Here is a 107,859-nt window from a genome sequence, read left to right as displayed (position 1 = left end):
TGCCGTTCGACTTGCATGTGTAAGGCATGCCGCCAGCGTTCAATCTGAGCCAGGATCAAACTCTTCAGTTTAAACCTGTTACTGTTTTCGGTTCTCTCGAACCGGTCGCTCACTCAAAGCTGACAGGAATTTGAATTACTTCAAAAACCTGACTTACTTTTGTGTGAGACTCTTGATACTTTTGCCACTCCCGGTGAATTCCGAGGAACTCATCGGGCCGCATTATCATCAAGCGCCCACACTTATCGGCTGTAAATTTTTAAAGATCGATTCGCGAACACCAGCCAGACACAAAGCTTTCCGGCGGGTTCTGCGTCGCTGCGTCAGCAGCAGAGAAACGAGATTATGAAGGCTCTTCTTCGTTTCGTCAACATCTTTTTTTACGCTACTGCTTAAAAGACGCTGCCGGATCGAACCGCCGTGTTTCGTCGGCGGCTTCGCTACGGTACGGCGTGCAGCGAAGGAGCGGAATTCTAGTCACGCACGTGACACATTGCAAGGCTTTTTTTCGCGGCGCCCCACTCCCTTCGAACTGCGCCGTCGCACTGCGCCTTACCACCGCCACTATCTCAATAGCGCGACCCCGCGACGCAGCAATCTCCCCGCCCCCGGCCGGCCTGTAGGCCAAACCGATGTCCCGCGCGGAACAGACTAGAATATGGGGTTCTCCGCATCCCAACTTACAAGATTTATGCGCTCGCGAATCGCCAAACGCCTCCCTCCTGACGCCGACAAGCTTGTAGGCCTGTCGCTCGCCCTGTTTGCTTCGGGCAGCCGCACCGAAGACCGCTTCTGGGAGGCCAAGCTCGACACGCTGCTCGCGAAAGTCGTGCGCAACGGCAATCAGACTACGCTCGACGCCGCGCTCGATCATTTGCAGCAAAACCACCCAGATGCCTACGGTGCGCTCGCAGACATGGCCGAGACCCATAGCGAGTCGTTCGTCGTCGAGCACGAAGGCGTGCAATACGAGACGCTGCTGGTCGCCGCGCCCGTGCTCGCCTGGACGCGCTATGTGATTCCGTCGGGTCCGCTGAAGGCCGAATCGGCGGATGCGCTGCGCACGCATCTGCAGGCGCATGTGCTCGCGAGCGGCGCGCGCGTCGCGATGGCGCCCTATCTCTATAGCATCGATCAACTGCCGCGCCATCACGTCGAAACCTGGCGTCTCGCGCAACAGCTCACGCAAGCGGCACTCAACGGCACCGCCGCGAAGATCAGTGCGAGCGAGCTGCCCGAAACTTCGCCGATCCTCGCCGATCCGCGCTTCCTGCTGGCCGTGGTTGCCGCGCCGGTCGGCACCGCGCTGTTCCGCTGGCAGGAAGAAGAGAACGGCGCGCGTATCGAGCGCAGCCAGTGCCTCGAACAATGGGCGACGCAAGGCGGCGCGAATCTTGCCGTGGCGATGCCGGGCTGCGAATTCGAATGCCTGCTGCCGGATGCCTACTACTCGGCCTGTCGCGACGCCGACGAGCGCGTGCGCCCGCACACGATCCGCACTGCCGTGCGCTATCTACTCGACACAATCGGCGCTACTGCCCAGGACCTGCGCGCGGTTGTCGCGGGCTTCGGCGAGCGACGCATCGACGAGTACCGCGTCGGCTTCACGAAGCGCGGCAGCAACGACGTTCTTTACGGTGTCGTCTGGCCGCTTTATGGCCGCGAGAATGGCGACGCTGACATCGACGAAGAACCGGCCGAGGAAAATGTAGGAGGCGGCCCGCTCGAAGAGATCGTTGCGCTGCTGAAGGAATCCGGCATCAACGATATTCGCCGTCACGCCGGCCGCTTCGAGCCCGAGTACTGCGACGACTGCGGCGTGCCGCTCTATGCCGATCCCCTCGGTGAGATTGTTCACGCAGAGATGCCGGAAGATGCTGAGCCGGTTCAGCCACATTTCCACTAAGTATCACGACGTTTTCCTAGCTGGTCCCGCCTCTGTGCGGGACTTTTTTTTGCCCTACGTCCTACGCCATCTGGACAGGCCGTCGGAAGCCATTCTTTTTGTCATGATGATGCTGTTGCCCCGGTTTCAAAACGGGACACGCAACGCATCCAGCACCCGATATTTCGAGAGGCATGACCAGAGAGGAGGGCATCACCATGCGGTTTGCGGTATTCAATCCGGACGCCGAACGGCGCGAAGGACTCAAGGCGCTGTTGCGACAGATCGATCGACGCGCACGCTTTAACGATGCGCCCGACTGGCGCAGCGCCGAACGCGCGATGCAGCGCTTTACGCCTAACCTGCTGGTGATCGACTGGCACGAGGACATCCTTCCGGGCGAGTTGCGTCATTTCGCGAACCGGCATCGAAACCTGCCCATCGCCGTACTGGTCGATCGCACCGAACCGCCTCATAGCGTGCGCGCCGTGCTCCACGAGGGCGCGCGCGGCATCATCCGACGCACCACCGATTCGATCCTGATCGTCAAGCTGCTCGAACTGATCCTGCTAGGCGGCGACCACGTTCCGGCCGATATCTTCGGTCCTTCGTTCGGGCCGCCCACGCCCTGGCCCGCACCGCCGCGCCGTAACGTGCGAGGCAGCGCAACATTGCGCAAAGGCGCGCCCAGGATCGAACTCTCGCCACGCCAGGAGCAGATACTGCGTTGCGTGCACATGGGCAGCACTAACAAGATGATTGCCCGTGCGCTCGGCATCAGCGAGGGCACCGTCAAGGTTCATCTGGCGAGCATCTTCCAGCAACTCGGTGCACCTAATCGCGCCGCCGCCGTGGCGATCTACAACGGCCTGCTGGCCAGCCAGCTGCAGGTGTTGCGCACACGTCGCGAGAGCGCACAGAAACCCTCATACGGAGAACACGGCCAGAAACCATTGCGCAAGCGCAGCAAAACGCCGTTCCTCTATCCGTTGCGGACAGACGACACCCTCGAGGCGCTACCGCTCGCCGCCGAACACGGCACGCCCTACGTCGCCACCGCGCCGCAAGCGCTTGAGCCAGCCAGGGAATCTACTCAGGAGAGCATCGAAGAACAGGAGGCAGCGCCCGGATGCGCACACCTTTTGCCCTCCAACGAGTAATATGAAGCACATGGGATTCCTCTATACGCCGCTTCCGTTCTGGGTGATCGTCGTTGCATGGATTGCATCGGCGGGTTTGCTCGCGCTCGCGTTATGGAACAACCCATTCAAGCGTCTGCAGGATGCCACGCTCCAGCACGTCTGGCTCGCCATCATCGTGGCCATCGCCGTGCTGTGGGCGAGCAACGCCTGGCTCGAGGACGGCACCGTGCTGCATCTGCTCGGCGCCACCCTCGTAGTCACGCTGTTCGACTGGGGGCTGGCGCTCGTCGCCATGGCGGTCGTGGTTGCATTGGCCGCTTTGGTGTTCGATGCGCCCTGGGACGGCGTCGCCCTCACCTTCCTTGTGTTCGGCGCTTTCCCGGTTGGCGTGTCGACATTGCTGCAGCGCGCCTGTGTCGCCTGGTTGCCGCGCAACCTCTTCATGTTTATCGTCGGTCAGGGTTTCGTCTCGCCTGCCATTGCGGTTTCGGCAGCGGCCTATCTCGCGCTCGGTACCCATATCGCGCTCAATGACGGCTCCATGCTGACCCTGCCCGTGGGCTATGCGTTCAGCGTATTCCTGCTCGCGTCCGGCGAAGCGTGGTTCACCGGCATGGCTACGGCGCTGATTGCCGTCTATCGGCCTGCGTGGGTGACGACCTACGACGTGCGTCGTTATCGCCTCGGCGGCCCGCGCGCCTGAAACGGTGCGCCGCGTCTGCCTCTCTTCCTTCATCTCCAGCAGCTTTCTGCAGCGACCCACCGTAAGCGTGCGCTAGAATGACCCGGCGTTTAGATGCGCATAGCCATTCGGTGATGACTGTCCGCCAGCCGTGCGCAAAAATCGATCGCAAAAGCCGTTTGTACGATTTATTTGTTCCAGGCCTGGAACTCCTTCCAGCGCCGCGGCATCTTACGGTGCCTGACGTCCCACCCTCATCAAGAACAATCAGATGGACCGCAACAACGCATCCCGCCAGTTGCTGACCGTACTCGGCCGACTGGCCGCCTGCACCGCGAGCCTCGCGCTTCTCTGCTCGCTTCCTGCGCAGGCCGATCAGCTTGAACAGCAGAACGATCTCGTCAACACCTACGTCACGCAGATGCACGCCGATCCGCTCGTCGCGAGTTGTGCGGCGCACGGCAAATTCATCGCCAGCACGTCGAGTGTGCTCGACCACGTCGAGTTTCCCGCGACGTCCTTCGACAGCACGCATTCGAGCGTGACGCCGTGGAACGATTCGTTCGACGAAGGCAAGCAACGTGTGAAGGTCGACACGATCGTGACCGTCGACGGTGTCGGCATTCCCCAGGACAGCAGCCAGCAACCCTACGACCTCAAGTTCCGCTGCGGCTATGTCGGCCAGCAGATTCTTGCGTTCAGCTGGAACGATCCGGTACCGCCGTCGCGCGCGCATAGCGAAAGCAGCAGCGCAGGCGGCACGGCTTCGCATGTGAGCGGCAGGCATCACGGCAAGTCGACAAAGGCGACCGGCAAGGGCAAGAGTTCGAAGAAAGCCACGTCCAGCAAATCGAGCCACAAATCGTCGGCGACCACGAAGAGCAGCAGCAAATCCGCGAGCAAATCGTCGAAGTCCAGCACGGCGAAAAAGAGCTCGACGAAAAAGAAGTCGACCACGCACTGATCTCGCGCGCATCGATCCGATGCGCCTGGTGCTCAGCGTGGTGCTCAAATAGCGCTCGAAAATACGAAGGGGGAAGCGGCTCACACCGCTTCCCCCTTTTTTCATGCCCTGGCCGCGCTCAACACGCGGCGGCATCATTCGCTCAGGCGAACGTCTCGACGTGATGCAGGATCGCCTGCAGCATCGCGGCGCCGAGCGCCGCGCTACGCTCGCCGTTCCAGCCCACGCGTTCGTCCGGCAGATTCGCGTTGTCCTTGAACGGCATTTCCAGCGTCAGCGACAGGCAGCCGTACTTGTGGCCGATGTACTTCGACGCGAGCTTGAGCGCATCTTCGCGATAGCGGCTCGCTTCGTAGCCGTGCTTGTCCTGGAAGTCCGGGCTCGCGATCTTGAACGCTTCGATGAAAGCCGTCTGTTCCTTGCGTTGCTGATCGGTGAAGCCGGGCAGCATTTCCGAACCCGCCACGAACACATACGGCAGCGTTTCGTCGCCGTGAATGTCGAAGAAGAGATCGCAGCCGGTGTCCTCGATCGCCTCGCGCACCGCCAGCACTTCGGGGCTGCGCTGCGCATCCGGCTCCATCCATTCGCGGTTCAGGTTCGCGCCCGCCGCGTTGGTGCGCAGATTGCCGTGTCGGCTGCCGTCCGGGTTCATGTTCGGCACGATATGGAACACCGCATGGTCGAACACCTTGCGCGCGACCGGATCACCGGCCCAGTCGCCCATGCCCGCGAGACGCTTCACGAGACCTTCGACGAACCACTCGGCCATCGTCTCGCCCGGATGCTGGCGCGCGATGATCCACACGGTTTTCTTCGGCTTGCCCGCGGGCGTGTCGTCGCCGGGCGTGGCGAGTGTGAGCAGCGACATCGGCCGGCCTTCGACCGTCTGGCCGATTTCCGTGAGCATCGCATGCGGCAGCTGCTGCATCATGCCGAGGAATTCGGAATGGCGCTCTTCGCCGTAGGGCTCGAAATACGCGTAGTAGATGCTGTCGAAATCGGGCGTGTGGTCGATCGTCAGCATCTTGCCGTCGTACGAGGTCGGCACGCGGAACCAGTTCACGCGGTCGTAGCTCGCCACGGCTTCATAGTTGCGCCAGCCTTCCGGGAACGCGCACTGTGCGGCGTTCTCGAAGGTCATGACGCAGCGCTCGCCGCGCACGCCCGAGATGCGGAAGTAAAACCATTGTGCGAATTCCGATTGATTATCGGGGCGCACGCGCAGGCGGATTTTTTCCGCCTCTTCGCACGACAGCACTTCGATCGCACCCGCGTCGAACTGGCTAGTAATGGAAATCGTCATGACTTTTCCTTCGCTGGGTCAGCAATCCAATCGTTGAGTCAACCGCTTATTCGGCAATACGCCGGCGGAATACATAAGTGGCATCGTTCGATGCGTCAGCATCGAACGCGTAGCCTTCGGCATCGAAGGCCTTGAGCGCTTCGGGCTCGGCGATGCGGTTCTCGACCGCATAGCGCGCCATCAAGCCGCGCGCGCGCTTCGCATGGAAGCTGATGATCTTGTAACGGCCGCCCTTCCAGTCTTCGAAAACCGGCGTGACGATGGGCGCCGCGAGCTTCTTCGGCTTGACCGCCTTGAAGTACTCGGTGGACGCGCAGTTCACCAGCACGCGTGCGCCCTTGTTGTTGCTTTCGAGCTGCGCGTTGAGCGCGTGCGTGATGCGCTCGCCCCAGAACGCGTACAGATCCTTGCCGCGCGGGTTTTCGAAGCGCGTGCCCATTTCCAGACGATACGGCTGCAGCAGGTCGAGCGGACGCAGCACGCCGTACAGGCCCGAGAGCACGCGCACGTGGTTCTGCGCGTAGTCGAGGTCGGCGTGCGACAGCGAGCGGGCGTCGAAGCCTTCGTAGACGTCGCCGTTGAAGGCCAGCACGGCCTGCTTGGCGTTGTCGCGGCTGAACTTCGTCGACCAGTCGGCGTAACGCTGGAAATTCAGACGGGCGAGCGGGTCCGAGATGCTCATGAGTGTGCCGATCTGCTGCGGCGACAGGCGGCGCAGGCCGTCGATGAGCTCGGCCGCATCGTCGACGAAATCGGGGATCGTGTGGGTGTCGATGTGCGCCGGCGTGTCATAGTCGAGCGATTTGGCCGGCGACAGAACGATTATCATAGAGGCTTGCAGGCACACAGGTGCCGATGTTCAAAGGCGAAAGCCCGATTGTAGCGAATTCACGAATGACCGGTTTCACGCCTCCCGACCACGCCCCTATTCCGACCGCAGCCGATGCCGTCGATGCCGCCCCGCTGACCGTGGTGCTCGACTCCAATGTCTGGCTCGATATCCTGATCTTCGACGATCCGCACACGCGCGCGATTCGCACCGCGCTCGAGCGCGGGGCGCTGTGCGCGTTGATCGACGCGCGCTGTCAGGGCGAGCTGGCCCACGTGCTCGACTATCCGCAGTTTCAGGGGCGCGGCACCGACAAGGCCGGCGCGCTCGCCGTGCTGGCCACGCTGGTGCGCCAGATCGAGCCGCCCGAATTGCCCGCCGATGCCCGCCCGCTGCCGCAATGCCGCGACCGCGACGACCAGAAGTTTCTGGAACTGGCACGCGCGAGCGGCGCGGCGTGGCTGGTATCGAAGGATCGTGCCGTGCTGAAGATGGCGAAGCGCATCGCGCGCGACTTCGGCTTTCGCATCGGCACGCCGGATACCTTCCTGGCCGAATGCGGGCTGGGCTGAGCGGCGCACGCTCGGCGCCCCTCGCCTACAATCAGACTTTCGAGGCTTTCCCGGCCGTCCGTCCCACCGCCTTCTATCGTCCGCGCCATGAACGCACCGCATCCGTCACACGAATCGACGCACATTCCGCCGCAAAACCTGCTCACGCCCTCTTTTCCGTCGCGTCTGCCCAATGTCGGCACGACGATCTTCACGGTGATGAGCGCGCTCGCCGCCGAAAAAGGCGCGGTGAATCTGGGCCAGGGCTTCCCCGATTTCGGCTGCGACGAGCGTATCGTCGACGCGGTTGCGCAGGCCATGCGTGACGGCCACAACCAGTATCCGCCGATGGCCGGCGTGGCCGCGCTGCGCGAAGCGATCTCGGACAAGATCGCGAGCGTCTATGGCCGCCGCTACGACGCCGCCAGCGAGATCACGGTAACGGCGGGCGCGACGCAGGCGCTGCTCACCGCGATCCTCGCCACTGTCCATGCCGGCGACGAAGTGATCGTGGTCGAGCCGACTTACGACAGCTATCTGCCGTCGATCGAACTGGCGGGCGGCAAGCCCGTGTTCGTGACGCTCGAAGCGCCCGACTACGCGATTCCCTTCGACCGCCTCGCGGCCGCCATCACGCCGAAGACGCGCCTGATCCTCATCAACACGCCGCACAATCCGACCGGCACGGTCTGGCGCGCCGATGACATGCGCAAGCTCGAAGAGATCGTGCGCGGCACCAACGTGCTGATCCTCTCCGACGAAGTCTACGAGCACATGGTCTACGACGGCCAGCCGCACGAAAGCGTCGCGCGCTATCCGGAACTGGCGGCGCGCAGTTTCATCGTGTCGAGTTTCGGCAAGACCTATCACGTGACCGGCTGGAAAGTGGGCTATGTGGCCGCGCCGGCCGCGCTCACGGCGGAATTCCGCAAGGTGCATCAGTTCAACGTGTTCACGGTGAACACGCCGATGCAGGTCGGCCTCGCGCAATACATGCAGGACCCGAAGCCCTACCTCGAACTGGGCGCGTTCTATCAGAAGAAGCGCGACTTCTTCCGCGCCGGTCTCGCCAACTCGCGCTTCAAGCTGCTGCCCTGCGAAGGCACCTACTTTCAGTGCGTCGATTATTCGGCGATCAGCGATCTGCCCGAAGCCGAGTTTTCGAAGTGGCTCACCGCTGAAATTGGCGTAGCGGCGATTCCGGTTTCGGCCTTCTATCACGAGCCGCACGAATCGGGCGTCGTGCGCTTTTGCTTCGCCAAGCAGGAAAGCACGCTCGCGAGCGCACTCGAGCGCCTCGCGCGTCTCTGATCCCGGACGCAACGCGAGGCCCGCGCGATGCGTCCGCGAACGTCAACCCGTTCCGGTGCATCGCGCTCGGCTTCAATCAATCGCTCAGCAATTCGCTCACGACGTCGCTCAGGACGTCGCCTCGATATAGGCCTTGCGGTCCGCGCCTACGCGCTGTGCGGCAGGCCGCTCGCCCAGCAGCTTCAAATACGCCTTCCAGTCCACGCCGGCGTCCGCCAGCATGTCGCGGCCGTAGATCTTTTGCGTGGCCATGCCGATCAGCGGCAGATTCACGAACGCCGACATATCGACGATGCCGAACTGCTCGCCGCGCACATACGGCGCAAACGTGGCGAGACGCTTGAGGCTCGCGATATAGCGCGCCAGGCGCTTCTCCACGCTCTTCTTGACCTCGTCGCTGACCGTGCCGCCGAAGAACGCTTCGGCGTACAGCTCGCGCACGGCCAGTTCCAGATGCGTCTCGATCACGACGATCAGCTCGCGCTCCTTGGCCGCCTGCCAGGGATCGGCGGAAAAGATGCGCTTCTCTGGAAAGCGCGCCGCCAGATATTCGACGATCACTTCCGACTCGCACACGAAGCCGTTCTCAGTCTCGAGAAACGGCACCTTGCCGGTGGCCGACTGCGCGAGTTGCGCTTCGCCGAGCGGCAGCTTCGTCAACACTTCCTCGAACTCGATGCCGTGCTCGAGCAGCACGAATTTGACCTTGTTGTAGTAGTTCGAGAGAGCAAAACCATGCAGCTTCATCATCCTCGTTTCCTCCTGGGAGCGACGGTCTGCGTGACGGCCCGGGGTGAACCCTTAATACGGCCGGAAAGCGCAGAACCTTTTTCATAAAAATGTACGACCGTGCTATTCTAGGCCAATCATGGAGCCACGCTTCCAATGACGACACATCATTTCAACATTGAGACAAACGGCATCGCGCAGACGAGCTTCGCCGACACCTTCGCCAATCTCCCGGCAAAAGGCAAGCCCGGCCGCACCCGCAGCACTGTGCCCTATCTCTCGAACGAGGCATCGCAATGAGCGCCGAACTTCTCACCAGCCGCCCGCAGAATCACGAATCGACGCTCGTGCTGACGCTGTCGAATCCCGGCGCGCGCAACGCCCTGCACCCCGACATGTACGCCGCCGCGATCGAAGCCTTCGACGCGGCCGAGCGCGACGAATCGCTGCGCGCGATCGTGCTGACCGGCGCCGATAACTTCTTCTGCGCGGGCGGCAATCTGAACCGGCTGCTCGAAAACCGCGCGAAAGATCCGTCGGTGCAGGCTGCCAGCATCGACATGCTGTCGCATTGGGCGACGGCCATGCGGCAGTCGAGCAAGATCGTGATTGCGGCCGTCGAGGGCGCGGCAGCCGGCGCGGGTTTCTCGCTGGCGCTGGCCGCCGATCTGCTCGTGGCCGCCGAGGACGCCAAATTCGTGATGGCCTATTCGCGCGTGGGACTCACGCCCGACGGCGGCGGTTCGTGGTTTCTCTCGCACGCGCTGCCGCGCGCGCTGGCGTTCGAACTGATGGTCGAAGGCAAGCCGATCGGCGCGCCGCGTCTGGGCGATCTCGGCGTGGTGAATCGCGTGGTCAAGCCGCAGACGGCGCTCGATTCGGCGCTCGCGTGGGCCGACGATCTCGCGAAGATCTCGCCGAACTCCGCCGCGCGCATCAAGGCGCTGACGAACGCCGCGCCGCTGCAGTCGCTCGACGCGCAGCTCGTCGATGAACGCGAGAGCTTTGTCAGTTCGCTGCATCATCGCGACGGTCTCGAAGGGATCACCGCGTTCCTCGAAAAACGCGCGCCGGTTTACAAGCGATGAACACGCGATGAGCGAATTCCAGCTACCCCAGCGCCGCCGCATCTATCTGATGCGCCACGGCGACGTCACCTACTTCGACGATAGCGGCCGCGCGATCGATCCCGACACCGTGCCGCTCAACGAGAACGGCCGCCTGCAGGCCACCGCTGCGGGCGAGGCGTTCGCGCAGCAAGGCGTGCGCTTCGACCGCGTGATCGTGAGCGGTCTGCGCCGCACGGTCGAGACCGCGCAGCGCGTGCTCGCCGCCACCGGTCAGGCCATCGCGCTGGAAGAACAAGCCGCGTGGCAGGAGATTCGCGGCGGCCGTCTGGCCGATCTCCCGCCCGCCGATGTCGAGAACGCATTTCTGCGCGCCTTCGACGGCGTGGTGCCTGAAGACACGCGCTTTCTCGGCGGCGAGAGTATCGGCGAACTGCTCGACCGCGTGCTGCCAGCCATCACCACGCTGCGCGCCGATACTTCGTGGGACACGGCCCTGCTCGTGCTGCACGGCGGCGTGAACCGCGCGATCCTCTCGCACGCGATTACGGCGGGCGGGCGCCAATTCTTCGGCCATCTCGCGCAGACGACCGGCTGTATCAACGCGCTCGATGTCGGCAGCGCGCCGCAGGACTGGGTTGTGCGCACGCTCAACTACGCGCCGCCCACACCGCTGCATCGCGACACCCGCAACACGACGATGGAGATGCTGTACGCGCAATATCTGCGCTATCGCCCGCAGCGCTAGCACGGACCACCCATACTGGAGAGGGAGACAAAAATGGCGCAAGCCACCCCGGATGGAGACAAGCACGGCGAGAACAACGGCAATCAGCGCGACGCCGATCGATCGACGGATTTTTCCGCCTTCGAAGGCACGCGTCCGGTTGCCGAGCGTCAACGCTTCGACACCCAGGCGCTCGCAACGTGGCTTGCCGCGCAGGTTGCGGGATTCGAAGGCCCGCTCACGGTCGAGCAGTTCGCAGGCGGTCAGTCGAATCCCACCTTCAAGCTGGTCACGCCCACGCGCAGTTATGTGATGCGCGCCAAGCCCGGCCCGAAGGCGAAGCTGCTGCCCTCGGCGCACGCGATCGAGCGCGAATACCGCGTGATGGACGCGCTCGGCGCCACCGACGTGCCGGTCGCGAAGATGCTCGCGCTCTGCGAAGACGAAGCCGTGATCGGCCGCGCGTTCTACGTGATGGAGTTCGTCGAGGGCCGCGTGCTCTGGGATCAGTCGCTGCCGGGCATGACGCGCGAAGCGCGCGGCGCGATCTACGACGAAATGAACCGCGTGATTGCCGCGCTCCATAACGTCGATCCGAGCGCCATCGGCCTCGCCGATTACGGCAAGCCGGGCAATTACTTCGCACGCCAGATCGATCGCTGGAGCCGCCAGTATCAGGCATCGGAGACGGAATCGATCGAGGCGATGAACCGCCTGATCGAATGGCTGCCGCAGCATGTGCCGGACGAAAGCGGCGAAGGCAACGCACGCGTCTCGATCGTGCACGGCGACTTCCGTCTCGACAATCTGATCTTCCACCCCACCGAGCCGCGCGTGCTTGCCGTGCTCGACTGGGAACTGTCAACGCTCGGCAATCCGCTCGCGGATTTTTCGTATCACTGCATGGCGTGGCATGTGGAGCCGGGGCAGTTTCGCGGCATCGGCGGCCTGGACTGGGCGGCGCTCGGCATTCCCGGCGAGCAGGACTATGTGCGCCGCTATTGCGAACGCACGGGCCTGACGATACGCGGCGACTGGAACTTCTATCTCGCCTACAACATGTTCCGCATCGCGGCCATTCTGCAGGGAATCATGAAGCGCGTCGTCGATGGCACGGCCGCCAGCGCCCAGGCAGCCGACGCCGGCCGCCGCGCCAAACCGATGGCCGAACTCGCCTGGCAATACGCGCAGCGAGTCCGCTAAGCCTACGTCACCCGATACGTCTTCAATCCGCACTCGATAACGGCTCAGTGCTTTTTCAGTGCTCTATTTGCGAGGTCCTGGATGAATTTCGATTACACCCCGAAAGTGCAGGCGCTGCGCGAGAAGCTGCTCGCGTTCTTCGACGAACACATCTACCCGAACGAAGCCGTTTATCACGCGGAAATCGAACGCAATCGCGCCAACGGCAATCCTTGGGTGGCCACTGAAATCGTCGAGCAATTGAAGGTGAAGGCGCGCGAAGCGGGCTTGTGGAATCTGTTCCTGCCGGAATCACATCGCGGCGCGGGCCTCACCAATCTCGAATACGCGCCGCTGTGCGAAATCATGGGCCGCGTGATCTGGGCGCCGGAAGTGTTCAACTGCAGCGCGCCCGACACCGGCAACATGGAAACCATCGAGCGCTACGGCAACGAGGAACACAAGCGCCAGTGGCTCGAACCGCTGCTGCAAGGCCAGATCCGCTCCGCTTTCCTGATGACGGAACCGGAAGTGGCATCGTCGGATGCGACCAATATCCAGACGCGCATCGTGCGTGACGGCGACGATTACGTGATCAACGGCACGAAATGGTGGTCGTCGGGTGCGGGCGATCCGCGTTGTGCGATCTATATCGTGATGGGCAAGACCGACCCCGACGCGCCGCGCCACGCGCAACAGTCGATGATTCTCGTGCCCGCCGATGCCGCCGGCATCACGGTCAAGCGCCCGCTCACGGTGTTCGGCTACGACGACGCGCCGCACGGCCATATGGAGATCAAGCTCGAAAATGTGCGCGTGCCGGCGTCGAATATTCTGCTCGGCGAAGGGCGCGGCTTCGAAATCGCGCAAGGTCGTCTCGGGCCGGGCCGCATTCACCACTGCATGCGCCTGATCGGCCTGGCTGAGCGTGCGCTCGAATTCATGTCGAAGCGCGCCCTTTCGCGCGTCGCCTTCGGCAAGACGATTGCGCAGCAGACCGTCACGCAGGAGCGTATCGCCGAAGCGCGCTGCATGATCGAGCAGGCGCGCCTGCTCACGCTCAAGACCGCCTACATGATGGATACCGTCGGCAACAAGGGCGCGCGCGGCGAGATCGCCATGATCAAGGTGGTTGCACCGGGCATGGCCTGCCAGGTGCTGGACTGGGCGATCCAGGTCCACGGCGGCGGCGGCGTGAGCGGCGATTTCCCGCTCGCATACGCTTACGCGCAGGCGCGCACGCTGCGTTTCGCCGACGGCCCGGACGAAGTGCACCGCAACGCCATCGCCAAGCTCGAACTGTCGCGCTATATGGATGCCGGCGCCGCGTCGCGCGTGGAAATGCCGGTCACGCGCTCCTAAGCGTCATCATCGTTGCGCGGCCAGCGTGCGCGCGACGGCCGCGAGCGTGCGTCGGCGAATCCATCCGCTCGACGCACGAATGGCGAACCAGTACGGCGTCATCAGCGCGCGGGTGCCGAACGACGGGCAATCGACGAACGTTTCGGTGACGAGGCGCGCGTCTTCCTGCCCTTCGTCCGGCACGCGAAAGCGCAGCACCAGTTTCGCGATATCGGTGCGTGCCAGCGCGATGAAGGCAGCCGCATCGGCGACTTGCTCCAGCCCGAAATCGGGACGCCAGAACCGGCCCGCGAGTCCGAACGTCAGCTCGCGCTCGTCGCGATGCAAAGGCGTGAACGCCGACAAACCGAACGGCTCGCAGTGCTTGCCGCCCAGCCGCTGAACCAGTCGTTCCGGCCACTCGCGCACGCGCAGCAGCGCGTCGATCACGGGATCGTCGCGCATATCGAACGATGCGACCGCATCGATAATGCGCGGCGGCGGCGCGGCTCCCACCGCCGCTTCGTGGCGCTCGTAGAACGTATAAGCGGCAAGAAACGGTAACGGCGGCACGGGTGACGCGGTTGGATCGGACATCGCATCGGGCATCGCATCGGGCGGCGAAATCGCCTTTCGTGAATATTGCCCGACATGATGCCATCGCTCGCCGTGCAGCGATTTCCACGCTGGCATTGAGGTCACTCGCGCGGCTTCGGCGGTCCGCATCGAACTATGCTAACGTCCGCGAGATCCGGCGCGCGGCAACGAAGCGCCTCCCTGGTGCTGAGCAAAACACGATGAGGAGTCACGATGATCGACGTCTATAGCTGGGCCACGCCCAACGGCCACAAAGTCCACATCATGCTGGAAGAAACCGGTCTCGAGTACCGCGTGCATCCGGTCGATATCGGTGCGGGCGATCAGTTCACGCCCGAATTTCTCGCCATCAGCCCGAACAACAAGATCCCGGCGATCACCGATTCCGAAGGTCCGGTGCGCGCCGACGGCCAGCCTTTCTCGCTGTTCGAGTCGGGTGCGATCCTGATTTATCTGGCGGCGAAAACCGGCAAGTTCATGCCCGACGATCTGGCCGCGCGCTACGACGTGCTGCAATGGGTGATGTTCCAGATGGGCGGTCTGGGCCCGATGCTCGGTCAGGCACACCACTTCCGCATCTACGCGCCGGAGAAGATCGAATACGCGGTGAACCGCTACACGAACGAAGCGAAGCGCCTCTACAACGTGATGGAAACGCAGCTCGGCAAGACCGAATATCTGGCGGGCAACGAGTACACCATCGCCGATATCGCTGCGTTTCCGTGGACCCGTTCGTGGCAGAACCAGGGTATCGATCTCGACTCGCTGCCCAACGTGAAGCGCTGGCACGAAACGATCGCGGCGCGTCCGGCTGTGAAACGCGGCGTCGAAGTGCTCGCCGATGCCCGCAAGCCGCTGATGGACGACAAGGCCAAGGAAATGCTGTTCGGCGCGACGCAATACGCGAAGCACGCTTCGAAAGCGGCGTAAGTTTTTAGCATCGATAAGAAAAGGGCGTCGGGTGAAAAACCCGACGCCCTTTTTGCTTTCAGCGCGTGTGCTCGATCAGAAGTAATGCCGCGAAATGAACTCGGCGATACACGCGGGCCGCTCGCTGCCCTCGCATTCGAGGCTCACGTTCCAGACCACCTGGGCGCCGCCGCCTTCGACATCGCTCACTTCCTTCACGCCAAAACGCCCGCGCAGCTTCGCGCCCACCGGCACCGGCGACGTGAAACGCACGCGATTGAGCCCGTAGTTCACGCCCATGCGCTGACGGATCGTGACGGTCGACGCCAGCAACACCGGCACGAGCGCAAGCGTGAGAAAGCCGTGCGCGATCGGCCCGCCGAACGGCGACTCGCGGCGCGCACGTTCCGCGTCGAGATGAATCCACTGATGATCGCCGGTGGCGTCGGCGAAACCTTGCACGGCCGGCTCGCTGACTTCGCGCCACGGACTCACGAACGACTCGCCGCCAGCCAGCGCACGCAGCGCGGCCAGATCGGCGATTTCCACAGTTGCAGCGACTGCGCTCATGCAGTGTCTCCCGTTATGTAGACGCCCGGATTCAGGCAGCCGGATGGCGCAGCCCGAACAGCCCCTTCGAGCTGACCGTCACGACCAGTTCGCCGTGCTGGTTGCGCCCTTCCCAGCGCGTTTCGACGATGCCGCGATCGGGCTTGCTCTGCGACACGCGCTTGCTGACCACGATGTTGGTCATCGACAGCGTGTCGCCCACGCGCACCGGCTTGATCCAGCGAATCTCGTCGATACCCGGCGAGCCCATCGAGGTCGAGTCCTTGAAGAAGTTGCGCACCAGCATGCCCATCATCGTCGAGCAGGTATGCCAGCCGCTCGCCACGAGCGCGCCGAACATCGACGCCTCGCCGCCCGCCTCGCTCAGGTGGAACGGCTGCGGATCGTACTTCTGCGCGAACTCCACGATCTCCTCGCGCTCGAACGTGTGCGAGCCGACTTCATAGGCCCTGCCCACTTCGAGATCTTCGTAACTCAAACCCATCGATGGTTCTCCGAATCGACCCGAATCAACTAGGACGCCGCGCTTACGCCGCGGCCTGCGCGAAACCCGGCAGCGAGGCGAAACGTTCGAGGTGGTGATCGACGTCGCCCAGCGTGGTTTCGATGATCGCGAGGCGCTTGAACAGATGCGCCGCCGCGACTTCGTCGGTCACGCCCATGCCGCCGTGCAGTTGCACCGCCTGCTGGCCGACATAGCGCGCCGCCTGCCCCACGCGCACCTTCGCCGCCGAAATGGCGCGGCGACGCTCGTCGGGCGATGCGCTACTGTAGCGCGCCGCCGCGAGATACGTGAGCGAGCGGGCCTGTTCGCCGTGAATCAGCATTTCGGCCATGCGGTGCTGCAGCGCCTGGAAACGCGCGATCGGCACGCCGAACTGCTGGCGCGTTTTGGTGTATTCGACGGTCGCGTGATTGAGCGCATCGATTGCGCCGACGGCTTCCGCGCACAGGAGGAAGGTGGCGTAGTCGGCGATCTGTTCCCACGTCTGCGCGCCCGCTTTGGCAAGACGGCGAGCCTGCGCGCCGTCGAACGTGATCGTGGCAGCGCGCTGGCCGTCGATGGTGCGATAGTCGCTGAGCGTCGCGCCCTTTGCATCGCGCGCGACGACGAACAGCGCGACTTCGCCCGCGAGACGCGCCGGCACGATCCAGTAATCGGCCTGAGCACCGTGCTGAACCACCGATTTCGCGCCGCTGAGCGCGAAGCCATCGCCGGTTTCCTTCGCGGTCGTTTCGAGCGAGAACAGGTCGTAGCGCGCACCGGCTTCGTGGAAGGCGGGCGCGAGCTTGATTTCGCCGCTAGCGACGCGTTCGAGCAGCGCGGCGTTTTCCGCGTTATCGGCGCCGGCAAGCTTGAGCGCTTCCACGCCCACGGCGCTCGCCCAGTACGGCTCGACCACCAGTGCGCGGCCCAGTTCCTGCATGACCACCAGCATGTCGAAGGTCGAACCGTCGAAACCGCCCTGCTCCGCCGGCACCGGCAGCGCCGTCAGGCCCAGTTCGACGAACGCGTTCCAGTGCGCCGCCGACACGCCCTCGGGCGTCTTGACGATCGCCCGGCGCGCTTCGAAGCCGTAGTTCTTGTCGAGATAGCGACGCAGCGCGTCGGCGAGTTGTTGCTGCTCTTCGGTGAAATTGAAGTCCATTGCGCCGCTCCTCAAATCCCCAGAATCATCTGCGCGATGATGTTCTTCTGGATTTCGTTCGATCCGCCGTAAATCGACGTCTTGCGGTAGTTGAAGTAGTAGGCCGCGAGCGGGGCCGCGTCGTCGTCGCCGGCCGCAGAATGCGCGTGCTCGCCTTCGAGGAACTCAGGATCGAACGGCGCGGCAAGCGGGCCGACCGCATCGACCATCAGTTCGGTCAGCGCCTGCTGGATCTCGGTGCCCTTGATCTTGAGCATCGACGCTTCAGGACCGGGGCCGCGACCGTTGCTGCTGCTCGCGATCACACGCTCGGCGGTCACTTCGAGCGCCATCAGTTCGATTTCGACGGCAGCCACGCGCGACGCGAATACCGGGTCGTGCAGCAGCGGCTTGCCGTTCTTCTTCTGGTTGAGCGCGACGTGCTTGAGAAAGGCCAGTTCGCGATTCGATGCGCCCACGCGCGCGATGCCAGTACGCTCGTGGCCGAGCAGATACTTCGCGTAAGTCCAGCCGCGATTCTCTTCGCCGACGAGATTCTCGAGCGGCACCTTCACGTCCTCGAAGAACACTTCGTTGACCTCATGGTCTTCGTCGAGCGTGATGATCGGGCGCACGGTGATACCCGGCGTCTTCATGTCGATCAGCAGGAAGGAGATGCCCTCCTGCTTCTTCGCAGCGGGGTCGGTACGCACGAGGCAGAACATCATGTCGGCGTGCTGGCCGAGCGTGGTCCAGGTTTTCTGGCCGTTGACGACGTAGTGGTCACCTTCGCGAACCGCCTTCGTGCGCAGCGAAGCGAGATCGGAGCCCGAACCCGGCTCCGAATACCCCTGGCACCACCAGTCTTCGCCCGAGAGAATACGCGGCAGATATTGGCGCTTTTGCGCCTCGTTACCGTATTTCATGATCACGGGCGCGACCATCGACACGCCGAACGGCAGGACCGGCGGCGCGCCGATGCGGCCGCACTCGGCGTCCCAGATGTGGCGCTGGGCTTCGGTCCAGCCCGGGCCGCCCCATTCGGCAGGCCATGCGGGCGCCGACCAGCCTTTGGTGCCGAGCAGCTTGTGCCAGTTCGCGATGTCTTCGCGGCTCAGGCGTTGGTGATTGAGAACTTTGGCGCGCGCGTCCTGGGGCACATTGGCTTCGAGCCAGCTGCGGACTTCGGCGCGGAACGCGTCGTCGGTAGGGGTGTAGTCGAGATCCATGCGGTTTGTCTCCTGGCCGCGGCTGGTTGGGAGCGAACCCGAACCGCGGCGAAGACCCGCATGGCTATTGCAGCGGACCCTTCAGCGCGGCCGGCACCGGCAGCGGCATCACATCGATGCCTTCTTCGACGAGCGCTCGCGCATCCTCCGCGGAAGCGACGCCGCGTATATTGCGCGCGGGCGCTTCGTTGTAGTGCATGCGCCGGGCTTCCTCGGCGAAGCGGTCACCTACGTTCTCCGTTTTCTCCAGCACCTCGCGAATCGCGCGCAGCGCCTGAGCCTGCCACTGCGCAGCCTGCCCGGCATTACCAGGCTGACCCGCCGCAGCGGAAGGCGCGGGCGCGGCGGAACGATCCGCGCTCGCACCCGACAGATTCAGCCGGGGCGCGGACGGCACGCGGGCCACGTTGGTGGCGCCGCACATCGGGCATCCGACCAGCTTGCGCGAAAGCTGCGATTCGAAATCGTCAGCGGAAGCGAACCAGCCTTCAAACCGATGGCCTTCAGGGCACTGTAAATCGAGGACCTTCATGGGGAATCGAGGCTTGCGTTGGAGTGTATCGCAAAATGAAAATTTGTGAACGATCGTTCGTAAAATTTCCGGGCGGGGAAAACACCGATGCCGTGCGGCGTTCAGGTCGGGCTCAGAAGCGGCTCGTCGATCGGTGGTCGATTGTAGCGCCGCGCGGAACGCCCCGCTTGGCCTTTGCTTAACGCCGATTTATGACGCTCATGTGAAGACGGCGGCCTTGCGGGCCGCCGTCTGTAAAACATTTGCACCGCTTCGAACGGCGCCTGCTGACGCAGCTTAAGCAGGCTGCCCGAGCGGCCAGCTACCCGAGAGCGCCTTTTCAAGCCAGAACGTGCCGATAATGGTTTTCACGTCCGTGATCTTGCCTTCGCGCACCCATTCGAGCAGTTCCGGCAGCGTCGCCGTAAAGGTCTCCAGGAATTCGCCTTCATCGAGCTTCGATTCGCCCGACGTGAGACCGCGCGCGAGATAGATATCGATGAACTCGGTCGAGTACGAAATCACCGGATGGATCTTGGTGAGATAGATGTACTCGCGCGCCGTATAGCCGGTCTCTTCCTTGAGTTCGCGCTTCGCGCAGGCGAGCGCGCCTTCCTGCGGATCGAGCTTGCCCGCCGGGAATTCGGTCATCACGCGCGCGAGCGGGTAACGGTACTGACGCTCCATCAGCACGCGGCCGTCGTCGAACAGCGGGATCACCATCACCGCGCCCGGATGCTGGACGTATTCGCGCGTGGCGTGCTTGCCGTCGGGCAAGGCCACGGTGTCGCACTTGAGCGTCAGGAATTTGCCCGCGTGGAGCGTCGTGCTTTCCACACACGTCTCGGCGAGCGCCGGGTCGTGTTTCTGATCTTCAGCAGCCATGGTTCAACCTCGGGAGGATCGGAAATAGGAACAGGTATCGAACGGCAAGGCGCGGAAAACCGCGCTGCAATCGACAATGCGCGCGCCCCGCTCGTCGAGCGAGGCGCCTGCATCACGCCGGACGGCGTTTGACGAGATATTGCCAGGCGAAGCCGGGGAACGCGAACACGACAAAAAGACTGAACGTGATGGCGTAGAACTGCCAGCCCTGGTCGAAGCGGTTACCGGCGCGCGCTTCCAGCAGGAAGCCGAACGCACCGACCACGAAATACAGCACGATCAGCTCGGCGATGCGGACCCATGCGCTCTTCCTGGGCGCGCGCATCGGCACAAGGCCGAACAGACGCTGATTGAGAAACGGCAGGTTGGCGCCCGCGAGCGCCAACAATACGATAAACCACCCTGCTGCCGACATATTACAGAGGCAACGAGTGCGTAACGGCTTGCAGGCACAGCGACATCAGCGGGCCCGGAATGATGCCGAGCACGAGCACGGCGACGCCGTTGATCGTGAGCATGGCGCGGTTGCTGGCATGGCTCTGGATCGGCGAGCTGTCCTGCGGTGCATCGAAGTACATCAGCTTGACGATACGCAGGTAGTAGAACGCGCCGAACAGCGACGTCACCACGGCCAGGATCGCGAGCCACGTGAGGCCGGCGTTCATCGTCGCTTCGAGCACGGCGAGCTTCGCGTAGAAGCCGACCGTCGGCGGAATGCCGGCGAGCGAGAACATCACGAGCATCATGACGAAGGCGAGCATCGGGCTGCGATGGTTCAGGCCCTTGAAGTCGTCGAGCGTTTCTGCTTCGAAGTCGCGGCGCGCGAGCATCATCACCACACCGAATGCGCCGAGCGTCGTGATCAGGTAGACGATGCTGTAGAACATCGCCGAGCTGTACGCGCTGGCTGCGCCCGTCGCCTTGTTGTCGACGATGCCGGCGAGCAGACCGAGCAGCACGAAGCCCATGTTCGAGATCGCCGAGTACGCCAGCATGCGCTTGACGTTACGCTGGACGATACCCGTGATGTTGCCGACGATCATCGACAGCGCCGCGAGAATGATCAGCATTTCCTGCCAGTCCACCGCCAGCGGCAGCAGACCCATGACGAGGAAGCGCACGGCCCACGCGAACGCGGCCACCTTCGGGCCACCGCCCGTGAGCAGCGTCATGGCCGTGGGAGCGCCTTGATAGACGTCCGGCACCCACATGTGGAACGGCACCGCGCCCATCTTGAAGGCCACGCCGGCAACCACGAAGACCACGCCGAACAGCAGCACGATGTCGTTGATATGGCCCGAGGCGACCGCCTTGAACACGTCGCCCAGATCGAGCGAGCCGGTCGCGCCGTACAGCATCGAAATACCGTAGAGCAGGAAGCCCGATGCGAGCGCGCCCAGCACGTAGTACTTCATGGCCGCTTCGTTCGACTGCGAGGCGTCGCGGCGCAGCGCGATCAGCGCGTACAGCGACAGCGACATCAGTTCGAGACCGAGGTACAGCGTGAGGAAGTTGTTGCCCGAGATCATGACGATCTGGCCGAGCAGCGAGAACATGCCAAGCAGGAAGAACTCGCCCCGGAACAGGTCACGGTCTTCGAGATATTTGCGCGAGTACACGATCGACACGGCGTAGCCGAGCGTCACGACGGCCTTCATCGCACTGGCGAACGCATCCACCACGTACATGCGCGAGAAGAAATAGCTCGGCTGTTGCGTGTCGAGGGCGTTCACCGCGAACCAGGCACCGGCGACGATCGTCGTCAGCAAGGCGATGAGATAAGTCGTGCGCCGGCCCGAAGGACCGGAGAACGTGTCGTTGAGCCACGCGACGATGATGCCGGCGAGTACCAGCGCATCGGGTAGCAGAGCGTACATAGGGGCGTTTGGCATGATCTTTTGTTCCTCCGCTCGGTATTACTGTGACAGCGGCAGTTTCGACACTGCGACGTGGGAGAGGAGGTTTTCCACGGAAACGTGCATCACATCGGTAAAGGGCTTCGGGTAGATGCCCATGAAAAGCGTGAACAGCGCGAGCACGACAAGAATCCCGTATTCGCGGCAGTTGATGTCCTTCAGCTCGCGAACATGGTCGTTCGAGATGGCGCCGAAGTACACCCGCTTGTACATCCACAACGTGTAGGCCGCGCCCAGGATCAGCGTGAACGCCGCCCCGAATGCGATCCAGAAGTTGAACTTCACTGCGGCCAGAATCACCATGAATTCGCCGACGAATCCCGAGGTGCCCGGCAGGCCGCAGTTAGCCATTGCAAACAGCATGGCCAGCGCCGCGAACTTCGGCATCGTGTTGACGACGCCGCCGTAATCGGCGATCTGGCGCGTATGCATGCGGTCGTACAGCACCCCGATGCACAGGAACATGGCGCCCGAGACGAAACCGTGCGAGATCATCTGGATGATCCCGCCTTCGACAGCGAGCTGGCTCGACGGGCCGAACATAAAGAAGCCGAGCGTGACGAAGCCCATGTGGGCGATCGACGAATACGCGACCAGCTTCTTCATGTCCGCCTGCACCATCGCCACGAGGCCGATATAGATCACAGCGATCAGCGACAACGTGATGATGACCGGCGCCAGGTAATGACTCGCGTCCGGGGTCACCGGCAGCGAGAAACGCAGGAAACCGTACGCACCGAGCTTCAGCATGATGGCGGCCAGCACGACCGAACCGCCCGTAGGCGCTTCGACGTGTGCGTCCGGCAACCACGTATGAACCGGGAACATCGGCACCTTGACGGCGAACGCGAAGAAGAACGCGACGAACAGCAGGATCTGCGGTGTCATCGCCAGCTTTGCGTCTTGCCAGGCGGCCAGTTCGAACGTGTGCGTCACACGGTACAGATACAGCAACGCGACCAGCATCAGCAACGAACCGGCCAGCGTGTACAGAAAAAACTTGAAGGCTGCGTACACGCGATTCGGGCCGCCCCAGACACCGATGATGATGTACATCGGGATCAGCGTGGCTTCGAAGAACACGTAGAACAGCAGACCGTCAGCGGCGCAAAACACGCCGATCATGAGACCCGACAGCACCAGGAAGGCCGCGAAATACTGCGCGACATCTTCCTTGATGACCTGCCAGCCCGCGATCACCACGATCACCGTAATGAGCGCCGTGAGCACCACGAACCACATGGCGATGCCGTCGACGCCCAGGTGATAGGCAATATTGAACCGGTCGATCCAGACCGACTTTTCCTCGAACTGCAGCGCAGCCGTGGTGGTGTCGAAGCCCGAAACGAGCGGAAGCGTAACGAGGAAACTAAGCACTGAACCGATGAGCGCGAGCCAGCGGGCTCGGCCCGGGTTCCGGTCGGAACCCACTACTAAAACGATGACGCCGAAAATGATCGGCATCCAGATCGCAATACTCAGAATCGGGGTTGCGTGCATGCGTTTCCTCGCCTTATTTGCCGCTGAGCGTTACAAACAGGGTAAGGAGGCCAAGCATGCCAATAATCATGGCAAATGCGTAGTGATAGATATAGCCGGATTGCAGGAAACGAATGACAGTTGCAAACCAGCCGATAAACTTGGCGCTCCCGTTCACGACGCCGTCGATCACGACGACATCGCCCTCCTTCCACAGACCGCGACCGATAGCGACTGCTCCGCGTGCGAAGACGATTTCGTTGATCTTGTCGAGGTAATACGCATTTGCCAGCAGCTTGTAGACCGGTGCGAACGTGCGCTGCACGACGGCCGGCAGATCCGGGCGCTTCATATAGAAGAACCACGCCACCACCACGCCTGCCAGCGCAAGCCAGACCGGCACGCCCGAGAACGCATGTGCGCCCATCGCGGCCCAGCCGTGGAACTCTTCTGCCATCTCGCTCAGACCCGGATGGTTCTGGCCGATGAAGATAACCTTGTCGAACGCCACGCCGTTCTGGAAGAACGAACCGAACAGCAGCGGGTCGATCGCGTACGCACCGGCGATGATCGACGGAATCGCGAGCAGCACGAGCGGCACCCAGACCACCCACGGCGACTCGTGCGGAACATGCACGTGATGATCGTCGTGACCGTGGTCACCATGAGCGCCATGAGCCGCTTCGATCCCCATCGGCGACTCCGGATGCTTCGGACCGCGGAAGCGCTCTTCACCGTGGAACACGAGGAAGTACATACGGAACGAGTACAGCGCCGTCACGAACACGCTGGCGACCACCGCAAAGTACGCGAAGCCCGAACCCGGCAGGTGCGAGAGCTTCACGGCGTCGATGATCGAATCCTTCGAGTAGAAACCCGAGAAGAACGGCGTGCCGATCAGCGCAAGCGAACCGACCAGCGACGTGATCCACGTGATGGGCATGTACTTGCGCAGGCCGCCCATGTTGCGCATGTCCTGATCGTGGTGCATGCCCATGATGACCGAACCCGCGCCGAGGAACAGCAGCGCCTTGAAGAACGCGTGCGTCATCAGGTGGAAGATCGCGACCGGGTAAGCCGAGACACCGAGCGCGACCGTCATGTAGCCGAGCTGCGAGAGCGTGGAGTAAGCCACCACGCGCTTGATGTCGTTCTGCACGACGCCCAGGAAACCCATGAAGAGCGCGGTAATGGCGCCGATCACGACGATGAACGACAGCGCTGCGTCCGACAGTTCGAACAGCGGCGACATGCGCGCGACCATGAAGATACCGGCCGTCACCATGGTTGCCGCGTGAATCAGTGCGGAGATCGGCGTCGGGCCTTCCATCGAATCGGGCAGCCAGACGTGCAGCGGGAACTGCGCCGACTTACCCATCGCGCCGATGAACAGGCAGATGCACGAAACGGTGAGCAGGTTCCACGAAGTACCCGGGAACGTCAGCGCGGCGAGCTCGTTGCCTTTTGCGAACACGTCGTTGTAGTTCAGCGAACCACCGTACGCGAGCAGCAGACCGATGCCCAGCAGGAAGCCGAAGTCGCCCACGCGGTTCACGAGGAACGCCTTCATGTTCGCGTAGATGGCGCTTTCACGCTTGAAGTAGAAGCCGATCAGCAGGTACGAGACCAGACCCACCGCTTCCCAGCCGAAGAACAGCTGCAGGAAGTTGTTGGCCATCACGAGCATCAGCATCGAGAACGTGAACAGCGCGATGTACGAGAAGAAGCGCTGGTAGCCCTCTTCTTCGGCCATGTAGCCGATCGTGTAGATGTGCACCATCAGCGACACGAAGGTCACGACGATCATCATGAGCGCCGTGAGCGAGTCGATCAGGAAGCCCACTTCGAACTTCATCCCGCCTACCGACATCCATTCGTAGACGGTCGCGTTGAAGCTCGCGCCGCCCAGCACGTCGAAGAACGTCATGCATGAAAGCACGAACGCAATCGCCACGCCGAGAATGGTGACCGTATGCGCGCCAGCGCGCCCCACTGTCTTGCCGAACAAACCCGCGATGAGCGAGCCGGCGAGTGGAGCCAGCGGAATCGCCAGCAGCAAGTTTTCGTTGAGTGTCGTAGCCATAACCGCCTGCCTTAGCCTTTGAGCTGATCGAGATCCTCGACATTGATCGTGTCGAGGCTGCGGAACAGAGTCACAAGAATAGCCAGACCAATTGCTGCTTCCGCCGCCGCAACTGTAAGCACGAAGAACACGAAAATCTGTCCGTGAACGTCACCGAGATAATGCGAGAACGCAACGAAGTTCGTGTTCACCGCCAACAACATAAGCTCAATCGCCATCAGGATGATGATGACGTTGCGCCGATTCAGAAAGATGCCGACGATCGAGATCGCAAACAGGATCGCGCCGAGGACAAGGTAATGGGCCAGAGTCAACATAGTGGTTCGCTCCTTCGCGCTTAGCTCTTCGTTGCCGGCGCGGCCGGGGCGGCACCAGGCGCTGCAGCCGGTGCCGCAGCGGCGTCGGCCGGCGCGGCCTCTTCCACTTCCGGCACTTCGACCACCGCCTGCATCTTCACGAGACGCACGCGGTCCTTGGCACGCACGGCGACCTGCTTCGACACGTCCTGGCGCTTGCTGTCCTTCGGCTCGCGCACGGTCAGGCCGATGGCCGCGACGATGGCGACCAGCAGCACGAGGCCGGCGACTTCGAAGGCGAAGATGTAATCGGTGTAGATGATCTTGCCGATCAGATGCGTGTTCGACATCGCACCCGAGGACACCGCGGCGAGCGAGCCATCGGCCACCGGCGTGGTGGTCGCGCCGTAGCCGTGCCAGAGAATCAGCGCGGTTTCGACCACCATGATCGCGCCGACGATGGTCGCGACCGGGATGAAGCGCTTGAAGTCGCGGCTCAGCACGTCGATGTTGATGTCCAGCATCATCACCACGAACAGGAACAGCACCATCACCGCGCCCACGTAGACGAGCACCAGCAGGATCGCGAGGAACTCGGCCTCGAGCAGCATCCACACCGCGGCCGCGTTGAAGAACGCGAGCACGAGGAAGAGCGCCGACGAGACGGGATTGCGCGAGGTGATCACCTTCAGCCCTGATAGCGTGAGCAACAGCGCGAAGATGTAGAACAGGACGGTCGTGAATTCCATGATTACTGGTTCATCGTTGAGGCCATCATAAGGCGGATTGCGCAGCGCAGACTGGCGGCCAGACCAGGGAGCGTCGCGCCGCGGCGGTCGGCATGCAGGAACGCGGCATTTTCAGGCGCAGGCGTGCCCCGCAGCCGGCCCGAACCGCGGGCCGATGCAGCGTCAAACTGAAGATCAACGGTACGGTGCATCTGCTGCCTTGTTTGCCGCGATCTGCGCTTCGTAGCGATCGCCCACGGCCAGCAGCATTTCCTTCGTGAAGTACAGATCGCCGCGCTTCTCGCCGTGGTACTCGAGAATGTGCGTTTCGACGATCGAATCGACCGGGCAGCTTTCTTCGCAGAAACCGCAGAAGATGCACTTGGTCAGGTCGATGTCGTAGCGCGTCGTGCGGCGCGTGTTGTCGGCACGCACATCCGATTCGATGGTGATAGCCATCGCCGGGCACACGGCTTCGCACAGCTTGCACGCGATGCAGCGCTCTTCGCCATTTTCATAGCGGCGCAGCGCATGCAAACCGCGAAAACGCGGCGACATCGGGGTCTTCTCTTCCGGGAACTGCACCGTGAACTTGCGCTTGAAGGTGTAACGACCCGTCAGCGCGAGGCCCTTGAGCAGCTCGGTCAGGAAGAACGTCTTGAAGAACTGTTGAATAGCGGTCATTTCGTTCGCCCCTTATTTCCAGATGCTCAGCGGCGACATATACCAGAAGCCCACCACAATCAGCCAGACCACGCACACCGGAATGAACACTTTCCAGCCAAGACGCATGATCTGGTCATAGCGGAAGCGCGGGAACGTCGCGCGAGCCCAGATGAACACGGACAGGAAGAAGAAAGTCTTCAGGACCAGCCAGAACACGCCCGGGATGAAATCGAGGAACGCGAACGGCGCGCTCCAGCCACCGAGGAACAGCACCGAGGTGAGCGCCGAGATCACGATCATGTTGATGTACTCGGCGAGGAAGAAGAGCGCGAAGCCCATCCCCGAGTAATCGACCATGTGACCCGCGACGATTTCCGACTCCCCTTCCACCACGTCGAACGGGTGGCGGTTCGTTTCGGCGAGACCCGAGATGAAGTACACGACGAACATCGGCAGCAGCGGCAGCCAGTTCCACGAGAGGAACGTGATGCCGTGGCTCGCGAACATGCCTTGCATCTGCTGACGCACGATGTCCGACAGGTTCAGGCTGCCCGACACCATCAGCACCACGACGAGCGCAAAGCCCATCGCGATTTCGTACGAAACCATCTGCGCCGCGGCGCGCATGGCGCCGAGGAACGCGTACTTCGAGTTCGAAGCCCAGCCCGCGAGAATCACGCCGTAGACGCCGAACGACGAGATCGCCATCACGTAGAGCAGACCCGCGTTGATGTCGCCGAGCACCGCGCCTGCCTGGAACGGAATCACCGCCCAGACTGCGAAGGCCGGCACCACCACCATGATCGGCGCGACCATGTAGACCCAGCGGCTCGCCTGGGCAGGCTGAATCACTTCCTTGAGCAGCAGCTTCAGCACGTCGGCGATCGGCTGCAACAGACCTGCGGGGCCGACGCGGTTCGGGCCCAGACGCACGTGCATCCAGCCGATCAGCTTGCGCTCCCAGAGGATCAGGTACGCCACGCACAGCAGGATCACCACCGCGACGACGAGAATGCGCACCAGCGCCCACACCGTGGGCCAGGCCATACCGAGCAGCTGGCTGCCGCCTGCATTGATCGTATCGAACAAGCTCATTTACGCCTTCTCCACCAGCAGTTCACCGAACAGGCTGCCGAGCTGCGCGCCGGCCGGCGTTGCCGCCGACACGCGCACCGCCGTCGGCGCAAGATTCGCATCGCGCGTTGCGGGCGCCGTCACCGACAGCTCGCCCTGACGCACGCGCACCGCATCGCCTTCCTTCAGGCCGAGCTGGTCGAACAGCGCAGCCGGCAGGCCGACCGTGTTCGCCACGCGCGCGGCCGTCGTGAGGTGCAGCGCTTCGGCGCGGCGCACGATCGGATCGGCGTGATAGATGGGCACATCGGCGATACGCTCGAAGCGGCCTTCCGCTGCCTTCGCAGCTTGACCGCGAGCGACCGTTGCGCCGGCCTTGTTCGACAGACGCGCTTCGAAGCTGCCGTCGCCGATCGCCTTGCGGCGCACCTCTTCCGCGGCGTCGTATTCGAAGCCCGGCAGGCCGAGCAGCGTGCCCAGCACGCGCAGGACCTTCCAGGCCGGACGGGTGTCGCCGAGCGGGCGCACGACGCCGTTGAAGGTCTGCACGGTGCCTTCGGCGTTGACGAAGGTGCCCGACGTTTCCGTGTACGGTGCGATCGGCAGCAGCACGTCCGCGTAGTCCAGACCGGTCTTGAACGGCGAGAACACGGCGACCATTTCGGCCTGCGCGAGCGCAGCGCGCGCAGCAGCCGGGTTGGCCGTGTCGAACTCCGGTTCGACGTTGAACAGCAGATAACCCTTGCGCGGCTGCTCGAACACTTCGCGTGCGTTCAGACCGTCGCGGCCCGGCAATGCGCCCACGAGGTGCGCACCGACCGTGTTCGAAGCTTCCGTGAGGAAGCCGAGCGTGGCGCCCGTCGTCTCAGCGATGAACTGGGCGGCGGCGTGCAGACGCGAGAATTCCGGATGCTGGACCGCAGCGTTGCCGAGCAGCACGAAGCGGCGCTCGCCGCTTGCGAGCGAGGCCGCAACCTGCTTCGCGGCTTCGGTGGCTTGCGCGCCGGCGAAGCCTTCCGGCAGCGCGACGCCCTTCGCTTCGGCGGCGGCAGCGGCAATCGCAGCGAGTTCGTCGAGCCATGCCGACGGCGCGGCCACGATACGCTGTGCGTTCGGAATCAGCGAGCCGTCGCCGGTCGCGTTGAGGAACGACACCTGCGCGCCGCCCTTGGCAGCCTGACGCAGACGCGCAGCAAACAGCGCGTGATCGCGACGCAGGAACGAACCGACGATGAATGCGGAATCGGCATACGACAGATCGGCGATCTTCGTGCCGAGCCACGGCGCGCCTTCCAGCGGCGCGGCGAAATCGCTCTGACGCAGGCGGAAGTCGACGTTCGGCGTGCCGATTGCGTCCGCGAGTTGCTTCACGAGATGCAGTTCTTCGATGGTGCTATACGGGCTGACCAGCGCGGCGAGCATGTTTTCGCCATGATCGTCGCTGATGCCGCGAATACCCTTGACCACGTATTCCAGCGCGGTCTGCCAGTCGGTCTCGACCCACTCGCCGCCCTGCTTGATCATCGGGCGCGTGAGGCGGTCTTCGGCGTTCAGGCCTTCGTACGAGAAACGGTCCTTGTCCGAGATCCAGCACTCGTTGACGGCTTCGTTCTCGAACGGCAGCACGCGCATCACGCGGTTGTTCTTGACCTGCACGACGAGGTTCGCACCGGTCGAATCGTGCGGACTCACCGACTTGCGGCGCGACAGTTCCCACGTACGCGCCGAGAAGCGGAACGGCTTGCTCGTCAGCGCGCCCACCGGGCACAGGTCGATCATGTTGCCCGACAGCTCCGAATCCACGGTCTTGCCGAGGAAGGTGCTGATTTCCGAGTGCATGCCGCGGCCAAGCATGCCGAACTCCATCACGCCGGCGATTTCGTCGCCGAAGCGCACGCAGCGCGTGCAGTGGATGCAGCGCGACATCTCTTCCATCGAGATCAGCGGGCCGACGTTCTTGTGGAACACCACGCGCTTTTCTTCGCTGAAGCGCGACGCCGACTTGCCGTAACCCACGGCCAGATCCTGCAGCTGGCACTCGCCGCCCTGATCGCAGATCGGGCAATCGAGCGGGTGGTTGATCAGCAGGAATTCCATCACGGCTTGCTGGCCCTGCACGGCCTTGTCCGACGTCGTGCGCACGACCATGCCCTGCGACACCGGCGTCGCGCATGCGGGCACGGCCTTCGGCATCTTCTCGACATCGACGAGACACATCCGGCAGTTGGCCGCGATGGACAGCTTCTTGTGATAGCAGAAGTGCGGAATGTACGTGTCCACGCGCTGCGCAGCCTGGATCACCATGCTGCCCTCGGGCACCTGCACCTTCTTGCCGTCTATTTCAAGTTCAACCATGATGGTTAATCGTCCCTAACCTGTTACCGCTCAATTTCACAGCGGCATTCCCCGCTACGCGGTTCGTGCGCGCGCTGTCCTTACTCGCCCATTCAGGCAGCCACGGTTTCCGGGGCTGCGTGCGAGCCGGCATGACCGCCGACGAGACAACGCTTGTTGTGCACGTGATATTCGAATTCGTCCCAGTAATGCTTGAGCATGCCGCGCACCGGCATGGCCGCCGCGTCACCGAGCGCGCAGATCGTACGGCCCATGATGTTGCCCGCCACCGAGTTCAGAAGATCCAGGTCTTCCTGACGGCCCTGGCCGTGCTCGATACGGTTCACCACGCGATAGAGCCAGCCCGTGCCTTCGCGGCAAGGCGTGCACTGGCCACACGACTCTTCGTAGTAGAAGTACGACAGACGCAGCAGCGAGCGCACCATGCAGCGCGTTTCGTCCATGACGATGACCGCGCCCGAGCCGAGCATCGAGCCCTGCTTGGCGATGGAGTCATAGTCCATGTCCGTCTGCATCATCAGCTCGCCCGGAATGACCGGCGCCGACGAACCGCCCGGAATCACGGCCTTGAGCTTCTTGCCGCCGCGCACGCCGCCGGCGAGTTCCATCAGCGTCGCGAACGGCGTGCCGAGCGGAATCTCGTAGTTGCCCGGACGCTCCACGTCACCCGAGATCGAGAAGATCTTGGTGCCGCCGTTGTTCGGCTTGCCGAGTTCCATGTACGCCTGCGGACCGACGGTCAGCAGGAAAGGAACGGCCGCGAAGGTCTCGGTGTTGTTGATCGTGGTGGGCTTGCCGTACACGCCGAAGCTCGCCGGGAAAGGCGGCTTGAAACGCGGCTGGCCCTTCTTGCCTTCGAGCGATTCGAGCAGCGCGGTTTCCTCGCCGCACACATACGCGCCATAGCCATGGTGCGCGTGCAGCTGGAACGTGAAGTCCGTGCCGAGAATGTTGTCGCCGAGAAAGCCTGCTGCGCGCGCTTCGTCGAGCGCGGCTTCGAAGCGGCGATACACCTCGAAGATCTCGCCGTGGATGTAGTTGTAGCCCACGGTGATGCCCATCGCGTAGGCGCCGATGGCCATGCCTTCGATCACCGCATGCGGGTTCAGGCGCAGGATGTCGCGATCCTTGAACGTGCCCGGCTCGCCTTCGTCCGAATTGCAGACAAGATACTTCTGGCCCGGGAACTGACGCGGCATGAAGCTCCACTTCAGACCGGTCGGGAAGCCCGCGCCGCCACGGCCGCGCAGACCGCCGGCCTTGACGTCCGCAATCACCTGCTCGGGCGGAATCTTTTCTTCGAGGATACGGCGCAGCTGGGCGTAACCGCCGCGCGCAACGTAGTCCTGCAGATGCCAGTTCTCGCCGTTGAGGCCCGCGAGAATCAGGGGTTTGATGTGTCGATCGTGCAATGCAGTCATTTCGCAAGCTCCTCGAGCAGCTGGTCGATCTTCTCGCGGCTCATGAAGCTGCACATGCGGTGATTGTTCACGAGCATCACCGGTGCGTCGCCGCACGCGCCCATGCACTCACCCTCTTTCAAGGTGAACTTGCCGTCGGGCGTGGTTTCGCCGAAGTCGATACCGAGCTTCTGCTTCAGATATTCCGCAGCGCTTTCCGCGCCGCCGTCCGGGCCAAGCTGACAAGGCAGGTTCGTGCAGAGCGTGATCTTGTGCTTGCCGACCGGCCGGGTCTCGAACATCGTATAGAAGGTGGCGACTTCCTGGACTGCCACCGGCGGCATGCCGATGTAGTCGGCCACGAACTGCATCAGTTCGGGGGACAGCCAGCCATGCTCTTCCTGAGCCACGGCCAAAGCCGCCATCACGGCGGACTGTCGTTGATCGGCGGGGTACTTCGACAGCGCGCGATCGATTTCTTTCAGGCCTTCAGCTGAGATCATTTTCAGACACGACTCTTTCAATTCCTACCGTTTCAATTCCCGCCAGACAAACACCTGCCGCGCGTTGTGCATTGCTGCTCGCTGCGACAGTCGTGGCGTTCCCGGTATTTCGCCGCGCGCACCGCACCTGCGGGCGCGCCGGCAGTTTGCAGCCTTAGCGGTCGATTTCGCCGAACACAATGTCCTGCGTGCCAATAATCGTTACCGCGTCGGCAATCATGTGACCGCGCGCCATTTCGTCCAGCGCGGACAGGTGGGCATACCCCGGCGCGCGGATCTTCAGACGATACGGCTTGTTCGCGCCATCCGACACCAGGTAGATGCCGAATTCACCCTTCGGATGTTCGACGGCTGCGTACGCTTCGCCTTCGGGTACATGGAAGCCTTCCGTGAAGAGCTTGAAGTGGTGAATCAGCTCTTCCATGTTCGACTTCATGTTCACGCGCGACGGCGGCGCAACCTTGTGATTGTCGACCATCACCGGACCCGGATTCTTGCGCAGCCACTCAATGCACTGTTTCGCAATCCGGGTGGACTGGCGCATCTCTTCGATACGCACGAGGTAGCGGTCGTAACAATCGCCGTTCACGCCGACGGGGATGTCGAAGTCGAGCTGGTCATAGACTTCGTACGGCTGCTTCTTGCGCAGATCCCACTCGATGCCCGAACCGCGCAGCATCGCGCCCGTGAGACCGAGCTGCATGGCGCGTTCAGGAGTGACCACGCCGATACCCACGAGACGCTGCTTCCAGATGCGGTTGTCGGTGAGCAGCGTTTCGTACTCGTCGACACAACCCGGGAAGCGCGTGAAGAAGTCGTCGATGAAGTCCAGCACCGAGCCCTGGCGCGCTTCGTTCATCTTCGCCAGTGCTTTCTCGTTGTGGATTTTCGACGCCTTGTATTGCGGCATGGCGTCCGGCAGATCGCGATAGACGCCGCCCGGACGGTAGTAAGCCGCGTGCATACGCGCACCCGACACCGCCTCGTAGACGTCCATCAAATCTTCGCGCTCGCGGAACGCGTACAGGAACACGGCCATGGCGCCGACGTCGAGACCGTGCGAGCCGATCCACATCAGGTGGTTCAGCACGCGGGTGATTTCGTCGAACAGGACGCGGATGTACTTCGCGCGGATCGGCACGTCGATGCCGAGCAGCTTTTCGATCGCGAGCACATAGCCGTGCTCGTTGACCATCATCGACACATAGTCGAGACGGTCCATGTACGGCACCGACTGGATGAAGGTCTTGCTTTCGGCGAGCTTTTCGGTCGCGCGATGCAGCAGGCCGATATGCGGATCGGCGCGCTGGATCACTTCGCCGTCGAGCTCGAGCACGAGGCGCAGCACACCGTGCGCTGCCGGGTGCTGCGGGCCGAAGTTGAGCGTGTAGTTCTTGATCTCTGACATGCGACCCTCTTAGTGTTTCCTCAGACCACCGTAGCGATCCTCGCGGATCACACGCGGCGTGATCTCGCGCGGCTCGATCGTAACCGGTTGATAGACTACCCGCTTCTGCTCCGGGTCATATCGCATCTCGACATAACCGGAAACCGGGAAGTCCTTGCGGAACGGATGGCCGATGAAACCGTAGTCGGTCAGAATGCGGCGCAGGTCGGGGTGACCTTCGAAGACGATGCCGAACAGGTCGAACGCTTCACGCTCGTACCAGTTGGCCGAATTCCAGATATCCACGACAGAAGCGACGATAGGCACTTCGTCGTCCGGCGCGAACACGCGCAGACGCAAGCGCCAGTTATTCGTGATGGAGAGCAGCTGCGAAACGGCCGCAAAACGCGGGCCGTCCCAGGCGCCGTCGCCATAGGTTTGATAGTCGACGCCGCAGAGGTCGATCAACTGTTCGAAGCGGAGCGACGGATTGTCGCGCAATTCTGTCGCGACATTCAGGTAATCTACCGCTTTTATGACCAAGGTCAACTCACCGAGCTTTTCAGTGAGACTGACGACGCGCGCACCAAGGGCCGCTTCGAGGTTCGCTTTCAGGGTCTCGAGTTTGCTTGCCATATTGTGGGGGAGGCGTTGGCCTTTATTGACGGGCGATGGTGCTAGTGCGGCGAATCCTCGCCTGCAACTGGATCACCCCGTAGACCAGGGCTTCCGCGGTGGGCGGACAACCTGGCACATAGACGTCGACCGGCACGATACGGTCACAACCGCGCACGACCGAATACGAGTAATGGTAGTAACCGCCGCCGTTGGCGCAGGACCCCATCGAGATGACCCAGCGCGGCTCGGCCATCTGGTCGTAGACCTTGCGCAGTGCGGGCGCCATCTTGTTACAGAGGGTGCCGGCGACGATCATCACGTCGGACTGACGCGGACTCGGGCGAAACACCACGCCGAAGCGGTCGAGGTCGTAACGGGCCGCGCCCGCGTGCATCATTTCGACCGCGCAACACGCCAGGCCGAACGTCATTGGCCACAGCGAGCCAGTGCGCGTCCAGTTGATCAGCTTGTCAGCCGTAGTGGTGACAAAACCTTCCTTCAAGACCCCTTCGATACTCATGTGCTTTCCACTCCAGCGGACGGCCTGCAGTGTCCCCACAGTGCCGCCCATGCTATCCGGCGATTTAACCCGTCATTCCCAGTCCAGACCGCCTTTCTTCCAGATGTAGGCAAAGCCCAGCAGGAATTCGAGCAGAAACAGCATCATCGACAGAAAACCCGGCCAGCCGATATCGCGCAGGGCAACGCCCCACGGAAACAGGAATGCCGTTTCGAGATCGAAGATGATGAAGAGAATGGCCACGAGGTAATACCGTACATCGAACTTCATGCGCGCGTCTTCGAACGCTTCGAAGCCGCACTCGTACGGTGAATTCTTTTCGCTGTTTGGCCGATTGGGACCGAGGATCTTGCCGATGCTGACCAGCGCCACGCCCAGACCAATACCTACGAGAAGGAACAACAGGACGGGGTAATAGGTAGCGAGGTTCAAGGCTATCCTCTATCGGTTGGTTCTGAGGTTCCGCAGGACAACTTCTGGTCGTACCGCGGGAATCGCTTTACGTACTTCGCGCTGCGAACGAAACAAACACGACGTATAAAGCAAAAATGCCAGCCGAAGCTGATGAAGCAAGCGGCTGGCATTTTATCGAATACATTGGTGCCGACGGCGAGACTCGAACTCGCACAGCTTTCGCCACTACCCCCTCAAGATAGCGTGTCTACCAATTTCACCACGTCGGCACTACATGCAATCCGGGACAACAATTTATTGAAACCCGCGAATCGCTTCAAGACTTAAATTCTAACCTGTTCTCGCCGTTTGTTCAATGCACAAAAACAGATTTTTGAAACTTATTTCGGAACATCGTTGCCGGGAACCGAGGCTGCAGCAGCCGAAGCTGCAACTGCCGGAACGCTTGCACTAGACGCTGCGGAAACACTCGCTGCGATCGGTGCAGAAGCAACGACCGGGGCTGGAGCCGAAGCGCCAAGCACGCCCGCCGAAGGCTTCGCATGATACGACCCCAGGTACGTTAATGCAAGCGTCGACACGAAAAATACCGTTGCGAGAATTGCAGTGGTACGCGACAGGAAGTTGGCCGAACCGCTTGCGCCGAACAGGCTGCCCGACGCGCCGCTGCCAAAAGCCGCGCCCATGTCGGCACCTTTGCCGTGCTGCAGCAATACGAGGCCGATCACCCCGAGCGCCGACAGAAGCTGAACGACGATAATCAACGTTTTCAAATACAGCATCACACTCACCTGAGTCCTGGTTGAACGCACCCTCTTCGCGAGGATGCACATGGTGGACGGCACGACCCTCGCAAGAGGCGTCGTGCGCGAACCTTTAGCCCGCGACGCTCGCGCCTGCCGTAGCAGCCGCGCAGATCGCGAGGAAATCTTGTGCCTTGAGCGCCGCGCCGCCGATCAGGCCGCCATCGATATCGGCCTGACGGAACAGTTCGGCCGCATTTTCCGGCTTCACGCTGCCGCCGTACAGCAGGGCGACATCGGCGACATTCGCGCCCTTGGCCGCGAGGCGCGCGCGCAGGAATGCGTGCACCTGCTGCGCCTGCTCCGACGTCGCGCTCTTGCCCGTGCCGATGGCCCACACCGGCTCGTAAGCGACGACGATGCGCGCCGCTTCCTCAACCGACAACACGGCCAGCACGGCGTCGAGTTGCGCACCGACCACCTGCTCGGTCGCGCCGCTTTCGCGCTGCTCCAGCGTTTCGCCCACGCAGACGATCGGCGTGAGGCCGGCCGCCAGCGCACGCTGCGTCTTCACCGCGACGAGCTCCGAGCTTTCGCCGTGATACGCGCGACGCTCCGAGTGACCCACGATCGCGAAACCTGCCTCGAAATCGGCAACCATGCCTGCTGCGACTTCGCCCGTGTAGGCGCCCTGCTCGTGCGCGGAGACATCCTGCGCGCCCCACACTACCCGGCTGCCGCCGAGCAGCGCCTGCGCCTGCGCGAGATAGGGAAACGGCACGCACACGCCGACACGCACGTCGGCAGCCAGCGCCTGAGCGCCTTGTGCCACGCCTTCGAGCAATGCCGCATTGGCCGTCAAGCGGCCATGCATCTTCCAGTTACCGACTACGAGCTTCGATCGTTGTTTCGTCATTGTTTCGGTTGCTGTTAAAAGCGGACGCAAAACACATCATTTTACTGTGTGTAATCGAAGCGGGTCAAACCGCCCGCAACGTCACGCACGAAAAATTTGCGTCGAAAAAACCAGGAAAATCAAGCGTGAATGGCCTGGCGGCAACGATTACGCCACCTTGCTCCAGTCGAGCATGATCTTGCCGACGTGCTCGCTGCTTTCCATCAGCGCATGGGCCTCGGCGGCCTGCGAAGCCGGGAACACCTTGTAGACCACCGGTTTGATCCGCCCCTCTTCGAGCAGCGGCCAGACCTGCGCCTTGAGATCGGCGGCAATCTGCGCCTTGAACTCCACTGAGCGTGCGCGCAGGGTCGAACCCGTGATCGTCAGACGACGGCGCAGGATTTCACCCATGTTGATCTCGCCCTTCGAACCGCCGAGCGTGGCGATCAGCACGATGCGCCCGCCCGTGGCCAGCGCCGACAGTTCGCGCGCCACATAGCCGCCCGCCACCATGTCGAGAATCACGTCCACGCCGCGGTCGTGGGTGAGCGCCTTCACGACTTCGACGAAATCTTCGCTGCGATAGTTGATCGCACGCTCCGCGCCGAGCGCTTCGCAGGCGCGGCACTTGTCGTCCGAACCCGCCGTTGCGAACACGCGAAAGCCCAGCGCATGCGCAATCTGGATCGCCGTCACGCCGATACCGCTCGAACCGCCCTGCACCAGCAGCGTTTCGTTCTCGCCGCCCTCGCCCTTGCCCAGTTGAGCGCGCTGGAACACGTTGCTCCAGACCGTGAAGAAGGTTTCCGGCAACGACGCCGCTTCGAGATCGGTCAAGCCCTTCGGCACCGGCAGACACTGGCCGAGCGGCGCAACCGCGTATTCGGCATAGCCGCCGCCCGCGATCAGCGCACACACGCGATCGCCCACCTTCAGGCCAAACGGATTGTTCTTTTCGTCGATGCTGCCGCCGACGATCTCGCCTGCGACCTCGAGGCCCGGCAGATCGGAAATGCCCGGCGGCGGCGCATACGAACCCTTGCGCTGGAATACGTCCGGACGATTCACGCCCGATGCGCTCACCTTGATCAGCACTTCACCGGCTTTCGGCTCGGGCGTCGGGCGCTCGGTCAGCTTGAGCACGTCCGGCGCACCGAATTCGGTTATCTCGACTGCCAACATTTTCGCGTCTCCCAGGGTATGGATGGCGCTGCGCCCGCGACGCGGCACGCACGGCAATCCCACCTGACATTGTCATAAAAAAACGGCCGGCGCGCTTATCGCGCTGCCGGCCGTTTCAGCTAGCCGCCTTACTGCTGCGGTTCGCCTTGCGGTGCGTTGCCGTCGTTCAGCAGAGCCTTGGCCGACAGGCGCACACGACCCTTCTCGTCCGTCTGGATGACCTTGACCTTAACGATCTGGCCTTCCTTCAGGTAGTCATTGATGTCCTTGATGCGCTCGTTGGCGATCTCGGAGATGTGCAGCAGACCATCCTTGCCCGGCAGCAGGTTCACGATCGCGCCGAAGTCCAGCAGCTTCAGGACCGCGCCTTCGTAGATCTGACCGACTTCGACTTCAGCCGTGATGTTCTCGATGCGCTTCTTCGCTTCGGCCATGCCTTCGCTCGACGTCGAAGCGATGGTCACCACGCCGTCGTCCGAGATGTCGATGGTCGTGCCGGTTTCTTCCGTCAGGGCACGGATCACCGAACCGCCCTTGCCGATCACGTCGCGGATCTTTTCCGGGTTGATCTTGATGGTGATCATGCGCGGAGCATAAGCCGACAGCTCCGTGTTCACGCCCGACACCGCCGAGGTCATCTTGCCGAGGATGTGCAGACGTGCTTCGTGCGCTTGCGCGAGCGCAACCTGCATGATTTCCTTGGTGATGCCCTGGATCTTGATGTCCATCTGCAGCGCGGTCACGCCAGCTTCCGTACCTGCAACCTTGAAGTCCATGTCGCCGAGGTGATCTTCGTCGCCGAGGATGTCAGTCAGCACGGCAAACTTGTTGCCTTCGAGGATCAGGCCCATCGCGATACCCGCGACGTGCGCCTTCATCGGCACGCCGGCGTCCATCAGTGCGAGGCAGCCGCCGCAAACCGAAGCCATCGACGACGAACCGTTCGACTCGGTGATTTCCGAGACGACGCGGATCGAGTAGCCGAATTCTTCAGCGCTCGGCAGGCACGCGACCAGCGCGCGCTTGGCCAGACGGCCGTGGCCGACTTCGCGGCGCTTGGGCGAACCAACACGGCCCGTTTCGCCGGTCGCGAACGGAGGCATGTTGTAGTGGAGCATGAAGCGGTCGCGGTACTCGCCTTCGAGCGCGTCGATGATCTGCTCGTCGCCCTTGGTGCCGAGCGTGGCGACAACCAGCGCCTGCGTTTCGCCACGCGTGAACAGTGCCGAACCGTGCGTACGCGGCAGGACGCCCGTGCGGATTTCGATCGGGCGCACCGTGCGCGTGTCGCGGCCGTCGATACGCGGCTCGCCGTTCAGGATCTGCGAACGGACGATCTTCGCTTCGAGGTCGAACATCACGTTGCCGACGGTTGCCTTGTCGGCTGCCGTCGTGCCGGCCGCAGCCGCTTCTTCTTCGAGCTTCGCCGACGTTGCTGCGTAGACTTCCTTGAGCTTGGCCGAACGCTGCTGCTTGTCGCGCAGTTGGTACGCGGCGAGCAGGTTGTCGTAGGCGATGTCGGTGATACGGGCGATCAGCGCTTCGTCCTTCGGCGCCGGCTGCCAGTCCCACTCGGGCTTGCCGCCTTCGCGAACCAGTTCATGGATCGCGTCGATTGCCGTTTGCATCTGCTCGTGACCGAACACGACTGCGCCGAGCATCACGTCTTCCGGCAGTTGGTCGGCTTCCGATTCGACCATCAGCACGGCACGTTCCGTACCGGCGACCACGAGGTCGAGGCTCGACTGCTTGCTTTGCGAACGCGTCGGGTTCAGGACGAATTCGTTGTTGATGTAGGCAACGCGTGCGGCGCCGACCGGCCCGTTGAACGGCAGACCCGAGATCGCCAGCGCAGCCGACGCGCCGATCAGCGCGGGGATGTCAGCCGGGACTTCCGGGTTGATCGACAGGACGTGGATCACGACCTGGACTTCGTTGTAGAAGCCTTCCGGGAACAGCGGGCGCAGCGGACGGTCGATCAGGCGCGAGATCAGCGTTTCGCCTTCCGACGGACGGCCTTCGCGACGGAAGAAGCCACCCGGGATCTTGCCGGCCGAATAGGTCTTTTCGAGGTAATCGACGGTGAGCGGGAAGAAGTCCTGGCCCGGCTTGGCGGTCTTGGCGCCGACGACGGTCGCGAGCACGACGGTGTCTTCGACGTCGACGATGACGGCGCCGCTCGCCTGACGGGCGATTTCACCGGTTTCGAGGCGCACATTGTGCTGGCCCCATTTGAATTCCTTCACGACTTTATTGAACATGGTCATGGTCACTCACTCCTTACTCATTTGTTATGCGACGCCCGCACACGCGGACGACGCGGCAAGACAGATTCCGGCACCGCGCAGGTCAGAGGAGTGTTATGCCATTCCAGCGCATCGCGCTGCGACACAAACGCCGCGGCGCACTGTCGCGCCGCACGATGCGATGGAATGACACAAAACTCTGCCCCGTGGCCCGGTCCTGCTGCTGTTGTGCTGCCAGCTACGACGGTGTACTGCCCTGTACTACATGTCCTGCCCTACCCGGCACGCATCGCGAGAAGCGTACCGTTCAAAAACAAAATGCCTGTATCAGTGGAACTGACACAGGCATCTTTCTGGAAGACCCTTCCGGTTACTTGCGCAGACCCAGCTTTTCGATCAGTGCGCGGTAACGGTCAGCGTCCTTGCCCTTCAGGTAGTCGAGCAGCTTACGGCGGCGGCTCACCATACGCAGCAGACCGCGGCGGCTGTGGTGGTCCTTCGCGTGCGACTTGAAGTGGCCGGTCAGTTCGTTGATACGCGACGTCAGGAGTGCAACCTGAACTTCGGGGGAACCCGTGTCGCCGGTGCCGCGCGCGAATTGCGCGACGATGTCGGACTTCTTGATATCTGCTACGGACATTTTGCTTTTCCTTTAAAACAAACGAGCGGTCACGGAAGAAAGGCCGTGCCGTGCTTGATTCTTGATCAGTTCACCCGCCACGAAATATGGCGAGTCCGGCATTGTAGCACAGCCACATCGGGCCGCGAGCCGCCTGGCTTCGGCGGCAAACTACGGCACACCTTATGGACGCGTCATCCTGCAGGTCGTGGCAGGCACGGTGCGCCCGGCAGGCAGCGCCAGTACCGTGCGGAAACCGTAGCCCGAGCCCTCGTTGTCGAAACGCACGCCGGACGTGCCCTGCCTGTCCATCTGCATGACGTAAAGGGGCTGGATCATCTGATGATCGTCGGCGCGCATCCACATCGGGTGGAAGCCGTTGTCGAAACGCATGCCTTCCAGCGCCTTCGCCACCGCCTCGGGTTGAGCCGAACCGGCCTTGCGCATGGCCTGCGCGAGGATTTCGACCAGCATCTCCATGCGCAGCACCGGATAGTCGTCCTGCGCCGCCGGATAGCGCGCGCGGAACGCCTGATACCACGCGTCGGAGGCCGCGCCGCCCGCATTCGGGTGCCAGTCGGCCACCGCGATCACGCGCTTGACGCCCGCATCGCCGAGCGCAGCAGGCGCGCCCAGGCTGTTGCCATAGAACGTGTAGAAGCGCGTATCGAGCCCCTGTTCACGCGCCGCTTTCACGAGCAGCGTCAGGTCGTTGCCCCAGTTGCCGGTGATGACGGCATCGGCGCCCGACGCGCGAATCTTGGCGATATACGGCGCGAAATCCTTCACGCGGCCGATCGGATGAAACTCGTCGCCCACCACGGCGATGTCCGGGCGCTGCTTGCCCAGCGCGGCGCGCGCAAGCGTGCTGACGTCGTGGCCGAAGCTGTAGTCCTGGTTGAGCAGATAGACCTTCTTCACCGATTTATCGGCGGCGATCACATCGGCGAGCGCGTCCATGCGCATGCCCGCGTGGGCGTCGAAGCGGAAGTGCCAGAAGCTGCAGTTGGCGTTGGTGAGCGCGGGATCGTCGGCGGAATAGTTGAGGAACAGTTCGCGGTTATCGGGCTCGCGCGCGTTCTGACGGTCGATCGCCGAGAGCAGCGCCGCCGCCACCGCCGAGCTATTGCCCTGCATGACAAAGCCGATATGCCGATCCTGCGCCGCGCGTAGCTGCATCAGCGCGGCTTCGGTGCTGCCCTTGCTGTCGAGCACGACCAGTTCGAGCGGATGACGCCCGTCGGCCAGCGCCACGCCGCCCGCCGCGTTCACGCGCTCCACGCCAAAACGCAGATTGCGCTCGACGGCTGCGCCCGCATCGGCGAAAGGCCCCGACATGCCTTCGATCAGCGCGAGCTGGATCGGCTTGCCCGTGGGTGCGTCGGCCGCCTGCGCCACGGGAGCGACCAACGCAAGCACGCCTGCCGCTGCGAACGTAGCCGCCGCACGCGTAAATTGGGCCAGGATCGGTGCCTTCATGCGCTCATTCCTCGTTTGCTGTGTCTGCCTCAGACGAAGCGCGGATCATAGGACGTCCGTGCGCGCCGCCGCAAGCCCGAAAGCGCCCATCGGCCCTCCCTGCGAAATCGCGGCGTGTCAGAATAACGGTTCCATAACTGGTTTCGACTGCGGGTTTCAACCCGCTCGAAATCGCGCCGCGTCCGATCATGCGTGAAGCGCGCGCCCGGGAGACTTCATGCTCAACCGCCTTTCCTTTGCGCTGGCCGCTGGCCTCGCCCATCTGCCGCTGGCGAATTCGCGCCGCGCGCTCGTCGCCGGACTTGGCGCACTGATGCTTGCCGGCTGCGCGCAGCCCTGGCAACAGTTCCACGCCGGCGACGACGCCCAGGCCGTGGTCGCCCGCTTCGGCCAGCCGCAAGAGGTCTACGATCTGCCCGACGGCGGCAAGCGCCTGATGTGGCCAACCCAGCCGATGGGCGAAACCACGGTAGCCGCCGACATCGACGGCAGCGGCAAGGTCGTCAACGTGCGCCAGGTGCTGCAGCCCAACGAGTTCTACAAGGCCGAAATCGGCAAGTGGACGCGCACCGACGTGCTCACCAACTTCGGCCGCCCCGAGGAAACCGCCTACTTCCCGCTGATGAAAAAGGAAGCGTGGACCTATCGCTATCTGGAAGACAACGTCTGGTACATGCTCTACAGCTTCTACTTCGACGATCAGGGCATCCTGCGTCTCACGCAGAAAACGCCCGACCCGCTGCACGACCCGGATGTGCGCAGCCGCTTCTAGGCGCCGCGACCCCAGGCGGACAGCAGGCCGCCCCCAGCCCGCCTGAAAGACAAAACCCCCGCACTCTCGCGAGTACGGGGGTTTTTTATCGGCAGCGCGAATGCCGCAGCGCTTACGAACGCTGCGGATTGAGCTTGTCGTTATCCGAATGCAGCTTGTTGAGCGCCGAGATATACGCCTTCGCCGAAGCCGCGACGATATCCGGATCGGTGCCCACACCGTTGACGATACGGCCGGCCTTCGACAGACGCACCGTCACTTCGCCCTGCGCCTGCGTACCGGTCGTGATCGCGTTCACCGAGTACAGCAGCAGTTCCGAACCGCTGCCCACTTCGGTTTCGATCGCGTTGAACGTCGCGTCGACCGGACCGTTGCCAGCCGCTTCGCCCGTGACTTCCGAACCATCGGCCGAGAACACGATGCGTGCGTGCGGACGCTCGCCGGTTTCCGAGCGCTGCGAGAGCGACACGAACTTGTAGTGTTCCTTCTCGTGCGCTTCAGCGGATTCTTCGGTGACGATCGCGATGATGTCTTCGTCGAAGATTTCGGACTTGCGATCGGCCAGTTCCTTGAAGCGTGCGAACGCGCTGTTGAGTTCGGCTTCGCTGTCGAGCGCGATGCCGAGTTCCTGCAGACGCTGCTTGAACGCATTGCGGCCCGAAAGCTTGCCGAGCACGATCTTGTTCGCGGTCCAGCCCACATCTTCCGCGCGCATGATTTCGTAGGTGTCGCGCGCCTTGAGCACGCCGTCCTGGTGGATGCCCGAAGCGTGCGCGAACGCGTTTGCGCCCACGACTGCCTTGTTCGGCTGCACCACGAAACCGGTGATCTGCGAGACGAGCTTCGAAGCCGGCACGATCTGCGACGTATCGATGCCGAGATCGAGGCCGAAGTAGTCCTTGCGGGTCTTCACCGCCATGACGATTTCTTCGAGCGAGGTATTGCCCGCGCGCTCGCCCAGACCGTTGATCGTGCACTCGACCTGACGCGCACCGCCGATCTGCACGCCGGCCAGCGAGTTCGCCACGGCCATGCCGAGGTCGTTATGGCAGTGCACCGAGAACACGGCCTTGTCGGAATTCGGAATGCGCTCGCGCAGCGTCTTCACGAGGTTGCCGTAGAGTTCCGGCACGCCGTAGCCGACCGTATCGGCGATATTGATCGTGGTCGCCCCTTCCGCGATGACCGCTTCGAGCACGCGGCACAGGAAGTCCATGTCCGAGCGGCTGCCGTCTTCCGGCGAGAATTCCACGTCGTTGGTGAACTTGCGCGCGAAACGCACGGCGAGCTTCGCCTGCTCCAGCACCTGCTCCGGCGACATGCGCAGCTTCTTCTCCATGTGCAGCGGCGACGTGGCGATGAAGGTGTGAATGCGGAAGTGGTCGGCGGGCTTGAGCGCGTCGGCGGCGCGCTGGATGTCCTTGTCGTTGGCGCGGGCGAGCGAACAGATCGTGCTGTCCTTCACCAGGCCCGCGATCGTGTGGATCGCGTCGAAGTCGCCGTTCGAGCTGGCCGCGAAGCCGGCTTCGATGATGTCGACTTTCATCCGCTCGAGCTGCTTCGCGATGCGGATCTTCTCTTCCTTCGTCATCGACGCACCAGGCGACTGCTCGCCGTCACGCAACGTCGTATCGAAAATGATGAGCTTGTCTGCTGCCATTTTGGGTCTCCGGGGGGACTTGTTCAGTGTCTAAAAACGGATTTTGGGTGTTCGCGCCACCGATGGCGACGCTGACAATGAACGAGGCTTACGGAGGGCGAGCGAGATCAGCGCGGCAGGCGCGCTAGCGCTAGCGTGCGTAGGGGCGCGCCGGCTTGAAGGGAGAAGAAGGGGAACTGGATGCTGTCCATCAGCCGACTATAGCCGGATTCGGGCGATAGCGCAATCCGGGTGCGACCGCGATGTGTGCCGCCAAAACAAAAAGGGCCGCGCGAGTGCGCAGCCCTTTGGATGACATCAATCGATGCGCCCTAGCGCTCCCGAGGCGACGAGCGCGCCGGGTTATGACGCCCGCGCAGCGACTGCCAGCCCCAGAAGACATAGCCCGACAGGCCGTACAGCACGAACAGGCCGAACAGCATCAGCGGCGGATCGGACGACACCAGCACGAACGCCACCACCACCAGCAGCGTGGCCGCGAACGGCACGCGATGCCGCACGTCGAGCGCCTTGCCGCTGTAGAACGGCGCGTTCGACACCATCGTCACGCCCGCGTAGATCGTCAGCACGAAGGCGACCCACGGCAGCCAGGACAGCTTCACCGGCACGCGGTTGTCGGTGGCGAGCCACACGAAACCGGCGATCAGCGCGGCCGCAGCCGGGCTGGGCAGGCCCTGGAAGAAACGCTTGTCCACCGAACCGATGTTGGTATTGAAGCGCGCAAGACGCAGCGCCGCGCCCGAGCAGTAGACGAAGGCCGCAAGCCAGCCCCAGCGCCCGAGATCCTTGAGCACCCACTCGTACATCACGAGCGCCGGCGCCACGCCGAACGAGACCATGTCCGACAGACTGTCGAACTGCTCGCCGAATGCGCTCTGCGAATGCGTCATGCGCGCCACACGCCCGTCCATGCCGTCGAGCACCATGGCCACGAAGATGGCGATGGCCGCCACTTCGAAGCGCACATTCATGGCCTGCACGACCGCAAAGAAGCCGCAGAACAGCGCGGCCGTCGTGAACGCATTGGGCAGCAGATAGATGCCGCGCTTCTTCAGGAATTCCTGGCGCGCGGCGCGGCGACCCGCCGCCGGCCCCACGGATTCCTGCACCGCCTTGTTGCGGCGGAACGGGCGCGGCAGCGGTGCGCCGCCGGGATTACGGGGTCGACGCGGTTTGAGTCCGGCCATCGCTACCCTCCTTATGCCGATTGGGTCGGCAGTTCAGCGAGGATCGTCGACGAGGCAGACACCTTCTCGCCGATCGACACGCGCGGACGGCTGCCCACCGGCAGATACACGTCGACGCGCGAGCCGAAGCGGATAAAGCCATAGCGCTGGCCGCGCGAGAGCGGCTCGCCTGCGCGCACGTAGCAGAGAATACGGCGCGCGATCAGACCGGCGATCTGGACCGAGGTGACGGTCGTGCCGTCCGCCATCGTCAGCACGACGGCGTTGCGTTCGTTCTCGGTCGACGCCTTGTCGATGGCGGCGTTCAGGTACGCGCCCGGGAAGTACTCGACCTTGGCGACGGCGCCGTCCACCGGCGAGCGCTGCGAGTGCACGTTGAAAACGTTCATGAACACGCTGATCTTCAGCGCTTCACGGTTGGCATACGGATCGTGCGCGGTTTCGACCGCAACGATGCGACCGTCGGCCGGGCACAGCACGGCATTGGCCTGGGTGGGGATCGGGCGCGGCGGATCGCGGAAGAACTGAACGACGAAGATCGTGATGAGCCAGAACGGCCAGGCGTATCCGAAGCCTGCGACCGCATGGATCAAGAGCGTCACGACGGCCGCAATGGCGATGAACGGCCAGCCTTCGCGCGCGATGATCGGATGAGGGTAATTCATAGTGGCTTCGCTATTATTTTGAAAACCGTAGCATAGCAAAAGCCGCCCAGGCTTCATCCCACCTGGGCGGCTTTTGTTGAATCCGATCGGGTATGAGGGCTGCGCAGCGGTTAAACCGCACAGCCACTCAGAGCAAAACCGTCAGATTAGTTCTTCGACTGGTCGACCAGCTTGTTTGCAGCGATCCACGGCATCATCGCGCGCAGCTTTGCACCGACCGTTTCGATCTGGTGCTCGGCGCCCAGGCGGCGGCGCGATTGCAGCGTCGGTGCGCCGGCCTTGTTTTCCAGGATGAAGCTCTTGGCGTATTCGCCGGTCTGGATGTCCTTCAGGACTTCCTTCATGACCTTCTTCGTCTCCGACGTGACGACGCGCGGGCCGGTCACGTACTCGCCGTATTCGGCGTTGTTCGAGATCGAGTAGTTCATGTTGGCGATGCCGCCTTCATAGATCAGGTCGACGATCAGCTTCAGTTCGTGCAGGCACTCGAAGTACGCCATTTCCGGCGCGTAGCCCGCTTCCACCAGCGTTTCGAAGCCAGCCTTGATCAGCTCGACCGTACCGCCGCACAGAACTGCCTGTTCGCCGAACAGGTCGGTTTCCGTTTCTTCGCGGAAGTTCGTTTCGATGATGCCGGCACGGCCGCCGCCGTTCGCTGCTGCGTACGACAGGGCGATGTCACGTGCTGCGCCCGACTTGTCCTGGTGGACAGCGATCAGGTGGGGCACACCGCCGCCTTGCGAGTACGTACCGCGAACCGTGTGGCCCGGAGCCTTCGGCGCGATCATGATGACGTCCAGATCAGCGCGCGGGATCACAGCGCCGTAGTGAACGTTGAAGCCGTGCGCGAATGCGAGGGCTGCGCCGTTCTTGATGTTCGCGTGGACTTCCTTCGCGTAGACATCGGCGATCTGCTCGTCCGGCAGGAGCATCATGACGACGTCAGCGCTCTTCACCGCTTCGGCCACTTCCTTGACCTGCAGGCCGGCGTTCTCAGCCTTGCTCCACGATGCGCCGTTCTTGCGCAGACCGACCGTGACGTTCACGCCGCTGTCTTTCAGGTTCAGCGCGTGTGCGTGGCCTTGCGAGCCGTAACCGATGATCGTGACCTGCTTGCCCTTGATGAGGGAGAGATCGGCGTCCTTGTCGTAGAAAACTTTCATGTTGGTTCCTTGGCGAGAGTCTGGTGAATTTCGGTACTGCTATTAGCTTGTGCTGCGCTGGATGCGTCTTGAAGAGCGCATCCAGTCAAGTTTCGGTGCAAGATCGACTGTGGTCGGGTTACACCTTCAGAATGCGCTCTCCGCGCCCGATGCCCGAGCCGCCCGTGCGGACGGTTTCGAGAATCGCGGTGGCGTCGATCGCCTCGATGAACGCGTCGAGCTTGTCGCTCGCACCCGTCAGTTCGATCGTGTAGGTCTTTTCCGTGACGTCGATGATGCGACCGCGGAAAATGTCCGCCATCCGTTTCATCTCCTCACGTTCCTTCCCAACCGCCCTTACCTTGATCAGCATCAGCTCGCGTTCGATGTGGGCGCCCTCGGTAAGGTCGACCACTTTCACCACCTCGATCAGGCGGTTCAGATGCTTCGTGATCTGTTCGATCACGTCGTCCGAGCCAATGGAAACGATGGTCATGCGCGACAGCGAACGGTCTTCGGTCGGCGCCACCGTCAAGGTTTCAATGTTGTAGCCGCGTGCGGAGAACAGACCGACCACGCGCGACAGCGCGCCCGGCTCGTTTTCCAGCAGAACGGAAATAATGTGTCTCATGATGTGATCCGCGATTTATCCAGTTGAGCGTGACTGCCGCCCTTCCCCGCGAGCCCGCGCGCCCTTTGTGTGAGCGCGCGCCGCGCGAGGTCGAAACGGCGCCGTGCAAATACCGTTACAGGTCTTCCGAACCGAGCAGCATCTCGGTGATGCCCTTGCCGGCCTGAACCATCGGCCAGACGTTTTCGGAAGGGTCGGTCTGGAAATCGAGGAACACCGTGCGGTCCTTCAAACGCAGCGCTTCCTTGAGCGCCGGTTCGACGTCCGCGGTCTTTTCGATCCGCATGCCGACGTGGCCGTACGCTTCGGCGAGCTTCACGAAGTCAGGCAGCGCATCCATGTACGAATGCGAATAGCGCTTGCTGTATTCGATCTGCTGCCACTGGCGGACCATGCCGAGGTAGCGGTTATTCAGCGAAATGATCTTCACGGGCGTGTCGTACTGCTTGCAGGTCGACAGCTCCTGAATACACATCTGGATCGAGCCTTCGCCCGTGATGCACAGCACGTCGTCGTCCGGGTGCGCCATCTTCACGCCCATCGCCGCCGGCAGGCCGAAGCCCATCGTGCCGAGACCGCCGGAGTTGATCCAGCGGCGCGGCTGGTTGAAGCGGTAGAACTGCGCAGCCCACATCTGGTGCTGGCCGACGTCCGAACACACGAACGCGTTGCCGCCCGTGAGTTCCCACGCCTTTTCCACCACGTACTGCGGCTTGATGATGTCGCTCGAACGGTCGAACTTCAGGCAGTTCTTCTCGCGCCAGCCTTCGATGTCCTTCCACCAGTCGGCGAGCGCCGCCGTATCGGGGCCGTGTTCGGCGTGCTGAAGCTGCTCGATGAGCTCCTTGAGCACTTCCTTGACGTCGCCGACGATGGGGATATCGACCTTCACACGCTTCGAGATCGACGACGGGTCGATGTCGATGTGAATGATCTTGCGCGGACGCGAGGCGAAGTGCGCCGGATCGCCGATCACACGGTCGTCGAAGCGCGCACCGATGGCGATCAGCACGTCGCAGTGCTGCATGGCCATGTTGGCTTCGTAGGTGCCGTGCATGCCGAGCATGCCGAGGAACTTGCGGTCGCTTGCGCGATAGCCGCCCAGACCCATCAGCGTGTTCGTGACCGGGTAGCCGAGCAGATCGGCGAACTGGTTGAGTTCGCGCGACGCATCCGCGAGGATGATGCCGCCGCCGGTGTAGATATACGGACGCTTGGCCGAGAGGAGCAGCGAAACCGCCTTGCGGATCTGCCCCGAGTGGCCTTTGGTGACCGGGTTGTACGAGCGCAGCGCGACGTTCTTCACCGGTTCATACGCGCACGGCGTCTTCGACACGTCCTTCGGAATGTCGATCAGCACGGGGCCGGGACGGCCGGTGCGCGCAATGTAGAAAGCTTTTTTGACGGTAGCGGCGAGATCGCGCACGTCCTTCACGAGGAAGTTGTGCTTCACGCAGGGACGCGTGATGCCGACCGTATCGCACTCCTGGAAGGCGTCCTGACCAATCGCGGCGGTAGGCACCTGGCCGCTGATGATCACCATCGGGATCGAATCCATATAGGCCGTCGCGATGCCCGTCACCGCATTGGTGACGCCAGGTCCCGAGGTCACGAGACACACGCCGACATTACCGGTCGAACGCGCGTAGGCGTCGGCCGCATGCACGGCTGCCTGTTCGTGGCGCACGAGAACGTGCTGGATCTTGTCCTGCTTGTACAGCTCGTCGTAGATGTAGAGTACCGAGCCGCCGGGATAACCCCAAATGAATTCGACCTGCTCGTCGGCGAGCGCCTTCATCAGCACGGTTCCGCCGATGGAGTTTTGAGCTTGAGGGTCAGATTCTTGCGAAGAGGGGACCGACGTGGAGAATTCCGCGCTGGGCATATTCATCATTCACCTTTCGAATTTTCGGCAAAAAATTGATCGGGTGCTCTCTGCCGGGCTTGTGGCTCGGGTTCAAGCGGCGCGTCCAGTTGACAGATGAGCCTCATGGGCCACACCTGAATTGAGACAAGTCACTTATGTTGCGAACCGTCGAAGATAGCGGCTCGAAAGCATTCGGTCAAGCGCTTATTTTGTATTCCGCTCGCATCGGGAATAAACGTTGCGGGCGCGACGAATTTGCCCCGAATTCGCGATGGGTCCACAATCGGACCACTTGCGAACCGGTGGCATCTGTCATCAACCCGCCCTTAAGATACGCACCCCATACACGCCCGCCAGTCGCTCGAGGCAAGATAAACGCAAGCCAGCCGCAAGGATGATGCAAAATCCTCCAAAGCCCGCTGAAAGCGGCGTTTATGCGTTATGCAAGCCTGAAAGCAAAGGGCAAGCAAACGTCTGGCCGGACTGCTCCCCCGCTTGCACGAAAATTTGCTAGCATCCGCGGGTTTTACGACATTTTTCGAACGATTACGCGTACGCTGGTGGCGGCGCCCTGCAACGGATGGCATCAGACAAGGAACTCGCCGATTTCCTGGCGGGCGTCGAAAGACGCGCGTTCAAGCAGACGGTCTACGCCGTGCGCGACGACGATGCGTCGCTCGATATCGTGCAGGACGCGATGATCAAGCTCGCGGAAAAATACGGAGACCGCCCGCCTGCCGAACTCCCCCTGCTCTTCCAGCGTATTTTGCAAAATACGATGCACGACTATTTTCGTCGGCAGAAAGTACGCAATACGTGGGTGAGCCTTTTCTCGTCACTCGGCGGCGCCGACGACGAGGAGTTCGACATTCTCGAAACCTTCGAGTCGCAATCGGGCTCGCCCGGCGTCGAGAGCAGCGAACAGCAATTCGAGCGCGAACAGGTCCTCAAGCTGATCGAAGAAGAAATCCAGAAATTACCGGCACGTCAACGGGAGGCGTTTCTGATGCGTTACTGGGAAGATATGGATGTCGCCGAAACCGCCGCCGCCATGGGTTGCTCCGAAGGTAGCGTGAAAACGCACTGTTCGCGGGCGACCCACACGCTGGCTCAGGCGCTCAAGGCCAAAGGAATCACGCTATGAGCTCCGCTCTCGAACACAAAGAACTTGAGTTCGTGCAGGGGATGCGTCGCGCGCTCGACGAAAGCGCGGCCAACCTGCCGTCCTCCACCACTGTCCGCCTTACCGCTGCCCGCAAGGCCGCGCTCGCCCGCAAGAAGGCCGAGCCGGTGCTCGTGCGCGTGCCGTCGCTGGCCGCAGCGGGTGTCGGTAACATCGGCGCGCTGCCGGGTGGCTTGCCGCCGCGCCGCCGCTCGGCGCTGGCGCGCTTCGCGCTGGCCTGGCCGCTGGCTGCACTGGTCGCCGGCCTGTTCGCGATTGCCTATTTCGAAGACCAACAACGCACCGCAGAACTCGCCGATATCGATGCGGCCATGCTGAGCGACGATCTGCCGCTCACGGCCTATCTCGATCATGGGTTCAATGCGTACCTGACGCGCGCGCACTAAGCGGGGGATTGACGGGGTGAGTTACAAGCGCGGCCTGGCCGTAGTCATCGGATGCGTGGTCACGGCCCTGGTGTCGTATGCGGCAACGTATCCGCGCTTTCATCCCGAGCTGTCGGCGCCGGAATCGGCCGCCACTGCCGCGCCCGCACAGGGTCAGGCAACGGCCTCGGACGTCACTGTCGCCGCCGCAGCGCCTGCAGCGACCGGCAACGAGAATTCGGATAACCCGCTGTCCTGGTCGCGCCTGACCGACGCGCAGCGCACCGCGCTCGCGCCGTTTGCCAGCGAATGGGACAAATTCAGCGATGCGCGCAAGCGCAAATGGCTGCGAATCGCTGCGCGTTATCCGAAGATGACGCCCGATGTCCAAAAGCGCCTGCAGGAGCGCATGACCGAATGGGTCCGCATGACGCCCGAGCAGCGTCGCGTCGCACGCGAAAACTATCAGGTCTCGAAGGAACTGCCGCCGCAGGCCCGCCAGCGCGCGTGGAAGGCGTACCAGGAACTGTCCGAAGAGCAGAAAGCGAAGCTGGCTGCGACCGAGCGCCGTCGCCGTACCGTGGTGAGCGCGCCGCCTAGCGGCAACAAGAGCGAAATCCGCGATATCGAGCGGCTCGTGAACGAACGCGAGCGTCGCGCCCGCGCGCGCACAGCAGCGGGGGCGTCCGCGCCTGCGCCTGCTGCGCCGGGACTGCCCGGCACGTCGGGGCAGCTCGCCGAGCCGCCCGCCACCGCCATGGCCGCCAGCATTCCCGCCGCCGGCAGCTTCGAACCGGCGATCCCCGTGCCGGTGTCGCCTGCCGAAGCGCCCGCCGCTTTCAAGGGTTCCTGAGCGGCCGCTTCGGCGTTGCCGGTCGAACAATTCCGCACGTTTTCCCGCGTTACTCGCGGCCGCCGTTCGCGGTTATGCTGACGGCGTCCCGTCCCTTTTGCGCTGCCCGGCGCCGTCCGGCGCTGCCCGGACGCCCTCGCGCCATCACGCCACCGTGACCGAACACGCCACCGCCGCGCCCGCTGTCACCTCGCTCCCGCCGCAAGCCCGGCCTGAAATTGTGCCGACGGTGCGCCGCCGCCTCGCCGCCCTGCTCTACGAAAGCGTCCTGCTGTTCGGTGTGATCTTTCTCGCCGGACTCGCCTTCAGCCTCGTTCTGCAACAGCGCAACGGCTACACGTATCACCGCCTGATGGCCGTGTGGATCGCTTTGGTGGCAGGCGCCTACTTCGTCGGCTTCTGGCGAAGCGGCGGCCAGACCTTGCCGATGAAAACCTGGCGTTTGCGCGTCGTCGGTCCAGATGGCGCACCGCCTTCGACCGGCCGCGCCGCGCTGCGCTACCTTGCCGCCTGGCTCTGGTTTCTGCCGCCGCTCGCCTTGCATCCGCTGCTGAATCTGAGCGTGCCGCACACGCTCGTGCTGACCGCGCTCTGGTGCATGCTCTGGGCCGCCAGCGCGCGCCTGAGCCATCGCCGCCAGTTCCCGCACGACCGCATCGCCGGCACGCGTATCGTCTGCGTGCCGCGCTGAAATCCCGCGCTGAAATCCGATCCGTAGCCCGCGCGCCACGTCATCAAAGCGTCACGACGCTGAGCGCACGCATCACGCCGACAGCCGGCTGCGGCCCGAGCGCCCCGCTCCGCGCGGCTGCATGCCCCGCCACCCTGCGCTAGCAAGGACTGCGTAACAAGACCTTCTTGTGAATGTCACGGCACCGTCACGGCCTCATGGCGCAATGCGCGTATTGCAACCTGCCGCGTGAGCCATGGCCCAGAAGACGTCCGCGACCCCACTTTTCCGGCAGACCACCGGTGCGGGTTCCGATCCCGCCGACTTCCACTCCGGTCCGAATACCGCGGCGTTCCCGACGCCGCCCCTGCCGCTGAAAGACACCGACTCCTCCGACTCGCACGACGACGATCACCCCGCCCCGCATCGCTACCGCACGATCTGGCTATCGGATATTCACCTCGGCACCAACGGCTGCCAGGCGAACTATCTGCTCGATTTCCTGCGCCATAACGAATCGGATTATCTGTACCTGGTGGGCGACATCATCGACGGATGGCAGTTGCGCAAAGGCTGGTTCTGGCCGCAGGCGCACAACGACGTCGTACAGAAAGTGCTGCGCAAGGCGCGCAAGGGCACCCAGGTGGTCTACATCCCCGGCAATCACGACGAAGGCGCGCGCCAGTTCTGCAATCTCGCGTTCGGCGATATCCACGTGCGCGAGGAAGCGTTCCACACGACGCTCGCCGGCAAGCGCCTGTGGGTCGTGCACGGCGATCTGTTCGACGGCGTGATCCAGCATGCCAAGTGGCTCGCGTATCTGGGCGACTCGGCCTACACCGTGATTCTCGTGCTCAACCGCTGGTTCAACCGCATCCGCGCGAAGATGGGCTTCCAGTACTGGTCGCTCTCGCAGTACCTCAAGCACCAGGTCAAGAACGCGGTGAACTTCATCTCCTCGTTCGAGCGCGTGATGACCGACGAAGCGCGTCGCCGCGGCTGCGACGGCGTGGTCTGCGGCCACATCCACAAGGCAGAGATCCGCGAGATCGACGGCGTGCTCTATTGCAACGACGGCGACTGGGTCGAAAGCCTTTCGGCGCTCGTCGAAACCTTCGAGGGCGAACTGCGCATCGTCTACTGGACGGTCATGAAGTCGCCGGAAGCCCAGGGCGCCTCGCGCAAGGCGCGCGTGAGCGCAGCCTGAATCGCCTGAATCGCCCGACGCACGCCAATCACACGCCATCCGCACAACCCAACGCAACACCCGAACCCCGAGGGCCGACGACCGATGAAAGTAATGATCGTGACCGATGCATGGGAGCCGCAGGTCAACGGCGTGGTACGGACCCTGAAGAACACGACGCGCGAGCTGCTCGCGCTCGGCCATCAGGTCGATCTGCTCACGCCGCTGGAATTCCGCACGATTCCGTGCCCGACCTATCCCGAGATCAAGCTCTCGCTGTTTCCCCGCCGCCATATGCGCGAGCGCATCGACGCCTTCGGCCCGGACGCGATCCACGTCGCCACCGAAGGCCCGCTCGGCCTCGCCGCGCGCCGCTATGCGATGGAGCACAACCTGCCGTTCACGACCGCTTATCACACGCGCTTTCCCGAGTACGTGCAGGCGCGCTTCGGCATTCCGCTGTCGGCGACTTATCGCTTCCTGCGCTGGTTCCACAAGCCCTCGCTCGCGGTCATGGCGCCCACGCCGGTCGTGAAAACCGACCTCGAAAAATTCGGCTTCACCAATGTCGTGCTGTGGACGCGCGGCGTCGATCTTGAAATCTTCGAGCCGATGGAATCGAAGGTGCTCAACACCGCGCGCCCGATCTTCCTCTACGTCGGCCGCGTGGCCGTCGAGAAGAACGTCGAAGCCTTCCTCAAGCTCGATCTGCCGGGTTCGAAGTGGGTCTGCGGCGAAGGCCCGGCGCTGGCCGAACTGAAGTCGCGCTATCCGCAGGCGAACTATCTGGGCGTGCTGAGCCAGCCGGAACTCGCCAAGGTCTACGCCGCCGCCGATGTCTTCGTGTTCCCGAGCCGCACCGACACCTTCGGCCTCGTGCTGCTCGAAGCACTGGCTTGCGGCACGCCGGTGGCCGCCTACCCCGTGACCGGCCCGATCGACGTGCTGGGCACGGGCAGCGCGGGCGCGATGAACGAGGATCTGCGCGAAGCCTGCCTCGAAGCGCTCAAGATCGAGCGCACCACGGCGCGGGCGTGGGCCGAGCGCTTCTCGTGGCACGCGGCGTCGGAGCAGTTCGCCTCGCACCTGAAGCCGCGCTCGCGCGCCACGGTGCAGGAAAGCAGCGCAGCGGCCTGAGCCTTAACCCGAACGACGGACCGGAGCGATCACGATGAACCGGCCCCTAGCCTCCCCCACGTCTTTCGACGACGCCGACGACAGCGAAGACACGCTGGCCGAAGCCGCTGCGCCCGCTGATCAGGAGCAGGATCAAGATCGGAATCAAGCGGGCGCGGCATCGTCAGACGTTTCCGGCGCAACGGCTCACAACGCGTGCGATACTGCGGCATCAACCCGCACCGTTATGGCCCCACGTCCTTCGACACCATCGCACGCCTCTGCCGCGCCTCGCGATTCCGAGACGCCGCAAGCCACTACGCCGCTCACGCGCGGCGGCCCTACGCCCGTGCATGCGGGCGGTGCGGCCGCAGTGACCCACCCCGCGCCGTCGAGCACGCCCCAAACTTCCGCCCAGGCCGATCCGCCCGAGCCGCCGCATCTGCACGAACCGCTCGGCCCCGACGATCCGCTCGCGCCGCTGCCGTTCAACCCGTACAAGGGCAATCGCGGCGTCACGCGCGCATGGAAGGCGCTGCAGTACTCGATCAAGGGCTTTCGCACCGCGATCCGCGAAGAAAGCGCGTTCCGCCAGGAACTCACGCTCGCGGCCATCATGGTGCCGATCGGCGTGTTCGTGCCGGTCGAACCGGTCGAGCGCGTGTTGCTGCTCGGCTCGGTGATGCTGGTGCTGATCGTCGAATTGCTGAATTCGAGTATCGAAAACGCCGTCGATCGAATCGGTCTCGAACGCAACGAGTTGTCGGGCCGCGCGAAGGATCTTGGCAGCGCCGCCGTGACGGTTGCGCTGATCACCTGCGTGATGACCTGGGGCTTGATCCTCGTGCCGCACTTCGGCCCGACGCTGCTGCACTGGATCGGCGCGCGCTGATATCGGCGTGCATGCGGCGCGTATGCATTGCGCATGCGACGCGGTTGCCCACTCGCCTCGAACCCGCTCGCGTCGCGCGCGGGTTTTCCTCATTTTCATCAGGTCGTGAAGGGTCGTTTTGCGCCCTGGCGTCGGTTTATAATCGAACGACAGTCTTAAAAAACGACCAACCGCGTCCGGGCAGCTACGCAGCAACCCAAGGCAGCAGCGCTGCTCGCCCGACGCCGTACTTTCAGGGCCGGACGACATGGATGCGAAACCTCCCCGCCGCACACGCGAACGGATACTCGAACTTTCGTTGAAGCTGTTCAACGAGATCGGCGAGCCCAACGTCACCACGACGACCATCGCCGAGGAAATGGAGATCAGTCCAGGCAACCTGTACTACCACTTCCGCAACAAAGACGACATCATCAACAGCATCTTCAGCCAGTTCGAGCAGGAGATCGACAAGCGTCTGCGTTTCCCCGACGACCATCGCGCCACCATCGACGAAATGTGGGCGTATCTGCAATACATGGTCGATTTCACCTGGCGCTACCGCTTTCTGTATCGCGACCTGAACGACCTGCTGGCGCGCAATCGCACGCTGGAGATGCACTTCAAGCAGATCATCAGCCACAAGGTCGCGTTCGCGAAGCAGTTCTGCGATCAGCTCGTGGAAGACGGCGAGATGGTGGCCACGGCCGCTGAAATTGCGGTGATTTCGACCAATATCGGCGTGATCGCCACTTACTGGCTCTCGTACCAGTTCGTGATGAATCCGCGCAAATACAACGATCAGGAAGCGATCCGCGCCGAGCTGCATCAGGTGAGCGTGCAGATCGTCTCGCTGATGGCGCCGTATCTGCGCGGCCGCGCGAAGCAACTGTTCGACGATCTCGTTTCGGGCAAGCATCCGCAGCGCGAGTTCTACGACTATCTGCCGCCGCGCGACGGCGCACCGAAGGAAAGCAAGGAAACCTGAGCATGAAAGCCGTTTGCGTGTATTGCGGCTCCTCGTTTGGAGCCAAACCCATTTATAACGAAGCGGCGCAGGCGTTCGGCCGCGCGCTGGTGGCGTCGAATCTCGGGCTCGTTTATGGCGGCGGCAAGGTCGGCCTGATGGGCGTGATCGCCGATACCGTGATGGCCGAAGGCGGCCGCGCGATCGGCGTGATTCCCGAACTGCTGGTGGACAAGGAAGTGGGCCACAGCGGCCTGACCGAACTGCACGTCGTCCCCGACATGCACCACCGCAAGAAGATGATGGCCGATCTCTCGGACGGCTTTGTGGCGCTGCCCGGCGGCGCGGGCACGCTCGAAGAACTGTTCGAGGTCTATACCTGGGCGCAGCTTGGCTATCACCGCAAGCCGGTCGGCATTCTCAATATCGACGGGTTTTACGATCCGCTCATGACGATGCTCGAACACACCGTCAGCGAAGGCTTCATGCGCCAGATCTATCTCGATCAACTGCAGATCGACAGCGATCCGGCTGCGCTGATCGGCAAGCTGCAAAGCTATCACGCGCCCGAGAAGGACAAGTGGGCCGATCTGCGCGAGAACGTCTGAAGCGCTTCTCACCCACGGAGGTCATGATTCGATGGGCAAAGTCGTTCTGATCACCGGCGCGAGCCGCGGCATCGGCCGCGCGTGTGCGCGTCTGCTGGGCGCGCGCGGCTGGACCGTGGGCGTCAACTATCTGCATAACGCGCCGGCCGCCGAGGAAACCGCGGCGGAAGTCGGCCGCGCCGGCGGTCATGCGCGCGTGCTGCACGGCGATGTGGCGAACGAAGCCGATGTCGTCGCCATGTTCGATACGCTCGAATCCGCCTACGGGCGCATCGATGCGCTGGTCAACAACGCGGGCATCGTCGCGCCCGGTTCGCCCGTCGCCGATATGGACGCCGAGCGTCTGAAGCGCATGTTCGACGTGAACGTCTACGGCGCGTTTCTGTGCGTGCGCGAAGCGGCGCGGCGCATGTCGAAGGATCGCGGCGGCGATGGCGGCGCGATCGTCAACGTGTCCTCGGCGGCCTCGCGGCTGGGGTCGCCAAACGAATACGTCGACTACGCGGCGTCGAAAGGCGCCATCGATACGATGACGATCGGCCTCGCCAAGGAACTCGGCCCGCAGGGCGTGCGCGTGAATGCGGTGCGTCCCGGCCTTATCGACACCGAGATTCATGCGAGCGGCGGGCGTCCCGATCGCGCCGCCGTGCTCGGCGCGCAAACGCCGCTCGGCCGTCCTGGCGGCGCCGACGAAGTCGCGGAAACCATCGTCTGGCTGTTGAGCGATGCCGCGTCCTACGTGACGGGCGCGTTGCTCGATGTGAGCGGCGGGCGCTAAGCCCGACAACGCTAGAAGCGCGAGCCCGGTTGGCGCAGAAAGGCCAGCTCGGCTTCGCTGCTCTCGCGGCCCAGCTGCGCATTGCGATGAGGAAAACGGCCGAAGCGCTCGATGACGTCGGCGTGGCGCAGCGCGTAATCGTAGTAACTCTTCGCTTGCGGGTCCTTCGCAATCTCGCCGAATAGCCGCAGCGACTCGCGCTGCGCCTCGGCGGATTCCGCATGTTCGAACGGCAGATACGCGAAAACGCGATGCTGGTGGGTCGGCAGACGCCGATCATCGCCATTGGCGATCAACGCGCGGGCGATCGCCAGCGCCTTGTCGTCGGCGGAAAAGGCGTGCGGCGTGCCGCGATGGCAGTTGCGCGAAAACTGGTCGAGCACGATCACGAGCGCCAGCGCGCCTTCGGGCGTGGCGCGCCACGCATCGAGTTCGCCCGCGCAGGCCAGAGCGAGCAGCGCGCCAAAGCGCTCGCGCAGCATCGCATCGAAAGCCGCGTCCTTCTTGAACCACATCTTGCGTTCGCGGCCAAATTCCGCCGACTCCGGCGCGCCGAACCAGAAGTCCAGCACGTCGCGGGCGCGTGCGTCCAACGCCTCGCTCATTCCACCAGCTCCAGCACGAGCCGGCGCGTGCGCGCACTCTTCTTCTCCAGCTTCGCCACCCGCAACCCGCCGATCTCGCGCGTGTTCTGCACATGCGTGCCGCCGCACGGCTGCAGATCGACACCGTCGATGCGCAGCAGGCGCACGCGTCCAAGACCCATCGGCGGCTTCACGCTCATGGTGCGCACGAGTTCGGGACGCTGCGCCATGTCGTCATCGGTGATCCATTCGGTGGCGACCGCGTGCGCGCCCGCGACCAGTTCCGCGAGCCGCGCTTCCACATGCTCGCGCTCGATCGGCTCGACGGTGGCGAAGTCCAGCCGCGCGTAGTCGGCGGTGATGCTGCAACCGTCCACTGCGTAAGGCAGCACGGCGCACATCAGATGGCTCGCCGTGTGCAGGCGCATATGCCGATGGCGGCGCGTCCAGTCGATTTCGGCACGCACGCGCTCGCCTGCCGCGAGGCGCGCAAGCAGCGCTTCCTGGCCGGGCGCGGGGAGATGCAGCGCGTCGTCGGGCGTCGCGCCTTCGAATTTCGCTTTGCGGGTATCGGCGATTGCAATGCGCGTGCCGTCCGCGAGCACGAGCGCGCCCGTGTCGCCCGCCTGACCGCCGCCGAGCGGATAGAACACGGTCTGGTCGAGCCGGACGCCGTCTTCGCCCACTTCGAGCACGGTGGCGTCGCAGTGGGTCAGATAGGCGTCCTCGCGGAACAGCGCGCGGGTGCGGGTGGACGTGGCAGGGCTGGCGATCGTCATGGGCTGTCTCCGGGTTCTCGTTGCGAGATGCACGAGCGTCCATTATCCCGATGCGCGCGCAGTCGCAAAATACAGCCCGATCGGCCCACTGCCGGACTGTACCGGCGCATGCACCGGGCCAGTCGGCTTTAACGGGATGGCGACGGGATCAGGCGCAATCAGCCCGGACGGTTACGCATCCAGTCGGCGGTTTCGAAGAACGAATGCAGCAGGCGCTCGCGCAGCGGTTCGGCGAGACCGATGTCCTGCATCGCCCAGGCCATGCAGCGCAGCCACTGATCGCGCTCCGACGACGCAATCGCAAACGGCAGATGCCGCGCCCGCAGACGCGGATGGCCAAAGCGCGAGATGTAGTGGTCGGGGCCGCCCATCCAGCCGCACAGAAACCAGAAAGTCTTGTCGCGCGAGCCCTCGAGCGCTTGCGGATGCAACGCGCGAATGCCCGCGAACTCCGGTTCGAGGTCCATCAGGTCATAGAAACGGTCGACGAGTTCGCGCACGCGCGCCTCGCCGCCGACAAGTTCAAAGGCCGTGGGTTGCCGCGGCGCTTCGTCGGCTGGATCGGTCATACAGGGAATTCGATACGGAAATAGGGGCGGCAACGCTCACGCCGAAGCACCTGCGCAGCCGGTCAAACGATTATTTTCGCATAGCGGCGCGCCGGGCGAACCCGGCGCACGCCCCCTGCTTCACGCGTCGCGCAGCGATTGCAGCGCGGGCCGCGCCAGCACATGCCGCAGGCTCATCCAGCCGCCCACGCCCGCACAGGCCACGCCCGCCGCGATGCCCGCGGGCACGAGCCACGGATCGAACGCCAGATAGAAGTCGAACACCCGCGTCGCCAGCACGTAGCCGACGATCTGCGCGCCCACCGCCGCCATCAAACCCGCGAGCGCCCCCACCGCGACGAACTCCGCGATCTGCACCGAGCGCACCTGGGCATGCGACGCGCCCAGCGCGCGCAGCAGCGCCGATTCGCGCATGCGCTCGTCGCGCGTGCCCGCGAGCGCCGCGTAAAGCACCAGCACGCCGGCCGCGAGCGTGAAGATAAACAGGAACTGCACGGCGCCGATCACCTGCTCCAGCATGCGCTGGATCTGCGCGAGAATCGGCCCGACGTCGATGGCGGTCACGTTCGGATACTGCGCAACCAGCCCGTCGATCACGGCGCGCTGCGACTCGGGCAGATGGAAACTCGTGATGTAGGTGGCCGGGAAATCGTGTAGCAGCGCGGGCGGCATCAGCACGAAGAAGTTGACCTTGAACGAACCCCAGTCGAGCTTGCGCAGGCTCGTCACGGGCGCGGTGACTTCGAGACCCGCGACATCGAAGGTCAGTACGTCGCCGGGCTTTACATTGATGAGTTTGGCCAGGCCCTGCTCGATCGAAAGCTGCGGCGTGGTTGCATCGCCGTACCAGGCGCCCGCTTCGATGCGGTTATCGCTGGGCAACTGCGTCGTGTACGAGAGATTGAATTCGCGATCGACCAGACGCCGCGCATCCTCGCTCTTGTACTGCTCGGGATTGACCGGCTTGCCGTTGATCGTCGTGAGACGGCCGCGCACCATCGGCTCCAGATCGGGATCGGCGATGCCGTGCGCGACCAGCCACGCGGCCACGGCGTCGTGCTGGGCGGGCTGGATGTCGATGAGGAATTCGTTCGGCGCATCGGGCGGCGTGGATTTGCGCCAGCCGTCGATCAGGTCGTTGCGCGTCATCGCGATCAGCAGCAGGCACATCAGACCGATGGCGAGCGATGTGATCTGCAAGGCGCTCGCGCCGGGCCGCCGCTCCAGCGACGCCAGCGCATAACGCCAGCCCACGCCCGCGCGCGAATCCAGACCGTTGCGCTGGCTGCGCGCCACGCGCGCCGCGCCCCAGAGCGCGAAACGCGCAATCGCCGCGAACATCAGCAGGCCAAGCGCGAAACCGCCCGCGACGATACCGCCGAGCTTGAGTTCGCCCGCCGCCAGCACCAGCAGCCCCGCGAACAGCGCGATGCCGATCGCGTACGCGGCCCACGCGGTACGGCTTTCGTCGCCCCACTCGCGGCGCAGCACGCGCACCGGCGGCACACGCGTGAGCGGCAACAGCGGCGGCAAGGCAAAACCGAGCAGCAGCACGAGCCCCGCCGCCACGCCTTCGAGCGCCGGCACCGGGCCCGGATATGGCAGCGCCACTTCGATCAGCGTGCCCAGCCAGGCCAGCAGCGCGAGATGGCCCGCGTAGCCGAGCGCCACGCCAACCGCGCCGCCGATCAGACCGAGCCCCGCGAATTCGAGCACGAAAATCGAGCGCAGCGTGCGCTGGCTGGCGCCGAGGCAGCGCATCGCCGCGCAGGCATCCAGATGGCGGCGCGTGTAGCGGTGCGCGGCCATGGCGATGGCGACCGCCGCGAGCAGCGCGGTCAGCAGCGAAACGAGCGTGAGGAAATGGCGCGCGCGGTCGAGCGTCTGGCGCACCTGCGGCTGGCCGTCGCTGAGCGATTCGAGGCCGACGCCGCGCATCTTGCCGCGGGTTGCGTCGCCGTCGACGCGCGCGTGGGCCCACGTGGCGAATTGCGCGACGGCGGGATCGGCGCCCGCGACCAGCAGGCGGTAGGTCACGCGGCTGCCGTAACCGGTCAGGCCCGTCGAGGGCAGATCGGCCGCGTTGAGCATCAGGCGCGGCGAGAAGTTGACGAAGGAAAAACCGCGATCGAGTTCGCGCGTAATGATCGCGCCGACGCTCAGGCTGCGCGTGCCGACCCGCACCGTATCGCCGACGTGGAGTTTGAGCGCATCGAGCAGTTCGTCGTCGACCCAGACCGTGCCGGGAGGCGGAATGCCCTTCGCCTCGTGATCGGGCGCACCGGGCGCCGACGCGATGCGCAGCGCGCCGCGCAACGGGTAGCCGGCGGAAACCGATTTGACGGCGGCAAGGCGTGACGGGGGCTGCGGGGCCTGAGCGCTCGCGCCAGCCACCGGCGGCACCGTGACCATGCTCGGGAAAATCGCCGTCGTTGCCGTTTGCAGATTGAGCGACTGCGCCTCGCGCGCGAACATCGGATCGACGGGATGATCGGCGCGCACGATGAAATCGGCGGCGATCATGCGTTTGGCGTCGCGCTCCAGCCCGCGCTGCAGGCGATCGGCGAGAAAACCGACGCTCGACAGCGCCGCCACCGCCAGCACGAGCGCCAGCAGCAGCATGGTCAATTCGCCCGCGCGCCAGTCGCGCGCACTCATGCGCGCAGCAAGGCGCACGAGATCGGACCAGCTCAGGGCCGCACGCGCGGGTGCGTTCGCGTTAGAAGAAGACGGGGAAACCGCTGGAGAAGAATGAGCACCGTTCAATCGTGACGGCTCCGCAAGGAAAAACGCGTGACCATGTGCGTGGCCATGCCGCGAAAGCCGCCCTGCACGCCGCGCCACAAGCGCGGCAGCGCCCAGGTCGCGACCAGCAGGAAGGCCACCAGCATCACCAGAAACAGCAACGGCACGAAGAACGCCAGCAGCACGCCCACGAAAGTCATGCCGTCTTCGGCGCTGGATGTGACGACGTTCGAGACCGGCTCGGGCGACAGATTGATGAGCGCGCGCGTGCCGGCCTTGGCCAGATGCGCGGTGCCGGCGAGCGTGCCGCCGGCGAGCGCGGCAATCGTCAGCACGGCGGGATCGGCGTGACCGAGCGCACCGGCCGCGAGCACGGCGCCGGCCGGAATGCGGATAAAGGTGTGCACGGCATCCCAGAGCGAATCGAGCGCGGGGATTTTATCGGCGAGAAATTCGAGGACCGTGAGCGCGGCGGCGACGCCGATCACCCAGGGCGAAGAGAGAATCGCGAGCGTGTCGGGCAGGTGGATGACGCCCAGGCGCTGCATCACGCCGGCCATCAGGACCGTCAGGTAGAGGCGCAGGCCACTGCCCCAGGACAGGCCCGCTGCGAGAGATAAGGGTTCCAGCATGACTGCCTCCTCGCGCGAGGCTCGCGCGGCGCCGTTCCCCACGAAACGGGCGTAGCGCGGCGTCGGGATGTTCGCGGCGGTTTCAACGCTTCAAGGCAGCAGGCTGAAACACGGCGAACAAACAGACGGCGGCGCTCGCGGCGTCCGCGGCGCTTGAGTGTTATCGGGTGGTGACCGTCTCATTATAGCCACGCTCGTTGCGCCGCCGCAGCGCGGTTTTATCGTTCTGCGGCGCGCGCGCCACGCATTGTGCGCGTGAAATCCCACGAAAATGCGTACTGGATCACATAACGGCGCGTCATTTCCGCGCGATCTCGCCCAACCCGCGTCCGGGCTTCCCAATCAGCCCGCCGACGACAGCTTCAGGCCGATCAGACCGGCCACGATCAGCAGCGCGCTCAGCACGCGCGCCACGGTCACCGCTTCGCCCATCATGACGATGCCGAGCACGAACGCGCCCACCGCGCCGATACCCGTCCAGACCGCATACGCGGTGCCCAGCGGCAACTGGCGCATGGCAAGCGCGAGCAGCCAGAAACTGCCGAGCGCCGTGACGACCGTAAAGACCGACGGCCAGAGCCGGGTGAAACCTTCGGAAGATTTGAGACCGGTGGCCCACGCGACTTCGAGCAGGCCCGCGATGAAGAGATAAAGCCAGGGCATGAGAACGCTCCATGAAAAATGGGGCCGTCCCCGAAAAAGAAAAAGCGCAAGGTCGTCCTTACGCTTTTGTAAGTATAGCAAAGTTGGCTAGACGTGGCCCGGGGATGGTCCGGTGGCTGGCCCAGTCGCTGGCCCGGTCGCTGCCCTACTGCACGCCCACGAGCCGATAACCCACACCCGTCTCGGTGATGATGTGCTCGGGCTGGGCGGGATCGCGCTCCAGCTTCTGCCGCAGATGCGCCATATAGATGCGCAGATAGTGGCTGCTCTCCACATGCGACGGCCCCCAGACCTCGCGCAGCAGTTGCCGGTGCGTGAGCACGCGGCCCGAATCGCGCACCAGCGTCGCCAGCAAGCGGTATTCGATCGGCGTGAGGTGCACGGGTGCGCCTTCGCGCGTGACCTGGCGCAAGCCCAGATCGACGATCACCGCGCCGAAGCTCACCTGCGGCGCCTCGTTCGCGCCGCCCCGGTTGCGCCGGCGCAAATGGGCACGAATGCGCGCCAGCAACTCGGATACGCCGAACGGCTTGGTCAGGTAATCGTCGGCGCCGGCGTCGAGCGCGGCCACTTTCTCGCTTTCCTGCGTGCGCGCGGACAGCACGATCACCGGCAGATCGCTCCAGCCGCGCAGTTCGCGGATCACGTCGAGGCCATCGGTGTCGGGCAGGCCCAGATCGACAATCACGAGGTCGGGCTTGCGCGTGGCCGCTTCCACCAGCCCCTGCTTGCCGGTTTCGGCGTCGTAGACGGCAATGCCCTCGCCTTCGAGCGAGGCGCGCACGAAGCGGCGGATCTGCTTTTCGTCTTCGATCAGGACAACGGCGAGACTCGGGTCACTCATGGGCGGGATTCGAATCGAGGGGTTTAGCGGGTGCTTCGCGATGATCGTGGGCGTGATTCATGTGATCGGCGAGATCGGCATGTGCGGTATGTTCGGCGGCTTCCGGCACATCGGCGGGCAGCGGCGGCGGCTCCTCCACCGGCAGCGCGAACCAGAACGACGCGCCTTCGACCCGGCCGTTGGCATCGACCCGATTGGACGCGCCGATTGTACCGCCGTGCGCTTCCACGATCGCCCGGCAGATCGCCAGTCCGAGGCCGATGCCGGGCTTGGCCGATTCCTTCTCGCCGCGCGTGAACTTCTCGAACACGCGCTCGCCCATGCCAGGCGGCAAGCCCGGCCCGTGATCGTCGATACTCACGCGCACGAAGGGCTGGCCGCCCTCCTCCACGCGCCGCGCGACGATCGCCAGCGGCGTATCGGCCGGCGTGTACTTCGCGGCGTTTTCCAGCAGATTCGAAAAGAGCCGCTCCATCAACACGGCGTCGAGTTGCAGCAGCGGTAAATCGTCCTGCAACTTCACCTGAACCGGATGGCGCACGAGCACGCGGCGGCACGCGGCCAGCGCCGCGCCCACGGTTTCCTCCAGCAGCGTCCATTGCCGGTTGAGCTTGAGACTGCCCGCCTGCAGGCGCGCCATATCGAGCAGATTCGTGACGATGCCGGTCATGCGCAGGGCCTCGTCGTGAATCGCCTCGATCAGCTCGCCTTCGCGCGCGTTCTGCGGATCGGGCGTGCCGGTGCTCGGCTCGTGCGTCTGCGCGAGCATCGACGAAAAGCCGACGATGGTGGTGAGCGGCGTGCGCAGATCGTGCGAAATCGCCGAAAGCAGCGAATTGCGCAATCGTTCGGACTCCATGTTGACGAGCGCGTCGCGCGCGATCTCGACGTAATGCACGCGTTCGAGCGCCAGCGCAATCTGCGCGGCGAAGGCGTCGAGCATGCGTTGCTGCTCGGGCACCTGCAATTCGCGCGGCTCGCGCGTGACCACGGCGAGCACGCCGCGCGTGCGCATCGGCGCCTTGAGCGGCAGGTAGCGCGCAGCGGCGGCGGGCAAGGTATCGGTGCCATGACCGGCGGGCTTCTGCTGGTCGTAGACCCACTGCCCCACGTCGATATCGAGACTCGACGCGTCGAGCATGATCTGCGGATCGGGGTCCTCGATCTTCTGCTGGACCTTGTCGGCGCTATCGGGCAACAGGATCGCCACGCGCGCGCCGAACACCTCGCTCACATGGCGGCTGCCAATCGCGATGATCTGCTCGGTTGCCAGCGCCGCCGCCAGTTCGCGCGCCATCGCGTACATCGCGCCGGTGCGCTGTTCGCGCCGCTGCGCGACGCTCGCTTCACGGCGCAGGCTCGACGTCAGATGGCTGATGACCAGCGAAGTCAGCAGCATGCCGACGAAGGTCAGCAGATACTGCGTATCGCTGACCGAAAACGACATGCGCGGCGGCACGAAGAAAAAATCGTAGGCGGCCACGCTCGCGAACGACAGCAGCACGCCGGGGCCGCGCCCGAGCCGGGTCGCCGTAAAGATCACGCCGAGCAGATAAAGCATCACCAGATTCGCCAGCGCGATGCGCTCGTTCAACTGGTTCGCGAGCAAGGTGATGCAGGCGCAGATCACCAGCGCCGCTGCATAAGCGCGCGGCGGCGAACGGTTCGCGCCGCCCTGGCCGATGGCGGCGCGCCAGGCGTTGGCGGCACGCGCGGCCGCCGATGCGGTATCGAAAGCGGCGCGGCCGGTCAGGCGATCGACTTCGTTACCGCTCGCGCGCACCAGCGTGAGATCGGCGTCGCCGGCCTTTTCGGCCAGACGCTCGCCAAACGGGCGTTGCAGCCAGCGCGAGAAACCCGAGCGCATCGACGCGCCCGCCACCAGCTTCGAGACATTGCGCAGGCGCGCATAGCCCGCCAGCGTGACGGCGGCGTCTTCGCCCGCGAGCGAGGCGGTTTCCGCGCCCAGTTCGGCGGCGAGTTTGAGCGCGCCCAGCGTGCGTTCGCGCACGGCGTCGGGCAGGCGCTGCAGTCGCGGCGTTTCCACATAGACGGCGATCCAGTCGGCCTTCAGGCTCGCAGCGAGGCGCGCGGCCGCGCGCACCAGCACGGGCGCTTCCGGGCCCGGACCGACGCATACCAGCAAGCGCTCGCGCGCCTGCCAGACATGCTGGATCGAGCGATCGGCACGATATTCGTGCATCTGCGCATCGACGCGGTCGGCGGTCCGGCGCAGCGCCAGTTCGCGCAGCGCGATCAGATTGCCCTTGCGGAAGAAGTTGCGCACCGCGCGCTCGGCCTGCGCGGGCAGATAGACCTTGCCGTCGCGCATGCGGTCGAGCAGTTCCTCGGCGGGAAGATCGACCAGCGTGACTTCGTCGGCGCCATCGAACACGCGGTCGGGCACCGTCTCCCAGACGCGGATGCCGGTGATCTGCCCCACCACGTCGTTGAGGCTTTCGAGGTGCTGGACATTGACCGTCGTATAGACGTCGATGCCCGCGTCGAGCAGTTCGTAGACGTCCTGCCAGCGCTTCAGGTGGCGCGCGCCGGGCACGTTCGAATGCGCGAGTTCGTCGACCAGCACGAGTTGCGGCTTGCGCGCGAGCGTGGCGTCCAGGTCGAATTCGTCGAGCATGCGCCCGCGATACGCAAGGCGCTGGCGCGGCAGCACGTCGAGCCCGCTGGTGAGCGCGGCGGTTTCGCTGCGCCCGTGGGTTTCGACGATGCCGACCACCACGTCCACGCCTTCTTCGGCGCGGCGGCGCGCGGCCTGCAACATCGCATAAGTCTTGCCGACGCCCGCCGAGGCGCCGAAGAAAACCTTCAGCTTGCCGCGGCGGCGTTTTTCTTCCTCGCGTTGCAGACGGTCGAGAAGTTCGTCGGGATCGGGGCGGTTCATGCGGCTTGGGCGACTATGTTCGTGTTCGGTTCGGGCGGCGCGGCACAGACGACGATGGTCTCACCGCGGCCCTGGATTGGCAAACGAGAAACCGCACGCCGCGTCGACGGCGTGCGGCGTCTTGAAAGCCGGCCGGCGCGTTCAACTCACTTCTTTTCCATCGAGCGCGAGATTCAACTCCAGCACATTCACGCGCGGCTCGCCGAACAGACCAAACTGGCGGCCCTTCGTATAGCGATCCACGAGCGCCTGCACGTCGTTCGCGCTGAGATTGCGCGCCTTCGCCACGCGCGCGATCTGATACTGCGCGGCCGCGGGCGAAATCTCCGGATCGAGACCGCTTGCCGACGAGGTCACCAGATCGGCGGGAATCGGCTGCGAGACATCGGTGCCGGCGGCCTTGAGCGCGTCGATGCGGCCTTTGACTTCATCGGCGAGCGCCGGGTTGGTCGGGCCGAGGTTCGAGCCGCCCGAGCCTTGCGCGTTGTACGGCATCGGCGCGGTGGCCGAAAGGCGGCCCCAGAAATACTGGGGCGCGTCGAACTGCTGGCCGATCAGCTCGCTGCCCACCACCTTGCCGTTCACCTGCACGAGACTGCCGTTGACCTGGCGATGGAACACGGCCTGGCCGAACGCCGTCATCACGGCGGGATAGACGAGCCCGGTGATCACCGCGAGCAGCGCGAAGATCACGATCAGAGGACGAAACTGCGCTTTCATATGCATTCCTGTCTAAAAAGAGACGCGCGCATCAAACCCAGCCGAACGCGGCCAGCACCATATCGATCAGCTTGATGCACGGGAACGGCAGCAGAATGCCGCCGAGACCGTAGACCAGCAGATTGCGCCGCAGCAGCGTGGCCGCGCCCAGCGGCCGGTACTTCACGCCCTTGAGCGCGAGCGGAATCAGCATCACGATGATCAGCGCGTTGAAGATCACCGCCGACAGAATCGCCGACGCCGGCGAGGTCAGATGCATCACGTCGAGCACGCGCAGTTGCGGATAGGTCGAGGCAAACGCCGCCGGAATGATCGCGAAGTATTTGGCGACGTCGTTGGCGATCGAGAACGTGGTGAGCGAGCCGCGCGTCATCAGCATCTGCTTGCCGATCTCGACGATCTCGATCAGCTTGGTCGGATTCGAATCCAGATCGACCATGTTGCCCGCTTCCTTCGCGGCCTGCGTGCCGGTATTCATCGCCACTGCCACGTCGGCCTGCGCAAGCGCCGGGGCGTCGTTGGTGCCGTCGCCGGTCATCGCCACGAGCTTGCCTTGCGCCTGATGTTCGCGGATGGTCGCGAGCTTGGTTTCGGGCGTGGCCTGCGCGAGGAAATCGTCCACGCCGGCTTCGGCAGCGATCGCGGCGGCGGTCAGGCGGTTGTCGCCCGTCACCATCACGGTCTTGATGCCCATCTTGCGCAGTTCGGCGAAACGCTCCTTGATGCCGCCCTTCACCACGTCCTTCAACTCGATCACGCCGAGCACGCGCGCCCTGGCGTCATCGCCTTCGCCATGACGTTCGGCCACCACCAGCGGCGTGCTGCCGCGTCGCGCCACTTCGTCGACGGCCGCGCTCACTTCGGCCGGGAAGCGTCCGCCATGCTGCTCGACGTAGTGCTTCACCGCATCGGCGGCGCCCTTGCGGATTTCGCGGCCCGGCATGTCCACGCCGCTCATGCGCGTCTGCGCGCTGAAGGCGAGGAACACCGCATGCAGCGCCGCCATGTCGCGCTGACGGATATTGAAGCGCTGCTTGGCGAGCACGACGATGCTGCGGCCTTCCGGCGTTTCGTCGGCGAGCGAGGCGAGTTGCGCGGCGTCGGCCAGCGCTTCTTCGTTGACGCCGGGCGCGGCCACGAATGCCGATGCCTGGCGGTTGCCCAGCGTGATCGTGCCGGTCTTGTCGAGCAGCAGCACGTCGACGTCGCCGGCCGCTTCCACGGCGCGGCCCGAGGTGGCGATCACGTTGGCCTGCATCATGCGGCTCATGCCCGCCACGCCAATCGCCGACAACAGCCCGCCGATGGTGGTCGGGATCAGGCACACGAGCAGCGCCGTGAGCGCGGTGATCGTGACCACGTGGCCCATCTTCGCGGCTTCGACCGAGAACATCGAGAACGGCAGCAGCGTGGCCGTGGCCATCAGCAGCACGATGGAGAGCGCCACCAGCAGGATCGTCAGCGCGATTTCGTTCGGCGTTTTCTGGCGTTTGGCGCCTTCGACCATCGCGATCATGCGGTCGAGGAACGCTTCGCCCGGATTGGCCGTGACGCGCACCACGATCCAGTCGGACAGCACGCGCGTGCCGCCCGTGACCGACGAAAAATCGCCGCCCGACTCGCGGATCACCGGCGCGGATTCGCCCGTGATCGCCGATTCGTCGACCGAAGCGACACCGTCGACCACCTCGCCATCGGCGGGAATCACGTCGCCGGTTTCGACCAGCACCACGTCGCCCTTGCGCAGATCGGTGGCGGTCGTGATGCGGATCGGCGACTTCGGATGCGGCTCGTTGAGCTTCTTGGCCATGACGTCGCGCTTGGCCTGGCGCAGCGACGCGGCCTGCGCCTTCGAGCGGCCTTCGGCGAGCGCTTCGGCGAAGTTGGCGAACAGCACCGTGAACCACAGCCACAACGCGACCGCGAGAATGAAGCCCGCGGGCGCTTCGGCCTGGCCCAGCAGCGCCGCGATCCAGAGGATCGTCGTGAGCACGCTGCCCACGTAGACGCAGAACATCACCGGATTGCGCAACTGGGTGCGCGGCTTGAGTTTCCTGAACGAATCCACGATGGCCGGACGCACGAGCGCCGGATCGAACATGGACCGTGTTGCACTATGTTGTGTCATGTCGAAAAGTCCCCGTTCAATGCACGCCGAGCATGATCAGATGCTCGACACCCGGACCGAGCGCAAGCGCCGGCACATAGGTGAGCGCACCCACCAGCAGCACGCAGCCGAGCAGCAGCACGACGAACAGCGGGCCGTGCGTGGGCAGCGTGCCGCCCGTGACGGCGATGCGCTTCTTGCTCGCGAGCGAACCCGCGATGGCGAGCACCGGCACGATGGTGCCGAAGCGGCCGAACCACATCGCTATGCCCAGCAGCCCGTTGTAGAACGGCGTGCTGACGGTCAAGCCCGCGAACGCGCTGCCGTTGTTATTGGCGGCGGAGCTGAACGCGTAGAGGATTTCGGAGAAGCCATGCGCGCCCGGATTGGCGATCCCAGCTTTGCCCGCATCGGAAAGCACCGCGATCGACGTGCCGAGCAGCACCAGCAGCGGCGTGAGCAGGATCACGATCGACACCATCTTCATCTCGAACGCTTCGATCTTCTTGCCCACGTATTCCGGCGTGCGCCCGATCATCAGTCCGGCCACGAACACCGCGAGCAGCGCGAACACCAGCATGCCGTACAGGCCCGAGCCCACGCCGCCGAAGATCACTTCGCCCAGCTGGATAAAGAGCATCGGCACGAGCCCGCCGATCGGCGTGAGCGAATCGTGCATGCCGTTGACCGCGCCGCACGAAGCCGCCGTGGTCGCCACCACGAAGATGCCCGTCTGCGCGATGCCAAAGCGCGTTTCCTTGCCTTCCATGTTGCCGCCCGCCTGCAGCGCGCTGGCGTGCTGATCGACGTTGAGCGTGGTGAGCAGCGGATTGCCGGCCTGTTCGGCGGCAAGCTCCACGCCTACGGCGAGCGCGAACGCAATCGTCATCACCGCGAGCACCGCTATGCCCTGCCGCCGGTCGGCCACCATGTTGCCGAATACCAGACACAGCGCCGCCGGAATAATCAGGATCGCCAACATTTCGACGAAGTTGGAGAACGGCGTCGGGTTTTCGAACGGATGCGCCGAGTTCGCGTTGAAGAAGCCGCCGCCATTGGTGCCGAGCATCTTGATCGCTTCCTGCGAGGCGACCGGACCCATGGCGAGCGTCTGCGTCGTCACCTGGGTATCGACGGTGACGGCGTTGCCCTTGGCGTCCTTGATCGCGTTGCCTTGCGCATCGAGCTTCGGCGCCGCGTAGGTCGTGGTCTGCAGCGTCGGCACGTCCTGATAGGACTTGAAGTTCTGGATCATGCCCTGACTCATCAGCAGCGCCGCGATGAGCGCCGACATCGGCACCAGCACGTAAAGCGTGGTGCGCGTGAGATCGACCCAGAAGTTGCCGATGGTCTGCGCCGAATGGCGCGCGAAGCCGCGAATCAGCGCGATCACCACGACGATGCCCGTCGCCGCCGACAGGAAGTTTTGCACCGTGAGGCCCAGCATCTGCGTGAGATAGCTCACGGTCTGCTCGGGCGAGTAGTCCTGCCAGTTGGTGTTGGTGACAAAACTCACGGCGGTGTTGAACGCGCCGTCCGGCGTCATCGCGCTGAAGGCCTGCGGGTTGCCGGGCAGCCAGCCTTGCACGCGCAGCAGCACATAGAGAAAGCCCACGCCCAGCACGTTGAACGAGAGCGTGGCGAACGCGTAGCGCTTCCAGTTCATCTCGGCGCTCGGATCGACGCCGGCGATGCGATACAGCAGATTTTCGAGCGGTGCGAACAGGCGCACGACGCGCGAACGCCCATCGAGCACGCGCGTGATATAGCCCGCGACCGGCACCGCGAGCGCCAGCAGCACGACGATGAAAATACCCGTTTGCAGCACAGTGTTGGCGTTCATTCGATGTCCTCCGCGCGCAGCAGCGCATGGACGAGATAGACGAACAGCAACAGCGTCGCCGCCCCCGACAGCCAGAAGATCCAGGTCATGAGCGCGCTCCCGTGGCGTTCTGGCCGGCGCGGCGGTACTGCATCAGCTTCCCGCAGCCGGCGATCAACGCGAATGTGAGCGCAGCGAAGACCGCCAGCCCCCCGATATACAGCACATCCATTGTCGTGTTCTCCATTGATGGATGGCGGTAAGGTACGGTTTATCGCGTTAAATCCGGATCAAAGCTTGAGGCGGGCGTATAAAAATCGCGTAAACGCGGGAAAAAAAGCCCATAAAAAAAGCGCGCATGACTGGCATGCGCGCCTTTACGTGTCGGGTACGGCGGTACGGCTTTACGGCTTTACGGCTTTACGGCTTTACGGCTTTACGGCTTTACGGCTTTACGGCATCAGGATCGTCGACCCCGTGGTCTTGCGCGCTTCCAGATCGGCGTGCGCCTGGCCTACGTCCTTGAGCGCGTAGCGCTGGTTGATCGACGTCTTCACCTTGCCCGAAGCGATCACGTCGAACAGTTCGGCGGACATCGCCTCGTAGTCGCTGCGTTTGGCGATGTACGAAAACAGCGTCGGGCGCGTAAAGAACAGCGAGCCGCGCGACGAGAACGCCGACGAATCGATCGGCGGCAGCGGCCCCGACGCATTGCCGAAGCTCACGAACATGCCGAGCGGCGCAAGACAGTCGAGCGACTTCACATACGTATCCTTGCCGATCGAGTCGTACACCACGGGCACGCCCGCGCCGTGGGTGATCTCGCGCACGCGCGCGGTGAAATCCTCGCGCGTATAGACGATCGGATGATCGCAGCCGTGCGCCTTCGCGATCTCGGCCTTTTCAGCGGAACTGACCGTGCCGATCACCGTTGCGCCCAGCGCCTTGGCCCACTGGCAGACAAGCAGACCCACGCCGCCCGCTGCGGCCTGGATCAGGATCGTGTCGCCGGCCTGCACGCGGTAAGTGCGGCGCAGCAGATATTGCGCCGTGAGGCCCTGCAGCATGACGGACGCGGCCTGTTCGTCGCTGATCGCATCGGGCAGGCGGATCACCTGGTCCGCGCGCAGCACGCGCTCCTGCGCATAGGCGCCCGGCGGTCGTCCGACATAGGCCACGCGCTCGCCCACTTTCACGCTGCTCACGCCCGCGCCGACGGCCACCACCTCGCCCGCCGCCTCCATGCCCAAACCCGCAGGCAGTGGCTGCGGATACAGCCCGGTGCGGAAATACACGTCGATATAGTTCAGGCCGCACGCGCTCTGCTTCACGCGGATCTCGCCCTCGCCCGGCTCGCCCACTTCGACATCGACCCACTTCATTACTTCGGGGCCGCCGGTCTGCTCGTATCGGATTGCCTTGGTCATCTTGTCTCTTCCAGTCTGGGATGGATCTGCCGCGCCCGCGGGCGCGGCGCTTAAATCACGTCCTTCATGCGCAGCGTGAGCACGTCGAGAATCATGCGCGCCGTGGAGATATTGGTCGCGCACGGCACGTCATGCACGTCGCAGGCGCGCACCAGCGCGTTGATATCGGGTTCGTGCGGCTGCGGCGTCATGGGGTCGCGCAGAAAGATCACCACATCGACATTGCCTTCGGCCAGTTGCGCGCCGATCTGCAGATCGCCGCCATGCGGGCCCGACAGCATGCGCTCGACGCTCAGGCCGTGCGCATCGGCGATACGTCCGCCGGTCGTGCCGGTCGCGAGCAGGTCGCAACGGCGCAGCGTATCGACGTATTCGCCGGCGAGCCGGACGATGTCGTCCTTCTTGTGATCGTGCGCGATCAGTGCGACGCGGGTAGACATGGATTGGGCTCCTGGCGTGAGATTAAGGTTGCTGCTTTGCAGTTGAACCGCGGATTGAACTGTGGATTGTCCCGCGGTCGATCAGATGAATCGTGCGCATCCTCGCACGTCAGAAGGTGCCCGGATAGGCGCCGCCGTCGATGAGCCAGTTCTGTCCGGTGATATAGCCCGCGTGCACGCTGCACAGGAACGCGCAGGCGCGGCCGAACTCATCCGGCGTGCCGAAGCGCCCGGCCGGGATCGACTTCATGCGGCGCTCGCGCACTTCGTCGAGCGACAACTGGCCCTTTTCGGCCTGGGCGGCGATGGTGGTCTTGATGCGATCGGTGTCGAACACGCCCGGCAGCAGGCTGTTGATCGTCACGCCCGTGCTCGCGACCTGGCGCGCCACGCCCGCGATAAAACCCGTGAGGCCCGAGCGTGCGCCGTTGGACAGCCCCAGCACGTCGATCGGCGCCTTCACCGACGAACTCGTGATATTGACGATGCGCCCGAAGCCGCGCGCGATCATGCCGTCGATGGTGGCCTGCACCAGCGCGATCGGCGTGAGCATGTTGGCGTCGAGCGCGGCCAGCCACTGCTCGCGCGTGAAGCTGCGGAAGTCGCCCGGCGGCGGGCCGCCCGCGTTGTTGACGAGAATGTCCGGCGACGGGCAGGCGGCCAGCGCCGCGGCGCGGCCCGCTTCCGTGGTGATGTCGCAGGCCACGGCCTTGACTTCGACGCCCGTGCTGGCGCGGATCTGCGCGGCGGTCTCTTCCAGTGTGCTCAACGTGCGCGCGACGATGGTGACGTTCACGCCTTCGGCGGCCAGCGCCTCGGCGCAGCCGCGCCCCAGTCCCTTGCTTGCCGCGCACACCAGCGCGGTGCGTCCTGCGATGCCCATGTCCATGGTGTTCTTCCTTGTCCGGTTTTGCGTGCCCTGTCGCGTGCCTGCGGGCGCGGCCGGCCATGCCGAGCAGTGGCCAGAAACGGCGCCCGATCCGTGCGGGTTTTGCGATTCTAGAAGAATCGGGCGAAGCGCGTGGCTGCCCGCACGCAGGCGAGCCGGGACGGCGCCAGGGTGCGCGAACAGATCCCGGATCGGTTGGCACGCGCATCCCGTATACTTGCGCCTGTATGGACGGTATGGGCGGCGCGACGCCAGCCCGGCCGCTCCCCCGATATCTCTTGCAGCCTTGTGCGCCCCGCCATGAAACAGGACAGCCGTTTTCCGAATCTTTTCATCCTCGATCACCCGCTGATCCAGCACAAGCTCACCCATATGCGCGACAAGGACACATCCACGCGCACGTTCCGCGAGCTGCTGCGCGAAATCACGCTGCTGATGGGTTACGAAATCACGCGCGATCTGCCGGTTGCGACGCGCCGCGTGCAGACGCCGCTGGTCGAAATCGACGCGCCGGTGATCGCCGGCAAGAAACTGGCCATCGTGCCGGTGCTGCGCGCGGGCATCGGCATGTCCGATGGTCTGGTGGAACTGGTGCCGTCGGCGCGCGTGGGTCATATCGGCGTGTATCGCGACGATGACCATCGCCCGGTCGAATACCTCGTGCGTCTGCCCGATCTGGAAGACCGCACCTTCATCCTGTGCGATCCGATGGTCGCCACGGGCTACTCGGCCGCGCACGCGATCGACGTACTCAAGCGCCGCGGCGTGCCGGGCGAGCGCATCCTGTTCCTCGCGCTGGTGGCCGCGCCCGAAGGCGTCGAGGTGTTCCAGAAGGCGCACCCGGACGTCAAGCTCTACGTGGCATCGCTCGATTCGCACCTGGACGGCCACGCCTACATCATCCCGGGTCTGGGCGACGCGGGCGACCGCCTGTTCGGCACCAAGAACTAAAGCCTGACCGGGCTACACGGGGCGGCCTCGCGCCGTCCCCTTCCGGTTCACTCCCTTTTTCCCCGCCGACGCGCGCGCGTAATCTCTCGGAGAGCCGGAGCCAGCCGGTTGCGCCGTGATAAAATTCAGGTCCACCTGAAGGTCGCGGGAAGATTCACGACAGTCCGAAGGCGGCCTGGCCTTCGCGGCGCGGCGCCCCAGCCGGGCCGATGTCGTGTCCTCGAGCCTGCCCTTACGCGTTCCCCGCCGCCCGTGCCGGCCGCTGGCCTGGTCCAGTCGGCACGCGTTGAGCAACGTAGCCGCAAGGCACCCGCAACGCGACCCCAGGCGGACAGACACTCGACGTTTCCAGTGGCCGCATGACGCGCGAACGCGCGCCGTGCCGCGCCCGGTCAGCGTCACCTGAACACTGCGGCTTCGACACTGCAGCAACGACAATTGCACCATGCACGCCACGCGCGTGCGACGGAGAAAGGTATGGCGGGTCATTCGAAATGGGCCAACATCAAGCACAAGAAAGCGGCTGCTGACGCGAAGCGCGGCAAGATCTGGACCCGGCTGATCAAGGAAATCCAGGTTGCGGCGCGCATGGGCGGGGGCGATATCGACTCCAACCCGCGTCTGCGTCTGGCCGTCGACAAGGCCTATGACGCCAACATGCCCAAGGACAACATCAACCGCGCGATCCAGCGCGGCGTGGGCGGCGTCGATGGCGCGAACTACGAAGAAATCCGCTACGAAGGCTACGGCATCGGCGGCGCGGCCGTGATCGTCGACACCATGACGGACAACCGCACCCGCACGGTCGCGGAAGTGCGCCACGCGTTCTCGAAGTTCGGCGGCAACATGGGCACGGACGGTTCGGTCGCGTTCATGTTCGATCACGTCGGCCAGTTCGTGTTCGCGCCGGGCACCCCGGAAGACGAACTCATGAACGCCGCGCTGGAAGCCGGCGCCGACGACGTCGTGACCAACGAAGACGGCTCGATCGAAGTGGTCTGCCCGCCGTTCGAATTCCAGAAGGTCAAGGACGCGCTCGAAGCCGCCGGCTTCAAGGCGGAAATGGCCGAAGTCACGATGAAGCCGCAGACCGAAGTCGAATTCACCGGCGACGACGCCGTGAAGATGCAGAAGCTGCTGGACGCGCTCGAAAACCTGGACGACGTCCAGGAGGTCTACACCAACGCATCGATCGCCGAATAACGGCATCGGCGCGGCGCGCGCGGCAGGTTTCACGCAGCAGCGCGCCCCCTCGCTTTTCACGGCTGGCGCACGTGCGCCAGCCGCAACTGTTTCTGGTTCTGGTCTTTCGGGGATTCTCATGAAGTTACTCGTCGTCGGTTCTGGCGGCCGCGAACATGCACTGGCGTGGAAACTCGCCCAGGCGCAACGCGTGCAGCTCGTCTACGTCGCACCGGGCAACGGCGGCACCGCGCAGGACGAGCGGCTCGCCAACGTCGACATCACGGACATCAACGAGCTCGCCGATTTCGCCGAGCGCGAACAGGTGGCCTTCACCGTGGTCGGCCCGGAAGCGCCGCTCGCAGCGGGCATCGTCAACGTGTTCCGTTCGCGCGGCCTGAAGGTGTTCGGCCCCACGAAGGAAGCCGCGCAGCTCGAAAGCTCGAAGGATTTCGCCAAGGCGTTCATGAAGCGCCACAACATCCCGACCGCCGCCTACGAGACCTTCTCGGACGCGACGGCCGCGCACGCCTACGTCGACACGCACGGCGCGCCGATCGTCATCAAGGCCGACGGCCTGGCGGCGGGCAAGGGTGTGGTCGTGGCGATGTCGCTGGAAGAAGCGCATCAGGCGATCGATTCGATGCTGGCCGACAACAAGCTCGGCGATGCCGGCGCGCGTGTCGTGATCGAGGAATTCCTCGCGGGCGAAGAAGCCAGCTTCATCGTCATGGTGGACGGCAAGCACGTGCTGGCGCTGGCGTCGAGCCAGGACCACAAGCGTCTGCAGGACGGCGATCAGGGCCCGAACACGGGCGGCATGGGCGCCTACTCGCCCGCGCCGATCGTCACGCCGCAACTGCACGCTCGCGTGATGCGCGAAATCATCCTGCCGACCGTGGCGGGCATGGAGAAGGAAGGCATCCGCTTCACGGGCTTCCTGTACGCCGGTCTGATGATCGACGCGCAAGGCAACCCGAAGACGCTCGAATTCAACTGCCGCATGGGCGACCCGGAAACGCAGCCGATCATGGCGCGCCTGAAGGGCGACTTCTCGAAGGTGTTCGAGCACGCCATCGCCGGCACGCTCGATCAGGTCGAGCTGGAATGGGACCGCCGCACGGCGCTGGGCGTGGTGCTGGCCGCGCACAACTACCCGGAAACCCCGCGCAAGGGCGATCGCATCAGCGACATCCCGGCGGAAACGGCCGATTCGGTCACGTTCCACGCAGGCACGCAATTCGTCGACGGCAAGCTCGTGACCTCGGGCGGCCGTGTGCTGTGCGTGGTCGGCCTGGCCGATTCGGTGCGCAGCGCGCAGAACGTCGCCTATGAAACGGTGAACCGCATCTCGTTCGATGGCATGCAGTATCGCCACGATATCGGCTACCGCGCCGCGGGACGCAAGCAGTAAGGCATTGACGGGCGCTCGCTCGCGGCTTCGGTCGCAAGCAGGCGCCCGGCTCGCGGTGTGCCCATGCGGCTTGACGCTGCTCCGTGTTGCAGGAGTGCAGCAGGACGCATGGGCACGCCGCGCGGTTGGGCCGCTCTCCGTGATCGGCCACCCCCGCGAACTCTCGAACGCCATCCGGCCCCAACAGGCGGCCGGAACGCCGCTCAAGGGGCCGCGCAAAGGGCTTAACCCGCGCAGATCGGCGTAAACTTGGGCAGAACGGATACTTTTACAGCATCCGAACGCCGACTGAACCGCTCCACGCGCGGTCTGCATTCCGAATCCGAAGTAATCCTGGCGCCGCGCCGGCTATCAGCCGCGAACGCCCTTTCATCGATGACCGAAACGATTCAAACCGCCGTGGCGCCCGCCGGTGCCACGCCTGACAGCGCCGCCGTGCGCGCCTGGCTGGCCGGCCTGCAGACGCAGATCGCCGATGCGCTCGGCGCCTTCGACGGCACGCCCTTCGCCACCGACGCGTGGCAGCGCGCGCCCGGCGAAAAGCTGCGCGGCGGCGGCTGCACGCGCATCCTCGAAAACGGCCAGTTTTTCGAGCGCGCGGGCATCGGCTTTTCGGATGTGCAGGGCGACGCCCTGCCGCCTTCGGCCACGGCTGCGCGGCCCGAACTGAACGGCCGCGGTTTCGAGGCGATGGGCGTGTCGCTCGTGCTGCATCCGCGCAATCCGTACTGCCCGACCGTGCACATGAACGTGCGCATGCTGATGGCGACCAAAGCCGGCGAAGCGCCGGTGTTCTGGTTCGGCGGCGGCATGGATCTGACGCCTTATTACGGCTTCGAGGAAGACGCGCAGCACTTTCACCGCGTCTGCCGCGATGCGCTCGCGCCTTATGGCGACGATCTCTACCCGCGCTTCAAGCGCTGGTGCGACGACTACTTCTTCCTCAAGCACCGCAACGAAGCGCGCGGCGTGGGCGGCATCTTCTTCGACGATTTTGCCGAAGGCGGTTTCGAGCAGGCGTTCGCGATGCTGCGCAGCGTCGGCGATGGCTTTCTGAAGGCCTATCTGCCGATCATCGAGCAGCGCCGCACGCTGCCGTACGGCGAAGCCGAGCGCGAATTCCAGGCATACCGGCGCGGCCGCTATGTCGAGTTCAATCTCGTCTGGGACCGTGGCACGCATTTCGGCCTGCAAAGCGGCGGGCGCACCGAATCGATCCTCATGTCGATGCCGCCGGGCGCAAGCTGGCGCTACGACTGGCAGCCCGAAGCGGGCACGCCGGAAGCGCGCCTTTACAGCGACTTCCTGCCGGTTCGCGACTGGATCTGACCCTGTGACGATCTCCCCCGCTCCCCTCGCGCGCCGTGTCGGCCTGCTCGGCGGCACCTTCGATCCGATCCACGAAGGCCATCTGGCGCTCGCGCGCCATTTCGCCCGCGTGCTCGATCTGACCGAAGTGATTCTGCTGCCCGCCGGTCAGCCCTGGCAAAAGCCCGGGGTGAGCGCGGCCGGGCATCGGCTCGCCATGACGCGTCTGGCGGCCGCCACGCTGGCCATGCCGGGCGTGACGGTCACGGTCGACGCCGACGAGATCGAGCACGACGGACCCACCTACACGGTGGAAACGCTGCGCCGCTGGCGCGCGAAGAATGACAGCAATGCCGCTGCCGCGCTCACGCTGCTGATGGGCGCGGATCAACTGTTGCATCTGGATTCGTGGCACGAATGGCGCGAGTTGTTCGCGCTCGCGCATCTGGGCGTGGCGAGCCGCCCCGGCTTCGATTTCGCAGCGCTGCCGCCCGCGGTGGGCGCCGCCGTGGCCACGCGCCGCGCCGACGCCGCCACGCTCGCGGCCACGCGCTGCGGCCATCTGCTGATCGACGAGACGCTGGCGCTCGACGTGTCGGCGACTGAAATCCGCCATGCGCTCGGCGCGCAGGACGCGCGGGCTGCAACGTCAGCATCAGCGACACCCACAACGACGCCTGGCGGCCTGGCCGCCGGCAAGGTCCCCGCAACCGTGTGGGACTATATTCATCAACATCATCTGTACAGGCACCACGGGTAAATATGGACATCCGCAAACTTCAACGCACCATCGTCGACGCTCTGGAAGACGTCAAGGCGCAGGACATCCGCGTCTTCAACACGAGCCATCTGACCGAGCTGTTCGACCGCGTGATCGTCGCGAGCGGCACCTCGAACCGCCAGACCAAGGCGCTCGCTTCGAGCGTGCGCGAGGCGGTCAAGGAAGCCGGCGGCGACATCATCAGCACGGAAGGCGAAGACATCGGCGAATGGGTGCTGGTGGATTGCGGCGACGCGGTCGTCCACATCCTGCAACCGGCGCTGCGCCAGTACTACAACCTCGAAGAAATCTGGGGCGACAAGCCGGTGCGTCTGAAGCTCGCGGCCAACACGGGCTTCGCGGGCGCGCGTCCGAGCGAGCCGATGGACGAGGAAGACGAAGACGCAGAAGCGCCGGCCGAGGCGAAGAAACCCGCCCGCAAGACGGCTGCGCGCAAGAGCGCGAAGTAAGCCAGTCGCACGTTCGCACTCCCCTGCCACATGAAACTGCATATCGTCGCCGTCGGCCACAAGATGCCGGACTGGATCGCCGAAGGCTTCGAGGAGTACACGAAGCGCATGCCGCCCGAGCTGCGCATCGAGTTGCGCGAAGTGAAGCCCGAGCAGCGCTCGTCGGGCCGTTCCGCCGAAAGCGTGATGGCCGCCGAGCGCACGCGCATCGAAGCGGCCTTGCCGAAGAACGCGCGCATCGTCGCGCTCGATGAACGCGGTAAGGACTGGACCACGATGCAGCTCGCCCAGGCGCTGCCGGGCTGGCAGCAGGACGGGCGCGACGTGGCGTTCCTGATCGGCGGCGCGGACGGGCTCGATCCGCAGCTCAAGGCGCGTGCCGACACGCTGCTGCGCCTCTCCTCCCTGACCCTTCCGCATGCGATGGTGCGCGTGCTGCTCGCGGAGCAGCTTTACCGCGCCTGGACCATTACCCAGAATCACCCCTATCATCGCGTTTGAACCCGCGTCGAGTAGCGGCTGAAGCACGCATCGGGCCATGCATTCCGCATCTGCGGCGTGCCGGTCCGATTCGTCGCAGCTGACACTGCGCGCCCGCTTTCGATGCACGAGGGAGCGCCCGGGCATAAGCCGGGCGCTCATCCGAATTTCGCCTCATCAAGACGTAAAACGCCCCGATGACCCTCTCCGCGACCTATCCGTTCGTCTATCTCGCCTCGCAGAGCCCGCGCCGCCAGGAGCTGCTGCAGCAGCTCGGCGTGCGTTTCGAGCTATTGCTGCCGCGTCCCGACGAAGACGCCGAAGCGCTCGAAACCGTGCTGCCCGGCGAAACCGCCGCCGTCTATGTCGAGCGCGTCTGCGCCGCCAAGGCCGATGCCGCGCGCGCGCGACTGGTGGCGGGCGCCCATGCGCACGCACCGATCCTCACCGCCGATACCACAGTGAGCATCGACGGCCATATACTCGGCAAGCCGCACGACGCCGCCGACGCCTTCGCCATGCTCGAACGCCTCGCTGGCCGCGAGCACGAAGTGCTCACCGCCGTGGCCGTCGTCAATGCCGAAGGCGTGTGCCTGCCCGTTGCGGTGTCGCGCTCGCACGTGCGCTTCGCGGCCGCGCTGCCCGCAGCGATCGCGCGCTACGTGGCGAGCAACGAACCGTTCGGCAAGGCCGGCGCATATGGCATCCAGGGCCGCGCTGCCGAATTCATCGAGCGAATCGACGGGTCCTATTCGGGTATCATGGGTTTGCCACTTTTTGAAACGGCCGCCCTCTTGCGCGCCGCGGGCATCGACTTCTAAAACCAATCATGAACGAAGAAATCCTGATCAACGTCACGCCTCAGGAGACGCGTGTTGCGTTGGTCCAGCAAGGCGCAGTACAGGAGCTTCACGTCGAGCGCACGCAGTCGCGCGGACGCGTCGGCAACGTGTATCTCGGCAAGGTCGTGCGCGTGCTGCCCGGCATGCAGTCGGCCTTTATCGACATCGGTCTGGAACGCGCCGCGTTCCTCCATGTGGCCGATATCTGGCATCCGCGTCTCGCGGGCGAGCCGCACACGGCGGCTCATCATCAGCCGATCGAAAAGACCGTCTTCGAAGGCCAGACGCTGATGGTGCAGGTCGTGAAAGACCCGATCGGCACCAAGGGCGCAAGGCTCTCCACGCAGGTGAGCATCGCGGGCCGCACGCTCGTGTATCTGCCGCAGGAGCCGCATATCGGCATCTCGCAGAAGATCGAGAGCGAGGCCGAGCGCGAAGCCGTGCGCGCGCGTCTGACCGCCGTGCTGCCCGCCGACGAGAAAGGCGGCTACATCGTGCGCACGATCGCCGAAGACGCCACGAGCGAAGAACTGGGCGCCGATGTCGCCTATCTGCGCAAGACGTGGGCGACGATACTCGCGCAGGCGCAGCGCCTGCCCGCGACCAGCCTGCTCTACCAGGATCTGAATCTGGGTCAGCGCGTGCTGCGCGATTTCGTCAACGACGAGACCACGCGCATCCAGATCGATTCGCGCGAAACGTTCCAGAAACTCACGGATTTCGCGCGCGAATTCACGCCTGCGGTGTCGCCCAAGCTGCATCACTACACGGGCGAGCGGCCGCTGTTCGACCTCTACAACATCGAGGCCGAAATCCAGCGCGCGCTGTCGCGCCGTGTCGATCTGAAATCGGGCGGCTATCTGGTGATCGACCAGACCGAGGCGATGACGACCATCGACGTGAACACGGGCGGTTACGTGGGCGCGCGCAATTTCGACGACACGATCTTCAAGACCAATCTCGAAGCGGCGCATACGATCGCGCGCCAGTTGCGGCTGCGCAACCTCGGCGGCGTGATCATCATCGACTTCATCGATATGGAGAACCTGGAGCATCGCGACCAGGTGCTCGGCGAGCTGAAGAAAGCGCTCTCGCGCGATCGCACGCGCGTGACCGTGAACGGTTTCTCGCAGCTCGGTCTGGTTGAGATGACGCGCAAGCGCACGCGCGAATCGCTCGCGCATGTGCTGTGCGAGCCGTGCCCGACGTGTCTGGGCAAGGGCCAGGTGAAGACCTCGCGGACCGTGTGCTACGACGTGTTGCGCGAAATCCTGCGCGAGTCGCGACAGTTCAATCCGCGCGAGTTCCGCGTGGTGGCGTCGCAGCAGGTGATCGATCTGTTCCTCGAAGAGGAATCGCAGCATCTGGCCATGTTGATCGACTTTATCGGCAAGCCGGTTTCGCTGCAGGTGGAGTCGAATTTGAGTCAGGAGCAGTACGACATCGTGCTGATGTAAATCACGCACCCCGTCCCTGCCCCACCGGAGTACCGCAGTTGAATCACCAGCGCGTCACCCTGTCCCAGCTCGGCGAATTCGACGAAGTCGTCGACGTGCGCACGCCGCTCGAATTTGCCGAAGATCACGTCCCCGGCGCCATCAACGCGCCGGTCCTCAGCAACGAGGAGCGTGTGATCGTCGGGACGCTTTACAAGCAGTCGCCGTTCGACGCCACGCGCGTGGGCGCGGCCCTCGCCGCGCGCAATATCGCGAAGCATCTGGACACCACCTTCGCCGACCGGCCGCGCAACTGGCGCCCGCTCATCTATTGCTGGCGCGGCGGCAAGCGCTCCGGTTCGATGACGGCGATGTTCAACATGATCGGCTGGCGCGCGCGGCAGCTCGAAGGCGGCTACAAGGCGTATCGCGGCAGTGTGCTCGAAGCGCTCGATGCCTTGCCGAAGCAGTATCGCTATATCGTGCTGACCGGCCCCACGGGCAGCGGCAAGACGCGTCTGCTGCACGCGCTCGGCCAGGCCGGCGCGCAGACGCTCGATCTGGAAGCGCTCGCCGCGCATCGCGGTTCGCTGCTCGGGGCGCTGCCCTCGCGCGCGCAGCCGCCGCAAAAGGCCTTCGATACTTCGCTCGTGCAGCAGTTTCACGCGTTCGACGCGGCGCGGCCGGTGTTCGTCGAGGCGGAAAGCCGGCGCATCGGCGCGATCACCTTGCCGATCACGCTGGTCGAAGGTCTGCACGGCGCGCCTTGCGTGGTCGTGCAGGTGGCGCAGGAGGAGCGCGTGGCGCTGCTGCTGGAGGAATACGGTCATCTGCTCGCCGAGCGCGAGTACTTCCGCGAGCAGTTGCTCAAGCTCACGCCGCTGCATGGGCGCGAGCGCATCGCGTCGTGGTGCCAGTTGCTCGACGAAGACCGGCGCGCGGAGCTGTCCGAAGCGCTGGTGACGCAGCACTACGATCCCGCCTACACGCGCAGCACGCGCAAGCATTTCGCCGCGCTCGAACGCTCGCCGCGCTTCACCTTCCATCCGATGTCGGCCGATCCGCTCGACGAGGCGCGTGCTCTGCTCGCACAACTCGAAGGCGTCGATCTGACGGCAACCACCGCGCAGCCGTAAGCCGCCGCCCGACATACACGAAGGCCGCCAGCAAACTGCCAGGCGGCCTTCAGGAAAAAGCGCCCGGACACCCATTCCGTGCCCGGGCGAAACCATCGGCGAACCGACGGTGGAGGTATCTTTCGATGCGGCCGGCGCTCTGAGCTTTCAGGCACTCGCCTGACGCCGCCAGCCGCTCTCCAGTTCACTACGCGTTGCGCTGCCCTCCCGCGGCGCGACGCGTTACTTCTTGCGCTTGAACGCTCAGGCGCTTAGCGCGTGTACATCGCGTTCCAGTCTTGCTGCGACACCGTAGCGCCGCGCACACCCGATTCCGACGCGTTCGCGACACCGCCGTAAGCGCTGTTGCCGTTACGCGCGGCAACCTTGGCTTCGGCGGCCTGAATCGCTTCCGGGTAGTGCACCTGGTCGCCGTCACCGACGTGGTAACCGACCTGTTCGAGCTGGACCAGCTCGGCGCGCACCTGGGCGCGGGTGACGGGGGCTTGCTGTGCGAACGAAGCGACGGGAACGACGAGGGCAGCGGCAACGGCAACGGCTTGAATCAGGGACTTCATGATAACGACCTCCAGTTTGGACTAGACGGCCGACGTGCGACGGTATGTGCATGCGACCGATGTACGCATCGTAGGCTTATCGATCTCTAGGGTTAACCCCTAAGACTGGACTAGACTCTTCCAGACTTCGGAAAGATCGCTGAAACCTTTACTGGATGGGCGTTACAGAAGGGGCAGATGACGAGCGCGCCCGGATAACCCGGGCGCAACTGCGGTTATCGTGACGAAGCGATGTCCGCCGCGACGACCGCTTTGACCTCATCCGCGAGGTCGAGCAGCGCATCGACGTGGGCGGCCACGCTCGCGTCGTAGCGCACGGCAGGATGCGCGCCGCCGGCGACCGCCGGGCCAGCGATACGACGCCCGCGCGCGGCCACTGCCGTTTCGAGCGTGCGGCGCAGATCGGCCGCGTCATCGGGACGGAACACGTATTTGGCGTGATCGTCGATGGCATCGCAGCAACCGATATTCGACGAAAAGATCACCGGCGTGCCGCACATCACCGACTCGATGCCGACCAGACCAAACGGCTCGTATTTCGAGGCGAGGATCGTGTAATCGGCGGCGCGATAGGCGTTTTCGAGATCCTTCACATAGCCGATGTAGCGCACGTGTTCGCTGGTGCGCTCGGGCGGACGCCCGGCCACCGCCACGACCACCGGCAGATCGAGCGCTTCCACCACGGTCTGGATCAGCGGCAAGCCCTTGCGCGCATGGCTGCTCGACGGAAACAGCAGCACCGTTTCATGCTCGCCAAAGCCGTATTGCTTGCGCAGCGCCGCGCGCGCGTTGGCGTCCACGGGCGAAAAGCGCGCGCCATCGACCGGCGGACACAGCACGCGGATCTTCGCGTCGTCCACGCCGTAGAGTTCGAGGAGTTCCTCGCGCATGAGCGCAGAATGCGCGACGATCACGCGCGATTGCGCATATTGGCGGCTTTCGAGTTCGATCTGGCGCTGATCCGACCCGCGCAGCGCACGTTGCGTCGCGCGCAGGAAACCCCGATGCGTGCCGCCGCAAATCGCCACTTCCGACGAATCGACCCGGTTGCAGCCGATCAGCACATCCACGCCCGCGCGGCGGCGCAGCGCGGCGAGGCGCCACGAGAACCAGCGGTCGCGCAACTTGCCGGGCAGCAGCGAAACGTTGATGCGATGGGGCTCGATCAACGCGTATTCGGCAAGCGCCGGATCGAATTTGCGGGCGAAGAACGCCGGGCGCATCTGGCGCGCGGCCAGGCCCTGAACGAGGTCCATCGCATAGCGTTCCAGCCCGCCGCTATGTTTGAGCGCGTTTGCAGAAATACCAACCTTCATGAACCGTCCGACATGTCATTTTTTGTGCAGGAATCGCGTGGGGCCGATTATATCGTCCGCAATTCGCGCGATACCGTTGGAAAGTTCGCGTAATGCCCGCGGGGCGGGGCTTTTCCGGAGCGTCCTGCCCGGCCGGAAGGGCCTCCGGTATAATCGGCCGACCTTGGGCATGAGAGCGTTCATCCCTGCCCGCACGGCGCCAATGGCGCCCGCCGGCTACATCGACACAACAAACTGACTGCCCGTCCGTTTCGCGCCGGCCGACATGAATCAAGATACAACGACTTCCCTGCGCCGCCTGGCTCCCTTTGTTTCCCTACTGCTGATTCTCGGTCCCGCCACCAACCTGGTCTGGCGCGGCGGCACGGGTTACGCCTTTTTCCTGCTGCTCGCGCTTGCGCTCTGGGGCCTCTACGCATTCCGGCGCACACCCGGCTACTTCGCGCCGTGGCGCGAATACGGCTGGTACACCGCCGCCATGCTCGTGCCGATCGCCGTGATCGTGCTGCAGCAGGCCCTGATGCGCTACTGGGCGCCGCACCAGTTCGACGCGCTGTCGCGCTTCACGCTCGCGCTGCCGATCTTCCTGCTGCTCAGCCGCGTGCCGTCGCGCTATCTCACGGCAATCGGCTGGGGCTGCGCGTTCGGCGCGCTGGCCGCGAGCGCCTGGGTGATCATCGACCGTCCGGTGGGCGGCTGGAGCGAGACCGAGCGCCTGACCAATTCCTACACGAACGCCATTCCGTTCGGCGATACGGCCCTGCTGCTGGCCTTCCTCGCAATTTTCACGTTCGGCTGGGACCGCAAGGCGCGCCCGCTCGCGCTCGCCGTCAAGCTGGTCGCGCTGGTCGCGGGCGGCTTCGTGTCCTATCTCTCGGGCACGCGCGGCGGCTGGATCGCGATTCCGGTCTTCATGCTGCTGCTGGGCGTCCAGTACGGCTGGTTCGCGCACTGGAAGCGCGTGGTGGTGGCCGTGGCGCTGCTGGCTGCGTTCATCGGCGCGCTGCTGTCGACGGATCGCATCCAGCACCGTATCGCCGATGCCGATGCCGACGTCGCGCTCATGCAGCGCGGCGACAAGAACACTTCGGTCGGTCTGCGCCTGCAGCTCTGGAGCGCGTCGATCCACCTGTTCGAGCGCCATCCGGTCTATGGCGTCGGCAAGGGTCATCTCGAAGCGGCGCTGGGCGACCTCGCGAATCGCGGCGAAGCGAGCCACGACATCGTCAACGAGCGCGCGCACAGCGACTTTTTCTCGGCCATCGCGGAAATGGGCGCGATGGGTGCGCTGAGCCTGCTGACGATCTACTTCGGCACCTCGCTGCACTTCTGGCGCGCGCGCCGCGACAGCGACACTGTGATCCGCACGGCCGCGTGCAGCGGTCTCGCGGTCTCGTTCAGCACGATCCTGTTCGGCCTGACGATCGACGTGCTGGTGCCGATCCAGGTCGTCGTGCTGGTCTCGCTGCTCACCGTGACGTTCCTCGCGATCATCGTTTCGCGCCGTCGCGAGATTGCCACCGGTATTTGATGCACCGCTGAGCCCCACCGCACATTCGTTGCACGCGCCATAAGAAAACGGCCCATCGCGTCAGACGCGATGGGCCGTTGTGCTTTGTAGCGCCGCAGCGCCGCTGCGATCAAGCCGCGCTTTGCTGGAACTGGATCTTATGCAGATGCGCGTAGAGGCCGCGCTGTTCGAGCAGTTGCTGGTGCGAGCCGCGCTCGGCGATGCGCCCGGCTTCCATCACGAGGATGCGGTCGGCACGCTCGATGGTGGACAGACGGTGCGCGATCACAAGCGTCGTGCGGCCCTTCATCAGCGTTTCGAGCGCCGCCTGCACATGGCGCTCCGATTCCGAATCCAGCGCCGAAGTCGCTTCGTCCAGGATCAGGATCGGCGCGTCCTTGTAGATCGCGCGCGCGATCGCCAGACGCTGGCGCTGACCGCCCGAGAGCTTCATGCCGTTATCGCCGACCATCGTGTTGAGGCCGTCGGGCAGCGCCGCGATCGTGTCCCACAGGTTGGCCGCGCGCAATGCGCGTTCGACGCGTTCGAGATCGGCCGTCTCGCCATAGGCGACGTTGTTCGCGACCGTGTCGTTGAAAAGCGTGACGTCCTGGCTGACCATCGCGATCTGGCTGCGCAGCGCATGGATGTCGTACTCGGACACCGGCACGCCGTCGACCAGAATCTGGCCGCCGCTCGGATCGAAAAAGCGCGGCAGCAGGTTCACGAGCGTGGTCTTGCCGCTACCGGACGGGCCCGCCAGCGCGATCATCTCGCCCGGCGCGGCCGTGAAATACACGCTCTCCAGAATCGGACGCCCTTCCGGCCCATAGGCGAACGAGACATCGCGGAACTCGATTTCACCGCGCGCGCGTTCGAGCGGCTTGCCGCCGCCGGCCGGTTCGGCCGGTTCGTCGATCAGGCCGAAGATCAGCTCGGCGGCCGTCATGCCGCGCTGCAGCGGCTGGTTCACGTCGATCAGGTGCTTGAGCGGCGAGATCACGAGCAGCATCGCCGTGACGAAGGACACGAAGCCGCCCACCGTGGTCTGATCGTGCGACGCCTGCACCACCGCGATCGTCACCACGATCGCGAGCGCGATCGAGGCGAGGAACTGCGTGATCGGCTGGGCCAGACCGCCGGACACCGTCATGCGCATCTGATAGCCGCGCAGGCGCTTGCTCAGTTCGGTGAAACGGTTGATCTCGTACTGCTCGCCGTTGTGCACCTTGACCACCTTGTAGCCGCCCACCGTCTCTTCGACGATGTACGACAGGTCGTTGGTCAGCAACTGGTAGTCGCGGTTCAGGCGGCGCAGGCGGCGGTTGATCTTGCTGACGAGCCAGCCGATCGCGGGCAGCAGCACCGCCACGATCAGCGTGAGACGCCAGTTCAGGATGAACAGATAGCCGAGCAGGAAGATCACGGTGAGCGAGTCGCGCACCGAGGTCACCAGCACGGACATCAGCACGTTCAGGATCTGGTTGACCTCGAACACGATGGCGTTGATGACCGTGCTCGCCGTCTCGCGCTGGAAGAAGCCGACGCTCGCGTGAATCATGCGCTCGAACATCTTTAGGCGCAGTTCCAGCAGGATCTTGTTCGAGACGTATTGCAGCAGATAGCCGGAGGCGTACTGCGCCAGGCCACGCACCAGCGAAAGGCCGATCACGGCGACCGGCACGATCCAGGTCGCGTTCGTGCTGCCCTTGGTGCCGAAACCGTGGTCGAGCAGCGGCTTGAGCAGCGCGGGAATGCCGGCTTCGGTGGCGGCCACGATGGCCAGCGTGGCGATAGCAGCGATCGAGACCCAGATAAGCGGCTTGAGATACGGCCACAGCCTGCGGCCGACCGAGCCCGGGTTCGAGGCCTGGCCATCGCCGATCGGCTTGCTGAGGGTGGATTGTCGGGGCTTCTCGCTCAAGGAATCCTCTGGAAAGCGTGTTCTGAAATCGGCCGCAGCAACGTCAGGAGAACGCTGCGGCAGCGCGGTACGCATTGTATACGGTCGGCGCGGCGGCCCGCTCGATCCATCAGACAGGCTGCGGGCACGCTGCTTTCTACTGCTTGCCGCTGCTTTCCGTCCCTTGCAGCGCCTTCCGGTCTGTTACCCGCCGTGCATGGTCTAGAATACGCACCTCTGCGCGCCTGGCCTGCCAGGTTGAGCAATACACCGTCAGAATAAGCAATCAATACACGAAGAATCCGCGCGATGGGTCGGTAAAAACCGACAATCGGTCAGCCGTCGATCGACGCTCGAACCGCTCGCGCCGGCTCTTCGGCATCAGAACAGGCGCACATTTCATGTCCGACGGACTTTCTCCGACACGCCCGGGCCCTGAAGCCCCCGGCACGCCGCCCGCCACGCTTTCCGTGATCGTGGTCGCGATGAACGAGGCGCACGACATTCGCGATTGCCTCGAATCGGTACGCGGACTGGCGCTCGAAGCCATCGTGTTCGACTCCGGCAGCACCGACGGCACGCCCGATCTGTGCCGCGAACTCGGCGCGCGCGTTTTCGAAACCGACTGGCCGGGCGACGGCCCGCAAAAGAATCGCGCGCTCGCCGAAGCACGCGGCGACTGGGTCATCTGCCTCGACGCCGACGAACGCCTGAGCCCGGAACTGCGCAAGGAAATCGCCGCGATTCTGGCCAAAGGCACGCCGCACAACGCCTTCAGCACGCCGCGCCGTTCGAGCTTTTGCGGACGCTTCATGAACCATTCGGGCTGGTGGCCCGACCGTATCGAGCGTCTGTTCCGGCGCGGCAGCGCGCGTTTCACCGATGTGCGCACGCATACGCATCTGGAAATCGACGGCACGATCGGCCGCCTCGACGGCCCGATCATCCATATCTCGATGCCCGATCTGCACGAAGCGCTGGAAAAAACCAACGCCTATTCGAGCGCCGGCGCGCTGACGATGGCCGAAGCCGGCAAGCGCTCGTCGCTGGCGAAGGCGCTGGGCAAAGGCTTCTGGGCGTTTTTCCGCACGTGGGTGATACGCGCGGGTTTCCTCGATGGCGCCGAAGGGCTGATGCTCGCGATCAACAACGCCGAAACGACTTACTACCGCTATGCCAAGCTCGCGCTGCTCACGCGCGACGGCAAAGTGGCGAAGAAGCGATAAAGCTCGCCTCACGATAAAAAACGGGCGACCTCAGCGAGGCCGCCCGTTTTGCTTTGCTGCTCGCGAAATAACGATCAGTAGACAATTTCGATCGCGCTGCCGGCAAACTCGCCGCGCAATGCGGCCAGCAGATCGTCGGTGGGCTTGACGCGCCAGGCGTCGCCCAGACGCACTTCGCCTTCCGCGCGCTCGTTGCGATAAACGATCTGCACGGCGAGGCCATTCGGAATCACGACCTGTTCGCGCTCGCGGCCACGTCCACCGCCGAATCCACCACCACCGCCATCGCGGCCGCCGCGCCCACGCGTTTCCATCACCGGCGCGGGCAGCGAATCGTCAGGCTTGGCGCGATGCGCTTCGAGCACCGTGCGCAGGGCGCCGGCATCGGCGTTACCGTTCATCTGCACTTTCACGGCCTGCGCGTAGCGGCTGCGCGCGCGCTCCAGATCCATCACGGTATCGACGGTAAAGCGGATGCCGCCCGTGAACGCGTCGTTGCGCGCGCCACCTTGCACGACCAGCAGCTCGTCTTCCTTGAAGAGCGCCTTGTGCGCCTCGAACTGCTCGTTGAACACCGTCACTTCGCACTGGCCGGTGCCGTCGTCGAGCAGCGCGATCAGCATCTTGCCGCGCTGGGTCATCTGCGTGCGCAGCGAAGCGATCACGCCCGCCACCAGCTTGTCACGCCCTTCCTTGAGTTCGCCGATCTTCTGGCGCACGAAGCGGCGCACTTCGCCCTTGTAGGCGTCGAACAGGTGGCCGGACAGATAAAAGCCCAGCGCGCCCTTCTCTTCCTGCAGCTTGCGCTTTTCTTCCCACGCCGGTTCGTCGACGAGTTCGTGCGCGGCCAGCGGCGCATCGCCCATGTCGAACAGACCCGCCTGCATGGCGTTGGCGCTCGCCTGATCGGCGGCTTCCATCGCCATCGGCACGGACGCGATCAACTGCGCGCGATTCGCGTGAATCGTGTCGAACGCGCCCGCGCGGATCATCGCTTCGACCGTGCGGCGGTTCACCAGACGACGGTCGATGCGCTCGCAGAAGTCGAACAGGTCCTTGAACAGACCGCCTTCCTTGCGTGCGCGCAGAATTTCTTCGATGGCGTTCTGGCCGCTGCCCTTGATCGCGCCCAGACCGTAGCGGATCGTGCGCGAGCGCTTGCCTTCGGCCACGTGGGAATCGGCAACCGGCTCGAAGCGATACGCCGACGCGTTGACGTCCGGCGGCAGCACCTTGAGGTTGTTGGTCGCGCAGTCTTCGAACAGGATCTTGACCTTGTCGGTGTCGTCCATGGCGAGCGACATATTCGCCGCCATGAATTCGGCCGGATGGTGCGCCTTGAGCCATGCCGTGTGATACGCGAGCAAGGCGTACGCGGCCGCGTGCGACTTGTTGAAGCCGTAGCCCGCGAACTTTTCCATCAAGTCGAAGGTTTCGTCGGCTTTCTCGCGCGTGAGGCCGTTCTTGGCCGCGCCTTCCGCGAAAATCTCGCGGTGCTTGGCCATTTCCTCGGGCTTTTTCTTACCCATCGCGCGACGCAGCAAGTCGGCGCCGCCCAGCGAGTAGCCGCCGATGATCTGCGCCATCTGCATCACCTGCTCCTGATAGACCATGATGCCGTAGGTCTCTTTCAGAACAGGTTCGACGCGCGGGTCCGGGTACTCCACCACTTCGCGGCCGTGCTTACGCGCGCAGAAGCTCGGAATCAGGTCCATCGGGCCCGGACGATACAAGGCCACCAGCGCGATGATGTCCTCGAAGCGGTCAGGCTGCGCGTCCTTGAGCATGCCCTGCATGCCGCGGCTTTCCAGCTGGAACACGGCGACCGTATTCGCTTTCTTGAGGATCTGGAACGACGGCGCGTCGTCGAGCGGCACCTGGGCGAGCGACCAGTCCTGCTTCGACGGATCGAGCATGCGGATATAGCGCTCGGCCCAGTCGAGAATCGTCAGCGTGGTCAGACCCAGAAAGTCGAACTTGACGAGGCCGACGGCTTCCACGTCGTCCTTGTCGTACTGGCTCACGACGCCGCTTTCGTCGCCCTGCGTATAGAGCGGGCAGAAGTCGGTGAGCTTGCCCGGCGCGATCAGCACGCCGCCCGCGTGCATGCCCACGTTACGCGTGAGACCTTCCACGAGCTGCGCGAGATCGAGCAGCTGGTGCACTTCGTCTTCGTTGTCGTAACGCTCCTGCAGCAGCGGTTCTTCCTTCATCGCGTCGGCGATGGTGACGTGCTTGCCCGGCTTGAACGGAATCAGCTTGGCCACGCCATCGGTGAACATGTAGCCGAGATCGAGCACGCGGCCGATGTCGCGCACCGCCGCCTTCGCGGCCATGGTGCCGAAAGTCGCGATCTGCGAGACCGCGTCGGCGCCGTACTTGTCCTTCACGTACTGAATGACGCGATCGCGCCCGTGCTGGCAAAAGTCGATGTCGAAGTCGGGCATCGAGACGCGTTCCGGATTCAGGAAACGCTCGAACAGCAGGTTGTAGCGCAGCGGGTCCAGATCGGTAATGCCCAGCGCGTACGCGACCAGCGAGCCGGCGCCCGAACCCCGGCCAGGGCCCACCGGCACGCCGTTGTTCTTCGCCCAGTTGATGAAGTCCGCAACGATCAGGAAGTAGCCCGGGAAGCCCATTTTGATGATGGTGCCGCACTCGAATTCCAGACGTTCGTTGTAGCGCGCGCGTTCGTTCTCGCGTTCGGCTTCGTTCGGATAAAGCTGAACGAGGCGGCTTTCCAGCCCTTCCTTCGACAGTTGCACGAGGTAGTCGTCAAGCGACATGCCGTCGGGCGTCGGGAAGAGCGGCAGCTTGGGCTTGCCGAGTTCGAGCGTGAGATTGCAGCGCTTGGCGATTTCGATGGTGTTCGCGATCGCCGAGGGAATGTCCGCGAACAGCGCGGCCATTTCTTCCTGGGTGTGAAAACGCTGCTCGGTCGTGAAGCGCTTCTGACGGCGCGGATTGGCGAGCATGTCGCCTTCCGAAATACAGACACGCGCTTCGTGCGCGGTGTATTCCTCGTGCGTCATGAACTGCATCGGGTGCGTGGCGACCACCGGCAGCTTCAGTTCCGCCGCGATCGCGACCGCCTGCTCGATGTACTGCTCGCCGCCCGGCTGGCCGCAGCGTTGCAGTTCGATGTAGTAAGCGTTCGGGAACAGCTTCGCCCAGCGCTGCGCGTGCCGCTTCGCGCTTTCGACGTTGCCCGCCGCGAGCGCGAGGCCCACGTCGCCCTGCTGCGCGCCCGAGAGCGCGAGCAGACCTTCGCCGAGGCTGCCTTCGAGCCAGGCGGTGTCGATTTCCGCGCGGCCGCGATATTGATTCGTGAGCCACGCCTTGGACAGCAGCTCGCACAGATTCAGATAGCCGACCTTGTCCTTCACGAGCAGCAGCAGGCGCGAAGGTTTGTCGCGGTCGTCCGGATTCATGATCCAGACGTCGCAGCCGGCAATGGGTTTGACCCCTTTGCCACGGGCTTCTGAATAAAAACGGACGAGGCCGAATGCGTTGCTCAGGTCGGTGAGCGCGAGCGCGCCCTGACCGTCTTTGGCCGCGGCCTTGACGAGGTCGTCGAGGCGCACGATGCCATCGGCAATCGAGAATTCGGAGTGGACGCGGAGATGGACGAAGCGAGGATCTGACATGGGCGACATTGTACCTCTACGGTCCGGCGTTTTTCGCCGCTGCGGGCAGTCGCAAAATGGGGCTTCGACGCCGCTTTCCTGCGCGCTTTCACCTGAATGCGGCTGGCGCGCGAGCTTGCGCGCCGTCAGCACCACGCGACACTTCGGCCGGCGAGACAACGTGCTCCAGACGCCTCGCCGCCAGGTTGAGGGATAATAGCGGATTGCGCCCGCCTCACTGACTGCGGGCCCGTCCGAATCAGCTTTGAGTGTTTGTTGGCCATGCGTATCCTCAACCTTTCCTCCTACCAGTTCGCGACGCTGGAGAAGACCGCCGAATGGCGTCCGCTCGTGCTCGCGCGCTGCAATGAACTCGATCTGCGGGGCACGATCCTGCTCGCGCCCGAGGGCATCAACCTGTTTGTCGCGGGCGACGAGCCCAACGTGCGCGCCTTCATGGATTTCGTGCGTACCGACCCGCTTTTCGAAGGCAAGTTCGCCACGCTGCAGTTCAAGGAAAGCTTCTCGGAAGATCGCCCGTTCAATCGCATGCTCGTGCGTCTGAAGCGCGAAATCATCACGATGAAGAAACCGGCGATCCGTCCCGAAGAAGGCCGCGCGCCGTCGGTCGCGCCGGTCGTGCTCAAGGAATGGCTCGATCGCGGTTTCGACGACCAGGGCCGTCCGGTCGTCATGCTCGACACGCGTAACGACTTCGAAATCGACCTCGGCACCTTCGACCAGGCGCTCGATTACCGTCTGACGAAATTCAGCGAATTCCCGGGCGTGATCGAAGCCAATCGCGCCGATCTCGAAGGCAAGACCGTGGTGTCGTTCTGCACCGGCGGCATTCGCTGCGAAAAGGCCGCGATCCACATGAAGGAAGTGGGGATCGAGCATGTTTATCAGCTCGAAGGCGGCATTCTCAAGTACTTCGAAGAAGTGGGCGGCGCGCATTACAACGGCGACTGCTTCGTGTTCGACCAGCGCACCGCGCTGAATCCGCAACTCGAACCCACCGGCACGGTGCAGTGCTTCGCCTGCCGCGCCGTCGTCACGGAGGCTGACCAGGCCTCGCCGCTTTACGAAGTGGGCAAGAGCTGCCCGGCGTGCCATCCGGCGCGCGCGCAGGCAACGGACACGGCCGCAGCGGCGCACGCCGCGTAACACGCGCGTGAGCGCAACCGCTTCCGGCTACCGCGGGCGCTTCGCGCCCTCGCCTACCGGCCCTTTGCATTTCGGCTCGCTGGTTTCGGCGCTGGCCAGCTGGCTCGACGCGCGCGCGCATGACGGCGCGTGGCTCGTGCGTATCGAGGATATCGACGGTCCGCGCACGGTGCCCGGCGCGGCCGAAGACATTCTCGCCACGCTGGCGCGCTTCGGCTTTCACGCCGATGAACCGCCTGTCTGGCAAAGCCAGCGCACCGGTCTGTATCGCGCGGCGCTCGACGCCTTGATCGCTTCGGGTCACGTCTATCCGTGCGGCTGCACGCGCAAGGAAATCGCCGATTCGCAACTGCACGCGCACCGGCGCCACGCCACGCTGATCTATCCCGGCACCTGCCGCAGCGGCCTGCACGGCAAAACCGCGCGCGCCTGGCGCTTGCGCGTGCCAGGCGACACTCTAGTGGACGCCCCCGCGAGCGCAGAAAACTCCGCGCTGATCCATTTCGCCGATCGCTGGCAAGGCCCGCAGCAACAGGATCTTTCCACCGAAGTCGGCGATTTCGTGCTGCTGCGCGCCGATGGCCAATGGGCGTATCAACTGGCCGTGGTCGTGGACGATGCCGCGCAAGACATCACCCACGTGGTACGCGGCGCCGACCTGCTCGACTCCACCGCGCGCCAGATCTGGCTGCAACAGTGTCTGAAGGCGCCCGCCTTGACGTATCTGCATGTGCCGGTCGTCACCGCCGCCGATGGCGAAAAACTCTCGAAGCAAAACGGTGCGCAGGCGCTGGATGCGGCACACCCGCTCGACGCGCTGCTCGCGGCCGCAAAACATCTGGGGCTCGATCTGGCCGATCCCGCGCCGGCAACGCTCGAAGCGTTTCAGGCCGGGGCGATCGACGCCTGGAAACGGCGTCTCGCCCAGCTACCTGCATAAAGATCGCGGGCATAAAAAAACGGCGTGCCGGGTTTTCACCCCGCACGCCGTTTTTACGTCGCGATCGTCTTATTCCGACGACGAAGACGAATTCGGCTTGTTACGCCACGACGAACCCAGACCGCCCAGCAGCGCGGCCAGCGGCTGCTTCGACTTCTGCGGCGCGGCGGCCGGCTCGGCATGGTTATCGGCTTTGCTGCGCGCGTTCGGCGACGGCTCGTAGGGCTTCAGGAAGAAGTCGTCGACGGGCTGCGAACGATGGTGATGCGGACGCTCGAAGCTACCGGTGCGACGATGGCCGCGCTCGGCACGCTCGCTGCGTTCACCGCGCGCTTCGCGCTCGCCACGGCCTTCGCGGCCTTCGTGCGCATCGCGCTCGCGGCGGCGGCTGCCGCCTTCGTGATGCGTCACCGGCGTATCGACGACCAGATGCTCGATCGTCAGCGGGCGCTTGATCAGCTTTTCGATATCGGCGAGCTGCTTCTTTTCGTTCGGGCTGCACAGCGACAGCGCATCGCCGGTGGCGCCCGCGCGGCCCGTACGGCCGATGCGGTGCACGTAGTCTTCGGCGTTGAACGGCAGGTCGAAGTTGATGACGGCCGGCAGTTCGGCGATATCGAGACCGCGCGCGGCCACGTCGGTGGCGACCAGCGCTTCGATCTCGCCGCGCTTGAACGCGTCCAGCGCCTGCATACGCTCGTTCTGCGAACGGTCGCCGTGAATCGCGGCGGCGACGATGCCCGACTTCTCGATCTGGCGCGCGAGACGGCTCGCGCCGATCTTGCTGTTACAGAACACGATCACCTGCTTCAGACCGCGCGAGCGGATCAGTTGCACGACCGCGCCGGTCTTGTCGCCTTCCGCGACTTCATAAACGATCTGCGTGACGTTCGCGTTCGTCGAGTTGCTGCGCGCGACTTCGATGGTCTGCGGCGTGCGCAGATACGTGGCGGCGAGCTTCTTGATTTCCGGCGAGAACGTGGCCGAGAACAGCAGCGTCTGACGCTCCTTCGGCAGCAGGTTCAGGATGCGCTGCAGGTCCGGCAGGAAGCCCATGTCCAGCATGCGGTCGGCTTCGTCGAGCACGAGCATCTGCACCTGACCGAGGTTCGTGGTCTTCTGCTGGACGTGATCGAGCAGACGGCCCGGCGTCGCGATCAGGATTTCCACGCCGCGGCGCAGTTCTTCCGATTGCGGATTCATGTCGACGCCGCCGAACACCACGGCGCTGCGCAGCGCGGTGTGCTGCGCGTAGGTGCGCACGTTGTTGGCGACCTGGTCGGCCAGTTCGCGCGTCGGCGTGAGGATCAGCGCGCGCACCGGATGGCGGGCGGGCGATGCGCTCGTGCTCGCCATCGGCAGCAGGCGTTGCAGGATCGGCAGCGAGAAGCTGGCCGTCTTGCCGGTGCCGGTCTGGGCGGCGCCCATCACGTCACGGCCCGTGAGGACCACGGGAATGGCCTGCGCCTGGATGGGCGTGGGCGTCGTGTAGCCCTGCTCCTGGATCGCCTTGAGGATGTCGGGCGCGAGGCCGAACTGATCGAAGGTCACAGTGCTGGGCTTGACGTCGGTGTCGGACATGGTGGGTTTCGCTATAAAGGCGCTAGGCGCACGAGGCGCCATGCGCCTCAAATAATCACTGCGGGACTGCGGTTGTGCTGGCAGAGGCTGCGTGGGCGCAGCTTCCTTCTGCCCGGCATTGCCCGGCGCGCCCGGTTTGACCGGTCACGGCGGACAGCTTGTGGAACGGTCCGCTTACGCGGACTGGCGCCGTATGGCGCCGACTGGTGCCGTCTGGTGCGGGGTGCGCTGGCGGTACGCCGCGCTCGACCCGTCCTGGCTCACCAGGGCTCGTTCCCTTATTTACGCGCGGGCACGCGTTTCGAAAGGCGCGCGCCTGGCTGCGTGGCGGCCCGTGCTCGCTGGCCCGGCCGCTGGATTCGATGCTCGTTGCTGACTGCTTTCCGCTCAGGTTTTGCGCAGGCGCAATCCGGCGAAAGGCCGGTATTGTAGCACCTCGGCATAAATCCCTATGGCCGCACGGACGCGCTTCTGCAACAGCGCGCGGCGTTCGCGGTCTGGACCTTTGATCGCAGACCCGCGCGCCGACCACCGCTTTCACCACGTTTCGCGCATCACCATCAGCCGAAGTTCGGTCATATCTTCGATCGCATAGCGCACGCCCTCGCGACCGAGCCCCGAATCCTTCACGCCGCCATACGGCATGTTATCGACGCGAAATGACGGAATATCGTTGATGACCACGCCGCCCACGTCGAGCCCGTCCCACGCGCGGTGCGCATTGGCGAGCGAATCGGTGAACACGCCCGCCTGCAGGCCGAAGTCGCTGTTGTTGACGATATCCAGCGCCTGACCGAAATCGTCGAAACGCTCGAGAATCGCCACCGGGCCGAACGCCTCGCGCCGGTAGAGATCGGTGCCGCGCCCCACGTCTTCCAGCAGCGTGGCTTCGAACATCGCGCCGTCCACCTGCCCGCCCGCGAGAATTTTCGCGCCCGCCAGCACCGCGCTTTCCATCCAGCCGCTCAGACGCTGCGCTTCGGATTCCGAGATCATCGGCCCGACGAAGGTTTTCTCGTCCTTCGGGTCGCCCATCTTCAGCGTCTTGACCTTGGCGATCAGTTTGTCGCGCAGCGCATCGTAGAGCGACGCATGCACCAGAATGCGCTGTACGCCGATACAACTCTGCCCCGACTGGTAATACGCGCCGAATGCCAGCCGCTCCACCACGTAATCGAGCTTCGCGCCCTGATCGGCATCGACGACGGCCGCCGCATTGCCGCCCAGTTCCAGCACCACTTTCTTCTTGCCGGCCTTTTTCTTCAGATCCCAGCCCACCGCGGGCGAGCCCGTGAACGAAAGCAGCTTGAAGCGCTCGTCGGTGGTGAAGAGATCGGCGCCGTCGCGATGCGCGGGCAGGATCGAAAACGCGCCCTTCGGCAAATCCGTTTCCGCCAGAATCTCGCCGATGATCAGCGCGCCCACCGGCGTGCGGCTCGCCGGCTTCAGCACGAACGGCACGCCCGCCGCGAGCGCCGGCGCGACCTTGTGTGCGGCCAGATTGAGCGGGAAATTGAACGGCGAAATAAACGAGCACGGCCCGATCGGCACGCGTTTGACGTAGCCGCGATAGCCCTTCGCGCGCGCCGAAATCTCCAGATTCACGATCTCGCCGTTGATGCGCACGCTTTCTTCGGCGGCCACGCGGAACGTGTCGATCAGGCGCGTGACTTCGCCGCGCGAATCGTTGATCGGCTTGCCCGCCTCGATGCACAGCGCCATCGCCAGTTCGTCGAAACGCTCGCGAAAGCGCGCCACGCAATGATCGATCACGGCCTGGCGTTTGAACGGCGGGAACGCGCGCAGCGCGGGCATGGCGGCTTCGGCGGCGGCGATGGCCTGGTCGATCGCCTTCGCATCGGCGAGCGCGACGCGCGTGGCGACTTCGCCGCTGTATTTGTCGGTGACTTCGAGATCGGTGTTGGCGGCGACGGCTTCGTTCGCCAGATAGTACGGATAAGTCGGTTTGAGCATGACGCGTTCTCCGCAGATGACGCGGCGCGCCACGTCGCTTCCGTTCCTGCCGCGCCAGCGTAAGTGCAATCCAGTGATGCAACGCACGGCGATGCGCGCAAACCGCGCGCCCGCGCGAACGATGGTGTTGCGTTCAAAGCTGCGCGCTGAGCCGCTTGATCTCGCGATTGAGCACGCGCTCGTTATCCGAATAATCGATGGGCACGTCGATCACATGCACGCCCGGCTGCGCAAAACACCGCTCGATCAGCGGCCCGAGTTCGCTCGCCGCACCCACGCGATGACCATGTGCGCCATAACTGCGCGTGTAATCGACGAAATCGGGGTTCTGCAGCGTCATGCCGTAATCGGGGAAATTCATGTTTTCCTGCTTCCAGCGGATCATGCCGAAGGCGTCGTCGCGCAGCAGCAGCACGACGATGTCGAGCTTCAGACGCACCGCCGTCTCCAGTTCCTGCGAATTCATCATGAAGCCGCCGTCGCCGCAGACGGCCACGACCTTGCGTTCGGGATGCACGATCTTCGTGGCGATCGCCGAGGGCAGGCCCGCGCCCATCGACGCGAGCGCATTGTCGAGCAGCACCGAATTCGGCTCGCGCGCCCGGTAGTAGCGCGCGAACCAGATCTTGTACATGCCGTTATCGAGACACAGAATGCCGTCCTCGGGCATCGCGTGATAGACGTCGTGCACGAGGCGCACCGGATAGACCGGAAATCGCTCGTCGTGCTGACCTTTGGCGAGATGCGCGTCGAAGTGGCGCTTGATCTCCTCGAAGCGCGCGAAATCCCAGGCGTGCTCGCGCGGCTTGAGCGCTTCCTTGATCTGCCAGACCGCATTGGCGATATCGCCCACCACCTCGATCTGCGGGAAATAGACCGGATCGACTTCCGCGCCCAGGAAATTCACGTGGATCACGGTCTTGCCTTCGGCGCTGCGCATGAAAAACGGCGGCTTTTCGATCACGTCATGGCCGACGTTGATGATGCAGTCGGCATGCTCGATCGCGCGGTGCACGAAGTCGCCATCGGATAACGTCGCATTGCCCAGCCACAGCGGATGCGATTCGTCGATCACGCCCTTGCCCATCTGCGTCGTGAAAAACGGAATGCCGGTCTGATCGACGAATTCGCGCAGCACGTTGCGCGTGGTCTTGCGATTGCCGCCCGCGCCGATCATCAGCAGCGGATGCTGCGCTTCGCAGATCGCCGCCACCGCATGCGCGACGGCTTTTTCCTCCGCGACCGGGCGGCGGCTGAAACTCTTGGGAATGGGCTTGCCGTCGCCCTCTTCGTCGGCCACGTCTTCGGGCAATTCCAGATGCACGGCGCCCGGACGCTCCTGTTCGGCCTGACGAAACGCCTCGCGCACCAGCGCCGGAATATTGCCGATCGACACAATCTGGCGCGCGTACTTGGTGAGCGGCTCCATCATGCGCACCACATCGACGATCTGGAAATGGCCCTGCTTGCTGGACTTGATGGGCTTCTGGCCGGTGACCATCAGCATCGGCATGCCGCCGAGCTGTGCGTAGGCGGCCGCGGTCACGAAATTGGTCGCGCCGGGGCCAAGCGTGGCGAGACACACGCCGGTGCGCCCCGTCAGCCGTCCGTAGGTGGCGGCCATGAAACCGGCGGCCTGTTCGTGACGCGTGACGATCAGGCGGATCTTCGAGCGCCGCAGCGATTCGAGCAGATCGAGATTTTCCTCGCCGGGAATCCCGAACACGTACTCCACGCCCTCGGCTTCGAGCGCCTTCACGAACAGATCCGATGCTTTCATCGACCACCTCGCGCAGTGTGCGCGAACGGCACCGACGGGTTGCAGCGTCTCTGCCGCATGCCAGCCGCCCTTCGCATGGCCGACAGATTACTCCGGCAGAACGGAACGCGTCGCGAAGCGCGCAGGCGCCGGTTTAGCGCATGATCGTGGCGCAGCCCGCGAGGATGGGCTTCGCGTTGGGATCGGCCATGGTGTCGTAGAGATCTGCGCCCGGGCCCTTGGTCCACCACGCGTACTTCGCGCCGACATAGCGCACGCCCGACGCGGCCACCACGCCGACCAGCAGGAACTTGCGGCCGTCCACCGGCACGAGCGCGAAGCTCTGTCCGTTGGCCGCGTTGAGATAGCTGACCTTGAAAGTCTTGCCGTCCGCGCAGGTGTAGCTGAAGGTATGGCGCGACTGCACGTGGATGTCGCGCAGTTCGAGCGGACCGCCTGCACCGCTGTTTCCCGATGCGGCCTGCGCGGCGGGAATCGCACAGACTGCCAGCGCGAGCGCCGTGCACACGCGGGCGATGCGGTGGCGCAACGCGCGCACCGGCGAAGTCGATACGTCGATCAAGGCGTTCTCCTGGCGTGGCATGACATCGTGAGAGTCGACGTGAGACGTCATGATGTGAAGCGGCAATCGATCCGCAGGATCACGGATCGATCACGTCGGCGCAGGCATCGGTGGGCGCGGCGGCCACGTGGCCTACGATCGGCACGATCTTCAGGCCCGCCGACGCCACGCGGCACGGCGCAGCCGCCAGTCCGCAACCGCTCAGCGCGGTAACGCACAAGCCGGCGCACACCGCAGCGCCGGTCCAGCGCATGAGACGAACCACGAGCGCTTTGCCCATCTCCACCTCCCGGCCTGAGCCGCGACGATAACCCGCAAGGCGCGGGTTACGTTTTGCGGGTGCGCGAGCTTGCGCACCCTGACCGCCTTTCTTCAGCGTTATTCCGAAGCTTCGCCGGCCACCGGACGCACCGCCGCCGCCGCAGCGCGCGCACGCGCGCGTGCTTCTTCGAGATCCACGCCCGTTGCCAGCGCGACACCCATACGGCGCTTCGTAAAGCTTTCCGGCTTGCCGAACAGACGCAGATCCGCGCCCGGCACGGCCAGCGCATCGGCGACGCCTTCGAAGGCGATACCGCGTGCGTCCATGCCGCCATAGATCACCGCCGACGCGCCCGGACCGCGCGCCGTCGTATCGACGGGCAGACCGAGAATCGCGCGCGCATGCAGTTCGAACTCCGAGAAACGCTGCGAAGCGAGCGTGACCAGACCCGTATCGTGCGGACGCGGGCTCACTTCCGAGAACCAGACTTCGTCGCCGCGCACGAACAGCTCGACGCCGAAGAGACCACGGCCGCCCAGCGCCTCGGTCACCTTGTGGGCGATTTCGCGCGAACGCTCGAGCGCCTTCGGGCTCATCGGCTGCGGCTGCCACGATTCGACATAGTCGCCGTCCACCTGCTTGTGGCCGATCGGGTCGCAGTAATAGGTCTGCACCGTGCCGCTCGAGGGGTCCGTCGCGCGCACGGTCAGTTGCGTGATTTCGTATTCGAAGTCGATAAAGCCTTCGACGATCACGCGGCCATGATTCACCCGGCCGCCCGCCAGCGCGTATTCCCATGCGCGTTCGACATCGGCGTCGCTGCGCAGCACCGACTGGCCCTTGCCCGACGACGACATCACCGGTTTCACCACGCACGGATAGCCAACCTTGGCGATACCGGCCTTGAGTTCGTCGAGCGAGTCGGCGAATGCGTACGGCGAAGTCGGCAGGCCCAGTTCTTCAGCCGCGAGACGGCGGATGCCTTCGCGGTTCATGGTGAGCTGCGCGGCGCGCGCGGTAGGAATGACTTCGGCGACGCCTTCGGATTCGACGGCGGCCAGCGCGTCGGTGGCGATGGCTTCGATTTCCGGCACGATGAGATGCGGACGTTCGGCATCGATCAGCGCGCGCAGCGCCTTGGGATCGGCCATGTCGATCACGTGGGCGCGATGCGCGACCTGATGACCGGGCGCGTTCTCGTAGCGATCGACGGCGATCACTTCAACGCCGAGGCGCTGCAGCGCGATGATCACTTCCTTGCCGAGCTCGCCAGCGCCGAGCAGCATGACACGGGTGGCGGAAGCGGAAAGCGGCGTGCCGATGCGGGGGCCGGTCTGCATGATGTCTCCAGAAATCACGGTGAAGATTGACGATGAAGCGCGCGCGCCTCTTGGATGACGCACGAATGCGAAGAAGCGTCGATGTTAACACGCGCACCCATGCGTTTTACCTGGCCGGATGGCCAACGCGAGTCCGGTGCGGCCCGCCGCCGCGGTTTGCAGATCGTTTGCGGACGGTTTCCGCGCTGTTTCCAACTAACTGTTACAGGTGAAGCGCTTTCGCGCGAAGAAGTCACCATTTAGCGAACGTTTGCGCTCGCATGGCGTCTCCTGGTGCGTTACCCTTACGCCTTCGCCAGTTACGAGGAAATGCGATGCCCCACCGCTCGAGCACACGCCCCGCCGGGCACATGATGGCGCGCCTGCTCGCGTCGCGCGCGGCGCCGCTCGCAGCAGCCACCTGCGCTGCACTGATGCTTGCCGCGTGCAAGCTGCCGGTTCACCAGGACTCGTCCGCACCGGCACCCGATCCGTTCAATCCCGCCGCCGCGCAGTTGCTCGACAACACGCACTGGCAGCTCGTCGAATGGAAACGCGCCGACGGCTCGCTGCGCGCGATTCCGGGTGCAGCCGCTGCATCGGGTCCGGCAGCGCCGGGCGCGCGTCCGGTCACGCTCGATCTGTCCACTGCGAACGGCCAGCGCCGCGCCAGCGGCTTCTCGGGCTGCAACCGTTACATGGGACGCTACACGCTCAAGAGCGGCCTGCTCTCGTTCGACCAGCTTGCGGGCACGCGTATGGCGTGCATCGGCGCGGGCGGCGAGATCGAAGGCCCCTATCTGGACGCGCTCGCGCACATTGCCCGCACCGGCGTGCAGATGCGCCCGCCGCAAGCGCTGCAGCTGATCCTGGAAAACGGAGATCGGCTGAGCTTCGCACAGGCGGACGCAAGCGCTCCGGCAGGCGCATCCGCGACACCGGGACAGTGACGCCGCGCACTGCCTCACAGCCGCGCGCTCACCCCGCGCGGCGTTTTTTTTGCTGAGTCCCGCTGCGACTGCGGCGCCGCGGCAACGCGCGTAGCGGCGCACCAGGTCCGAACGGTTACACTCGGCAGATTGCCCATTCTTTCATCGTAGATCTCTGGCATGCACACGGTAGTTCCTGGCTGGTTCGGCTTATCGGCCGTCTGGTTCATCCCTCTGGTCTGGCGTCTCGTGAAGTCGGTGCTGCCCGGCGGCGCGGGCCTGCGCGGTCCCGGCACGATCCGGCTGTGGCTCGGCTTTTTCTGCGTGCTGCTGTCGAGCTGCGCGCTCGAAGCGTCGATGCTGCACATCGAAGGTTTCGATGCGCTCGGTCACGCGCTCGCTGACGGCCTCGGCAAACTGATCGGCCATGCGGCCGCGCCGCTCGCGATGGCGGTGCTGTTCTTCGTGAGCCTGCCGTGGCTGATCGAATTCCGCTGGCGCGACTTCTTCGTCTGGGCCGACGTGTCGCTCGGCCTCGGCCTGAACATCCGCCCCTCCAGCGACGACGACGAAGACGCCGAGCGCCCGTCGCACCGCAGCCGCCGCGCGTCGCAGGACGGCGGATCGACGAGTTCGTCGAGCTCGGGCCTCGCGGGTCTGGGCAGTCTCGGCAGCGCGTTGGGACTGGGCGGAGGACTCGCCTCGGGCGAAGGTCCGAATATCGGCTCCGGCGCGGGCACGACCGTGCCGCACGACGACACGCGCCGCAAGCGGCCGACGGTCTGGCGTCCGCAGATGCCGGGCAAGCGCGCGGCGCATATTCATGCGTTTATCGAGAGTTTGCCGAAGGGGTATGAGACGGCGGTTGGCGAGCGTGGCTTGAAGCTGTCGGGTGGGGAGAAGCAGCGGGTGGCGATTGCGCGGACCTTGCTG

General features: G+C 64.3%; 101 protein-coding genes, 1 tRNA gene, 1 rRNA gene and 1 pseudogene. 39 read left to right on the top strand and 65 right to left on the bottom strand.

Annotation, left to right across the window (positions count from 1 at the left end; all coding sequences use genetic code 11):
* Positions 1-71, bottom strand: a 16S ribosomal RNA gene (locus G3N59_RS28905); the annotation flags it as partial.
* Positions 72-691: 620 nt separating this feature from the next.
* On the opposite strand from G3N59_RS28905, the gene G3N59_RS28900 reads away from it, so the two are divergent.
* From G3N59_RS28900 to G3N59_RS28885, 4 genes are all read left to right on the top strand, one after another.
* A complete protein-coding gene (locus tag G3N59_RS28900; protein WP_205986240.1) occupies positions 692-1,906 on the top strand; it encodes a DUF2863 family protein in 1,215 nt (404 codons plus the stop codon).
* A gap of 173 nt (positions 1,907-2,079) precedes the next feature.
* Positions 2,080-3,045, top strand: coding sequence for a response regulator transcription factor (locus tag G3N59_RS28895; protein ID WP_241024357.1), 966 nt, complete (start codon positions 2,080-2,082; stop codon positions 3,043-3,045).
* Positions 3,046-3,055: 10 nt separating this feature from the next.
* A complete protein-coding gene (locus G3N59_RS28890) occupies positions 3,056-3,730 on the top strand; it encodes an energy-coupling factor ABC transporter permease (RefSeq protein ID WP_205986249.1) in 675 nt (224 codons plus the stop codon).
* A gap of 250 nt (positions 3,731-3,980) precedes the next feature.
* Complete coding sequence (locus tag G3N59_RS28885) at positions 3,981-4,673, top strand: hypothetical protein (protein ID WP_205986239.1); 693 nt, start codon at positions 3,981-3,983, stop codon at positions 4,671-4,673.
* Between the two features lie 142 nt (positions 4,674-4,815).
* On the opposite strand, the gene G3N59_RS28880 is transcribed toward G3N59_RS28885, so the two are convergent.
* Both G3N59_RS28880 and yaaA read right to left on the bottom strand, forming a co-directional pair.
* Positions 4,816-5,979: a M14-type cytosolic carboxypeptidase gene (locus tag G3N59_RS28880; protein ID WP_205986238.1), complete on the bottom strand. Its 1,164-nt coding sequence runs from the start codon at positions 5,977-5,979 to the stop codon at positions 4,816-4,818.
* Positions 5,980-6,025: 46 nt separating this feature from the next.
* A complete protein-coding gene (gene yaaA / locus G3N59_RS28875; RefSeq protein ID WP_205986237.1) occupies positions 6,026-6,808 on the bottom strand; it encodes a peroxide stress protein YaaA in 783 nt (260 codons plus the stop codon).
* Positions 6,809-6,942: 134 nt separating this feature from the next.
* On the opposite strand from yaaA, the gene G3N59_RS28870 reads away from it, so the two are divergent.
* Both G3N59_RS28870 and G3N59_RS28865 read left to right on the top strand, forming a co-directional pair.
* Complete coding sequence (locus G3N59_RS28870) at positions 6,943-7,380, top strand: putative toxin-antitoxin system toxin component, PIN family (protein ID WP_241024372.1); 438 nt, start codon at positions 6,943-6,945, stop codon at positions 7,378-7,380.
* An 87-nt stretch (positions 7,381-7,467) separates the two neighbouring features.
* The gene (locus G3N59_RS28865; protein WP_205986235.1) at positions 7,468-8,670 is read left to right on the top strand and encodes a pyridoxal phosphate-dependent aminotransferase; all 1,203 of its coding nucleotides are present in this window, start codon (positions 7,468-7,470) and stop codon (positions 8,668-8,670) included.
* A gap of 108 nt (positions 8,671-8,778) precedes the next feature.
* Here the strand turns inward: G3N59_RS28865 and G3N59_RS28860 are convergent, their stop codons facing one another.
* Positions 8,779-9,420, bottom strand: a complete 642-nt coding sequence (locus G3N59_RS28860; RefSeq protein ID WP_205986234.1) for a glutathione S-transferase — start codon at positions 9,418-9,420, stop codon at positions 8,779-8,781.
* A 135-nt stretch (positions 9,421-9,555) separates the two neighbouring features.
* On the opposite strand from G3N59_RS28860, the gene G3N59_RS28855 reads away from it, so the two are divergent.
* The 5 genes from G3N59_RS28855 to G3N59_RS28835 all read left to right on the top strand — a co-directional run bounded on the left by G3N59_RS28855 (position 9,556) and on the right by G3N59_RS28835 (position 13,737).
* Positions 9,556-9,699, top strand: a complete 144-nt coding sequence (locus G3N59_RS28855; protein ID WP_205986233.1) for a hypothetical protein — start codon at positions 9,556-9,558, stop codon at positions 9,697-9,699.
* Positions 9,696-10,487: an enoyl-CoA hydratase gene (locus G3N59_RS28850; protein ID WP_205986232.1), complete on the top strand. Its 792-nt coding sequence runs from the start codon at positions 9,696-9,698 to the stop codon at positions 10,485-10,487. Before G3N59_RS28855 ends, G3N59_RS28850 begins: the two co-directional genes overlap by 4 nt.
* Before the next feature lie 7 nt (positions 10,488-10,494).
* Positions 10,495-11,214 (top strand): histidine phosphatase family protein, encoded by a 720-nt coding sequence (locus G3N59_RS28845; RefSeq protein ID WP_205986231.1) that lies wholly within the window; start codon positions 10,495-10,497, stop codon positions 11,212-11,214.
* 33 nt (positions 11,215-11,247) lie between these two features.
* On the top strand, positions 11,248-12,396 hold the full coding sequence (locus G3N59_RS28840; RefSeq protein ID WP_205986230.1) for a phosphotransferase: 1,149 nt from the start codon (positions 11,248-11,250) through the stop codon (positions 12,394-12,396).
* 81 nt (positions 12,397-12,477) lie between these two features.
* Complete coding sequence (locus G3N59_RS28835) at positions 12,478-13,737, top strand: acyl-CoA dehydrogenase family protein (protein WP_205986229.1); 1,260 nt, start codon at positions 12,478-12,480, stop codon at positions 13,735-13,737.
* A gap of 6 nt (positions 13,738-13,743) precedes the next feature.
* On the opposite strand, the gene G3N59_RS28830 is transcribed toward G3N59_RS28835, so the two are convergent.
* On the bottom strand, positions 13,744-14,325 hold the full coding sequence (locus G3N59_RS28830) for a hypothetical protein (RefSeq protein ID WP_205986248.1): 582 nt from the start codon (positions 14,323-14,325) through the stop codon (positions 13,744-13,746).
* A gap of 201 nt (positions 14,326-14,526) precedes the next feature.
* Here G3N59_RS28830 and G3N59_RS28825 point away from each other — a divergent pair, with 201 nt between their 5' ends.
* Positions 14,527-15,243, top strand: a complete 717-nt coding sequence (locus tag G3N59_RS28825) for a glutathione binding-like protein (RefSeq protein ID WP_205986228.1) — start codon at positions 14,527-14,529, stop codon at positions 15,241-15,243.
* A 75-nt stretch (positions 15,244-15,318) separates the two neighbouring features.
* On the opposite strand, the gene G3N59_RS28820 is transcribed toward G3N59_RS28825, so the two are convergent.
* From G3N59_RS28820 to G3N59_RS28685, 28 genes are all read right to left on the bottom strand, one after another.
* Positions 15,319-15,792, bottom strand: a complete 474-nt coding sequence (locus G3N59_RS28820; protein ID WP_205986227.1) for a MaoC family dehydratase — start codon at positions 15,790-15,792, stop codon at positions 15,319-15,321.
* Positions 15,793-15,823: 31 nt separating this feature from the next.
* Positions 15,824-16,276 carry a MaoC family dehydratase gene (locus tag G3N59_RS28815; RefSeq protein ID WP_205986226.1) on the bottom strand — a complete coding sequence of 151 codons (453 nt, stop codon included), beginning with the start codon at positions 16,274-16,276 and terminating at the stop codon, positions 15,824-15,826.
* A 43-nt stretch (positions 16,277-16,319) separates the two neighbouring features.
* On the bottom strand, positions 16,320-17,441 hold the full coding sequence (locus G3N59_RS28810) for an acyl-CoA dehydrogenase (protein ID WP_205986225.1): 1,122 nt from the start codon (positions 17,439-17,441) through the stop codon (positions 16,320-16,322).
* Positions 17,442-17,452: 11 nt separating this feature from the next.
* Complete coding sequence (locus G3N59_RS28805; protein WP_205986224.1) at positions 17,453-18,649, bottom strand: acyl-CoA dehydrogenase family protein; 1,197 nt, start codon at positions 18,647-18,649, stop codon at positions 17,453-17,455.
* A 64-nt stretch (positions 18,650-18,713) separates the two neighbouring features.
* Positions 18,714-19,181, bottom strand: a complete 468-nt coding sequence (locus G3N59_RS28800) for a DUF1178 family protein (protein ID WP_205986223.1) — start codon at positions 19,179-19,181, stop codon at positions 18,714-18,716.
* Between the two features lie 276 nt (positions 19,182-19,457).
* Entirely contained in the window at positions 19,458-20,045 is a 588-nt protein-coding gene (locus G3N59_RS28795; RefSeq protein WP_205986222.1) for an NUDIX hydrolase, read from the bottom strand.
* A 112-nt stretch (positions 20,046-20,157) separates the two neighbouring features.
* Positions 20,158-20,460, bottom strand: a complete 303-nt coding sequence (locus G3N59_RS28790) for a DUF2818 family protein (RefSeq protein ID WP_205986221.1) — start codon at positions 20,458-20,460, stop codon at positions 20,158-20,160.
* 1 nt (position 20,461) lies between these two features.
* The gene (gene nuoN, locus G3N59_RS28785; protein ID WP_241024356.1) at positions 20,462-21,937 is read right to left on the bottom strand and encodes an NADH-quinone oxidoreductase subunit NuoN; all 1,476 of its coding nucleotides are present in this window, start codon (positions 21,935-21,937) and stop codon (positions 20,462-20,464) included.
* Positions 21,938-21,961: 24 nt separating this feature from the next.
* Positions 21,962-23,461, bottom strand: coding sequence for an NADH-quinone oxidoreductase subunit M (locus tag G3N59_RS28780; protein WP_205986220.1), 1,500 nt, complete (start codon positions 23,459-23,461; stop codon positions 21,962-21,964).
* Positions 23,462-23,474: 13 nt separating this feature from the next.
* Positions 23,475-25,523, bottom strand: a complete 2,049-nt coding sequence (gene nuoL, locus G3N59_RS28775; RefSeq protein ID WP_205986219.1) for an NADH-quinone oxidoreductase subunit L — start codon at positions 25,521-25,523, stop codon at positions 23,475-23,477.
* An 11-nt stretch (positions 25,524-25,534) separates the two neighbouring features.
* Entirely contained in the window at positions 25,535-25,840 is a 306-nt protein-coding gene (nuoK, locus tag G3N59_RS28770) for an NADH-quinone oxidoreductase subunit NuoK (RefSeq protein WP_006052894.1), read from the bottom strand.
* Between the two features lie 20 nt (positions 25,841-25,860).
* On the bottom strand, positions 25,861-26,568 hold the full coding sequence (locus G3N59_RS28765; RefSeq protein WP_205986218.1) for an NADH-quinone oxidoreductase subunit J: 708 nt from the start codon (positions 26,566-26,568) through the stop codon (positions 25,861-25,863).
* 174 nt (positions 26,569-26,742) lie between these two features.
* Positions 26,743-27,231, bottom strand: a complete 489-nt coding sequence (gene nuoI / locus G3N59_RS28760; protein ID WP_144271534.1) for an NADH-quinone oxidoreductase subunit NuoI — start codon at positions 27,229-27,231, stop codon at positions 26,743-26,745.
* Between the two features lie 12 nt (positions 27,232-27,243).
* The gene (gene nuoH / locus G3N59_RS28755; RefSeq protein ID WP_205986217.1) at positions 27,244-28,308 is read right to left on the bottom strand and encodes an NADH-quinone oxidoreductase subunit NuoH; all 1,065 of its coding nucleotides are present in this window, start codon (positions 28,306-28,308) and stop codon (positions 27,244-27,246) included.
* Complete coding sequence (gene nuoG, locus G3N59_RS28750; protein ID WP_205986216.1) at positions 28,309-30,642, bottom strand: NADH-quinone oxidoreductase subunit NuoG; 2,334 nt, start codon at positions 30,640-30,642, stop codon at positions 28,309-28,311.
* A gap of 92 nt (positions 30,643-30,734) precedes the next feature.
* On the bottom strand, positions 30,735-32,063 hold the full coding sequence (gene nuoF / locus G3N59_RS28745; RefSeq protein WP_205986215.1) for an NADH-quinone oxidoreductase subunit NuoF: 1,329 nt from the start codon (positions 32,061-32,063) through the stop codon (positions 30,735-30,737).
* The gene (nuoE, locus tag G3N59_RS28740; protein WP_205986214.1) at positions 32,060-32,545 is read right to left on the bottom strand and encodes an NADH-quinone oxidoreductase subunit NuoE; all 486 of its coding nucleotides are present in this window, start codon (positions 32,543-32,545) and stop codon (positions 32,060-32,062) included. Before nuoE ends, nuoF begins: the two co-directional genes overlap by 4 nt.
* Before the next feature lie 154 nt (positions 32,546-32,699).
* Entirely contained in the window at positions 32,700-33,953 is a 1,254-nt protein-coding gene (locus tag G3N59_RS28735) for an NADH-quinone oxidoreductase subunit D (protein ID WP_205986213.1), read from the bottom strand.
* 9 nt (positions 33,954-33,962) lie between these two features.
* A complete protein-coding gene (locus G3N59_RS28730) occupies positions 33,963-34,568 on the bottom strand; it encodes an NADH-quinone oxidoreductase subunit C (protein ID WP_205986212.1) in 606 nt (201 codons plus the stop codon).
* A 22-nt stretch (positions 34,569-34,590) separates the two neighbouring features.
* Positions 34,591-35,070, bottom strand: a complete 480-nt coding sequence (locus G3N59_RS28725; protein WP_205986211.1) for an NADH-quinone oxidoreductase subunit B — start codon at positions 35,068-35,070, stop codon at positions 34,591-34,593.
* A 72-nt stretch (positions 35,071-35,142) separates the two neighbouring features.
* The gene (locus G3N59_RS28720) at positions 35,143-35,502 is read right to left on the bottom strand and encodes an NADH-quinone oxidoreductase subunit A (protein WP_205986210.1); all 360 of its coding nucleotides are present in this window, start codon (positions 35,500-35,502) and stop codon (positions 35,143-35,145) included.
* 166 nt (positions 35,503-35,668) lie between these two features.
* A tRNA-Leu gene (locus G3N59_RS28715) sits at positions 35,669-35,753 on the bottom strand.
* Positions 35,754-35,864: 111 nt separating this feature from the next.
* A complete protein-coding gene (secG, locus tag G3N59_RS28710) occupies positions 35,865-36,266 on the bottom strand; it encodes a preprotein translocase subunit SecG (protein ID WP_205986246.1) in 402 nt (133 codons plus the stop codon).
* A 94-nt stretch (positions 36,267-36,360) separates the two neighbouring features.
* Entirely contained in the window at positions 36,361-37,143 is a 783-nt protein-coding gene (gene tpiA, locus G3N59_RS28705) for a triose-phosphate isomerase (protein WP_205986209.1), read from the bottom strand.
* A gap of 147 nt (positions 37,144-37,290) precedes the next feature.
* The gene (locus tag G3N59_RS28700) at positions 37,291-38,307 is read right to left on the bottom strand and encodes an NAD(P)H-quinone oxidoreductase (protein ID WP_205986208.1); all 1,017 of its coding nucleotides are present in this window, start codon (positions 38,305-38,307) and stop codon (positions 37,291-37,293) included.
* 128 nt (positions 38,308-38,435) lie between these two features.
* Positions 38,436-40,574 (bottom strand): polyribonucleotide nucleotidyltransferase, encoded by a 2,139-nt coding sequence (gene pnp, locus G3N59_RS28695; RefSeq protein WP_205986207.1) that lies wholly within the window; start codon positions 40,572-40,574, stop codon positions 38,436-38,438.
* Positions 40,575-40,923: 349 nt separating this feature from the next.
* Positions 40,924-41,193: a 30S ribosomal protein S15 gene (gene rpsO, locus G3N59_RS28690; RefSeq protein ID WP_027795476.1), complete on the bottom strand. Its 270-nt coding sequence runs from the start codon at positions 41,191-41,193 to the stop codon at positions 40,924-40,926.
* A gap of 162 nt (positions 41,194-41,355) precedes the next feature.
* Positions 41,356-42,651: a branched-chain amino acid ABC transporter substrate-binding protein gene (locus G3N59_RS28685; protein ID WP_205986206.1), complete on the bottom strand. Its 1,296-nt coding sequence runs from the start codon at positions 42,649-42,651 to the stop codon at positions 41,356-41,358.
* 313 nt (positions 42,652-42,964) lie between these two features.
* Here G3N59_RS28685 and G3N59_RS28680 point away from each other — a divergent pair, with 313 nt between their 5' ends.
* Entirely contained in the window at positions 42,965-43,423 is a 459-nt protein-coding gene (locus G3N59_RS28680; RefSeq protein ID WP_241024364.1) for a hypothetical protein, read from the top strand.
* A 112-nt stretch (positions 43,424-43,535) separates the two neighbouring features.
* On the opposite strand, the gene G3N59_RS28675 is transcribed toward G3N59_RS28680, so the two are convergent.
* The 6 genes from G3N59_RS28675 to G3N59_RS28650 all read right to left on the bottom strand — a co-directional run bounded on the left by G3N59_RS28675 (position 43,536) and on the right by G3N59_RS28650 (position 50,599).
* A complete protein-coding gene (locus G3N59_RS28675) occupies positions 43,536-45,083 on the bottom strand; it encodes a 2-isopropylmalate synthase (protein WP_205986205.1) in 1,548 nt (515 codons plus the stop codon).
* Between the two features lie 311 nt (positions 45,084-45,394).
* Positions 45,395-46,270, bottom strand: a complete 876-nt coding sequence (gene pssA, locus G3N59_RS28670; RefSeq protein WP_205986204.1) for a CDP-diacylglycerol--serine O-phosphatidyltransferase — start codon at positions 46,268-46,270, stop codon at positions 45,395-45,397.
* 11 nt (positions 46,271-46,281) lie between these two features.
* Complete coding sequence (locus tag G3N59_RS28665; protein WP_167069875.1) at positions 46,282-46,935, bottom strand: phosphatidylserine decarboxylase; 654 nt, start codon at positions 46,933-46,935, stop codon at positions 46,282-46,284.
* Positions 46,936-47,081: 146 nt separating this feature from the next.
* Positions 47,082-48,098 carry a ketol-acid reductoisomerase gene (gene ilvC / locus G3N59_RS28660; RefSeq protein ID WP_167069873.1) on the bottom strand — a complete coding sequence of 339 codons (1,017 nt, stop codon included), beginning with the start codon at positions 48,096-48,098 and terminating at the stop codon, positions 47,082-47,084.
* Between the two features lie 118 nt (positions 48,099-48,216).
* Complete coding sequence (gene ilvN, locus G3N59_RS28655; RefSeq protein WP_027795483.1) at positions 48,217-48,708, bottom strand: acetolactate synthase small subunit; 492 nt, start codon at positions 48,706-48,708, stop codon at positions 48,217-48,219.
* 115 nt (positions 48,709-48,823) lie between these two features.
* On the bottom strand, positions 48,824-50,599 hold the full coding sequence (locus tag G3N59_RS28650; protein ID WP_205986244.1) for an acetolactate synthase 3 catalytic subunit: 1,776 nt from the start codon (positions 50,597-50,599) through the stop codon (positions 48,824-48,826).
* A gap of 556 nt (positions 50,600-51,155) precedes the next feature.
* Between G3N59_RS28650 and G3N59_RS28645 the strand changes: the two genes are divergently transcribed.
* The 10 genes from G3N59_RS28645 (at position 51,156) to G3N59_RS28600 (ending at position 59,172) form a co-directional block, all read left to right on the top strand.
* Positions 51,156-51,719, top strand: a complete 564-nt coding sequence (locus tag G3N59_RS28645) for an RNA polymerase sigma factor (RefSeq protein ID WP_205986203.1) — start codon at positions 51,156-51,158, stop codon at positions 51,717-51,719.
* Entirely contained in the window at positions 51,716-52,144 is a 429-nt protein-coding gene (locus G3N59_RS28640; protein ID WP_205986202.1) for a DUF3619 family protein, read from the top strand. The genes G3N59_RS28645 and G3N59_RS28640 overlap by 4 nt, the downstream gene beginning before the upstream one ends.
* Positions 52,145-52,160: 16 nt before the next feature.
* Positions 52,161-52,976 (top strand): DUF3106 domain-containing protein, encoded by an 816-nt coding sequence (locus G3N59_RS28635; RefSeq protein ID WP_205986201.1) that lies wholly within the window; start codon positions 52,161-52,163, stop codon positions 52,974-52,976.
* Between the two features lie 217 nt (positions 52,977-53,193).
* The gene (locus G3N59_RS28630; protein WP_205986243.1) at positions 53,194-53,667 is read left to right on the top strand and encodes an RDD family protein; all 474 of its coding nucleotides are present in this window, start codon (positions 53,194-53,196) and stop codon (positions 53,665-53,667) included.
* 235 nt (positions 53,668-53,902) lie between these two features.
* On the top strand, positions 53,903-54,853 hold the full coding sequence (locus G3N59_RS28625) for a UDP-2,3-diacylglucosamine diphosphatase (protein WP_205986200.1): 951 nt from the start codon (positions 53,903-53,905) through the stop codon (positions 54,851-54,853).
* Positions 54,854-54,937: 84 nt separating this feature from the next.
* A complete protein-coding gene (locus G3N59_RS28620; RefSeq protein ID WP_205986199.1) occupies positions 54,938-55,969 on the top strand; it encodes a glycosyltransferase family 1 protein in 1,032 nt (343 codons plus the stop codon).
* Positions 55,970-56,003: 34 nt separating this feature from the next.
* Positions 56,004-56,840: a diacylglycerol kinase gene (locus tag G3N59_RS28615; RefSeq protein ID WP_346777954.1), complete on the top strand. Its 837-nt coding sequence runs from the start codon at positions 56,004-56,006 to the stop codon at positions 56,838-56,840.
* Between the two features lie 247 nt (positions 56,841-57,087).
* On the top strand, positions 57,088-57,807 hold the full coding sequence (locus G3N59_RS28610) for a TetR/AcrR family transcriptional regulator (protein ID WP_205986198.1): 720 nt from the start codon (positions 57,088-57,090) through the stop codon (positions 57,805-57,807).
* Between the two features lie 2 nt (positions 57,808-57,809).
* Complete coding sequence (locus G3N59_RS28605) at positions 57,810-58,394, top strand: TIGR00730 family Rossman fold protein (protein WP_205986197.1); 585 nt, start codon at positions 57,810-57,812, stop codon at positions 58,392-58,394.
* 31 nt (positions 58,395-58,425) lie between these two features.
* Positions 58,426-59,172, top strand: a complete 747-nt coding sequence (locus G3N59_RS28600; protein WP_205986196.1) for an SDR family oxidoreductase — start codon at positions 58,426-58,428, stop codon at positions 59,170-59,172.
* Between the two features lie 11 nt (positions 59,173-59,183).
* On the opposite strand, the gene G3N59_RS28595 is transcribed toward G3N59_RS28600, so the two are convergent.
* The 16 genes from G3N59_RS28595 to G3N59_RS28520 form a co-directional block, all read right to left on the bottom strand.
* Complete coding sequence (locus G3N59_RS28595) at positions 59,184-59,777, bottom strand: DUF924 family protein (RefSeq protein ID WP_205986195.1); 594 nt, start codon at positions 59,775-59,777, stop codon at positions 59,184-59,186.
* Positions 59,774-60,535 (bottom strand): alanyl-tRNA editing protein, encoded by a 762-nt coding sequence (locus tag G3N59_RS28590; RefSeq protein WP_205986194.1) that lies wholly within the window; start codon positions 60,533-60,535, stop codon positions 59,774-59,776. Before G3N59_RS28590 ends, G3N59_RS28595 begins: the two co-directional genes overlap by 4 nt.
* 158 nt (positions 60,536-60,693) lie before the next feature.
* Positions 60,694-61,104 carry a group II truncated hemoglobin gene (locus tag G3N59_RS28585; protein WP_205986193.1) on the bottom strand — a complete coding sequence of 137 codons (411 nt, stop codon included), beginning with the start codon at positions 61,102-61,104 and terminating at the stop codon, positions 60,694-60,696.
* Positions 61,105-61,224: 120 nt separating this feature from the next.
* Positions 61,225-63,762, bottom strand: a complete 2,538-nt coding sequence (locus G3N59_RS28580; RefSeq protein ID WP_205986192.1) for an FtsX-like permease family protein — start codon at positions 63,760-63,762, stop codon at positions 61,225-61,227.
* 104 nt (positions 63,763-63,866) lie between these two features.
* A complete protein-coding gene (locus G3N59_RS28575) occupies positions 63,867-64,481 on the bottom strand; it encodes a DUF4126 domain-containing protein (protein ID WP_205986191.1) in 615 nt (204 codons plus the stop codon).
* A 342-nt stretch (positions 64,482-64,823) separates the two neighbouring features.
* Positions 64,824-65,144, bottom strand: a complete 321-nt coding sequence (sugE, locus tag G3N59_RS28570) for a quaternary ammonium compound efflux SMR transporter SugE (RefSeq protein ID WP_205986190.1) — start codon at positions 65,142-65,144, stop codon at positions 64,824-64,826.
* Positions 65,145-65,289: 145 nt separating this feature from the next.
* The gene (gene kdpE, locus G3N59_RS28565) at positions 65,290-65,988 is read right to left on the bottom strand and encodes a two-component system response regulator KdpE (RefSeq protein ID WP_205986189.1); all 699 of its coding nucleotides are present in this window, start codon (positions 65,986-65,988) and stop codon (positions 65,290-65,292) included.
* On the bottom strand, positions 65,981-68,890 hold the full coding sequence (locus G3N59_RS28560) for a sensor histidine kinase KdpD (RefSeq protein WP_205986188.1): 2,910 nt from the start codon (positions 68,888-68,890) through the stop codon (positions 65,981-65,983). The genes kdpE and G3N59_RS28560 overlap by 8 nt, the downstream gene beginning before the upstream one ends.
* A 141-nt stretch (positions 68,891-69,031) precedes the next feature.
* Positions 69,032-69,610, bottom strand: a complete 579-nt coding sequence (gene kdpC / locus G3N59_RS28555; protein ID WP_205986187.1) for a potassium-transporting ATPase subunit KdpC — start codon at positions 69,608-69,610, stop codon at positions 69,032-69,034.
* Positions 69,611-69,641: 31 nt separating this feature from the next.
* A complete protein-coding gene (gene kdpB, locus G3N59_RS28550) occupies positions 69,642-71,738 on the bottom strand; it encodes a potassium-transporting ATPase subunit KdpB (RefSeq protein WP_205986186.1) in 2,097 nt (698 codons plus the stop codon).
* A gap of 16 nt (positions 71,739-71,754) precedes the next feature.
* Positions 71,755-73,560: a potassium-transporting ATPase subunit KdpA gene (gene kdpA, locus G3N59_RS28545; protein ID WP_205986185.1), complete on the bottom strand. Its 1,806-nt coding sequence runs from the start codon at positions 73,558-73,560 to the stop codon at positions 71,755-71,757.
* A complete protein-coding gene (gene kdpF / locus G3N59_RS28540) occupies positions 73,557-73,649 on the bottom strand; it encodes a K(+)-transporting ATPase subunit F (protein WP_027819619.1) in 93 nt (30 codons plus the stop codon). The genes kdpA and kdpF overlap by 4 nt, the downstream gene beginning before the upstream one ends.
* Positions 73,646-73,771, bottom strand: coding sequence for a potassium ABC transporter ATPase (locus G3N59_RS28535; RefSeq protein WP_205986184.1), 126 nt, complete (start codon positions 73,769-73,771; stop codon positions 73,646-73,648). The genes kdpF and G3N59_RS28535 overlap by 4 nt, the downstream gene beginning before the upstream one ends.
* Before the next feature lie 220 nt (positions 73,772-73,991).
* Positions 73,992-74,966, bottom strand: a complete 975-nt coding sequence (locus G3N59_RS28530; RefSeq protein ID WP_205986183.1) for a quinone oxidoreductase — start codon at positions 74,964-74,966, stop codon at positions 73,992-73,994.
* A gap of 50 nt (positions 74,967-75,016) precedes the next feature.
* Entirely contained in the window at positions 75,017-75,406 is a 390-nt protein-coding gene (locus G3N59_RS28525) for a methylglyoxal synthase (protein WP_205986182.1), read from the bottom strand.
* A gap of 109 nt (positions 75,407-75,515) precedes the next feature.
* Positions 75,516-76,295: an SDR family oxidoreductase gene (locus G3N59_RS28520; RefSeq protein ID WP_205986181.1), complete on the bottom strand. Its 780-nt coding sequence runs from the start codon at positions 76,293-76,295 to the stop codon at positions 75,516-75,518.
* Between the two features lie 300 nt (positions 76,296-76,595).
* Here G3N59_RS28520 and upp point away from each other — a divergent pair, with 300 nt between their 5' ends.
* The 10 genes from upp to mnmH all read left to right on the top strand — a co-directional run bounded on the left by upp (position 76,596) and on the right by mnmH (position 86,274).
* Entirely contained in the window at positions 76,596-77,246 is a 651-nt protein-coding gene (gene upp, locus G3N59_RS28515; protein ID WP_205986180.1) for a uracil phosphoribosyltransferase, read from the top strand.
* 477 nt (positions 77,247-77,723) lie between these two features.
* Positions 77,724-78,449 (top strand): YebC/PmpR family DNA-binding transcriptional regulator, encoded by a 726-nt coding sequence (locus G3N59_RS28510; protein ID WP_205986179.1) that lies wholly within the window; start codon positions 77,724-77,726, stop codon positions 78,447-78,449.
* A gap of 118 nt (positions 78,450-78,567) precedes the next feature.
* Positions 78,568-79,842 carry a phosphoribosylamine--glycine ligase gene (gene purD / locus G3N59_RS28505; RefSeq protein ID WP_205986178.1) on the top strand — a complete coding sequence of 425 codons (1,275 nt, stop codon included), beginning with the start codon at positions 78,568-78,570 and terminating at the stop codon, positions 79,840-79,842.
* 375 nt (positions 79,843-80,217) lie between these two features.
* The gene (hemF, locus tag G3N59_RS28500) at positions 80,218-81,171 is read left to right on the top strand and encodes an oxygen-dependent coproporphyrinogen oxidase (protein WP_205986177.1); all 954 of its coding nucleotides are present in this window, start codon (positions 80,218-80,220) and stop codon (positions 81,169-81,171) included.
* Between the two features lie 4 nt (positions 81,172-81,175).
* Complete coding sequence (locus G3N59_RS28495) at positions 81,176-81,910, top strand: nicotinate-nucleotide adenylyltransferase (RefSeq protein WP_205986176.1); 735 nt, start codon at positions 81,176-81,178, stop codon at positions 81,908-81,910.
* A gap of 2 nt (positions 81,911-81,912) precedes the next feature.
* On the top strand, positions 81,913-82,380 hold the full coding sequence (gene rsfS / locus G3N59_RS28490; protein ID WP_205986175.1) for a ribosome silencing factor: 468 nt from the start codon (positions 81,913-81,915) through the stop codon (positions 82,378-82,380).
* Between the two features lie 30 nt (positions 82,381-82,410).
* Positions 82,411-82,881: a 23S rRNA (pseudouridine(1915)-N(3))-methyltransferase RlmH gene (gene rlmH / locus G3N59_RS28485; RefSeq protein ID WP_103701478.1), complete on the top strand. Its 471-nt coding sequence runs from the start codon at positions 82,411-82,413 to the stop codon at positions 82,879-82,881.
* A gap of 176 nt (positions 82,882-83,057) precedes the next feature.
* Positions 83,058-83,681: a Maf family protein gene (locus tag G3N59_RS28480; RefSeq protein ID WP_205986174.1), complete on the top strand. Its 624-nt coding sequence runs from the start codon at positions 83,058-83,060 to the stop codon at positions 83,679-83,681.
* 8 nt (positions 83,682-83,689) lie between these two features.
* Positions 83,690-85,159 (top strand): ribonuclease G, encoded by a 1,470-nt coding sequence (gene rng, locus G3N59_RS28475; RefSeq protein ID WP_205986173.1) that lies wholly within the window; start codon positions 83,690-83,692, stop codon positions 85,157-85,159.
* A 38-nt stretch (positions 85,160-85,197) separates the two neighbouring features.
* Positions 85,198-86,274 (top strand): tRNA 2-selenouridine(34) synthase MnmH, encoded by a 1,077-nt coding sequence (gene mnmH / locus G3N59_RS28470; RefSeq protein ID WP_205986172.1) that lies wholly within the window; start codon positions 85,198-85,200, stop codon positions 86,272-86,274.
* 251 nt (positions 86,275-86,525) lie between these two features.
* Here the strand turns inward: mnmH and G3N59_RS28465 are convergent, their stop codons facing one another.
* Together G3N59_RS28465 and G3N59_RS28460 are read right to left on the bottom strand one after the other, a co-directional pair.
* Positions 86,526-86,831, bottom strand: a complete 306-nt coding sequence (locus tag G3N59_RS28465; protein WP_205986171.1) for a DUF4148 domain-containing protein — start codon at positions 86,829-86,831, stop codon at positions 86,526-86,528.
* A 215-nt stretch (positions 86,832-87,046) separates the two neighbouring features.
* Positions 87,047-88,147, bottom strand: coding sequence for a glycosyltransferase family 4 protein (locus G3N59_RS28460; protein WP_205986170.1), 1,101 nt, complete (start codon positions 88,145-88,147; stop codon positions 87,047-87,049).
* 265 nt (positions 88,148-88,412) lie between these two features.
* Here G3N59_RS28460 and G3N59_RS28455 point away from each other — a divergent pair, with 265 nt between their 5' ends.
* Entirely contained in the window at positions 88,413-89,678 is a 1,266-nt protein-coding gene (locus G3N59_RS28455) for an O-antigen ligase family protein (protein WP_205986169.1), read from the top strand.
* Positions 89,679-89,787: 109 nt separating this feature from the next.
* Here the strand turns inward: G3N59_RS28455 and msbA are convergent, their stop codons facing one another.
* Positions 89,788-91,581: a lipid A export permease/ATP-binding protein MsbA gene (gene msbA, locus G3N59_RS28450; protein ID WP_205986168.1), complete on the bottom strand. Its 1,794-nt coding sequence runs from the start codon at positions 91,579-91,581 to the stop codon at positions 89,788-89,790.
* A gap of 380 nt (positions 91,582-91,961) precedes the next feature.
* On the opposite strand from msbA, the gene G3N59_RS28445 reads away from it, so the two are divergent.
* Positions 91,962-92,786 carry a glycosyltransferase family 2 protein gene (locus G3N59_RS28445; RefSeq protein ID WP_205986167.1) on the top strand — a complete coding sequence of 275 codons (825 nt, stop codon included), beginning with the start codon at positions 91,962-91,964 and terminating at the stop codon, positions 92,784-92,786.
* 74 nt (positions 92,787-92,860) lie between these two features.
* Here the strand turns inward: G3N59_RS28445 and dnaE are convergent, their stop codons facing one another.
* Positions 92,861-96,442, bottom strand: a complete 3,582-nt coding sequence (gene dnaE / locus G3N59_RS28440; protein WP_205986166.1) for a DNA polymerase III subunit alpha — start codon at positions 96,440-96,442, stop codon at positions 92,861-92,863.
* Positions 96,443-96,694: 252 nt separating this feature from the next.
* Here dnaE and G3N59_RS28435 point away from each other — a divergent pair, with 252 nt between their 5' ends.
* Positions 96,695-97,579 carry a sulfurtransferase gene (locus G3N59_RS28435; protein ID WP_205986165.1) on the top strand — a complete coding sequence of 295 codons (885 nt, stop codon included), beginning with the start codon at positions 96,695-96,697 and terminating at the stop codon, positions 97,577-97,579.
* 7 nt (positions 97,580-97,586) lie between these two features.
* On the top strand, positions 97,587-98,519 hold the full coding sequence (gene gluQRS / locus G3N59_RS28430) for a tRNA glutamyl-Q(34) synthetase GluQRS (RefSeq protein ID WP_205986164.1): 933 nt from the start codon (positions 97,587-97,589) through the stop codon (positions 98,517-98,519).
* 69 nt (positions 98,520-98,588) lie between these two features.
* On the opposite strand, the gene G3N59_RS28425 is transcribed toward gluQRS, so the two are convergent.
* The 6 genes from G3N59_RS28425 to purT all read right to left on the bottom strand — a co-directional run bounded on the left by G3N59_RS28425 (position 98,589) and on the right by purT (position 106,018).
* Entirely contained in the window at positions 98,589-100,100 is a 1,512-nt protein-coding gene (locus G3N59_RS28425; protein ID WP_205986163.1) for a DEAD/DEAH box helicase, read from the bottom strand.
* Positions 100,101-100,637: 537 nt separating this feature from the next.
* Positions 100,638-102,074, bottom strand: coding sequence for an aldehyde dehydrogenase family protein (locus G3N59_RS28420; protein WP_205986162.1), 1,437 nt, complete (start codon positions 102,072-102,074; stop codon positions 100,638-100,640).
* Between the two features lie 133 nt (positions 102,075-102,207).
* Positions 102,208-103,854, bottom strand: coding sequence for an acetolactate synthase large subunit (locus G3N59_RS28415; protein ID WP_205986161.1), 1,647 nt, complete (start codon positions 103,852-103,854; stop codon positions 102,208-102,210).
* Positions 103,855-103,987: 133 nt separating this feature from the next.
* Positions 103,988-104,416: an MliC family protein gene (locus G3N59_RS28410; protein ID WP_241024347.1), complete on the bottom strand. Its 429-nt coding sequence runs from the start codon at positions 104,414-104,416 to the stop codon at positions 103,988-103,990.
* Positions 104,417-104,495: 79 nt separating this feature from the next.
* Positions 104,496-104,669, bottom strand: a complete 174-nt coding sequence (locus G3N59_RS28405; RefSeq protein WP_321814446.1) for a DUF6726 family protein — start codon at positions 104,667-104,669, stop codon at positions 104,496-104,498.
* A gap of 125 nt (positions 104,670-104,794) precedes the next feature.
* Entirely contained in the window at positions 104,795-106,018 is a 1,224-nt protein-coding gene (gene purT / locus G3N59_RS28400) for a formate-dependent phosphoribosylglycinamide formyltransferase (protein WP_205986159.1), read from the bottom strand.
* A gap of 350 nt (positions 106,019-106,368) precedes the next feature.
* On the opposite strand from purT, the gene G3N59_RS28395 reads away from it, so the two are divergent.
* Entirely contained in the window at positions 106,369-106,947 is a 579-nt protein-coding gene (locus tag G3N59_RS28395) for an META domain-containing protein (protein WP_205986241.1), read from the top strand.
* Between the two features lie 159 nt (positions 106,948-107,106).
* A pseudogene (locus tag G3N59_RS37380) lies at positions 107,107-107,859 on the top strand (DNA translocase FtsK 4TM domain-containing protein); the annotation flags it as partial.

This window comes from Paraburkholderia sp. Ac-20340 (genome assembly GCF_017104965.1).
GTDB lineage: Bacteria > Pseudomonadota > Gammaproteobacteria > Burkholderiales > Burkholderiaceae > Paraburkholderia.
The sequence above is the reverse complement of the archived record's forward strand: the minus strand, read 5'-3'. Positions and strand labels throughout refer to the sequence as shown.

Coding starts and splice junctions, on each gene's coding strand:
- G3N59_RS28900 (WP_205986240.1), top strand. CDS start 692: ATGCGCTCGCGAATCGCCAAACGCCTCCCTCCTGACGCCGACAAGCTT.
- G3N59_RS28895 (WP_241024357.1), top strand. CDS start 2,080: ATGACCAGAGAGGAGGGCATCACCATGCGGTTTGCGGTATTCAATCCG.
- G3N59_RS28890 (WP_205986249.1), top strand. CDS start 3,056: ATGGGATTCCTCTATACGCCGCTTCCGTTCTGGGTGATCGTCGTTGCA.
- G3N59_RS28885 (WP_205986239.1), top strand. CDS start 3,981: ATGGACCGCAACAACGCATCCCGCCAGTTGCTGACCGTACTCGGCCGA.
- G3N59_RS28880 (WP_205986238.1), bottom strand. CDS start 5,979: ATGACGATTTCCATTACTAGCCAGTTCGACGCGGGTGCGATCGAAGTG.
- yaaA (WP_205986237.1), bottom strand. CDS start 6,808: ATGATAATCGTTCTGTCGCCGGCCAAATCGCTCGACTATGACACGCCG.
- G3N59_RS28865 (WP_205986235.1), top strand. CDS start 7,468: ATGAACGCACCGCATCCGTCACACGAATCGACGCACATTCCGCCGCAA.
- G3N59_RS28860 (WP_205986234.1), bottom strand. CDS start 9,420: ATGATGAAGCTGCATGGTTTTGCTCTCTCGAACTACTACAACAAGGTC.
- G3N59_RS28855 (WP_205986233.1), top strand. CDS start 9,556: ATGACGACACATCATTTCAACATTGAGACAAACGGCATCGCGCAGACG.
- G3N59_RS28850 (WP_205986232.1), top strand. CDS start 9,696: ATGAGCGCCGAACTTCTCACCAGCCGCCCGCAGAATCACGAATCGACG.
- G3N59_RS28845 (WP_205986231.1), top strand. CDS start 10,495: ATGAGCGAATTCCAGCTACCCCAGCGCCGCCGCATCTATCTGATGCGC.
- G3N59_RS28840 (WP_205986230.1), top strand. CDS start 11,248: ATGGCGCAAGCCACCCCGGATGGAGACAAGCACGGCGAGAACAACGGC.
- G3N59_RS28835 (WP_205986229.1), top strand. CDS start 12,478: ATGAATTTCGATTACACCCCGAAAGTGCAGGCGCTGCGCGAGAAGCTG.
- G3N59_RS28830 (WP_205986248.1), bottom strand. CDS start 14,325: ATGCCCGATGCGATGTCCGATCCAACCGCGTCACCCGTGCCGCCGTTA.
- G3N59_RS28825 (WP_205986228.1), top strand. CDS start 14,527: ATGATCGACGTCTATAGCTGGGCCACGCCCAACGGCCACAAAGTCCAC.
- G3N59_RS28820 (WP_205986227.1), bottom strand. CDS start 15,792: ATGAGCGCAGTCGCTGCAACTGTGGAAATCGCCGATCTGGCCGCGCTG.
- G3N59_RS28815 (WP_205986226.1), bottom strand. CDS start 16,276: ATGGGTTTGAGTTACGAAGATCTCGAAGTGGGCAGGGCCTATGAAGTC.
- G3N59_RS28810 (WP_205986225.1), bottom strand. CDS start 17,441: ATGGACTTCAATTTCACCGAAGAGCAGCAACAACTCGCCGACGCGCTG.
- G3N59_RS28805 (WP_205986224.1), bottom strand. CDS start 18,649: ATGGATCTCGACTACACCCCTACCGACGACGCGTTCCGCGCCGAAGTC.
- G3N59_RS28800 (WP_205986223.1), bottom strand. CDS start 19,181: ATGAAGGTCCTCGATTTACAGTGCCCTGAAGGCCATCGGTTTGAAGGC.
- G3N59_RS28795 (WP_205986222.1), bottom strand. CDS start 20,045: ATGGCTGCTGAAGATCAGAAACACGACCCGGCGCTCGCCGAGACGTGT.
- G3N59_RS28790 (WP_205986221.1), bottom strand. CDS start 20,460: ATGTCGGCAGCAGGGTGGTTTATCGTATTGTTGGCGCTCGCGGGCGCC.
- nuoN (WP_241024356.1), bottom strand. CDS start 21,937: ATGCCAAACGCCCCTATGTACGCTCTGCTACCCGATGCGCTGGTACTC.
- G3N59_RS28780 (WP_205986220.1), bottom strand. CDS start 23,461: ATGCACGCAACCCCGATTCTGAGTATTGCGATCTGGATGCCGATCATT.
- nuoL (WP_205986219.1), bottom strand. CDS start 25,523: ATGGCTACGACACTCAACGAAAACTTGCTGCTGGCGATTCCGCTGGCT.
- nuoK (WP_006052894.1), bottom strand. CDS start 25,840: ATGTTGACTCTGGCCCATTACCTTGTCCTCGGCGCGATCCTGTTTGCG.
- G3N59_RS28765 (WP_205986218.1), bottom strand. CDS start 26,568: ATGGAATTCACGACCGTCCTGTTCTACATCTTCGCGCTGTTGCTCACG.
- nuoI (WP_144271534.1), bottom strand. CDS start 27,231: ATGACCGCTATTCAACAGTTCTTCAAGACGTTCTTCCTGACCGAGCTG.
- nuoH (WP_205986217.1), bottom strand. CDS start 28,308: ATGAGCTTGTTCGATACGATCAATGCAGGCGGCAGCCAGCTGCTCGGT.
- nuoG (WP_205986216.1), bottom strand. CDS start 30,642: ATGGTTGAACTTGAAATAGACGGCAAGAAGGTGCAGGTGCCCGAGGGC.
- nuoF (WP_205986215.1), bottom strand. CDS start 32,063: ATGACTGCATTGCACGATCGACACATCAAACCCCTGATTCTCGCGGGC.
- nuoE (WP_205986214.1), bottom strand. CDS start 32,545: ATGATCTCAGCTGAAGGCCTGAAAGAAATCGATCGCGCGCTGTCGAAG.
- G3N59_RS28735 (WP_205986213.1), bottom strand. CDS start 33,953: ATGTCAGAGATCAAGAACTACACGCTCAACTTCGGCCCGCAGCACCCG.
- G3N59_RS28730 (WP_205986212.1), bottom strand. CDS start 34,568: ATGGCAAGCAAACTCGAGACCCTGAAAGCGAACCTCGAAGCGGCCCTT.
- G3N59_RS28725 (WP_205986211.1), bottom strand. CDS start 35,070: ATGAGTATCGAAGGGGTCTTGAAGGAAGGTTTTGTCACCACTACGGCT.
- secG (WP_205986246.1), bottom strand. CDS start 36,266: ATGCTGTATTTGAAAACGTTGATTATCGTCGTTCAGCTTCTGTCGGCG.
- tpiA (WP_205986209.1), bottom strand. CDS start 37,143: ATGACGAAACAACGATCGAAGCTCGTAGTCGGTAACTGGAAGATGCAT.
- G3N59_RS28700 (WP_205986208.1), bottom strand. CDS start 38,307: ATGTTGGCAGTCGAGATAACCGAATTCGGTGCGCCGGACGTGCTCAAG.
- pnp (WP_205986207.1), bottom strand. CDS start 40,574: ATGACCATGTTCAATAAAGTCGTGAAGGAATTCAAATGGGGCCAGCAC.
- rpsO (WP_027795476.1), bottom strand. CDS start 41,193: ATGTCCGTAGCAGATATCAAGAAGTCCGACATCGTCGCGCAATTCGCG.
- G3N59_RS28685 (WP_205986206.1), bottom strand. CDS start 42,651: ATGAAGGCACCGATCCTGGCCCAATTTACGCGTGCGGCGGCTACGTTC.
- G3N59_RS28680 (WP_241024364.1), top strand. CDS start 42,965: ATGCTTGCCGGCTGCGCGCAGCCCTGGCAACAGTTCCACGCCGGCGAC.
- G3N59_RS28675 (WP_205986205.1), bottom strand. CDS start 45,083: ATGGCAGCAGACAAGCTCATCATTTTCGATACGACGTTGCGTGACGGC.
- pssA (WP_205986204.1), bottom strand. CDS start 46,270: ATGGCCGGACTCAAACCGCGTCGACCCCGTAATCCCGGCGGCGCACCG.
- G3N59_RS28665 (WP_167069875.1), bottom strand. CDS start 46,935: ATGAATTACCCTCATCCGATCATCGCGCGCGAAGGCTGGCCGTTCATC.
- ilvC (WP_167069873.1), bottom strand. CDS start 48,098: ATGAAAGTTTTCTACGACAAGGACGCCGATCTCTCCCTCATCAAGGGC.
- ilvN (WP_027795483.1), bottom strand. CDS start 48,708: ATGAGACACATTATTTCCGTTCTGCTGGAAAACGAGCCGGGCGCGCTG.
- G3N59_RS28650 (WP_205986244.1), bottom strand. CDS start 50,599: ATGAATATGCCCAGCGCGGAATTCTCCACGTCGGTCCCCTCTTCGCAA.
- G3N59_RS28645 (WP_205986203.1), top strand. CDS start 51,156: ATGGCATCAGACAAGGAACTCGCCGATTTCCTGGCGGGCGTCGAAAGA.
- G3N59_RS28640 (WP_205986202.1), top strand. CDS start 51,716: ATGAGCTCCGCTCTCGAACACAAAGAACTTGAGTTCGTGCAGGGGATG.
- G3N59_RS28625 (WP_205986200.1), top strand. CDS start 53,903: ATGGCCCAGAAGACGTCCGCGACCCCACTTTTCCGGCAGACCACCGGT.
- G3N59_RS28620 (WP_205986199.1), top strand. CDS start 54,938: ATGAAAGTAATGATCGTGACCGATGCATGGGAGCCGCAGGTCAACGGC.
- G3N59_RS28615 (WP_346777954.1), top strand. CDS start 56,004: ATGAACCGGCCCCTAGCCTCCCCCACGTCTTTCGACGACGCCGACGAC.
- G3N59_RS28610 (WP_205986198.1), top strand. CDS start 57,088: ATGGATGCGAAACCTCCCCGCCGCACACGCGAACGGATACTCGAACTT.
- G3N59_RS28605 (WP_205986197.1), top strand. CDS start 57,810: ATGAAAGCCGTTTGCGTGTATTGCGGCTCCTCGTTTGGAGCCAAACCC.
- G3N59_RS28600 (WP_205986196.1), top strand. CDS start 58,426: ATGGGCAAAGTCGTTCTGATCACCGGCGCGAGCCGCGGCATCGGCCGC.
- G3N59_RS28595 (WP_205986195.1), bottom strand. CDS start 59,777: ATGAGCGAGGCGTTGGACGCACGCGCCCGCGACGTGCTGGACTTCTGG.
- G3N59_RS28590 (WP_205986194.1), bottom strand. CDS start 60,535: ATGACGATCGCCAGCCCTGCCACGTCCACCCGCACCCGCGCGCTGTTC.
- G3N59_RS28585 (WP_205986193.1), bottom strand. CDS start 61,104: ATGACCGATCCAGCCGACGAAGCGCCGCGGCAACCCACGGCCTTTGAA.
- G3N59_RS28580 (WP_205986192.1), bottom strand. CDS start 63,762: ATGAGTGCGCGCGACTGGCGCGCGGGCGAATTGACCATGCTGCTGCTG.
- G3N59_RS28575 (WP_205986191.1), bottom strand. CDS start 64,481: ATGCTGGAACCCTTATCTCTCGCAGCGGGCCTGTCCTGGGGCAGTGGC.
- sugE (WP_205986190.1), bottom strand. CDS start 65,144: ATGCCCTGGCTTTATCTCTTCATCGCGGGCCTGCTCGAAGTCGCGTGG.
- kdpE (WP_205986189.1), bottom strand. CDS start 65,988: ATGAGTGACCCGAGTCTCGCCGTTGTCCTGATCGAAGACGAAAAGCAG.
- G3N59_RS28560 (WP_205986188.1), bottom strand. CDS start 68,890: ATGAACCGCCCCGATCCCGACGAACTTCTCGACCGTCTGCAACGCGAG.
- kdpC (WP_205986187.1), bottom strand. CDS start 69,610: ATGAAAGCGCAGTTTCGTCCTCTGATCGTGATCTTCGCGCTGCTCGCG.
- kdpB (WP_205986186.1), bottom strand. CDS start 71,738: ATGACACAACATAGTGCAACACGGTCCATGTTCGATCCGGCGCTCGTG.
- kdpA (WP_205986185.1), bottom strand. CDS start 73,560: ATGAACGCCAACACTGTGCTGCAAACGGGTATTTTCATCGTCGTGCTG.
- kdpF (WP_027819619.1), bottom strand. CDS start 73,649: ATGACCTGGATCTTCTGGCTGTCGGGGGCGGCGACGCTGTTGCTGTTC.
- G3N59_RS28535 (WP_205986184.1), bottom strand. CDS start 73,771: ATGGATGTGCTGTATATCGGGGGGCTGGCGGTCTTCGCTGCGCTCACA.
- G3N59_RS28530 (WP_205986183.1), bottom strand. CDS start 74,966: ATGACCAAGGCAATCCGATACGAGCAGACCGGCGGCCCCGAAGTAATG.
- G3N59_RS28525 (WP_205986182.1), bottom strand. CDS start 75,406: ATGTCTACCCGCGTCGCACTGATCGCGCACGATCACAAGAAGGACGAC.
- G3N59_RS28520 (WP_205986181.1), bottom strand. CDS start 76,295: ATGGACATGGGCATCGCAGGACGCACCGCGCTGGTGTGCGCGGCAAGC.
- upp (WP_205986180.1), top strand. CDS start 76,596: ATGAAACAGGACAGCCGTTTTCCGAATCTTTTCATCCTCGATCACCCG.
- G3N59_RS28510 (WP_205986179.1), top strand. CDS start 77,724: ATGGCGGGTCATTCGAAATGGGCCAACATCAAGCACAAGAAAGCGGCT.
- purD (WP_205986178.1), top strand. CDS start 78,568: ATGAAGTTACTCGTCGTCGGTTCTGGCGGCCGCGAACATGCACTGGCG.
- hemF (WP_205986177.1), top strand. CDS start 80,218: ATGACCGAAACGATTCAAACCGCCGTGGCGCCCGCCGGTGCCACGCCT.
- rsfS (WP_205986175.1), top strand. CDS start 81,913: ATGGACATCCGCAAACTTCAACGCACCATCGTCGACGCTCTGGAAGAC.
- rlmH (WP_103701478.1), top strand. CDS start 82,411: ATGAAACTGCATATCGTCGCCGTCGGCCACAAGATGCCGGACTGGATC.
- G3N59_RS28480 (WP_205986174.1), top strand. CDS start 83,058: ATGACCCTCTCCGCGACCTATCCGTTCGTCTATCTCGCCTCGCAGAGC.
- rng (WP_205986173.1), top strand. CDS start 83,690: ATGAACGAAGAAATCCTGATCAACGTCACGCCTCAGGAGACGCGTGTT.
- G3N59_RS28465 (WP_205986171.1), bottom strand. CDS start 86,831: ATGAAGTCCCTGATTCAAGCCGTTGCCGTTGCCGCTGCCCTCGTCGTT.
- G3N59_RS28460 (WP_205986170.1), bottom strand. CDS start 88,147: ATGAAGGTTGGTATTTCTGCAAACGCGCTCAAACATAGCGGCGGGCTG.
- G3N59_RS28455 (WP_205986169.1), top strand. CDS start 88,413: ATGAATCAAGATACAACGACTTCCCTGCGCCGCCTGGCTCCCTTTGTT.
- G3N59_RS28445 (WP_205986167.1), top strand. CDS start 91,962: ATGTCCGACGGACTTTCTCCGACACGCCCGGGCCCTGAAGCCCCCGGC.
- dnaE (WP_205986166.1), bottom strand. CDS start 96,442: ATGTCGCCCATGTCAGATCCTCGCTTCGTCCATCTCCGCGTCCACTCC.
- G3N59_RS28435 (WP_205986165.1), top strand. CDS start 96,695: ATGCGTATCCTCAACCTTTCCTCCTACCAGTTCGCGACGCTGGAGAAG.
- G3N59_RS28425 (WP_205986163.1), bottom strand. CDS start 100,100: ATGTCCGACACCGACGTCAAGCCCAGCACTGTGACCTTCGATCAGTTC.
- G3N59_RS28420 (WP_205986162.1), bottom strand. CDS start 102,074: ATGCTCAAACCGACTTATCCGTACTATCTGGCGAACGAAGCCGTCGCC.
- G3N59_RS28415 (WP_205986161.1), bottom strand. CDS start 103,854: ATGAAAGCATCGGATCTGTTCGTGAAGGCGCTCGAAGCCGAGGGCGTG.
- G3N59_RS28405 (WP_321814446.1), bottom strand. CDS start 104,669: ATGCGCTGGACCGGCGCTGCGGTGTGCGCCGGCTTGTGCGTTACCGCG.
- purT (WP_205986159.1), bottom strand. CDS start 106,018: ATGCAGACCGGCCCCCGCATCGGCACGCCGCTTTCCGCTTCCGCCACC.
- G3N59_RS28395 (WP_205986241.1), top strand. CDS start 106,369: ATGATGGCGCGCCTGCTCGCGTCGCGCGCGGCGCCGCTCGCAGCAGCC.